We start from the raw sequence: 103470 nt of genomic DNA, 5'->3' as shown, positions 1-103470 counted from the left end.
GGGATAACTACTGGAAACGGTAGCTAATACCGCATAACGTCGCAAGACCAAAGAGGGGGACCTTCGGGCCTCTTGCCATCGGATGTGCCCAGATGGGATTAGCTAGTAGGTGGGGTAACGGCTCACCTAGGCGACGATCCCTAGCTGGTCTGAGAGGATGACCAGCCACACTGGAACTGAGACACGGTCCAGACTCCTACGGGAGGCAGCAGTGGGGAATATTGCACAATGGGCGCAAGCCTGATGCAGCCATGCCGCGTGTATGAAGAAGGCCTTCGGGTTGTAAAGTACTTTCAGCGGGGAGGAAGGCGACAAGGTTAATAACCTTGTCGATTGACGTTACCCGCAGAAGAAGCACCGGCTAACTCCGTGCCAGCAGCCGCGGTAATACGGAGGGTGCAAGCGTTAATCGGAATTACTGGGCGTAAAGCGCACGCAGGCGGTCTGTCAAGTCGGATGTGAAATCCCCGGGCTCAACCTGGGAACTGCATTCGAAACTGGCAGGCTAGAGTCTTGTAGAGGGGGGTAGAATTCCAGGTGTAGCGGTGAAATGCGTAGAGATCTGGAGGAATACCGGTGGCGAAGGCGGCCCCCTGGACAAAGACTGACGCTCAGGTGCGAAAGCGTGGGGAGCAAACAGGATTAGATACCCTGGTAGTCCACGCCGTAAACGATGTCGACTTGGAGGTTGTGCCCTTGAGGCGTGGCTTCCGGAGCTAACGCGTTAAGTCGACCGCCTGGGGAGTACGGCCGCAAGGTTAAAACTCAAATGAATTGACGGGGGCCCGCACAAGCGGTGGAGCATGTGGTTTAATTCGATGCAACGCGAAGAACCTTACCTACTCTTGACATCCAGAGAACTTACCAGAGATGCATTGGTGCCTTCGGGAACTCTGAGACAGGTGCTGCATGGCTGTCGTCAGCTCGTGTTGTGAAATGTTGGGTTAAGTCCCGCAACGAGCGCAACCCTTATCCTTTGTTGCCAGCGGTTAGGCCGGGAACTCAAAGGAGACTGCCAGTGATAAACTGGAGGAAGGTGGGGATGACGTCAAGTCATCATGGCCCTTACGAGTAGGGCTACACACGTGCTACAATGGCGCATACAAAGAGAAGCGACCTCGCGAGAGCAAGCGGACCTCATAAAGTGCGTCGTAGTCCGGATTGGAGTCTGCAACTCGACTCCATGAAGTCGGAATCGCTAGTAATCGTGGATCAGAATGCCACGGTGAATACGTTCCCGGGCCTTGTACACACCGCCCGTCACACCATGGGAGTGGGTTGCAAAAGAAGTAGGTAGCTTAACCTTCGGGAGGGCGCTTACCACTTTGTGATTCATGACTGGGGTGAAGTCGTAACAAGGTAACCGTAGGGGAACCTGCGGTTGGATCACCTCCTTACCTTAAAGAACCTGCCTTTGTAGTGCTCACACAGATTGTCTGATGAAAAACAGCAGTAAAAAACCTCTACAGGCTTGTAGCTCAGGTGGTTAGAGCGCACCCCTGATAAGGGTGAGGTCGGTGGTTCAAGTCCACTCAGGCCTACCAAATTTTTGCTGATGCTGCGTTGCGGCGACACTCACATACATAAGTATGCTTCGTGTCACCACGCCTTGCCTCAACAAAAATTACCGGTACAGAGGTGACTACGATGGGGCTATAGCTCAGCTGGGAGAGCGCCTGCCTTGCACGCAGGAGGTCTGCGGTTCGATCCCGCATAGCTCCACCATCTTTTACTGCGAACACAAGAAAACTTCAGAGTGAACCTGAAAAGGTGCACTGCGAAGTTTTGCTCTTTAAAAATCTGGATCAAGCTGAAAATTGAAACGACACACAGCTCATGTGTGTTCGAGTCTCTCAAATTTTCGCAAGTCGATGATGAATCGAAAGAAACATCTTCGGGTTGTGAGGTTAAGCGACTAAGCGTACACGGTGGATGCCCTGGCAGTCAGAGGCGATGAAGGACGTGCTAATCTGCGAAAAGCGCCGGCGAGGTGATATGAACCTTTGACCCGGCGATGTCCGAATGGGGAAACCCAGTGCAATCCGTTGCACTATCGTTAACTGAATACATAGGTTAACGAGGCGAACCGGGGGAACTGAAACATCTAAGTACCCCGAGGAAAAGAAATCAACCGAGATTCCCCCAGTAGCGGCGAGCGAACGGGGAGCAGCCCGGAGTCTGAATCAGCTTGTGTGTTAGTGGAACGGTCTGGAAAGTCCGACGGTACAGGGTGATAGTCCCGTACACGAAAATGCACATGCTGTGAACTCGAAGAGTAGGGCGGGACACGTGGTATCCTGTCTGAATATGGGGGGACCATCCTCCAAGGCTAAATACTCCTGACTGACCGATAGTGAACCAGTACCGTGAGGGAAAGGCGAAAAGAACCCCGGCGAGGGGAGTGAAAAAGAACCTGAAACCGTGTACGTACAAGCAGTGGGAGCCTCTTTTATGGGGTGACTGCGTACCTTTTGTATAATGGGTCAGCGACTTATATTCTGTAGCAAGGTTAACCGTATAGGGGAGCCGAAGGGAAACCGAGTCTTAACTGGGCGTTAAGTTGCAGGGTATAGACCCGAAACCCGGTGATCTAGCCATGGGCAGGTTGAAGGTTGGGTAACACTAACTGGAGGACCGAACCGACTAATGTTGAAAAATTAGCGGATGACCTGTGGCTGGGGGTGAAAGGCCAATCAAACCGGGAGATAGCTGGTTCTCCCCGAAAGCTATTTAGGTAGCGCCTCGTGAACTCATCTTCGGGGGTAGAGCACTGTTTCGGCTAGGGGGCCATCCCGGCTTACCAACCCGATGCAAACTACGAATACCGAAGAATGTTATCACGGGAGACACACGACGGGTGCTAACGTCCGTCGTGAAGAGGGAAACAACCCAGACCGCCAGCTAAGGTCCCAAAGTCATGGTTAAGTGGGAAACGATGTGGGAAGGCACAGACAGCCAGGATGTTGGCTTAGAAGCAGCCATCATTTAAAGAAAGCGTAATAGCTCACTGGTCGAGTCGGCCTGCGCGGAAGATGTAACGGGGCTAAACCATGCACCGAAGCTGCGGCAGCGACACTATGTGTTGTTGGGTAGGGGAGCGTTCTGTAAGCCGTTGAAGGTGTGCTGTGAGGCATGCTGGAGGTATCAGAAGTGCGAATGCTGACATAAGTAACGATAAAGCGGGTGAAAAGCCCGCTCGCCGGAAGACCAAGGGTTCCTGTCCAACGTTAATCGGGGCAGGGTGAGTCGACCCCTAAGGCGAGGCCGAAAGGCGTAGTCGATGGGAAACAGGTTAATATTCCTGTACTTGGTGTTACTGCGAAGGGGGGACGGAGAAGGCTATGTCAGCCGGGCGACGGTTGTCCCGGTTTAAGCATGTAGGCGGAGGTTCCAGGTAAATCCGGTACCTTGTTAACGCTGAGGTGTGATGACGAGGCACTACGGTGCTGAAGTGATAAATGCCCTGCTTCCAGGAAAAGCCTCTAAGCATCAGGTAACACGAAATCGTACCCCAAACCGACACAGGTGGTCAGGTAGAGAATACCAAGGCGCTTGAGAGAACTCGGGTGAAGGAACTAGGCAAAATGGTGCCGTAACTTCGGGAGAAGGCACGCTGATGTGTAGGTGAAGCCCCTGCGGGCGGAGCTGAAATCAGTCGAAGATACCAGCTGGCTGCAACTGTTTATTAAAAACACAGCACTGTGCAAACACGAAAGTGGACGTATACGGTGTGACGCCTGCCCGGTGCCGGAAGGTTAATTGATGGGGTTAGCGGCAACGCGAAGCTCTTGATCGAAGCCCCGGTAAACGGCGGCCGTAACTATAACGGTCCTAAGGTAGCGAAATTCCTTGTCGGGTAAGTTCCGACCTGCACGAATGGCGTAATGATGGCCAGGCTGTCTCCACCCGAGACTCAGTGAAATTGAACTCGCTGTGAAGATGCAGTGTACCCGCGGCAAGACGGAAAGACCCCGTGAACCTTTACTATAGCTTGACACTGAACACTGGTCCTTGATGTGTAGGATAGGTGGGAGGCTTTGAAGCGTGGACGCCAGTCTGCGTGGAGCCAACCTTGAAATACCACCCTTTAATGGCTGGTGTTCTAACGTGGACCCGTAATCCGGGTTGCGGACAGTGTCTGGTGGGTAGTTTGACTGGGGCGGTCTCCTCCCAAAGAGTAACGGAGGAGCACGAAGGTTGGCTAATCCTGGTCGGACATCAGGAGGTTAGTGCAATGGCATAAGCCAGCTTGACTGCGAGCGTGACGGCGCGAGCAGGTGCGAAAGCAGGTCATAGTGATCCGGTGGTTCTGAATGGAAGGGCCATCGCTCAACGGATAAAAGGTACTCCGGGGATAACAGGCTGATACCGCCCAAGAGTTCATATCGACGGCGGTGTTTGGCACCTCGATGTCGGCTCATCACATCCTGGGGCTGAAGTAGGTCCCAAGGGTATGGCTGTTCGCCATTTAAAGTGGTACGCGAGCTGGGTTTAGAACGTCGTGAGACAGTTCGGTCCCTATCTGCCGTGGGCGCTGGAGAATTGAGGGGGGCTGCTCCTAGTACGAGAGGACCGGAGTGGACGCATCACTGGTGTTCGGGTTGTCATGCCAATGGCACTGCCCGGTAGCTAAATGCGGAAGAGATAAGTGCTGAAAGCATCTAAGCACGAAACTTGCCCCGAGATGAGTTCTCCCTGAGACTTTAAGTCTCCTGAAGGAACGTTGAAGACGACGACGTTGATAGGTCGGGTGTGTAAGCGCAGCGATGCGTTGAGCTAACCGATACTAATGAACCGTGAGGCTTAACCTTACAACGCCGAAGGTGTTTTGGCGAAGAGACAGACAATCAAATTTCAGCTTTGATACAGATTAACAGAATTTGCCTGGCGGCTTTAGCGCGGTGGTCCCACCTGACCCCATGCCGAACTCAGAAGTGAAACGCCGTAGCGCCGATGGTAGTGTGGGGTCTCCCCATGTGAGAGTAGGGAACTGCCAGGCATCAAACAGGTGAAGAGGCCATCCGGAAGGATGGCCTTTTTGCGTTTCTGCACCTGCTTCCTTTCCATAAACAAATCACCTATCCCCCCATATATACGGTAAACTATCCCGGTTTTTGCATCAGGATAGCGTCTATGAATCACTCCCTTAAGCCCTGGAATACCTTTGGTATTCAACGGAATGCTAATCAAATTGTACGTGCCGAGAGTGCTCAGCAGTTGCTGAATGCATGGCAAAACGCAACAGAAAACGGTGAACCCGTACTTATTCTGGGCGAAGGAAGTAATGTCCTGTTTCTCGATGATTTTGCGGGGACGGTAATCGTCAATCGCATCATGGGGATTGAGCGTAAAGAGAGCGCTGACAGTTGGCATTTACACGTGGGTGCTGGCGAGAACTGGCACCATCTGGTGCAATATACCCTTGAAAAAGGGATGCCAGGGCTGGAAAACCTGGCTCTGATCCCGGGCTGTGCAGGATCATCTCCTATTCAAAACATCGGTGCCTACGGCATCGAACTGAAACACGTCTGCGAATATGTCGACTGCATCGAACTCGCGACTGGAACGGCGAAGCGCCTGACCGCAGAGCAGTGCCGCTTTGGCTATCGCGACAGCATTTTCAAGCACGACTATCAGGATCGTTTCGTCATTGTGGCCGTTGGCCTGCGCCTGGCGAAAGCCTGGAAACCCGTTCTGACTTACGGCGATCTGACCCGTCTCGACCCGGCTACCGTCACACCGCGTGAGGTATTTGATTCCGTATGCCACATGCGAATGACCAAGCTCCCGGACCCGAAAGTAAACGGAAATGCGGGCAGTTTCTTCAAAAACCCGGTGATCAGCAGCGAAAATGCAAAAGCGTTTCTCGCCGGCTGGCCAACGGCCCCGCATTATCCTCAGGCGGATGGTAGCGTGAAGCTGGCCGCAGGCTGGCTTATCGATCAGTGTGAATTAAAAGGTACGACTCTTGGTGGCGCTGCTGTTCATCGTCAGCAGGCGCTGGTACTGATCAACCAGTCCAACGCGACAAGTGAGGATGTCGTCAACCTGGCGCATCATGTTCGCCAGCGCGTGGGCGAAAAATTCAACGTCTGGCTGGAGCCTGAAGTTCGCTTTATTGGCCGAACGGGCGAAGTGAATGCCGTGGAGACCATTGCGTGAAGGACAATACTATCCCGTTAACTCTCATCGGTATCCTTGCCGATGGCGAGTTTCATTCTGGCGAGCAGCTGGGCGAACAGCTGGGCATGAGCCGTGCTGCGATCAATAAGCATATTCAAACGCTCCGCGACTGGGGCGTGGATGTGTTTACGGTGCCGGGAAAAGGCTACAGCCTGCCGGAACCGATCCAGTTACTGAATGAAGAGGTCATCCGCAGCCAGATTGGGCACGGTAACGTCGCGGTATTGCCGGTCATTGATTCGACGAACCAGTATCTGCTGGATCGCCTGAGCGAGCTGAAATCCGGTGATGCCTGCGTTGCCGAGTACCAACAGGCAGGACGTGGCCGCCGGGGGCGTAAGTGGTTCTCACCATTTGGCGCCAACCTCTACCTTTCCATGTACTGGCGGCTTGAACAGGGGCCAGCTGCGGCCATCGGGCTGAGCCTGGTCATCGGCATTGTGATGGCAGAGGTGCTGCACGATCTGGGTGCCGATCAGGTGCGGGTAAAATGGCCCAACGATCTGTATCTCAACGATCGAAAGCTGGCGGGGATCCTGGTTGAACTGACGGGAAAAACAGGCGATGCCGCACAGATCGTCATTGGGGCGGGACTGAACATGGTGATGCGAAACGTGCAGAACGATGTCGTGAACCAGGCCTGGACCAACTTGCAGGAAGCGGGGATCACCATCGATCGCAATACGCTTGCCGTCCGCATGATCAATGAGTTGCGTAGTTCGCTGACGCTCTTTGAACAAGAGGGGTTAGCGCCATTCCTGTCCCGCTGGGAAAAGCTGGATAACTTTATTAACCGACCGGTGAAGCTGCTGATTGGGGATAAAGAGATTTACGGCACATCACGCGGCATTGACGCGCAGGGCGCGTTGCTTCTTGAACAGGATGGCGTGATTAAGCCCTGGGTGGGCGGTGAAATTTCGTTACGAAGTGCGGAGTAACCCTCTCCCCACAGGGGAGAGGGTGTAGCAGGTCATCACTGCGGATACGGCACCCAATCCCCGGCATTCAGTCGGACATAAGGCTTATTCTGATACTGGATCACCACCGCATTGGCGTTTTCCGATACCTCCGCCGTCTGCGGCAGCCCGCTGGTGAGTTGATCCCAGTTCACGCTATCTTCCACAAACAGCTTACCGTCTACAGCGCGAGCAACCAGTTCCGAGATAGCCAGATAGCTGCTTGGCTGGGTGATTTCAATGGGCGCTCCCTGATGCGGCGCCTTCATGCCAAAGAACTTAATCCCGGCCGGAACGTTAGTGATGGACGGGCTTGGGATATCGCGCAGACCAGACACCTGCATCCTGTCGCCTTTCAGCGCCCCTCCGTGTTCTGGTACCACCACCACCATCACTTTGCGACCTGATTTTTCCAGCTCGTTGAAGAACGCGTTCAGCTCGTCAAAGAACTTCTGAGCACGGGCCTTATAATCGGCCGTTTTACTCACGCCGGGATAATGATTCCCGTCGTGCAGCGGCAGCGTGTTATAGAACGTCGCACTACGTGTCCCTTCCTCTTTGCCGACGGTATCTAACCAGCGCTGAAGCACGGCGGTATCGTCATACACCGGCGAGCCATCAAAGCCCAGCAACGTTACCGGCAGCCCTTTCTGGTCCATCAGCGGGGCCTGCATGCCACCCTGTTCACGCACTTCTTTCAGGAAGTTACCGAACTGACCGTTATGGCCCATCATCAGGTGCTGGGTAAAGCCCAGTTTTGCGAGGTTATCAAACAGATAACACTGGTTAGCTGCCGGCTGGTAGAGGTTCTTATGCGAAGGCTGTCCGCAGCTGGCACGCAGCAGGCGGATAGCCGCCGGGCCGCTGTACGACGTGGCCGAGTTGAAGTCCTTAAACTGAATATCGAAATGCGACCACAGCGGGTGCGACATCAAACCAGCCGCGTCAACGTCAGCCCAGGACAGAGAACAGATGTTAATGACCAGCAGCTCAAACGGCTGAGCATCGGCAGGCAGCGCGTCCGGGAATTTCGTCTGACGCTTATCTTCCGCAGCGTAAAAACTGGAGAGCCACGCGTTCAGGTTAGTGGATGTCGGCGGTGCAGTCTGCGCAGGAATATCCCCAACCACTGGCGTATCCCCTGCTGTCGCAACGGTCGCGGCGGCGGAACCGCCCGTGGTGGTCACGGTTGTCGTCGGCTGACCGGCTGGCCACAGCGAGAAGCTCGGGCCCGTCAGCGTCAGGACGTTAAGCCAGATCATAATCGCGACGACAAACACCGTCACCCGGATCCACTGAGACAGGAACAGCCAGGCGACCAGCAGGACAAATACCGCGCCAATCATCTGCCAGTTAATAAAGCGCTCAACCAGATCGAGCATATAGTCCGCACTGAAACCTGCGACCTGGGAGCCCTGGCTCATGATGCTTTCAGGGCCGGGCAGCCAGGTATCATGCCAGAACAGGGCGAAACCGATGGGAATAGCGACCCAGTGACGTATACGGTGCAGCCTGAAGTTCGGGATTGGCATCAGCAGGAATGCCATAAACACCAGGTTAAGCAGAGGGTGGAAATTAAGATAGCCTGCCCACAGCAGACCAAACTTCACCAGAAAGTAGAAATTCCAGCCGGACAGGCCGCGCCAGTATTGCCAGAGTGGCGATGGCGCCGAAGAGGTATAGGTAGAATTAGTCATGTTTTCGGTTTGCCTTGACGTTCGGAGCGCGAGTCAGTGTTCCGGCGGGTTTAATATAGCGAGGTTTGACGAACAGTAATCTGACCGTATCGCGAATACGGCGCAGGGAATGGCGTGCATAGTAGCCAAGCGGCAAAAAAATCAGCGCGCACAGAACAACCAGTTGGATGATATCGCTGATATTCATAATGGCGCGCTCTCCTTGTTCTCATCCAGTAAGCGTAGCGGCTCAGGTACCCGACGCCAGACATGCCCGTCATGTTTCGCATTGAGTACCGGTTTGGCACCGCTGGTGACAGGCAACGGTTTGGCCCACTTTTCGGGTGGCAGGGCACGCATCTGGACAAGCTCAGCCGCGATCAGGTTATCTTCAAACCAGACCATACGGTTCGAGAAGATATCCGCGGTAGGAAGCGGGAAGATATGGTTAAGCGCAGTATCCAGATCGTTCACCCGGCAGAAGGAGAGGAACAGCACCAGGCGGTTATCGCCAATGGTCATGATGTCCCCGATACGGTTAGGGCGGCACAGAGTGAGCGCCTGCTCAACGCGAATACCCGGCACGGGGCGCAGGGCAACCATCACCCCTTTTCCGTCTGCCGGTAACAGCGTATTGCTCATCATGTTGCCCACCGCATCGCAGAAGGTGTCCCATTTCTGGTAGCCGCGCAGTTTCATCGGCTGCGTCATTGAAAGCAGGGTGCTGATATCTTCCGGAACATGTCGATTAAACTGCTGGCCCTGGATGCTTTCGATCAGCGTCAGACAGCGCGACAGGGGAGCATTCCACGGGATGACCATATTCGCGCCGCAGCCCAGTAATAAGCGCTCATCGGTGGCGCGCAGGCTGGTATTATTTTCACGCACCACAATTTTTAACGCACTGCCGCGCTGGCGACGTAATGTGTGAATGTGCCTTGCCAGCGTTTCGATTTGGTTATTCTGGATCAACGAGAAGATAATGGTCGCCGCCTGCGTGGTGCGCGCCTCATCAAATAAGGCTTCATTGGTATCGAACAGTGACCAGTGCTCAGACAGTGCAGGCGCACCTTCCAGTACCGCAATATGGCTCAGAACGCGTTTTTCATCACTGCGTGGCTGAACTACTGTTTCTTCTTGTTGAGCAAGATGCCACTCATCCCCGACATGTTTGAGGGTAAGTTGTTGTCGGGAGCTCACCCCTTTTTCATTGCACCAGAAAGCCACGTCGTAAAGATGGCTGTCGGTCTGGACACGAATACTGGCCAGGCCATAGAGGGAACGGTATTCACTCATTAAAAGTGAAAAAAGCTTGTCATTATTACTGCCTGGGTTAACAACCAATAAGGTGCAATTTTGATTTTTTGCCCATCTGTTGATTCTTTCCAGCCATTTCAGCAGTTTTTCAGACGGGATATTTTGCAGGCCGTTATTAGAGCATTTTAGAATCAGTAAATAGTGTTCGGGAACAATAGAACACTGAATATCGCGGGGTAAAAAGTATAGACTGTCAGCCTCCGCAGGCATGGAAAATAATCGTACTGTCTGGGGCCCACGGTCACTGTCGAGCCTGATGATTGACTTCGGCTCTTCGCCCATCGTAATGACGGCCACGCGGGAATCCTTCCCCTGCGCCGCTATCGTCTGGTTTACCAGACTGATGGCATCTTCATTACGATCCGTATTAACCCACCAGACTCCTCCGACTGGCATGTGGCGCAATTCGTCCCATAATGACTGGATGCCAATAGAAAATATGGAGTCCACGGTGTCCCTCTTTTCGTCGAATTTCTATGTCTCTCAGTTTACTAGCGAAAGCGTAGAAATAAACCTAACATTGAAATTAAAGAACATCAGATTTAGCATGTAAATGAAATTTAGTGGGCAGGACGCCTCGCTGCATCTGAATCTTATGATTTTACTCAAAGGGATGAAAAAAGAATGCAAAATAACGAACCCGCAACCCCAGTCGACTCAAGTCTGGGTTACACATTCCAGAACGATTTTTTGGCACTCACGCAGGCTTTTTCTTTGCCTGAAATAGATTACACCGATATTTCCCAGCGTGAACAGTTGGCGGCGGCTATTAAACGTTGGCCGTTATTAGCTGAGTTTGCCCAACAACAATAAGGAAGCCATTGATGGCTGTACTAGGGAAGGTGCGAATAAGCGGGGAAATTCTTCTCGGCTGACTCAGTCATTTCATTTCTTCATGTTTGAGCCGATTTTTTCTCCCGTAAATGCCTTGAATCAGCCTATTTAGACCGTTTCTTCGCCATTTAAGGCGTTATCCCCAGTTTTTAGTGAGATCTCTCCCACTGACGTATCATTTGGTCCGCCCGAAACAGGTTGGCCAGCGTGAATAACATCGCCAGTTGGTTATCGTTTTTCAGCAACCCCTTGTATCTGGCTTTCACGAAGCCGAACTGTCGCTTGATGATGCGAAATGGGTGCTCCACCTTGGCCCGGATGCTGGCTTTCATGTATTCGATGTTGATGGCCGTTTTGTTCTTGCGTGGATGCTGTTTCAAGGTTCTTACCTTGCCGGGGCGCTCGGCGATCAGCCAGTCCACATCCACCTCGGCCAGCTCCTCGCGCTGTGGCGCCCCTTGGTAGCCGGCATCGGCTGAGACAAATTGCTCCTCTCCATGCAGCAGATTACCCAGCTGATTGAGGTCATGCTCGTTGGCCGCGGTGGTGACTAGGCTGTGGGTCAGGCCACTCTTGGCATCGACACCAATGTGGGCCTTCATGCCAAAGTGCCACTGATTTCCTTTCTTGGTCTGATGCATCTCCGGATCGCGTTGCTGCTCTTTGTTCTTGGTCGAGCTGGGTGCCTCAATGATGGTGGCATCGACCAAGGTGCCTTGAGTCATCATGACGCCTGCTTCGGCCAGCCAGCGATTGATGGTCTTGAACAATTGGCGGGCCAGTTGATGCTGCTCCAGCAGGTGGCGGAAATTCATGATGGTGGTGCGGTCCGGCAAGGCGCTATCCAGGGATAACCGGGCAAACAGACGCATGGAGGCGATTTCGTACAGGGCATCTTCCATGGCACCGTCGCTCAGGTTGTACCAATGCTGCATGCAGTGAATACGCAGCATGGTCTCCAGCGGATAGGGCCGTCGGCCATTGCCCGCCTTGGGATAAAACGGCTTGATGACAGCGGTCATATTCTGCCATGGCAGAATCTGCTCCATGCGGGAGAGGAAAATCTCTTTTCGGGTCTGACGGCGCTTAGTGCTGAATTCACTATCGGCGAAGGTGAGTTGATGGCTCATGATGTCCCTCTGGGATGCGCTCCGGATGAATATGATGATCTCATATCAGGAACTTGTTCGCACCTTCCCTAGGATTACAGGGCGTCCGTGGTGGGGTGGGTACAACTTCCGTTACCGCGGCGCTGGCGTGGTCATTGCAGGTATTAGGTGAATCGGTACTGGTCATTGATGCCTGTTCCGATAATTTGCTGCGCATGTCATTCAATGTCGACTTTACGCATGCAAACGGCTGGGGACGCGCGCTTCTGGACGATAAAGACTGGCGGGATGCGGGTTTGCGTTATACCTCCCAGCTCGATTTGCTTCCCTTTGGTCAATTGACCGAAACCGAGCGCGGGAATGAAGCCGCGTACCAGCGCCTGTTCTCTCGCTTCATCACCGCATTGCAGAGCCTGAAAGAGAGCGGGCACTATCAGTGGATCCTACTGGACCTGCCGCACGGTGCCGCGTCGCTGACCCGCCAGCTGCTGGCGCAGTGCGACCATGTGCTCTCCATCGCGAACGTAGATGCGAATTGTCATATCCGTCTGCATCAGCAGCCGATGCCTGCCAATGCCCATATTCTGATCAACGATCTGCGCATTGGCAGCCAGATCCAGGACGATCTCTACCAGGTCTGGCTCCAGAGTCAGCGCCGCCTGTTGCCGATGGTGATCCATCGTGACGAAGCGATGGCGGAGTGCCTCGCGTCCAAACAACCTCTCGGGGAGTACCGTAGCGATTCACTGGCGGCGGAAGAGATCCTGACGCTGGCCAACTGGTGTCTGCTGCACTTTGCTAAACGGCCGGAGCCTGCCGGGAGTTCAGTATGAGCCGCCTGACTAACTGGCTGCTCATTCCGCCGGTCAGTTCGCGCTTAAGTGAACGCTACCGCCATTACCGTCATCACGGCGCCTCGTCGCTGAGCGCTGCGCTGGGCTGTTTGTGGATGATTCTGGCGTGGATGTTCATCCCCCTCGAACATCCCCGCTGGCAACGCATTCGTGCGCGCCACGGTGAACTCTATCCGCATATCAACCCTGACAAGCCGCGTCCGCTGGATCCCGCGCGCTACGCTATTCAGTCCATCTGGCTACTAACGACCTCAACGGGCGCGGAGAAAAAAACGTCCCGCTGGCGCAGCTTCGATCGTGTGCAGAACCTGCGTGAACACTACCACCAGTGGCTTGACCGGCTACCTGACCGGGTGGGCGACAAAACGGGTCATTTAGATAATCACAAAGAGCTCGGGCACCTACACCCGGGCTTGCGGCGTTTTATTCTCGGCGTGGTTGTGGTGTTCTCGCTGATTCTTGCGCTGGTCTGTATTACCCAGCCCTTCAATCCGCTGGCGCAGTTCACCTTCCTGATCCTGCTGTGGGGCGTGGCGCTGCTGGTGCGGCGCATACCAGGGCGTTTTTCTGCCCTGATGCTGATTGTGCTATCGCTGACCGTTTCCTGCCGCTACATCTGGTGGCGATATACCTCAACGCTGAACTGGGACGATCCGGTCAGCCTGGTGTGCGGCTTAGTGCTGCTGTTTGCTGAGACTTACGCCTGGATCGTGCTGGTGCTGGGTTACTTCCAGGTTATCTGGCCGCTGAATCGACAGCCGGTGCCGCTGCCAAAAGACACGACCCAGTGGCCTACGGTTGACCTTTTCGTGCCGACCTACAACGAAGATCTGTCGGTGGTAAAAAACACCATTTACGCCGCGCTGGGTATCGACTGGCCGAAGGATAAAATCAAAATCTGGATCCTCGATGACGGTGGCCGTGCCGAGTTCCGCCAGTTCGCGGACGAAGTGGGGGTAGAGTACATCGCCCGTACCACGCATGAACACGCGAAAGCCGGTAACATCAACAATGCGCTGAAATATGCCAAAGGGGAGTTCGTCTCTATTTTCGACTGCGACCACGTGCCAACGCGCTCGTTCCTGCAAATGACCATGGGCTGGTTCCTGAAGGAGAAAGAGCTGGCGATGATGCAGACGCCGCACCACTTCTTCTCGCCGGACCCGTTTGAACGTAACCTCGGCCGTTTTCGTAAAACCCCGAACGAGGGCACGCTGTTCTATGGACTCGTGCAGGACGGGAACGACATGTGGGACGCAACGTTCTTCTGCGGCTCCTGTGCGGTGATCCGCCGGAAACCGCTGGATGAAATTGGCGGGATCGCCGTCGAGACGGTCACGGAAGATGCGCACACCTCGCTGCGTCTGCACCGTCTTGGCTATACCTCCGCCTACATGCGCATTCCTCAGGCGGCGGGGCTGGCCACGGAATCCCTGTCGGCGCACATCGGCCAGCGTATTCGCTGGGCCCGCGGCATGGTGCAAATTTTCAGGCTCGATAACCCGCTGATGGGTAAAGGGCTGAAGCTGGCGCAGCGTTTGTGCTACGTCAACGCCATGTTCCACTTCCTGTCGGGTATACCACGGCTTATCTTCCTCACTGCGCCGCTGGCGTTCCTGCTCCTTCACGCTTACATCATCTATGCGCCTGCGCTGATGATTGCCCTGTTCGTTCTGCCGCACATGATCCACGCCAGCCTGACGAACTCGAAGATTCAGGGGAAATATCGCCACTCCTTCTGGAGTGAAATTTACGAAACGGTGCTGGCCTGGTACATCGCGCCGCCAACCATGGTGGCGCTGATTAACCCGCATAAAGGGAAATTCAACGTCACCGCGAAGGGCGGGCTGGTGGAAGAGGAGTATGTCGACTGGGTGATCTCCCGGCCCTATATCTTCCTGGTGCTGCTGAATATTGTGGGCGTGATTGTTGGGATCTGGCGCTACTTCTACGGCCCGGAAAACGAAATTCTGACGGTCTTCGTGAGTATGGCGTGGGTGTTTTATAACCTGATTATCCTCGGTGGCGCGGTGGCGGTATCGGTGGAGAGCAAACAGGTTCGCCGCGCGCATCGCGTCGAAATCAGCATGCCAGCGGCCATTGCCCGCGACGATGGACATCTTTTCTCCTGTACCGTACATGACTTTTCGGATGGCGGTCTGGGTATCAAGATCAACGGTCAGGCGAAGGTGCTGGAGGGGCAGAAGGTCAACCTACTGCTTAAGCGCGGCCAGCAGGAGTATGTCTTCCCGACGCAGGTGGTGCGTGTGAGAGGAAATGAAGTGGGTCTGCAACTGATGCCGCTGACCAAAAAGCAACACATTGATTTTGTGCAGTGTACGTTTGCCCGCGCGGATACGTGGGCTCTCTGGCAGGACAGCTTCCCTGAGGATAAGCCTCTGGAAAGCCTGCTGGATATTCTTAAGCTGGGGTTCCGTGGCTATCGTCACCTTGCAGAATTTGCCCCGTCGTCGGTGAAATTAATTTTCCGGTCACTTACTTCACTGGTTTCCTGGGTCGTGTCGTTCATTCCGCGTCGACCTGAGCGAGATGAAGCGAAGCAGGCGGACCCGGTTATGGCTCAACAATGATGATAACGCGATGAAAACAAAACTTTCCTGGTTATGTGCAGTGGCAATGGGGATGAGTGCGCTCCCTGCAACAGTGGCTAACGCAGCGCCTGATAACGCAGCGGCCACGCCCGCGCCAACGGTGCCTGTCGTCGCGCAAGCGACCGATCTGGTTGTGACGGCCGCGCCGGGGCAGACGGAAAACGTCGTCCCGAATCAGCCGACGACGGGGAATACGCTGCCCGCCGACAACCCGGTGGTTGGGCAGGTCATGCCTGGCGTGCCGGGAGCCAGTGCGCCGGTGGTTGCCGAAAATACGCCGTCGCGTGACGTTAAGCTGACGTTTGCCCAGATCGCGCCTCCTCCGGGCAGCATGGTTCTGCGCGGCATCAACCCAAATGGCGGTATCGAATTCGGTATGCGCAGCGATGAAGTCGTGTCGAAAGCGATGCTCAACCTGGAATACACCCCATCGCCGTCGCTGCTGCCGGTGCAGTCCCAGCTTAAGGTCTATCTGAATGACGAGCTGATGGACGTCCTGCCCGTCACCAAAGAGCAACTGGGTAAGAAAACCCTGGCTCAGGTGCCGATTAATCCGCTGTTTATCACCGACTTTAACCGCGTGCGTCTGGAGTTTGTCGGCCACTACCGCGATGTCTGTGAAAACCCGGCCAGCAGCACCCTGTGGCTGGATGTCGGGCGTAACTCTTCGCTTCAGATGACCTATCAGCCGCTGGCGTTGAAAAACGATCTCTCCGCCTTCCCGGTGCCGTTCTTCGACCCGCGTGATAACCGTCCGCTGAACCTGCCGATGGTCTTTGCCGGCTCTCCCGATGTGACCGAACAGCTGGCGGCCTCTATCGTGGCATCCTGGTTTGGTTCCCGCTCCGGCTGGCGTGGTCAAAGTTTCCCGGTCATGTACGACAAAATGCCGGACAAAAACGCGATCGTGTTTGCCACCAACACCAAACGTCCGGCTTTCCTGCGTGACCATCCGGAGGTGAAAGCGCCCACCATCGAGATGATCAGCCATCCGGACAATCCGTACGTGAAGCTGTTGGTGATCTTCGGCCGTGATGACAACGATCTGGTGCAGGCGGCGAAAGGCATTGCGCAGGGGAATATCCTGTTCCGCGGTAACAGCGTTGTGGTGGACGAGGTGAAACCGCTGCTGGCACGTAAGCCTTATGATGCGCCGAACTGGGTACGTACCGACCGGGCCATCACCTTTGGCGAACTGAAAACCTATGAAGAGCAATTGCAGTCAACCGGGCTTGAACCTTCTCCTGTCAGCCTGTCGCTGAACCTGCCGCCGGATCTCTATCTGCTGCGCACCAACGGCATTGATATCAATCTGAACTACCGTTACACCGCGCCGGCGACCAAAGACAGCTCGCGCATGGATATCAGCCTCAACAACCAGTTCCTGCAATCGTTCAGCCTGACCAGCAGCCAGGAGACAAACCGGTTGATGCTTCGTCTGCCTGTATTACAGGGGCTGCTGGATGGCAAAACCGATGTGTCGATCCCGGCGCTGAAGCTCGGTGCGGTGAACCAGCTGCGGTTTAACTTCCAGTATATGAACCCCATGCCGGGTGGATCGGTGGAAAACTGTATTACCTTCCAGCCGGTGCAAAACCACGTGGTGATTGGTGATGATTCCACGATCGACTTCTCGAAGTATTACCACTTTATTGCGATGCCGGATCTGCGTGCCTTTGCTAACGCCAGCTTCCCGTTCAGCCGCATGGCAGACCTCTCTGAATCGATTGTCGTGATGCCAAAAGCGGCCAACGAAGGCCAGGTTACCACGCTGCTGGACACCATGGGCACCGTCGGGGCGCAAACCGGCTTGCCGGCTATCAACGTGACGGTGACGGATGACGGGAGCCAGATCCAGAACAAAGATACCGATATCATGGTCATCGGCAACATTCCGGACAAGCTGAAAGACGAGAAGCGCGTCGATCTGCTGGTGCAGGCGGCTCAGTCGTGGGTTAACACGCCGCTGCGTCAGACCGAGTTCCCGAGCATCATGCCGGACAGCGGCGATCGTCAGGCCAATATCAGGACGACCGTAAGCTCAACGGGTCCGATGGCCGCGATTGTCGGCTTCCAGTCGCCGTATAACGACCAGCGCAGCGTTATCGCCCTGCTGGCGGACAGCCCGCGCGGGTATGAGCTACTCAACACGGCCATGAACGACAGCGGTAAACGGGCGGCAATGTTCGGTTCCGTCTCGGTGATCCGTGAGTCGGGGGTAAACAGCCTGCGCGTGGGGGATGTCTACTACGTCGGTCATCTGCCGTGGTTCGAACGCCTGTGGTACGCCCTGTCTAACCACCCGGTGCTGCTGGCCGTGCTGGCTGCGCTCAGCGTTGTACTGCTGGCGTGGGTACTGTGGCGTCTGCTGCGAATCATCAGCCGTCGTCGTCTTAACCCGGACCATGAGTAAGCGGTGATGAAAATCTTTCGCGGGTGTGTAGTCGCAGCGTTGATGCTGGCGGCGGCGAATCTTCACGCCGCCTGTCGCTGGCCTGCCTGGGAGACGTTCAAGCAGGATTATATGAGCGAAAGTGGACGCGTCATTGATCCCAGTGACGCGCGCAAAATCACCACCTCCGAAGGGCAAAGCTACGGACTGTTCTTTGCCCTCGCGGCAAACGATCGCAAGGCGTTCGATCTGCTGCTGGCATGGACGCGCGATAACCTTGCCGAGGGAGATTTAACCCAACATCTCCCGGCCTGGCTGTGGGGGAAAAAGGACGACGAAACCTGGGCGGTTATCGACCCTAACTCCGCGTCTGATGCCGATATCTGGATTGCCTGGTCGCTGCTGGAAGCCGGGCGGCTGTGGAAAAATCCCGATTACACGCGCACGGGTAAGGCGCTGTTGACGCGCATTGCCAGTGAGGAAGTGGTGAAGGTGCCGGGGCTGGGTTCTATGCTGCTGCCGGGTAAAGTCGGTTTTGCCGAAGAGAGCGTCTGGCGCTTCAACCCCAGCTACCTGCCGCCGCAGCTTGCGAGCTATTTCACCCGTTTTGGCGCGCCGTGGACGACGCTCCGTGAAACCAACCTGCGTCTGCTGCTGGAGACCGCGCCTAAAGGATTTTCCCCGAACTGGGTGAAATACCAGAAAAAGGGCGGCTGGCAGCTGTCGCAGGATGCATCCCTGATCGGCAGCTACGATGCGATTCGCGTCTATCTGTGGGTAGGGATGATGAACGATAACGATCCGCAGAAAGCCCGGCTACTGGCGCGTTTCAAGCCCATGGCGACCACCACAATCAAACAAGGCTTGCCGCCGGAGAAAGTGGACGTCGCGACCGGGAAACGCACCGGAGATGGGCCGGTAGGGTTTTCTGCCTCCCTCCTTCCGTTTTTACAAAACCGGGACGCGCAAGCGGTGCAACGCCAGCACGTCGCCGATCGTTTTCCCGATAACAATGCTTATTACAGCTACGTTCTGACCCTCTTTGGACAAGGGTGGGATCAGCATCGTTTTCGTTTCACCGTGCAAGGTGAATTACTACCGGACTGGGGCCAGGAATGCGCACGTTCACACTGAATCTACTCACCTTATCGCTTGGCCTGGCGCTAATGCCCTTGGCCCAGGCCGCCAACTCCCCGCAGCAGAGACAGCTGCTGGAACAGGTCCGTCTGGGGGAATCCACCCAGCGTGAGGATTTAGTGCGCCAGTCGCTCTATCGCCTTGAGCTGATCGACCCCAACAACCCGGACGTGATTGCCGCGCGCTTCCGCTACCTGTTACGACAGGGCGATACGGCGGGCGCGCAAAAAGAGCTGGATCGCCTGAAAGGAATGGCGCCCGATTCCAGTGCCTATCAGTCCTCCCGTACTACCATGCTGCTCTCCACGCCGGATGGTCGCCAGTCCCTCCAGCAGGCTCGCCTGCTTGCCACCACCGGGCACACCCAGGAAGCCATTGCCGCGTATGACAAACTGTTTGACGGTAAGCCGCCCAGTGGCGACATCGCGACGGAGTACTGGAACGTGGTGGCGAAAGAGCCAGCCCGCCGCAACCTGGCCATTAATCAGCTTAAGAAAATAAACGCCAGCAGTCCGGGCAACGTCCCGCTACAGTCCTCGCTGGCACAGCTTTTGTTCCAGAGCGGACGGCGTGATGAAGGGTTTGCGGTGTTACAGGAGATGGCCAAATCGAATAATGGCCGCAGTCAGGCGTCGGACATGTGGTACCAGCAGATCAAAGATCAGCCGGCCAGCAGCGCCAGCGTTACCGCGCTGCAACAATACCTGAGCGTGTTCAGCGATGGCGATAACGTGACGGCGGCGCGCGCCCAGCTTGAAGCGCAGCAAAAACAGCTTGCCGATCCGGCGTTCCGCGCCAAAGCCGAAGGGTTAGCCGCAGTGGATGCCGGGCAGGGCAGTAAAGCGGTAACGGAGTTGCAAAAAGCAGTCAGCGCCAACCACGCCGACAGTGAAGCCGTAGGCGCGCTGGGGCAGGCCTATTCTCAGAAAGGCGATCGCGCGCGTGCGGTTGCGCAGTTTGAAAAGGCGATCGCCCTCGATCCGCAGAGCGATAACCGGGGCAAATGGGACAGCCTGCTGAAGGTCAACCGATACTGGCTGCTGATCCAGCAGGGGGATAACGCCCTGAAAGCCAACAATACGGCCCAGGCCGAACGCTATTACCAGCAGGCGCGCAATATCGACAATACCGACAGCTACGCGGTTCTGGGCCTCGGTGATGCGGCGGCGGCGCGCAAAGATAACGACGCGGCCGAGCGCTATTACCGCCAGGCGTTGCGGATGGACAGCGGCAACAGCAACGCGGTACGCGGTCTCGCCAATATTTATCGCGCGCAGTCTCCGGAGAAGGCGACGCAGTTTATTCAGTCGCTCTCTGCCAGCCAGCGCCGCAGCATTGATGATATTGAACGTAGCCTGACGAACGAGAAGCTGTCAGCCCAGGCCGAACAGCTGGAAAGCGAGGGGAAATATGCGCAGGCCGCAGAAATTCAGCGCCGACGCCTTGCGCTTTCCCCGGGCGACGTGTGGATCACCTACCGACTGTCACGCGATCTGTATAGCGCGGGTCAGCGCAGCCAGGCGGATAACCTGATGCGTCAGCTGGCAAGCCAGAAACCGGGCGATCCGGATCAGGTTTACGCCAGCGGGCTGTACCTGTCCGGTAACGATCAGGACCGGGCGGCGCTGGCGCATCTGAACACGCTGCCGCGCGACAAGTGGAACGGCAACATTCAGGCGCTGGCGGACCGCCTGCAAAGTAACCAGGTGCTGGAAACCGCCAACCGCCTGCGCGACAGTGGAAAAGAGCAGGAGGCGGAAACGTTGCTTCGCCAGCAGCCTCCGTCCACCCGTATCGACCTGACGCTGGCGGACTGGGCTGAACAGCGTGGCGATCATGAGGCCGCGAAAACCGCCTACAACACCGTCCTGCAACGCGAACCGCAGAACGAAGACGCGATCCTCGGCCTGACCGAGGTCTCTCTTGCCCAGGGTAACAAGGACGCGGCGCGCGCGGCGCTGGCGAAACTGCCCGCGGCACAGAACGGCGAACCGCTCTCCATCAATATGCAGCGCCGGCTTGCCATGGCGCAGGCTGGCCTGGGTGATCATGCCGCGGCAGAAAAGACCTTCAACGCCATTCTTCCGCAGGCCAAATCGCAGCCGCCTTCGATGGAAAGTGCGCTGGTGATGCGCGATGCCGCCCGTTTCCAGGCACAAAATGGTCAGCCTCAGCAGGCGCTGGACACCTGGAAAGATGCGATGGTCTCATCGGGCATCACAACGACCCGTCCGACCGATAACGACAGCTTTACGCGGCTCACGCGTAACGATGAGAAAGATGACTGGCTGAAGCGCGGCGTGCGCAGCGATGCAGGCGATCTTTATCGTCAGCAGGATCTGAACGTCACGCTGCAACACGACTACTGGGGGTCCAGCGGCACGGGGGGCTATTCCGACCTGAAAGCGCACACCACCATGCTCCAGGTTGATGCGCCGCTGTCGGATGGACGTATGTTCTTCCGTAGCGATCTGGTCAATATGAACGCCGGTTCCTTTGCCACCGATAACGGAACCTACGATCCGACATGGGGTACCTGCGCCGAAACGCCATGTCGCGGTAGCACAAACCAGTCGGCCAACGGCGCCAGCGTGGCCGTCGGCTGGCAGAACAAAACCTGGGCGTGGGATATCGGTACAACGCCGATGGGCTTCGACGTGGTCGATGTGGTGGGCAGCCTGAGCTATAGCAACGATTTAGGGCCGATTGGCTACACCCTGAACGCCCATCGCCGTCCGATTTCCAGCTCGGTGCTGGCCTTCGCCGGGCAAAAAGATCCCAATACCGACACCACCTGGGGCGGCGTGCGTGCCACCGGTGGCGGCGTGAGCATGAGCTACGACAAAGGCGAAGCTAACGGGATCTGGTCAAGCCTGAGTGCCGACAGCCTCACCGGGAAGAATGTCGAAGATAACTGGCGCGTCCGCTGGATGACCGGCTATTACTACAAGCTCATCAATCAGAACAACGAACGCCTGACGGTGGGCGTGTCCAACATGCTCTGGCATTACGATAAGGATTTAAGTGGCTATTCGCTGGGCCAGGGCGGTTACTACAGTCCCCAGGAGTATGTGTCGTTCGCCTTACCGGTGAACTGGCGTAAACGCACAGAGAACTGGTCATGGGAGCTGGGCGGCTCCGTCTCCTGGTCTCATTCAAAAACAAAAGATGTGATGCGTTATCCGTTACAGGGGCTGATCCCGGACAATGAGCCAGGCCGTTATACCGATAAAGGTGTGATGGAAACCGGAAGTAGCTCGTCAGGGAAGGGTTATACCGCAAGGGCGATTGTTGAACGCCGCGTGACGTCCAACTGGTTTGTCGGTCTGGGCGTCGATATTCAGGAAGCAAAAGACTATACCCCGAGCCATGCGCTGCTCTACGTTCGGTATTCTGCCGCGGGCTGGCAGGGTGATATGGACTTACCACCGGAACCGCTGGTGCCTTATGCAGACTGGTGATCGGATTTTTTCTTAATCTAATTGTAAGTCTCTCTTAAAAGTGCAGCTATCGGGTATACTCGGGCGCACCAGGTTTACACCCTGGTGCGCCCTGCGCTTCGAGTTTTGTGGAGAGTCATTTTGCGTGTCAGCCGTTCCTTAACGATCAAACAGATGGCGATGGTGTCTGCCGTCACAATGCTGTTTGTCTTCATCTTCTGCGTCATTTTGCTGTTTCACTCCGTACAGCAGAATCGCTATAACACGGCTTCGCAACTGGAAAGTATTGCCCGCTCGGTGCGGGAACCCCTGTCAGCCTCGATCCTGAAAGGGGATATCCCCGAGGCGGAATCCATCCTGAAGCGCATTCAGCCCGCCGGTATCGTGAGCCGCGCGGATGTCGTGCTGCCGAACCAGTTCCAGGCGCTGCGGATGAGTTTTATCCCGGAGCGTCCCGTCCCGATGATGGTGATGCGCCTGTTTGAACTGCCGGTGCAAATTTCCCTGCCTCTCTATTCCCTGGAAAGACCGGCTAACCCGCAGCCGCTGGCCTACCTGGTGCTACAGGCCGACTCGTACCGCATGTATAAATTCGTCATGAGTTGGGTTGCTACGTTAGTGACTACTTACTTACTTTTGACACTAATGCTGAGCGTGGCGCTGACGTGGTGTATCAACCGGTTAATTGTGCATCCGTTGCGCCGCATAGCCCGGGAGCTGAACGACCTCTCTCCACAGGAGCACATGGGGCATCAGCTTCCCTTGCCGCGCCTGCATCACGACGATGAAATTGGCATGCTGGTCCGGAGTTACAATATCAACCAGCAGCGTGTCCTGCGTCAGCAGGAAGAGCTCAGTAGCAACGCCACCCGTTTTCCGGTATCCGATCTGCCAAACAAAGCGTTTTTAATGGCCTTGCTGGAGCAGACCGTCGCCCGCCAGCAGACCACCGCGCTGATGGTGATTGCCTGCGAAACCTTGCAGGACACGGCGGGCGTGCTGAAAGAGAGCCAGCGCGAGATGCTGTTGCTGACGCTGGTGGAAAAGGTGAAATCCGTTCTGGCGCCGCGCATGGTGCTCACCCAGGTCAGCGGTTATGACCTGGTGGTGATCGCGCACGGTGTTAAAGAGCCGTGGCACGCCATTACGCTAGGTCAGCAAGTACTCACTGTCATTAATGAGCGGCTGCCCATTCAGGGTATCCAGCTTCGCCCGAGCGCCAGCATCGGTATTGCGATGTACTACGGGGGGCTGACCGCCGAGCAGCTTTATCGTCGGGCCTTCTCGGCCGCGTTCACCGCGCGCCGGAAAGGCAAAAACCAGATCCAGTTCTTTGATCCGGAGCAGATGGAAAAAGCCCAGCAGCGCCTGACGGAAGAGAGCGACATTCTGACGGCGATGGAAAATCGCCAGTTTGCGCTCTGGCTACAGCCGCAGGTCAATTTGCGCACGGGTGAAGTGACCAGCGCCGAAGCGTTGCTGCGTATGCAACAGCCGGACGGCACGTGGGAGCTGCCTGAGGGGATGATCGAACGTATCGAGTCCTGCGGCCTGATGGTCACCGTCGGCTACTGGGTGCTGGAAGAGTCCTGCCGCCAGCTTGCGGCCTGGCAACAACGAGGCATCACGCTGCCGCTGTCGGTGAATCTCTCTGCGCTACAGCTGATGCACCCGACCATGGTGCCGGAGATGCTCGAGTTGATCCACCGCTACCGCATTCAGCCCCACACGTTGATCCTGGAAGTCACCGAGAGCCGTTGTATCGACAATCCTGACGATGCTGTCGCCATTCTGAAACCGCTGCGTAATGCCGGGATCCGCATTGCGCTGGACGATTTTGGTATGGGGTATTCCGGCCTGCGTCAGCTCCAGCACATGAAAACGTTGCCGGTGGACGTCCTGAAAATCGACAAAACCTTTGTGGAAGGGCTGCCGGAGGATTGCAGCCTGGTACAGGCCATTATTCAGATGGCGCACAGCCTGAATCTGCACGTCATTGCCGAGGGTATTGAAACCGACGCCCAGCGTGAGTGGCTGGCTGCGGCGGGCGTCGAGAGCGGACAGGGCTTCCTGTTTGACCGCGCCGTACCGACGGATATCTTTGAGAAACGCTATCTCGCCGACGCTGGCAATAACGCAAAAGTGTAATTTTGTTGCTGGCTTGTGCGAGCCAGCTCAAAGTTCTTAACATTTGTGTTTCAAATTTGAACCCCGTTTATTTCTGTCCTGTTATGTGGGTGTTATTTTAAAGCCGCAGGTTAACCATAACCTTACAAAGCCTGTAGTTTTTCTTTCCAGGGACACCCTATGAAAACCTCACTCTTCAAAAGTCTTTACTTCCAGGTCCTGACAGCCATCGCCATCGGTATTCTGCTCGGTCACTACTATCCGGAGCTGGGCGCGCAGATGAAACCGCTTGGCGACGCGTTCGTTAAGCTCATCAAAATGATCATCGCGCCGGTCATTTTCTGTACCGTGGTGACCGGTATCGCTGGCATGGAAAGCATGAAGGCGGTCGGGCGTACGGGGGCGGTTGCCCTGCTGTACTTCGAGATTGTCAGTACCATCGCGCTGATTATCGGTCTGATAATTGTCAACGTGGTACAGCCTGGCGCGGGCATGAACGTCGACCCGGCCACGCTGGATGCGAAAGCGGTGGCGGTTTACGCTGAACAGGCGAAAGATCAGGGGATTGTTGCCTTCCTGCTGGACGTGATCCCGAGCAGCGTGATTGGCGCGTTCGCCAGCGGAAACATCCTCCAGGTGCTGCTGTTTGCCGTGCTTTTTGGCTTTGCCCTGCACCGTCTTGGCAGCAAAGGCCAGCTGATTTTTAACGTCATTGAAAGCTTCTCGCAGGTGATCTTCGGCATCATCAACATGATCATGCGTCTGGCCCCGATTGGCGCCTTTGGCGCGATGGCCTTCACCATCGGGAAATATGGCGTCGGCACGCTGGTACAGCTTGGCCAGCTGATCGTCTGTTTCTACATCACCTGTATTCTGTTTGTGGTGGTGGTGCTCGGCTCCATCGCCCGTGCGACCGGCTTCAGCATCTTCAAATTTATCCGTTACATTCGTGAAGAGCTGCTGATTGTCCTCGGCACATCCTCTTCGGAGTCCGCGCTGCCGCGTATGCTCGATAAAATGGAAAAGCTGGGCTGCCGTAAGTCAGTGGTGGGGCTGGTTATTCCTACGGGCTACTCCTTTAACCTGGACGGCACCTCGATATACCTGACGATGGCGGCGGTCTTTATTGCCCAGGCCACTAACAGCCACATGGATATCTTCCATCAGATTACGCTGCTGGTGGTGCTTCTGCTCTCTTCAAAAGGGGCGGCGGGCGTAACGGGCAGCGGATTTATCGTGCTGGCGGCCACCATTTCGGCGGTGGGCCATCTGCCGGTGGCGGGCCTGGCCCTGATCCTCGGTATTGACCGCTTTATGTCTGAAGCCCGTGCGTTAACCAACCTGGTCGGCAATGGCGTGGCGACGATTGTGGTGGCGAAGTGGGTGAAAGAGCTGGATCACAAGAAGCTTAACGATACGCTGAATAACCGCACATCTGAGGACAAAACCCCCGGTTATCCTCTTAATCCCTCATAAATGCCCGTATTCCCTTGTGGGGATGCGGGCACCTGCGCATAATAACCGTTCATACCTGTCATAATTCGACAAGATTTTTTTTGGGTATATTTCACTTCCGCCCGTGACGTTTAGCCGAACACGCTGTCTAATCGGAAGGTTTTCATCGTCATCTTTGAGTGCTCACGTCGCGAGACACTCTCTTTAACCAGGAATGTTGATCAGGGGTTCACATGCAGGGCACAAAAATTCGACTCTTAACCGGCGGTTTGCTGATGATGGCAGCAGCCAGTTATGTGCAGGCAGATGCGCTCCAGCCAGACCCGGCCTGGCAACAGGGAACACTGGCGAACGGTTTCCAGTGGCAGGTATTATCCACTCCGCAACGTCCGAGCGATCGCATTGAAATCCGTCTTTCTGTGAATACCGGCTCCCTCACTGAAAGCACCCAGCAGACCGGCTTAAGCCACTTTATTCCTCGACTGGCGCTCACCCAGAGCGGCAGTTTGCAGGCGGTTCAGGTGCGTTCTTTATGGCAACAGGCCATCGATCCGAAACGCCCGCTGCCCCCGGCTGTGGTCTCCTATGACTACACCATGTTTAACCTGAGCCTGCCCAACAACCGTAACGATCTGCTTAAAGAAGCGCTGACCTATCTTTCGGATGCCACCGGCAAACTGGCGATTACGCCTGAGACCGTTAACTATGCGTTGAGCAACAGCGACATGGTGGCGACCTGGCCGACGGATACCAAAGAAGGCTGGTGGCGCTACCGCCTGAAAGGGTCAACGCTGCTTGGCCACGACCCGGCAGAGCCGCTGAAACAGCCGGTTGATGCCGCGCAGGTGAAATCTTTCTACCAGCAGTGGTACACCCCGGATGCCATGACCCTGATTGTGGTGGGCAACGTGGACAGCCGTGCGGTGATAGAACAGATCAACAAAGCATTTGGCGATCTGAAAGGGAAGCGTGAAACGCCCGCCCCTGTTCCTACCTTGTCCCCGCTGCGTCCTGAGACGGTCAGCATCATGACGGATACCGTGCGTCAGGATCGTCTTTCAATGATGTGGGATACGGCCTGGCAGCCGATCCGCGAGTCTTCTGCGCTGTTGCGTTACTGGCGTGCGGATCTCGCGCGTGAAGCGCTGTTCTGGCACGTTCAGCAGACGCTCAGCAAGAACAACGTGAAAGATATTGGCCTGGGCTTTGACTGCCGAGTGCTGTTCCAGCGCGCCCAGTGCGCCATTAACGTGGAATCGCCGGGCGATAAGCTGAATGCCAATCTCGGCGTGGTGGCGAAAGAGCTGGCTAAAGTGCGGAAAGAGGGCCTGTCTGAAGAGGAGTTTAACGCGCTGGTGGCGCAGAAATCCCTCGAATTGCAGAAACTGTTCGCCACCTATGCCCGCGCCGATACCGATATCTTAATCAGCCAGCGCATTCGCTCCTTGCAGAATCAGGTGGTGGATATCGCGCCGGAGCAGTATCAGAAACTGCGTCAGGACTTCCTGAACGGTCTGACCGTGGAGATGCTGAATCAGGATCTGCGTCAGCAGCTGTCGCAGGATATGGCGTTGATTCTGTTGCAGCCGAAAGGTGAGCCGGAATATGACATGAAAGAGTTGAAGGCCACCTGGAGCGCCATCATGGCGACGCCGCCGCAGCCAGCGCAAACGGCAGCCGATGATTTACACCAGGATGCGAGCGATATTCCGCAGGGCCAGTAAGCTCTGCGTTCCCTCAGCCCTGAGGGAGAGGGTTAGGGTGCGGGCATCAGCCCGCACAGTCCTTAAGCAGGCATCGCCTCGCGCGGAATAATCGCTCCGCGATACTGAATCACCGTGCTGGCCGTCAAGTGACCGCGCTGCGCCGCCGCTTCCGGCGTTCCCCCCGTCAGACGTACCGCCAGATACCCCGCGCTGAAAGAATCTCCCGCCGCCGTGGTATCGATTACCTTCTCTTTCGCCAGCTTCACCGCCGGCACCTCTGTCACGGCTTCACCTGCAACCGCCACCAGGCAAGACTCCGCCCCGCGCTTGATCACCACTTCGCTGACCCCGGCAGCCTGCGTCCGGGCAATGACCTCATCAACCGGTTTTTCGCCCCACAGAGCATCTTCATCATCCAGCGTCAGGAAGGCGATATCGGTGCATTCGAGCATCTGCTGGTAGACCTGCTGCGTCTCTTCGCGGCTGGCCCACAAACGCGGACGGTAGTTGTTATCGAAAATCACCTTACCGCCATTGGCCCGGCATTCGCGCAGCAGTGACAGCAGCTTTTTACGGCTCTCCTGGCTCAGGATCGCCAGGCTGATCCCGCTCAGGTAGAGATAATCGAAGGTCGCCAGTTCTTCGCAAATGGCAGCGGCGGCCTCGCTTTCCAGCCAGAATTTGGCGGCCGCTTCATTACGCCAGTAATAGAAGGTGCGCTCGCCGGTGCTGTCGGTTTCGATGTAGTACAAACCCGGCAGGCGGTTTTCCATTCGCTGGATCAGCGAGGTCCCAACGTTTTCACCCTGCCAGGCTTCCAGCATCTGCTGGCTGAAGCTGTCCGTTCCCAGCGCGGTAACGTAGCTCACGCTCAGCGCGTCGGGGGCGACCTGACGGGCAATGTAAACGGAGGTGTTCAATGTATCGCCACCAAAACCGCGGCTGACTTCCGCGCCTTTCTGGGACAGCTCAATCATGCATTCGCCAATCACGGCAATTTTTTTAGACATAGTCGTGAACCTGAACAAAGTAATTAAGGGTAGTGTGCGCTGTGTGTTTTTTATGGTCAACTATATTAAAACGACGTTCCATTATTTTTTTTGAGCCAGCGCGTATTCCGGCATATTTCTGTCATCTTAATTTCATTTTCCCGGTGAATTGAACATAAAGTTCTCACCTGGCGGGCCGATAACTCAGTGACGAGTCCAGAAAGGCTATCCCATACAACAGGACATCCGAAATGAAGTCAGAGCAGGTTATCCAGCGGCTGAGCACTACGCCTGAGGCAAGTATTGAGAACTTGCAGGAGCATCGCTACTGGCTGCAATGTGAGCGAGCGTACACCTATCAGCCCATCTACCGTACCGACGGTCGGTTAATGGCGATTGAGGTGTTAACGGTCGTCACTCATCCATCGAATCCTTCACAGCGTATTGCACCGGACCGCTATTTTGCGGAGGTTGCCGTGCGTCAGCGTATCGACGTGCTGGAAGAGCAGCTGAGAATGCTGGCGACGAAGCAGGCGTTCTTCGAGCAGCACGGTATTCTGGCGTCGGTGAACGTGGATGGCCCAACCCTGATGGCGTTACGTCAGAACGCGACATTGCAGGCGCTGATTGCCACCTTGCCGTGGATGCGCTTCGAGCTGGTGGAACATGTTCAGCTGCCACAGGACTCCTCGTTTGCCTCGATGTGTGAGTTTGGCCCGCTGTGGCTGGATGATTTCGGTACCGGTATGGCCAACTTCTCCGCCCTGAGCGAAGTGCGTTATGACTACATCAAAGTGGCCCGCGATCTGTTTATCATGCTGCGCCAGACGCCGGAGGGACGGAACCTGTTTACGATGCTCCTGCAACTGATGAACCGCTATTGCCAGGGCGTCATTGTGGAAGGCGTAGAGACGCTGGAGGAGTGGCGCGACGTGCAAAATTCCCCGGCAGCGGCGGCACAGGGTTATTTCCTCTCTCGTCCTGTCCCCATGGATACCCTGGAAAAGGTGATAACTACCCTCTGATCTGCCCGCTTCCCTTTGTCTGAACTATAGTTTTAGAGGCAAGTTCATCAGGAAAGGGGACAACAATGACAAAAACAACCAGGGTGATTTCCTGGACAGCAGGGATTTTCTTGTTGCTGATCGTGGTCTTAATCATCATTATCGCCACGTTTGACTGGAACCGGCTCAAACCGACCATCAACCAGAAAGTCTCAACCGAGCTAAACCGCCCCTTTGCAATACGTGGCGATTTGGGTGTCGTGTGGGAGCGCCAGAAAGAGGAAACCGGCTGGCGAAGCTGGGTGCCATGGCCGCACGTTCACGCCGACGACATCATTCTCGGCAACCCGCCGGACATCCCCGAAGTGACCATGATCCACCTGCCGCGCGTGGAAGCCACGCTGGCGCCGTTAGCCCTGTTAACCAAAACGGTGTATCTGCCGTGGATCAAACTTCAGCAGCCCGACGCGCGGCTAATTCGCCTGTCAGAGAAAAACAACAACTGGACGTTCGATCTCGCCAGCAGCGGCGATAAAGATCAGAATGCGCAGCCCTCTTCGTGGTCTTTCCGCCTCGACAATATTCTGTTCGATCGGGGGAGGATCGCCATTGACGATAAGGTGAGTAAGGCTGACGTGGAGATCCTCGTCGATCCGCTGGGTAAGCCTCTGCCGTTTAGCGAAGTGACGGGCAGTAAAGCCAAAGGCGATGACAGCAAAGCGGGCGATTACGTCTTCGGCCTGACGGCGAAAGGGCGCTACAACGGCCAGCCGCTGACCGGTAAAGGCAAAATCGGCGGCATGCTGGCGCTCAGGAGTGAGGGCACGCCGTTCCCGGTGCAGGCGGATTTCCGCTCGGGCAACACCCGCGTGGCGTTCGTGGGCACGGTTAACGACCCGATGAACATGGGCGGCGTCGACCTCCAGCTTAAGTTTGCCGGGGATTCGCTGGGTGAACTGTACGATTTGACCGGCGTGCTGCTGCCGGATACCCCGCCGTTTGAAACGGACGGGCGCCTGGTTGCCAAAATCAACACCGAAAAATCGTCCGTCTTTGACTACCGGAATTTTAACGGGCGCATCGGCGACAGCGATATCCACGGCACGCTGACCTACACCACCGGTAAACCGCGCCCTAAACTGGAGGGGGACGTTGAATCCCGCCAGCTGCGTCTGGCCGATCTTGGTCCGCTGATTGGCGTAGATTCGGGCAAAGGCACGAAGTCTAAAGAGGTTAAAAAGGACGTTCAGCCTGCGGGTAAAGTGCTGCCCTATGACCGCTTCGAAACCGACAAATGGGACGTGATGGATGCGGATGTACGCTTCAAAGGACGTAAAATTGAGCATGGCAGCACGCTGCCGCTGAGCAACCTCTCGACCCATATCATCCTGAAAAACGCCGACCTGCGCCTGCAACCGCTGAAGTTTGGCATGGCCGGGGGAACCATCTCATCGAATATCCACCTGGAGGGGGATAAAAAGCCAATGCAGGGAAGGGCGGAGATCCAGGCGCGTCGGCTGAAGCTGAAAGAGCTGATGCCGGACGTGGAGCTGATGCAGAAAACCCTCGGTGAGATGAACGGCGACGCGGATATTCGCGGCACGGGTAACTCGGTAGCGGCGCTGCTGGGTAGCGGAAACGGCAACCTGAAGCTGCTGATGAACGACGGGCTGGTGAGCCGTAACCTGATGGAGATCCTGGGGCTGAACGTCGGGAACTTTATCATCGGGCAAATCTTCGGTGACGACGAAGTACGCGTTAACTGCGCGGCGGCAAATCTGGATCTGGTCAACGGCGTGGCGCGTCCGCAGATCTTCGCTTTCGACACGGAAAACGCGGTTATCAACGTCACCGGTACCGCCAGCATGGCGTCCGAGCAGCTGGATTTAACCATCGATCCGGAAAGTAAAGGCATTCGTATCATCACCCTGCGCTCGCCGCTGTACGTTCGCGGGACCTTCAAAGATCCTCAGGCGGGCGTGAAGGCCGGGCCGTTGATTGCGCGTGGTGCGGTCGCCGCCGCGCTCGCTACGCTGGTAACCCCTGCGGCGGCGCTGCTGGCGTTGATTTCGCCGTCAGAAGGCGAAGCGAATCAGTGTCGGACGATTTTGTCGCAGATGAAGAAGTAGTCCCGTTTCTCCCTCTCCCTGTGGGGAGAGGGGGCTCCAGTAATTTGAAAGCAAAAGCTATAACGTTGCCTCAGAATAACTGAGGGCTTTCAGCGATGCCTCGGTCCGGCTGTAAATCGCTGAGGCGTTTCCTGTAGGCCGGGGCGAGGCGCAGGGATGCGCCGAGAGGGCGGGCTTTACAGGGATGTTACCTCCGCCCGTCCCCGATAAGCCGGAAGGAATAAGCCGAAGGCACCGCGAAGCGGCGATTTTCCGCCGGAAGCCCGGGTCGCCAGGGTGGTGGCGACTGAGCCACCCTGGCACGTTCACCGCTCATGTCGTGACAGAGTAGCAAGGAACATAAAGTGAACGGAATGACCACCTGAGCCGTATGTTCCCCCTCACCCCAGCCCTCTCCCTCAAGGGAGAGGGGGCCGTCTGTGCAGGCATTATTTTGTGGGGAGCCCTCAGCCCTGTGGGTGAGGGCTGAATCGTAGGCCGGGTAAGGCGTAGCCGCCACCCGGCATTCACTTACAGCGCCTGATGCTTCGTCTCGTGCGTCAGCAGCAGCGCAATCAGCGTCAGCGCTGCCATTGCCGCCAGATAGACACCCACATAGAACAGGCCATAGTTCGCCTGAAGCCATGTGGCGATATACGGAGCCACCGAGGCGCCCAGAATCGACGAAACGTTATAGGAGAACGACGCGCCGGTGTAACGCACTTCAGTCGGGAACAGCTCCGGCAGCAGCGCGCCCATTGGGCCAAAAGTCAGCCCCATCAGGCTCAGGCCAATCAGCAGATACGCCATCACCAGCGCAGGGCTACCTGAACCCAGCAGCGGCGGGAAGACAAACAGCGCGAACAGAATAATCAGCGAGGTGATGACGATCATGCTTGAACGACGGCCAAATTTATCCGCCAGCAGGCCCGCGATGGGCACCATCACGCCAAATCCGATGACCGCCATCATCAGCATCCACAGCACTTCGTTACGCGGCAGGCCCAGGCCGACCGGCGCGGCGGCGGTACTGAAGGTCATGGAGTAAACGGTCATGATGTAGAACAGCGTGTAGGTTGCCAGCATGATGAACGTGCCCAGCACGGTCACGCGGAGGTGTTTGGTCAGCAGCGTCCCCAGCGGAACTTTAACCTGCTTTTTCGCCGCGGCGACTTTAGCGAAGACCGGCGTCTCGTGCAGCGACACGCGAACGTACAGGCCAATCAGCACCAGCACGGCAGAGAAGACGAATGGAATACGCCAGCCCCAGTTCATGAACTGTTCATCAGTCAGCAGCCAGGAGAGGAGCAGGAAGGTGCCGTTAGCAAAGAAGAACCCAATCGGTGCGCCCAGCTGCGGGAAAGAGCCATACAGGGCACGTTTGCGCGCCGGGGCGTTTTCGGTCGCCAGCAGTGCCGCGCCGCCCCATTCCCCGCCCAGCCCCAGACCCTGCCCAAAGCGCGCCAGCGCCAGCAGCACAGGCGCCAGAATGCCAATAGTTTCATAGGTCGGCAGCAGGCCGATGGCGACGGTGGAGATCCCCATCGTCAGCAGCGAGGCAACCAGCGTCACTTTACGGCCGACGCGATCGCCAAAATGCCCAAAGACCGCTGAACCAATCGGACGCGCAACGAAGGCGATAGCAAAGGTGGCTAAAGACTGTAGCGTGGCTGCCGTCGGGTCGCCCTGAGGGAAGAAAATATGCGGAAAGACAATGACCGCAGCGGTGGCGTAAATATAAAAGTCGAAGAACTCAATGGCGGTGCCAATCAGCGATGCGACGACGACTTTATTGCGCGAGTTGACCGGAACGTGTTCCGCCCCTTCGTTAAGTGTGGTGGCTGTTGCTTGCATAATATTTTCTTATTTTTGGACGAACGAAGGGCCATATTAGGCATAGCAAAAGCGACATTTCAATCTGTAACAAAGGCGTGGTGTGGTCATAAAAGCAACAAAAAGCGGATAATTTTCAGACCAGCGAAAACACTTCTATGAAATGCTTCACACTTTTTAAATATCAGTCATTAAAACTGGTTTTGCGTTAAATAAAAGTTACGGCCTGGATTTATATGCTGAAATGGCGAATCGGGCTGAAATATCAGCCCGACATGATATCAGCGGTGGGTTTTACCCGGCATGCGCGGGTCATCTTTATACTCTGCCGTGGCGATCCACGCGGCGCAGAACAGCGTCAGGCGAGCGAAGAAATAGAAGAAAGCCATCAGCCCCAGCACCGAACCAAAGGCCGCGCCGGAGGGAGACTTCACCAGGGACGGCAGCGTATAGGTCATCACAATCTTGATCACCTCAAAACCAATGGCGGCAATCAATGTCCCGCGCATTAGCGCCTTCTTGCGCGGACGATGGCGGGGCAAACGCCAGAAGATCCAGAAGAACAGAAGGTAGTTAGCAAAGATAGAAATGGCCAGCCCAATGCCGCGCCAGGCCGGTTTCAGCCATTCAATGTAATCCAGGTACAGCGCGGAGATAATCATCTGCTGCGCGGAACCGGCGACCGAGGTGATGGAGAGCGTAATGACCAGCGCCACCAGCAGCCCAATCAGCGAAATAAAGTCGCGCAAATACTTCACCCATATCTTCTCCTGATCCTGCGGTCTACGCTCCCAGACGTCACGCGACTGGGCGCGAATAGCCTCACGCAGGTTGCCCATCCAGTTCACCCCGGAATAGAGCGCAATCAGCAACCCGACGATACCCACGGTGGTACGCTGCTGCACGGCGGTGTTGATGGTGCTTTTGAGCGTTGCGGCGAGCGTCTGGTCGCTGACGTTGGTCAGGATCTTATTGAAGATGTCCTGCAACAGCGTCGGGTGAGACGCCAGCACAAAACCGGCGGCGGCAAATGACACCATCAGGATGGGGATCATCGACAGGAACGAGAAATAGGTAATCGCTGCGCCAAACTGATTTCCCATGCGGTCGTTAAAGCGCTCAGCGGCGCGTATCAGGTGAGCAATCGCGGGTATCTGCTGAATTTTTTCGGCTATGCCGGTCACGGTGCCCAGCGCTTTGCTGGCCGTTCCAGGCTCTTTCGGCGCTTCAGGTTCGTTATCCATCTTTTTGATGGGTTCATAATCTAAATGTTGAGTCGGTCGTTGCGGGTTATTTTCCGGCGTCACGCGCATTTTCCTTTTCGTTGAGCTGGATGTTACTGAATTATAGCTTGTGACTAGTCGACGTAACCTTTTGTGAGTTCGGTAAGCCACTCCATAAACACATGCACCCGGCGGGAGAGGTTACGGCGGTGGGGATAAATGAGGGAGACGGGCATCGGTTCAGCCCGGTATTGCGGCAGGATCTCAACGAGTTTTTTCGTGCGCAGGGCATCACGCACCCCGACGCGCGGAACCTGAATAATCCCAAGCCCGGCGATACAGGCGGCCTGGTAGGTTTCCGTGCTGTTAACCGTCAATACGCCTCCCGTTTTTACCCACTGGGTCGCGCTGCCGTTGTAATACTCAAAACCCTGCGGACGCGTGCCCAGCGTGGCGGAGTAGTGAATGAGGGCATGCGAAGCCAAATCGTCCAGCGTCTCAGGGTAGCCGAATCGCGTCAGATAATCCGGGCTGGCGCAGTTAATCACCGACAGTTTCCCAAGCGGGCGGGCGATAAGCCCGGAGTCCCTTAAGTTTCCCACGCGAACCACACAGTCAAATCCTTCGCGGATGACATCGACCAGACGATCGCTGCTACTCAGCTCCAGCTCAATGCCGGGAAACTGTTGTAAAAATGCAGGCAGTTTCGGAATGACTACATTTCGCGCAATGGCAACGGGCATATCCACACGTAGCCGACCGCTGATGGTTGAAGGGTCGTGCAGGAACATGCCGTCCAGTTCGTCCAGATTCATCAGCAGATCTTTAGCGCGCTCGTAATAAACCATGCCGTCCTGCGTCAGGCTGACGCGGCGGGTAGTGCGGTGCAGCAGCTGCGTGCCCAGTGCGTTTTCCAGTGCCTGGATCTGTCGCGATACGCTCCCCTTCGGCAGGCTTAGCGTCTCCGCCGCGCGGGAAAAACTTTCCAGTTCCGCGACCCGAAGGAAAAGCTGCATTGCGTGTATTTTATCCATAGATGTTGGTCATTGTTGTTATGAATGAAACAGTGAAGCGCTGACGGCACTATTTATTGATTTTCTACCATCTAATAAGCTCTTTCTCAATCTTCATCACAGCCGAAACGAGGTGAATTATGAGTGAACGTATTGCTTTAGTGACGGGCGGTAGCCGCGGCCTGGGGAAAAATGCCGTTTTGAAGCTGGCCGCGGAAGGGACAGGCATCATCCTGACCTGGAACAACAGCCAGCAGGAGGCGCAGGAAGTTGTGCGCGAAATCGAGGGAACAGGTGGAAAAGCGGCAGCATTGCAGCTTAACGTCGGCGATACGGTAAGCTTTTCGCGCTTTGCTCAGCAGGTGAAGGATACCCTCAAACACATCTGGCAACGTGACACCTTTGACTATTTAGTGAACAACGCAGGTACAGGGTTATACGCACCCTATACCGAGACGACGGAAGCGCAATTTGATGATGCGCTGAACATTCACTTCAAAGGGCCGTTTTTCCTCACGCAACAGCTGCTGCCGCTCATAAAAGACGGAGGGCGGATCCTGAACGTCTCCAGCGGACTGGCCCGTTTTACTCAGCCCGGTTCAGGCACCTACGCGGCAATGAAAGGGGCGATGGAAGTGCTGACCCGCTATCAGGCAAAAGAGCTTGGTGCGCGCGGAATTTCCGTCAATATCATCGCGCCCGGCGCGATTGAAACCGACTTTGGGGGCGGACGCGTGCGGGATAATGCGGAGCTTAACCAGCTGCTGGCCTCGCAGACAGCGCTGGGACGCGTGGGCCTGCCCGATGATATTGGTGACGCCATTGCGGCGTTGCTCAGTGACAAACTGGGCTGGATGAATGCGCAACGTATTGAAGTTTCAGGCGGTATGTTCCTGTAATGTTCAGTCTTAAGGGGGAGGGAACCCTCTTAAGGAAATCCTTAAAACAGGTATGTCTAAATGCTGGAAGATATAAAGAGAGCTGGGTGATTTGTAACCTCTCCATTCATTGAGTTTTTTCTTAAAAAATGCCTCTGTAGAATCCCCCTTCGCTATTCTCAGAGGAGTAAAACGATGCGAGTAATCATGTTTGACAGGCAGTCATTATTTATTCATGGAGCGATGTACAGTTTGCAGAAGTTAATTCCGAAAATAGAGATGACAGGGGCTCGTCAGACTGATGAATTATGGGCGCAATTATCCGCGTCACCCTCCGCTATCATCATGATAGATGGGTATTTAATTCGTGATAATGGTGTGGCTTTACTGGAAGAGATTATGGATCGTTTTCCAGCGTCGCGCGTGGTGTTGGTGTTAACGAAAAAAGAGCGACGTTGGGTTGAGCAAATGTTTCAGCGCAACGTGGTGGCGATAGTTCCCCGCAATGCGAATCCCGAACGTTTTTCCGCAGTGCTGGATTCCGTATCGCGTGGAATGGTCTGTTTTCCCGGCGAGTGGCTGAAGCAGCACTCCTCTCAGGATGAACTGGCAGTGTTAAGCGAGCGCCAGCGTGAGGTATTGAAGTTACTGGCGGCCGGAGAGTCCAATAAAGAGATTGGTCGTAATCTCAATATCAGTGCGGCAACGGTAAAAGCCCATCTTGAGACGCTTTTCCGGCGTCTTGATGTCAAAAACCGGACGCAGGCCGCGATGTACTACACCCGGGCGACGGCCTGAAGTATCTTCTCAGGCAGAGGGGACTCTTCCCCAAAACTGAAGAGGGTTAATATCAGGGCGTCATGCTGCTGTTGGGTTAATGGGCGTTTGTTCATTTCCCGCAGCAGCGCCTCACATAATTGAATATCATTAAAAAGCAAATTCTCCGCCTCAATCGGCGTGATGAGACTGTTAAATTTTTCCCACTGGCGAATCACGTGACCATAACCAATAACCCATATACCCTTTTCGTCACGGTATTTCTCCAGGGAAAGACCCTGTTGTTTTTTAATTAATGCGATTGCAGCAGAAGATATCTGCATTGCATAACCCGTCATAAGCGTTTCCTCTTAGTGGCACGACTATAGAGGAAACGCCGCCGGGGAAATATCCGCCAAATGGCTGTTAATCAGGTTAAACTGAACGGGAATTCCTTTTTCAGTAAACCGAATAGCCAGTCGTTATGCCATTGCCCTGAAAGGAAATAACTCTCACGCAACTCACCTTCCAGTTGAAAACCTGTTTTTTCCAGCAGTCGCCTTGAGGCGATATTTCCCGCCGTCACGGTGGCGGTGAGCCGACGGATATTACCCTGAGTCAGCGCGAAATCACACACAGCCCGCAGAGATTCAAAGCCGTAACCTTTCCCCTGCGCAGAGGGCGCAAAGAGAAAACCGACTTCAGCACAATCTGCTTCCCGGTGCACATAGCCGGTTACGCCCAGCGGCGTCTGGCTGGCCGTTTCACGCACCACAAGGCAGAGCCAGTGCGAGCTGCCCGGCGTCCACGGCAACAGACGAGACTCAAAGGCTTCCCGAATGTCCGCCTCGCTTCGCGCAGGGGCGACAAAACGCATCACCTCAGGATTTTGCTGTAGCGACAGAAAAAAGGGCCAGTCTTGCTCTTGCAGCGGCGAGCAGGTGAGACGCGCGGTGGTTAAGGCGGGCATGACGATCCTCCGGAGGCATTGCAAATGATTATAAGGTTGTCACTTTATTTCAACAGAAAGTCAGGTATGTTTAACCTCATATAAATAAAAAGAAAAACGACTTTTAATGCCGCTTTAGCGGTACTCATTGTCTCTCAAGGAAAACAATGATGATTAGCTCATCGCATCATACCCGCGAACAGTTTGAACACTGTCTGGCAGCGATCCGTCAGGCGTCTGTTGAAATTTTACTTCTGTTGAATGTACATGTTTCTGAAGGAAAAGATCCACGCTGGTTTCTGGAGCAACTGGATAGCGCCCGCCTGGGGCTGGGCGGGTGGGGCGCCGTAGCCAGGAAGCTGAATCTGAATGATGCGGAAATGACGGCCTTTACGCTGCAATTACGCTTGCTTCAGCAGCGTGTTCCCCAGTATGAAAGCGGGCAGGATGTCAGCGAAAATCAACTGATTGCGGCGATGCGCTTCGTCACCTCCCTTGAATATCTGCGTCTGCAACAGCCCCTCCTGACCTACGATACCGGGAGGGTGCCAGAGAAGGAGAGCCAGCTTCAGGCGCAGAAACAGGTGCGTGCCATTGAGCTGATGATTAAAGGGCTGATACAGCAGGCGTGGCCCGATCCGGTACGGCTGAATAATCATCTTAAGACCTTGTTTAACGCTGAACGCGTGCGTCGCTGGCTGAAAAACGGTGAGATTAATGATGTTCTGAGCGGCATGTTGTTCAGCGAACTGGCCCAGCTGCTGGTGGATAAAAAAGAATTTAGCCGCTACTACGCGCCGCTGTTTAACGCTCCGGACATGCTGACGCTGCTGGTAGAGCCCCGCAAAACCCTGCAAACCTTCCTCGAAGATATTCGACAAATCCGCAACAGCATCACCGTGCAGCAGCCGTTAAGCGGGGCGCAAATCCAGCTGCTCGACTGCTATTACACGCAGATCACCCGCTCCGTTCAGCGCGCGTTTGAGGAAGGGCGGACACGCGTTAACCCGGCGGCGCTGATGGCGGTGGACGAAAGCGAGCTGCACGCGTTCTGGGAAAAGGCGCAAAAAATGGACCGCACCACAGGCGGCGATCTTTTTGAAGTGCGCGACAGTATAGAAAAACCGACTCAGCGCGCCGCGCGTACGCCAGAGCAGCGCGAACAGCTGATTTCCGGCGTGCTGTGGGGAGCGGTTGGCGTGATGGTTATCGCGATTGTCGTGGGGGGATTCTGGCTGGTGACCAGCAGTAAACCGCAGCTGGCTGTGGCCAGTACGGCATCTCCCGCGCAGGTGCAGGAGATGCGCGAAACGCCTTCCTCACGCGAGACGTTAACCCGCATGGGTGTTACCTGGGATGAGAATAATTTCCGCTCGGCCATCAATCGCAATGACACCCGCGTGGCGCTCCTGTTTTTGCAGGGCGGGATGGACTGGAAAATGTCATGGACGGAGGAGGCGTTGTCGGCAGGCTACGACGATGTACTGGAAGTAATGTTGCGCTACCGCCTGCAAATGACAGAGCAAAAGCCCTGCCGACGCTTTATTAATACGCTTAGCCATGCGATGGCGAACGGCGAATCGCTGACGCCTATGCGTAAGCAGTACCTGAAAGCATTCTGTACCGTCCCCGCGGTGGTGAAACGCCAGCAGCACGACGCCGATATGGCAACGCGCCGCGCGAAGACGCAGCCCGATGCCAGCACAAAAAAATGGCAGTCCATCCAGACTGCCATTTATGAGGTGATCCGCTGATTATTTTTCCCCCTCACCCTGCCACTCAGGGGAGAGGGGCAGGGTGAGGGGTGAGGCTCAGGGCTCCCCATACAGCCCAATCAACCGCCGCACCACGCCATTCGTCCAGCCGAAGCCATCCTGCAACGGATACTCACCCCCGCCACCTTCGCGTGGCGTGCTGCTGGCGATGTGGTACTTCTCAATCAGCTTATGATGGGTTTTGTAGTAATGGTTCACCGTGTGCAGCCAGCTCCAGGCGATCTCATCTCCCAGCGAGTCGTTGCCGTACTGCTTGAACCCCTGGATCGCCATCCACTGGAGCGGCGCCCAGCCGTTCGGCTTATCCCACTGCTCCCCGGTTTCATATTCGGTGGCGAGAATACCGCCCGGCGTGAGCAGACGGGCTTTAACGGCATCGGACAGCCGTTCAGCCTGCTCATGCGTCGCCATGCCCACATACAGCGGCACAATGCTGGCCGCAGAGAACAGCGCCAGGGCTTCACGCCGCCAGTCGTAATCACGATAACAGCCGTTCTCTTCGTCCCACAGATAGCGGTTCACCGCCGCGCGCCGGTCGCTGGCTTTCTGGCGGAACAGATCAGCCGTCTCTTTATCCCCTTTCGACGCGGAGATATTGGCGATAGCGCTCTCCAGTTTGAACAGGAATGCGTTCAAATCAATGGGGATAAATTGTGTCGTGCGGATGCTGGCCAGCCGCGCAGGATCGCGCAGCCAGCGGGATGAGTAATCCCATCCTGAGGCTGCCCCGGCGCGCAGGTCGCGATACACCTCGTTCGGCGGACGACCGGAATGACGGGCGGTTTCCACGTCCTCAATCCACGATTCATCTCGCGGCGTGTCGCGATCGTCCCAGTAGCGGTTGAGCAATGAGCCATCCGGCATGCGAACCGCACTGCGATAGGCCTGATTGAGCAGCAGCGATTCCGCCCCGTCCATCCAGAAGGCGTACTCCATCTTAAGATGCTCAAGATAGCGCTTCGCCCCGCGCACGCCGTCCTCTTCAAACAGCTCCACCATCAGGGCAAAAACGGGCGGCTGGGAGCGGCTGAGATAGTAGGTACGGTTGCCGTTCGGGATATGGCCGTAGCGCTCAATCAGCCAGGCGAAGTTATCGGCCATACATTTCAGCAGATCGTTACGACCGCTTTCAGCAAGCCCCAGCATGGAGAAGTAAGAGTCCCAGTAGTAGGTCTCACTGAATCGCCCGCCGGGCACAATATAGGCCTGCGGCAGCGCCAGCAGCGACGACCACGGGATGTGATCCTGCGGTTCGCGCGTCAGCACCGGCCACAGATTATCAATATGTTCTTTCAGGGACAGGCCGGGGTCAGAGACGTACTCTTTGCTGTAGTCCTCCGGCAGCCAGAAGTGATTCTCCACAAAGCGCGCCAGGTCAAAATCACGGTGACGACGCACCTTGCGATAGCGGATCAAAATATCCAGCGGATCCATCTTCGGCGCGCAGTCGGGAAAGGTTTTGCTGTCCGCAAACAGCCGCGACGACTGGACGTGTTCAAACAGTTCAAGGTAGCGGTCTGCGGGCGTAAGGGCATCGGACGCCGGCAGTCCTTCAATCATTTCCGGTTCCGGCTCTGCCTCGATCATCTCATCCAGTTTTAACTCACAGGGATCGGTTTCGTAGCGCAGCTCTTCTGCAATCTCGAACTCGATATCCTCGGCAGTCTGTAGTTTCTGGTTGAACATGGTGTTCAGGACCTCCGGTTTTTGTCGTAACAAATACGGGTTTTTCCCGGCTATCTTTTAAGCGTAGACATTCGCTTCGGTTAATGCGGTACGAAGTGTGCGGTAGATCACGCTTTCAAAATGGATTTAAACACGCTGAAAATCAGATATCCCTTTGATTATGAAATTATTAAATCAGAATCTTTGGAAACAGAGCAGGAATAAAATTCAGAGCATTCGGTATTCTGCATATAAGCACGGATTAATGTGCCTGACGCGCATCGCCCTGAAGGCTGTTGGCGGTTTGACTGGCTTTCTGGCTGGCGCCTTCGCTTTTATCCATCGCCTTGCTGGCCGCTTTTTCCGCATGGGCGGCGCTGTACGCAGCCAGATGGGAAATCACGATGGCGTAAATGCTCATTAACGACACCCACAGAATGCTGTTTTTCCACCACAGCAGGGTAGGAATGGTCAGTATCGCCCAAACCAGCGCGAGAACAAGGTGCATTTTGGCCATCAGTTTTGCGGTGATCTTTACGTGCATTTTCATATCTCTAATCTTTTTCCGTAGTAACAGGCGAACGCGTAGCGCTTTCTAAGATTAGTTAATTCCACCGCGGGTAGCGGGTTATTTTGTTACCGTTTGTACAGCCGTTGGGTTTACCTGCCCTGGGCATAAAAAAACCGGCCAGCTGGCCGGTTTTGTTGCGGATCAGACGGATCAGCGCATTGTCACAAACTCTTCCGCCGCAGTCGGGTGGATCGCCACGGTGTTATCGAAGTCTTTCTTCGTTGCGCCCATCTTCAGCGCCACCGCGAAGCCTTGCAGGATCTCGTCCATGCCGAAGCCAATGCCGTGGATGCCAACGATCTTCTCTTCCGGGCCCACGCAGACCAGCTTCATGCGGCACGGCTGACGGTGCGAGGTGACCGCGGTATACATCGCGGTAAACGCCGATTTATACACTTTCACCTGGTCATCGCCGTACTGCTCACGCGCCTGCGGCTCGGTTAAGCCGACGGTACCGATTGGCGGGTGGCTGAAGACCACGGTCGGGATGTTGCTGTAGTCCAGATGTTCGTCCGGCTTGTTGTTAAACAGACGCTCGGAAAGACGACGCCCCGCCGCCACGGCAACCGGCGTCAGCTCTACGGCGCCGGTGTTATCACCGACGGCATAAATGCCCGGTACGCTGGTGTTCTGCAATTTATCAACGACAATGTAGCCTTTTTCATTGGTTTTCACCCCGGTTGCGGCCAGGTTGAAGTTGTCGGTGGCCGGTTCACGACCAATCGCCCAGATCAGGCAATCAACGGTCTGGCTGCGACCATCTTCCAGCTCCAGAGTCAGGCTACCGTCCGCATTTTTCACCACCGCTTTTGGCACGGCGTTGGTGTGCAGGGTTGGGCCTTCGGCGTTCATCACCTCGACCAGCGTGTCGACGATCAGCGGGTCAAAGCTGCGTAGCGGCGCGTGTTTACGCACGAACAGGTGCGCTTCCGCTCCCAGGCCGTTAATCACGCCGGCCAGCTCAACCGCGATGTAACCTGCGCCCACAATGGCAACGCGTTCCGGCAGAGCAGGCAGCTCGAAGAACCCGTCGGAGTCGATACCGTATTCCGCGCCCGGAATGTTCGGGTGGCTCGGACGGCCGCCGGTGGCGATCAGGATGTGATCGGCGGTGATCGTCTCGCCGTTCACTTCGATCGTCTTCGCATCCACGAAACGGGCGAAGCCGCGGATCACGTCGACGTTATTCTTGCCCAGTACGTTATCGTACGAGGTGTGAATACGGTCGATGTAGGCGGTACGGCTGGCGATCAGTTTATCCCAGTCGAAGTGGTTGATGGTGGTGTCAAAGCCGTAGTCCGGGCCATACATATGGATAGCTTCACGGATTTGCGCGGCATGCCACATCACTTTCTTCGGTACACAACCCACGTTCACGCAGGTGCCGCCGAGTTCTTTGGCTTCAATCAGCGCACACTTCTGGCCGTACATGGCCGCACGGTTGATGGAGGCGATGCCGCCGCTGCCGCCGCCGATTGCGATGTAGTCATAATGCTTAGTCATAGCGTTGTCCTTAATCGTGAATTGCCGCGATTGTATACCTGAAATCAATAGTTTCCACCGATGGCTGCGATTACTCCGGCACGATCCAGCTCACGGTGGCGTGACCCGTACCGGCTGGCACCAGCGTTTTGTGCAGCCACGGCAGCACATTGTTCATCTGTGCTTCGAGCTTCCACGGCGGGTTAATGACGATCATGCCGGACGCGGTCATGCCGCGCTGGTCGCTGTCAGGGCGCACCGCCAGCTCAATTTGCAGGATTTTACGAATGCCGGTCGCTTCGAGGTCTTTGATCATGCGTTTAATTTGCGCGCGCAGCACTACCGGATACCACAGGGCATAGGTGCCGGTCGCAAAGCGTTTGTAACCTTCGTTAATGCCGGTCACCACCGCCTGATAGTCGGTTTTGATTTCGTACGGCGGGTCGATCAGCACCAGGCCGCGACGGGAAACCGGCGGCAGTTTGGCTTTCAGCTGCTGGTAGCCATCGGCTTTGTCCACGCGGGCGCGGTTATCTTTCTGAAACTCAGAACGCAGCAGCGGGAAGTCGCTCGGGTGCAGCTCTGTCAGCTGAAGGCTGTCCTGCTCACGCAGCAGCTGGCGGGCAATCAGTGGTGAACCCGGGTAGTAACGCAGCTGGCCGTTGCGGTTGAAGTGATTCACCACGCCAATGTACGGCTCCAGCTCGGCAGGCAGATCGTCCTGCTGCCAGATACGCGCAATCCCTTCCAGATATTCACCGGTACGCTCTGCATGCTCGCCGCTCAGCTGATAACGGCCCGCGCCCGCGTGGGTGTCCAGATAAAGGAACGGTTTATCCTTTTCTTTAAGCGATTCGATGATCAGGCTCTGAACGGTATGTTTGAGGACGTCGGCGTGGTTGCCTGCGTGGAAGCTGTGGCGATAACTGAGCATGGGTAATGATATTCCGCTGAATTGACGATTTGCCACAGTTTACAGCAGAACGGCACAGATTACCCGCAGGCCCGGTAAGCGCAGCGCCACCGGGCGTTTTTCGACAACCTTCGGCATTGAAATCCTCTACACTTAACCCCATTACTGAACAATATGCACAGCGCCGGATGCGCGCTTCATTCATCTATTTCAACAGGACAGCGTTTATGACCAATCCATTACTGACGCCTTTTTCGTTGCCACCGTTTTCTAAAATCCTCCCTGAGCATGTGGTTCCGGCCGTTACCCAGTCGCTGAACAACTGCCGTGCGGCGGTAGAAAACGTGGTCGCGCAGGGCGCGCCGTACACCTGGGAAAATCTGTGTCAGCCGCTGGCCGAAGTGGACGACGTGCTGGGGCGTATCTTCTCCCCGGTGAGTCACCTGAACTCGGTGAAAAACAGCCCGGAGCTGCGTGAGGCCTACGAACAGACCCTGCCGCTGCTCTCTGAGTACAGCACTTGGGTCGGTCAGCATGAGGGGCTCTACAAAGCCTACCGCGACCTGCGCGACGGCGACCACTATGCCGAACTGAACACGGCGCAGAAAAAATCGGTCGATAACGCCCTGCGTGATTTCGAACTGTCCGGGATTGGCCTGCCAAAAGAAAAACAGGTGCGCTACGGCGAAATCGCCGCGCGCCTGTCCGAGCTGGGCAACCAGTACAGCAACAACGTCCTCGACGCCACCATGGGCTGGACGAAGCTGATTACCGATGAATCTGAACTGGCGGGTATGCCGGAAAGCGCGCTGGCGGCGGCAAAAGCCCAGGCCGAAGCGAAAGAGCAGGAAGGCTTCCTGTTAACGCTGGATATCCCAAGCTATCTGCCGGTGATGACCTACTGCGACAACCAGGCCCTGCGCGAAGAGATGTACCGCGCCTACAGCACCCGCGCCTCCGATCAGGGGCCGAATGCCGGTAAGTGGGACAACAGCCCGGTGATGGCGGAGATCCTCGCTCTGCGCCACGAGCTGGCACAGCTGCTGGGCTTCGACAGCTACGCGGATAAATCCCTCGCCACCAAAATGGCTGAGAACCCACAGCAGGTGCTCGACTTCCTGACCGATCTGGCGAAACGCGCCCGTCCTCAGGGTGAAAAAGAACTGGCTCAGCTACGCGCCTTTGCGAAAGCGGAGTTCGGCGTGGACGAGCTTCAGCCGTGGGATATCGCGTACTACAGCGAAAAACAGAAACAGCATCTCTACAGCATCAGCGACGAACAGCTGCGTCCGTACTTCCCGGAAAACAAAGCCGTTAACGGCCTGTTCGAGGTGGTGAAACGCATCTACGGCATTACCGCGAAAGAGCGTACCGACATCGACGTCTGGCATCCGGACGTGCGCTTCTTCGAGCTGTATGACGAGAAAAACGAGCTGCGCGGCAGCTTCTATCTGGATCTTTACGCGCGTGAAAACAAACGTGGCGGGGCGTGGATGGACGACTGTGTGGGCCAGATGCGTAAAGCGGATGGTTCCCTGCAAAAACCGGTCGCCTACCTGACCTGTAACTTCAACCGCCCGGTGAGCGGCAAACCTGCGCTGTTTACCCACGATGAAGTGATCACCCTGTTCCACGAGTTCGGTCACGGCCTGCACCACATGCTGACCCGCATCGAAACCGCTGGCGTCGCCGGTATCAGCGGTGTGCCATGGGATGCGGTCGAGCTGCCAAGCCAGTTTATGGAAAACTGGTGCTGGGAGCCGGACGCGCTGGCATTTATCTCCGGCCATTACGAAACGGGCGAACCGCTGCCGAAAGAACTGCTGGATAAAATGCTGGCGGCGAAAAACTACCAGGCGGCGATGTTCATCCTGCGTCAGCTGGAGTTCGGCCTGTTCGACTTCCGCCTGCACGCCGAGTTCAGCCCGGAGCAGGGGGCGAAAATCCTCGAAACCCTGGCTGAGATTAAAAAGCAGGTCGCGATTATTCCAGGCCCGACCTGGGGACGCTTCCCGCACGCGTTCAGCCATATCTTCGCAGGCGGGTACGCCGCAGGCTACTACAGCTACCTGTGGGCCGACGTGCTGGCGGCAGATGCCTTCTCGCGCTTCGAAGAAGAGGGGATTTTCAACCGCGAAACCGGTCAGTCGTTCCTTGATAACATCCTGACGCGCGGCGGTTCAGAAGAGCCTATGGAGCTGTTCAAACGCTTCCGTGGCCGCGAGCCGCAGCTGGATGCGATGCTGGAGCATTACGGAATCAAAGGCTGATTGCTACGTGAAGATCTGCTTAGTAGATGAAACAGGCGCCGGGGACGGCGCCTTATCTGTTCTGGCGGCCCGCTGGGGGCTGGAACATGATGAAGACAACCTGATGGCGCTGGTGATGACGCCGGAACATCTGGAGCTGCGCAAGCGCGATGAGCCAAAGCTTGGCGGGATTTTTGTCGATTTTGTCGGCGGCGCGATGGCGCACCGGCGTAAGTTTGGCGGCGGTCGCGGTGAAGCGGTGGCCAAAGCGGTCGGCATTAAAGGCAGCTATCTGCCGGACGTGGTGGATGCCACGGCGGGGCTGGGGCGCGATGCCTTTGTGCTGGCGTCTGTCGGCTGTCGGGTGCGGATGCTGGAGCGTAATCCGGTTGTCGCCGCGCTGCTCGACGACGGGCTGACGCGGGGCTACGCGGACCCGGAAATCGGCCCGTGGTTGCAGGAACGTTTGCAACTTATTCATGCCTCCAGCCTGACGGCGCTGACCGATATCACCCCACGCCCGCAGGTAGTCTATCTCGACCCCATGTTCCCGCATAAGCAGAAAAGCGCGCTGGTGAAGAAAGAGATGCGGGTGTTTCAGTCTCTGGTGGGGCCAGATTTAGATGCCGATGGCCTGCTGGAGCCGGCTCGTCAGCTGGCGACGAAGCGGGTGGTGGTGAAGCGGCCGGACTATGCGCCGCCGCTGGCGGACGTTGCGACCACTAACGCGGTGACCACCAAAGGACACCGATTTGATATTTATTCGGGAACGCCAGAATAAAAAAGCCGGGTGGCGGCTTCGCCTTACCCGGCCTACATTCAGTGCCGCTTGTAGGCCCGGTAAGCGTTAGCGCCACCGGGCTTTTTTGCACTTACTCGTCTTCTTCGTCACGCAGTGGAACAATCAGCATATCCACGTGTACGGTGTTAATCAGCTGGCGCGCGGAAGACATCAGCTTGCTCCAGAAGTCCTGGTGATGACCGCATACCACCAGGTCCATATCGTATTTCTTAATCGCATCAACCAGCACCTGGCCCAGATCGCCGCTACCGCTTAAGGTTTCAGTGATTGGATAGCCCGCGTTGGTAGAAAGCTCGCTCAGCGCGTGGTGAGTCTCTTCGGAGATGCGTTTCTGCATATCGCCGAGATTCACGTCGATCAGACCGGTGTAGAGGTCGGAGTAATTCACATCAACGTGAATCAGCGAAACTTTCGCGTTGTAGGGACGTGCCATGGATACTGCTTTATCAACCAGCACTTTACTCTCCGGGGAGAGGTCTACCGCGATGAGAATGTGTTTGTAAGCCATAGTGTTACTCCTTCCTTAAGTTATCGATGACTAAATGGGAAAGCCGTCGTCTGATGCTTTCATTACGGCCCAGTTAAACATATTTTTCAAGCTTTGGTGTTGATAACGATTAACCTTGTGGCAAAAAAATTAACGGATCTCCTACACTATTTAATGAGCCGTTCGGATATTAAAACGCGAACCGGATCGACTTTTGGTCATTCTTTCACTGAACTGTCTGTCAGGGCATTGGGGTGCGGTAGCTCAGGAGCCTTGCTTCGTGGGCGGACGCCGGGGAGGATGTATGATTAGCACCGTCGCATTGTTTTGGGCGTTATGCGTGGTTTGCATAGTGAATATGGCGCGCTACTTCTCATCGTTACGTGCGCTGTTAGTGGTACTTCGTGGTTGCGATCCGTTGCTTTATCAGTATGTGGACGGTGGAGGGTTCTTCACCTCGCACGGACAGCCCAGCAAGCAGATGCGTCTGGTGGGGTATATCTACTACCAACGCTACCGCGATCACCACGATGAAGAGTTTATCCGTCGCTGCGAGCGCCTGCGTCGTCAGTTCATTTTGACCAGCGCCCTGTGTGGCCTGGTTGTGGTGAGTATGATTGCGCTGATGATTTGGCACTGAGCATAAAAAAAGCGGGCCAGTTTCCTGACCCGCTTTTTTGTCGCCTTCAGCCGATTAAATCAGCTTCAGCGAAATCCAGTACAGACCGCCAGACAGCAGGATGGACGCCGGGAGGGTGAACACCCAGGCCATCAGAATGTTGGTCACGGTTTTACGCTGCAAACCGCCGCCGTCAACAATCATGGTACCTGCCACGGACGAAGAGAGTACGTGGGTGGTGGAGACTGGCATACCGGTGTAGCTCGCCAGACCGATAGATACCGCTGCCGTCATCTGCGCGGACATACCCTGCGCATAGGTCATGCCTTTCTTACCGATCTTCTCACCGATGGTGGTCGCCACACGACGCCAGCCAATCATCGTACCGATACCCAGCGCCAGTGCGACCGCCATGATGATCCAGATTGGCGCGTACTCAATGGTGTTGAGCATATCGCCTTTCAGTTTCTTCAGCAGACGTTGGTCGTCAGCATTAACCTCTGGCAGCTTCGCGACTTTATCGGTCACGTCGGAGATACAGAGCATGATGCGACGCAGTTGACCACGCTGTTCAACAGCCAGTTTGTCATAGCTTTCGATATCGGCCAGCATGCCTTTCGCACGTTCCAGCGCGTTAATCGCGTTTGCCGGATGGCAATGGAACTCGCCCGGTGCCGTCGTTGCGCCTGACTCGGGAGAAGGAATCAGCTGGTCCACGCCGGTCGCTTTCTTCAGCAAATCAGGATGCTGCTGGAAGTAAGTCTCAACGTTGTTTACCGCATCACGGGTACGGGTGATTTCGTAACCGGAGGCGTTCATGTTAACCACGAAGCCCGCCGGTGCGACGCCAATTAGAACCAGCATCACCAGGCCGATACCTTTCTGACCATCGTTCGCGCCATGAGAGAAGGCGACGCCAATAGCGGAAATGATCAGCGCGATACGCGTCCAGAACGGCGGCTTTTTCTTGCCGTCTTTCTTCTCACGCTCTGCTGGCGTCAGATGGATACGCGCACGTTTTTTCGTGTTGCTCCAGTAGCGACGCAGGATGAAAATCAAGCCACCCGCCACCACCAGACCGACGATAGGGGAGATGATCAGAGAGCCGAAAATACCGAGAACTTTCGGGATATTCAGCGCATCAACGACGGAGGTCCCGGTCATCAGGGCATTGGTTAACCCAATACCGATAATCGCGCCGATGAGGGTGTGAGAGCTGGATGCCGGCAGGCCGAAATACCAGGTACCGAGGTTCCAGATAATCGCAGCAAGCAGCATTGAGAACACCATGGCCAGGCCATGACCGGAACTCACGTTAAGCAGCAGATCCGTTGGCAGCATATGCACAATGGCATACGCAACGCTCAGTCCGCCCAGGAGGACACCAAAAAAGTTAAATACCGCCGCCATCACGACCGCAAGCTGCGATCGCATTGCGCGAGTGTAGATAACCGTTGCTACTGCGTTTGCAGTGTCGTGGAAGCCGTTGATCGCTTCGTAAAACAGCACAAAAACCAGAGCAAGCAATAATAAAAGCCCGGTATGTAAATCCAGGCCGGCAAACAAATGTAGCATAGGACGTTACGCCATTTTGAGGACATGAACGCGGCGCATTATCCAGGACAAATGCGCAACGGGCAAAGTGAAATATAGACTTTTTTTGACATACCACCTGATTTGAGAAATGTGCCTGAAAGGATAATCTTTAAATATCAATGAAATGGCTTTGTAATATCTTTTTACGCTGGTGCGACCACTGAGGAAACTTTACAATCCGCGGCAGTTAACGAAGAGGATTTTGACGTGGAAAGGTTTGATGCCGTAGTAATTGGCGCCGGTGCGGCGGGTATGTTTTGTGCGGCGATGGCCGGACAAGCGGGTCGTCGCGTGCTGCTGCTGGATAACGGAAAAAAGCCTGGCCGCAAGATCCTGATGTCTGGCGGCGGGCGATGCAACTTTACTAATCTTTATGTCGAGCCTGCGGCCTATTTGAGCCAAAACCGTCATTTTTGCAAATCTGCGCTGGCGCGCTACACCCAGTGGGATTTTATCGAGCTGGTGGGTAAACACGGTATCGCGTGGCATGAGAAGACGCTGGGGCAGCTGTTCTGCGACGACTCCGCGCAGCAAATTGTCGATATGCTGGTGGCCGAGTGCGAAAAAGGCGGCGTAGTTATGCGCCTGCGCACCGAAGTGCTGGACGTCGCCCGTGACGAGGAGGGCTACACGCTGCAACTCAACGGTGAAACCGTCAGCGCCGATAACCTGGTGATCGCCAGCGGCGGCCTCTCGATGCCGGGTCTGGGCGCCTCACCGTTCGGCTATAAAATCGCCGAGCAGTTTGGCCTGAAGGTACTGCCCACCCGCGCCGGGCTGGTACCGTTCACGCTGCATAAGCCCCTGCTGGAACAGCTTCAGACGCTCTCCGGCGTGTCTGTGCCGTCGGTCATTACGGCCGAAGACGGCACGGTGTTCCGCGAAAATCTGCTCTTTACCCATCGCGGACTCTCGGGCCCGGCGGTATTGCAGATCTCCAGCTACTGGCAGCCGGGGGAGTTTGTCTCCGTAAACCTGGTGCCGGACTGCGATCTGGACGCCTTCCTCAACGAGCAACGCGCCGCGCACCCGAATCAAAGCCTGAAAAATACCCTGGCGATGCAGCTGCCGAAGCGTCTCGTGGAGTGCTTGCAGGTGTTAGGGCAAATTCCGGATGTCGCGCTCAAGCAGCTCAACAGCCGCGAGCAGGAAACGCTGGTGGAGACGCTGACGAACTGGCGCGTACAGCCAAACGGCACCGAAGGTTACCGCACGGCGGAAGTGACGCTGGGCGGCGTGGATACAAACGAACTCTCATCCCGCACGATGGAAGCCCGCAACGTGCCGGGTCTTTATTTCATTGGTGAAGTGATGGACGTGACCGGCTGGCTCGGCGGGTATAACTTCCAGTGGGCGTGGGCCAGTGCCTGGGCATGCGCGCAGGCACTCGCTGATGTCCGAGGACAATAAAGTTGTACACAAAGCACTAAAGTTGTAACCATTCTCAAAAAACGACGCTAATGTTGTATACTTACTGAATGTGTGGTTATAGGGTTGGAGACTATAAAATGCACATATAGGTACGTATCAATGTCGTTTTTAGGGTACGATCATGGCTAGGGGTAGGCGTCTCAAATCCTATTTGGATTATGAAAATGCGCTAGGTGACGGCATAGGAGTGGGCTATGGCCAAAGTTATCAGCCCTGGCTTAGAGCTCAGGACGTTAAATCCCGTGGAAACCGTTCGATAGTCTTTGGCCTTAAGACGTTTCGAAACCATCATCTCCTTTCTTCTGTCGAAAGTAACTTTTTCTATCTGGCTGAGTTTAATGACTCGGTGATTGATATCCGGGAACAATTCCCACTCTTTCCTCTCCGGCTTACCCAACAAATAGCAAATCATCTACATTTTCAACATCCTATGGTGAGGGGAGTAAGAGGAGTACCTGTCGAAGTTCTGAATGTTATGACAACCGATTTTTTACTGACCTTGAGAACTCCTGAAGGCGGACTTCGATACAAAGCTATAGCAGTAAAACATAACGAGAGCATACCTGAACGCGAAGCCCAAAAACTTGAAATAGAGAGGATGTTTTGGCAGTTGATTGATGTTGAGTTTCAAATTTATGTTGGCTCGGAACTCAATAACGTCGTCGGTAAAAACATTTGCTGGGCTACTTCTGTATTAAGAGATGGTTCTGAATTTTATGATAAATATCCTCTTGATAAAATCCTATGGAAGCTTAAACCAGATGTTTATCCCATAGTAGGACTACGTGCAATGATTTCATCAATCTTTGGGGTAGATGCACAAGAAGCGATGATGTTATTGCAGGCAATGATTGGATTAAAAATGATAAATGTTGATTTATCATATCCAATACTCGAAACCGGTCTGATAAAGATAATTTCCAATGACCACTATATAGGACTGAACGCAAATGGATATTATTAGGAATTCAGTCTGGCTCTCTCAAGGCACTGATTTGCTTGCAGAGGGACTTTACCGTGTTTTGGATTTTGACAGAAAGGTCGATTTGTTAATTTTGTTTAAAATAAAATCAGAAAGAACGGGTAAGCCAATCCCTTTCTCATTTTCAATGTTTAAATATTATATTGAATCAAATAGCATAACTTGTAAAGATTATATATATCCTTCATATATGTTAGTAGATGAGAAAGAATTAACAGATAAAGACAGAGGAAGGCGAGATGAAAATTACAATATCATTAAAGATCTTGTAGATGACAGAATGTTTCTGTTCGACTATGCATTACATAAAAAGTCGCACCTTTTAATGGATTACTCAAGAAATAAAAAAATATCACAATATACTATCAGAACGCTTCTGGCGTTGTATTGGCGACATGGGCAGGATATTTATGCATTGCTACCCGCATTCTCGAACTGTGGCGCCGCTGGGAAAAGTAGAATCAAACATGAAATTAAACTTGGGAATTCCAAAAAAAAACAGAGCATTACCTAATGAACGATCACGTGTTTTCATTCTTAATGAAAGAGATATAAATAATATTAGAAAATCTCTCATTACGTATCATTATAAAGTTAACGGAGATACGATAAAGAAAACATTAGAGAGACATATTGATTTGTATTTTAGGGATGAAATTAAAACAGCAAACCTAGAAAATAGAGCTCCATATGTTCCTTCTTTAAAACAATTTTCATACTGGAATAAAAAACTCTTCACTAAAGATTTCTCGATAAATAAGAAGAACACGAAAAAAGAAATAGACCTCAAAATGCGGGCGCTTTTAGGTAGTGTGGCTAATACAACTGTTTTGCCGGGTGATGTTTTCGAAATAGACTCAACTGTCGCTGATGTACATCTTATTTCGAGTTTAAACAGACGAAAAGTCATTGGGCGTCCTACTATTTATACAGTGGTGGATCGTGCAACAAGAATGATTGTTGGCCTTCATGTTTCTTTATACCATGCTTCATGGCGAGCCGCCCGACAAGCGTTAGCAAATTGCTTTATGCCAAAAAAAGAATATTGTAGATTATTTGGAATCTCTATTACTGATGATGATTGGCCTTGTTCTCACATTCCATTAACATTGATGTGTGACAACGGGGAGATGATTGGTCTTAAACCTCAGGAAGAGATGACCCCCCTGACAAAACTTGAGTTTGCGCCAGTCGGTAGAGGCGACAGAAAAAGCATTGTTGAACGCTGTTTCGGCATTCTGAATGATGAGGTTATTCATAGGCTTATTGGAACAACACGAAGGGGAAAGATTGTTAAAGGAGAGCCAACACCGCAATCCAGGGCTTGTTTAACGATTCAGGAGGTCACGTCTTTACTGATTCGGGAGATACTTGCACATAATCAGAGAACGTATGAGGAACTGGCTTATATCAATCCCTTACTGATTGAAAATGATCTCGTAATATCACCAAAAAATAGTTGGATGATAAGCTTAAAGCACGGGAGATTCAGCGCAAGAGCCGTTGGGGCCGACGAAGTGATCGCACGATTGTTAATCCCTGTGAACGCTAACATTACCGCCGGTGGGATTCAGTACAATAATCTTTTTTATGAATGTGATCCTGAAATTGCATCTGGTGTCAGAGTATTTGGAAGAACCACTTGTGAAGCAAGAATAGATGACAATTGCGTAGATTATATATATGTAAGATTTGACAAAAATAGCATTTTCAAAAAACATTACCTACTTAAGAAAAGAGATGTATTTAAAGGGAAAGCTCATCTTGATACAGATGTAATGGCTGATTGGGTAGATACTCAAAAAGAAATTAATTTATTTACTCTGGATTCGCTCAGCAATATCAATAATAAAGATGAATTTAACAGGAAAGGTAACGAAAGATTAAATGAAATATACGAATCTCGCCGGGTACATGGTAAAGATATTAAAAAGAACAGGAAAAATGAACTTGATTCATTAGGGCGAACTCATGTTGCTAATGGAAGATCTGAACCCCTACTTCCTTCATCCAGTAATGTTCTGCTTTTGCCTGGCCGGGAGGAGAAACAAAGATGGTTAAAAGGTAAGAAGAAGACTGAGGACGCAGAATAATGAATCTTATACGGCGCGTTTCAGCGATATATAAAGAACAGGAGTTACCTGAGTATCGTGGCAATCCCTTAATTGAAGCACTTCCTGAAGCGCTTACGGAAGATGAAGTACTTCTGGAAATGAGTTATTTCCCCGAAATTGACGAAAAAATCCGCTGGACTGCCCCGGCGAATGTTAGAGAGCAGTATGTCGAACGTATAAAGAAATTCCGTTGCCCTCAAACCAATCTTATCCAGGCTTATAAGATGATCTTACGGGCACTTAGGGAAAGCTATGCAGCTCGTAATCCTTTAAAAAGCGGAACAATTCAATATCTTCATTACTATGGAAATGAGCGTCCTGATATTGAGCCAGAAAGTGGATATTTTAAATCCCAGGCTGAAACTATTACGATAGTTGGAATGAGTGGTTCTGGAAAAACTACCATGATTGAGCAAGTCATGGATCATTTCCCTCAGATTATAGAACACAGCAGCTATAAAGGAGTTTTTCCCGGCTTCAGTAAGCAAATTGTATGGGTAAAGATTAATTGTCCATACAATTCAAGTGTGAGAGACCTTTGTGAAGAGATTTTACAAAAATTAGATGATGCAATTGGTATTGAACGAACTACACCTGAGATTAGAAATGGTGCTCTGGCTCGCCAGATTGCACAAAGAATTAAATCATCATTTTTGGGTATCCTTGTTATTGATGAAATGCAGAGGCTTAAATTTTCAAGAACCGGGGGTGAGAGTAAGTTGATTGATTTTTTACATGAAATTGTAGATTCCATGGGGGTATCTATGGTTTTTTGTGGAAATCATCCTTTTGACGAGACGCTGACAAAGAAAATGAGAATTGCCAGGCGGGCAGAGTCTGGTGGTTACATGAAAATTAAGAATGTTAGATACGATTCACAAGACTGGCAATCGTTTATTCATTATTTATGGCCATTACAATGGACAAATGTTGAAACTCCATTAAATGATGAGTTAAACGAAAAATTATTCATTTTATCTAAAGGCAATATTGGATTGGCTCAGATGATTTATCGGGGGGCACAATTAAAGGTTATCGGTAGCGGCAATGAAATCATCACTGGCGCAGTCTTGTCGGCCTCTGTACCGGTACTCGTGAGTCATACGGAGGAATATAAGGATACTCCACTCCCGGGGGCCGCGACTGAAGATGAGGAAGCTAAATGGCTCTCTGCATCTAATGAGGGTGATGCTTCGGCTAAAATCATGGCAGAGAAGTCCCTAAAGTCTTTGATCCCTGGGGATATAGACAGGCCACAGCACAAGGAATTCGTAGGAAAAATAGACGAGGTTTTGCGCAATTTCGACGAGAAAATACTGTCTCTTGACCACGATCTTGTTATCAACAGAACAGCTGAAAAGAAAAATACCTACGATGCTCTTCAGCGTTGCGGGCTTATAAATATAGATCCACTTAATAAATTGTAATGAGGTAACAGTTCGTAACGGTCAAAGAGAGGTGTGGGAAATGAGAATGTTGCCTGTTTTGCCTGATGAATCCTTGTTCAGCCGGTTTTGTCGGACAACTACCGTGTACGGTATGTCCCCATCTTCTCTGTTAACGATCATTTTCAACAAACCTGATATGAACGTCCATCCAATTCTCAATTCAGGATTAAAGGCTATTTCTCTTCATACATCCGAAAGTGCAGATCAGCTCTGGCATGAACAGACTTTACTCCCTCTTTTTGCCTGGGCACTACCAATCAGTCGTAATGAAATTATGGATTTCAACACGACCCCTGCCAGGCTTAATCGATTGTGCCGCCTTAGTAATTTTTCACTAGGGCAGCGCACACTATTGAAGTTTTGCCCGGTTTGCGCTCGTGAAGATACTTTTCATTATGGTGTTACTTATTGGCATCTGGCGCATCAGCTTCATGGGGTTACAACCTGCCATCGGCATCCGGTAGCGCTTGAAAGCATCCATGTCCCTTCTTCACCGCACATACGTATTGGACTGATGCCTCCTGTTTCGTATACAGAACAACTTAGCAATGAGATAGACTTCGATTTTGCTAAGTTTTGTTATGAGTCCCTAAATATAATCAGAAGAAAAGATATTACACACCCCAATTACATGGATGTACTTAAAAAGTTGAATTTATTATCATTGGATGGAAATTTAAAGAAAAATGTATTCTACGCACATGTTTATGCTAAGTGCCAGTTATTTGGGGAGGGTTCATCGGGACTTATACCAACATCCCTAACTGATTATCATTACTGGGAGCCTATACTCAAAGACAAATGTTGTCAGCATCCCACAAAGCATCTTTTGCTTTGTTATTGTTTGTTAAATACTTGCTGGCCAACGTATGCAGGAAGTCGTACTAATAAAAAGAAAGAAATCTTTAAAAGTCATAAGAAATACAGTTTTCATATAGTTGAAAATAATACTAGTGTTAGCAACCTTGGGAAGGAATTTAGTCGCAGCAGATGTTACATTAAAACACTTATTTATAAAAAATACCTGAGGGCGTTTAAGCGAAACACAAAAATTAATATATTCACTGAATTGCTTATCAAGTCTATGGCTGTAAGGGGGTTTAGTCTGGCATCCATAGCTGAGAAAAACTCATTATCGGAAGGAGCTGTATCCTCTGTAATTTCATCTTGTTACGGTTTATGCTCATGGCGTAAAAAATGTAAAAAAGATTCTTTAAGACGGCGTCATAAGCAGAAAATATTAAGATTTATACATAATCAATCCGTTTCTATAACACGAAAGTTAGTCAAAGAAAGTTGTTATGCAAGTTTCTATTGGCTAAATAAACATGAATGTGACTGGCTTAATTCCTGTCTTCCTAAAACAATACGATGCTATAAAAATAAAAGAGTAGACTGGAGCGAGAGAGATATTATCTCATCATCATTAATAAATGATGTTTTATCTCAGGGGCAGTACTCGATGTCACTTACAAGTCTAGATGCTTTACTGGGAGGGCATGGCTGGCTTTTGAAATACAGAGATAAACTACCAATGACAATGATACTTCTCAGAAAAATGGAACTAATTAAATAAGAGGGAGTTATATGGTTTACGAAAATGAATTGTGGCACAGTTTTCTTCTGCGTTCACAGATAATGTATAACTTATCCAATTGCAGGAACATAATATCAAAGCATGGCGCACTAAGGTACGATGCCTTTCCTCGTTTCGAACTGATTGATATGTACAAATTGCATAGCTTGCAGGATATATATGACATTCTTGCCACTAGAAATGGTTATATACTAACTTCCAATATAGTGTCGTTATCTTCTGGTGTTTACGGGTATTTTAACGCTGTTGAAGATGCCTGTCGGAAAAATTTTCACATAACTAATTCATATCCATTGGTAAACATCTCAAACATTCGTTACTGTCACAAATGTATTGTTGAAGATATACACTCTAAAGGCATTGGTTATCTGCGTCATAGATGGTTGTTTGAATCTAAATGTGCAGTTCATAGTACCAGTTTATATGAGGTTTGTTTTGATAACTATTTGAATGCAGTGAAAGGACTTAGTGACTTAATTATAAGTGGAATAAATCCTCATGGTTATTGTTCCCTTGTGGTTGACGTTTCAAACCCTTTCAAAAATCCAGTGTATATATTACCATGTGCACGTAATAAAATTTTAAAATGGATTTCGGACAATAAAAATATGCTGATTTACTTTCTCTTTGATCTCTTCAAATGTAAGTCGCATTCAAGTTTATCTAAGGTTATCGAAGTCAAGATAATGCATGATAGATATATTTCTGCGGTGTTCAAGATGTTAAGTGAAGTTAATTTTTGTAATTTCAACTCATTTATTTCTGATATTTTTGAGGACGTAAGTTATGCCTCTATCGGACTTGATGATTATTCTGTTAATGTGCATTTTCTCAGGCTAAGGGCTGCAGATTGTAAATTTTGCCAGTTGAATGGTAAATATTTTTGCTCACTTTACAATGTAAAACTTCTTCGCTAATTTCACTTCATTTATAAAATACTAAGAAAGCTAGTTAGATAAGGTTTTATATTTTGACTGGGGCAGGAATAAATTATCACTCATAGAGTTTCCCTGGGGGTTACCACCTGTGTATGATGCCGGTTAGCAACAACGTCTAAAAGACCTGCGATCACGTGGGTCCCTCTCCAGCAAAGGGGCAAGGGGTGCTATATAACGGTGTACTGCTTACCCAATACGGCCTTGTATTTGAAAGATGCCGCATCTTGGCAGGATTCGTATTACAGCCTATAGTCTGTTAATGAGCATTACAGCCTATATGCTGTAAATCCCTGCGTTATGCTTGTTAACTCGTCGATACGGAAGGTCACTTATGAACACTCAATACGCTTTGAAGACTTTGAATCAGTTACGTCCTGTTTTAATCGGCTTTCGCAAAGCCAATGGACTGACGCAAAAAGATGTTTCTGAACGTTTGGGTATAACACAGCAAACTTATGCCCGACTAGAGGCCAACCCTGCAAGTGCGGGTTTTGAGCGTTTGTTTAGGGTGTTCAGCGTCCTTGGAGTGGAGATCGTACTTTCATCCAGGGAACCATTGTCAGATGCAAAGCCCGAATACGGAGCTATGCACAATTATTCTTCACTTCCAGCCAGGCGGGAGAAATGGTGACGCCTGGCGCTTCCCGGTCTAATTTTTCTTCAACAAGATTAACCCCTTAGCGGCCTGAAGTATCAGGTTGCGATAGAGCCTTTCATTTCTTCTGTTATGTTAAATACACCATTTTGAGCTATTTCGCTCGGCCTTAAATTATCTCTTCATTCTTCAGTGAAAATTTTATGTCGATCACATTATCGATGAATTTAGGAAATAATCCGTAAATGAAAATCTATCTTCTTTTAAATTCATCAGTGTCAGTAGCAAATATTACGCATAAAAGAATGGTTATTATTATCATTTAAATTATAAAGCTCATGAGTCAATTCCAAAAAATATAATAAGCATTGAAATCATTACCCGTGATTCTGGAGTTTTAACTTTGCCATGTAACCAACCACAAGTTAGTTTCCGGTGTTTTGAGGGGCAGTAAAGTTCTGAAAGCGCGACCAGATCATAATCCCGAAATGTCGTTAAGATATTCTGAATAACGGTTATCCCTGCTTGTTGGCAGGCATTTGAAAATATATTTTGTATTCAGGTTGCAGCAAAACGCTTTCTTACACACAGGACTTCATATGCGGCTCAGAAAATTAAAACTGAAAAACTTCAGAGGCTACAGAAACTCTACTGAAATCATTATTGATGAAAGCATGACGGGTATTGTCGGTCGTAATGACTTTGGGAAATCAACGCTTCTGGAAGCGCTGGCTATTTTTTTTGAAACAGAAGGAATGAAGGCTGACAAGAATGACATGAACTGTTTCAGCCTAAGAGAAGGGGACGGCCGTTTTGAAATAGCCTGTGAATTTGATGACCTGCCCGATTTTATCATGATCGACGACAGGGTGCAGACCACGCTCGCCTCAGAACATCTGCTGAATGAGGACGGCAATTTTGAAATCGTCAAAACGTTTAAAGCAACGACCTCAGGAAAACCGGAGCAGACCTGCATCCGCTGCATCCACCCGGATGAGGAGCCCCTGAGAAATTTACTGGGCATGAAAATTTCTGAGCTCAAGGCGGTGGGAAAAGAAGTTGAAAAAAATGTGGCGGATAAACGCACTGCATCGTTATGGCGTCAGGCCATCAGGGAAGCCGCAGCCCCCTATACCTGTTCGGAAATTATGCTGGATGTCGATAAAGAGTTCGGAACCGACACAAAATCATTATGGGGTAAGATCCTCGATTTGCTGCCCACGTATGCGATTTTCAAAGCCGACAGGGAAAGCAGCGACGGGGATTCCGAAGCTAAAAACCCCTTACAGCAGGCCGTAAAAGACGCTCAGGCTGCGCTGCAGGACAAAATTACAGCGCTGGAAAATGAGATTCAGGACAGCGTCCTGGATGTCGCACAGAGAACGCTGGATAAATTACGTGAAATGGCCCCCGAACTCGCCAGTGAACTGACTCCACGATTTAAGGAGAAACCCAAGTGGACCTTCAATTTCACCCTGGACGGGGAAAATGGCATCCCCATCAATAAGCGCGGCAGCGGGATAAGGAGGCTTATCCTGTTGAATTTTTTTCGGGCTGAGGCTGAAAAGAATGTCGCGGGGACGCCCAGAAATGTGATTTATGCCATAGAGGAGCCTGAAACGTCACAGCATCCGAACTATCAGATGATGCTGATGAAAGCGTTACTGGCACTGGCAGGCCAGCCGCACCGTCAGATTATCGTCACCACCCATGTCCCGGCGCTGGCCGGATTAATCCCTGTCGAAGGCGTACGTTATGTTACCCGAAATGAGGCGGGTGAACCCGTAGTAAAAATGCCGGATGACGCAGTGCTGAAGGAAGCCACTGAAAGCCTGGGGGTGCTGCCAGAGACCGGTATGGAAAGGGCGCAGGGGATTGTTCTGGTAGAGGGAAAGTCGGATGTTACTTTCCTGAGGCATGCGGCCAGTTCATTAAAACAGTCAGGTGCGCTGCCAGCCTCTCTGGAGGACGTGAAAATAGTGCCAGTCCTCATAGGAGGGTGTGGTAGCGTCAAACACTGGGTTACATTGAATCTGGCCAAAGATCTGGGGCTTCCCTGGTGCGTATTTCTGGACTCCGATATTGGGGGAGACCCTGCACAGGTTCTGTCCATCCAGAAGCGTAAAAAAGAAGTAGAGGAGGCCGGTAAGGTATTTTTCGCTACGCGCAAACGTGAGATAGAAAACTATCTGTGCCCGGATCTTATCGAGGAAATTACTGGTGTAGCCGTCACGTTTACGGACACCTGTGACGCTAAAAAAATAATCGGCCGGGCTGTGGGAATGAAACCCGATAATGTACTAGATAAATTCTGGCCTCAGATGACATCAGAAAGAATCATCTCAAGATCAACCTATCATGACGGAACGCAGGAGAGAAGCGAGCTGGTTGAGATCCTGAGCGACATTGTATCCATGACGAGATAATGTATTAAATAAGCATCTCAGGTGCATATATTCCGGTCCTCAACAAAGGACCGGAGTACAGAGTAGTAAAAACCCGAAATTAATCGGGTTTGAATTATATAAAGATTAACCGACTCCCGCGCCCAGGAACGATGTAAAATCACGCTTGTCGTGACATTTCTACAATGTTTACTTTTGACTATCAAGCCATTTATTCATCTGCTCAATTTCACCTTTTTGAGCTTTAATGATGTCCTGCGCGAGCTTTCTCATTTTCGGATCTTTTCCGTATTTGAGCTCGGTCTCAGCCATTGCTATTGCCCCTTCATGGTGCGCTACCATGCCTTTCGCAAAAGCCTTGTCGGGATCGGACTCATTTACGGCAGCCATCATTTTGTCATGCATGTCTTTCATGCCAGCCATATATTCCTGTGACGAAGCCGAGGTAGACATATCAGTCATTTTCATTTCTGAATGTTCTGCTGAAATCGCTGGCAGGGATAACATTAATACTGCAAATAAAGTGTTTCTGGCTTTCATAAAAAATATCCTTTTAGCGTTGATGCCCGTTAACTGTAGCAGAATCTGATAAAAATGCCCCCTGTAGGGGGCAAAGATGTTGCCATATATCCGGTTACGGAAAAATCTATCAAGGAAATAAGGACAGCACAGATACTTCCCTCGCCGTCAGCCTGCACTGAGCATGCGACGATGCGCTTCGGCCATGGCCTGATGTGGGCCAGACTGACCGTTATTCATAAATTCATGGGCAACTGCAGCTCTTTCATGCTCATTCATTGCCGCTAATGACTTCGACGGCCCGGTAGGGGAAACGGTCTGACTTCCCATCATCCTCTGATGACTTTCCACCATTTTCTGGTGCGCATCCGCCGACCCGTTCGTCATGGTTTCATGAGCAATAATGGCCTGTTCATGCTGGTCCATACCGGCCATACGAGGTGCAGTCCCCTGGATCCCGACAGGAGCCGCAGCAGACTGCATCTGGTGAGCAGGTGCCTGTGCATTGTTGACCCGCTCATGGATATTCACGGTTTCAGTGGCCCAGGCCGAAGAAATTAAGCCAAAGCCCAGCAAGGATGCTAATACGATATTTTTCATGATAACTCTCCATTTCTTAATTAGTGATGTCCGGGGGAGTACAACCGGTGTTTTCAGTTCCATAACTGAAACAGGTTCGGAAGTGTTTATTTCTCCGGGAGGGGACTGGATATTCATTTCCTGGCGTCCACTGACGCCGGATATTGATAAAGCAATCCAGCCTTCCTGATAAGTTGCACTAATTATATCGAATGGCTTCTGTTTGCTGCATGACAGGCTAATGACATCTTTGTCATTTAAATCTTTATTCCCAGCACTGGGTGTCCGGAATCATTTTCTCCAGTCTGGGCACGGATAAGATAAAACGCGTTGAGTGTACGTCCGATTCCACCTGCACTCTTCCGTGATGTGCTTCCACGATTGACTTCACAATCGCAAGGCCGATGCCGCTGCCTTCTCCTTTTCGTTGTCTGGACGGATCCACCCGATAAAAACGGTCAAACAACCTTGATAAATGCTCTTCAGGGATTGGTTTCCCCGGATTTTCAATCACAAGGTCAAAAAAGCTCTCCTGCTCTCTTATTGAGACGGTGATTGCCTGTCCCTCCGGGGTATAACGCAGGGCATTGGATAACAGATTATTGATCGCCCTTCTGAACATTTGTGGATCTCCCTCAACCAGGCAGGGCATCCCGTTAAATTTGAGCGTGATATTGCGTTCTTCGGCCCAGGCTTCGAAAAACTCGAAGACTTTCATGACTTCCGCTCTGAGGTCAAACATGACCCTGTCAGGTATCAGCTGATTATTATCTGCCTGTGCCAGGAACAGCATATCGCTGACCATTTTGGTCATCCGGTTATACTCTTCAAGACTGGAATAGAGGACATCCTCAAGTTCCCTCTGTGTTCGATCCTGACTCAGTGCGATTTCAGTCTGCGTCACCAGATTGGTGATGGGCGTTCTGATCTCATGCGCGATATCGGCAGAGAAATTGGCCTGGCGGGTAAAGACATCCTCAATCTTTCCAATCATATGATTGAACGAGATAACCAGTTGCTCCAGCTCAATGGGAACGCGTGTCGGTTCCAGTCGCGCATCAAGATTCTCGGAGGTGATGTTTTTAATGGCATTGCTGACATTACGAAGGGGCAGGTGCCCCTGACGGACAGCGATTCGAATGATCAGAACAATCAACAGGCTTATCACGACGGCAATCGCAATCAGGTTCTTTTTCAGCGCATCGAGGTAATGGAGATGGAAATTAATGGATAGGCCAGTCAGCATGACATAGTTCTGCTGTTTGCCCTGAAATATCGCCTGACCAGAGGAGGCGATAATCCTGTATGTTTCCATCTTCATTTCGGACCCGGTATCCATCGGTCCCGCAGGATCCTCCACCGTCCAGAGAAAGACATCCCGTGCGCGGCTGTGCTCGCTAAAATCTGCTGAATTCACTGCCGGGCGTAGTGCCGCCCCCTGAGCTGAGCTAAAGAGCACTTCCCCCCTGGGATTGAGGAGCAAAAGGGCAACGTTGCGGTAGCTGGCAATTGATTCCTTTATTTTGCTTATTTTTTTATCATCCGGATCCACCGGGGACTGCAGTATACGGTTCAGTGTGGTGCTGATTTGTTGAAGATCGCTGACATCCTGCTCGGCAAAATGATTTTCAACAGAATGCAGCATAAACCAGGTGAATGCGATAAAAGCCAGTATCGTGGACAGGCTGATAAAAAAGGTCAGCCGCAGAGCGAGTGAGAAAGGGCGTCTGGAAGGTTTGCTATGCATCCGGGACCTCCAGCATGTAGCCCACGCCCCGGACTGTCTGGATCAGCTTTGTCTCGTAATCGTTGTCTATTTTAGCGCGGAGTCGCTTTACTGCGACATCGATCGCATTAGTGTCGCTGTCAAAATTCATGTCCCAGACCTGAGAGGCAATCAGGGAGCGGGGAAGAACCTCTCCCTGATGGCGAATGAAGAATTCCAGCAGGCTGAACTCTTTACTGGTGAGCACAATGCGGTTTCCGGCGCGACTGACTTTTCTGGATACGAGATCAATCGAGAGGTCAGCCACCTTAAACTGGCTTTCCGTGATCATCGTGTTTCCCCGCCTCAGAAGGGTTCTCACCCGGGCGAGCAGTTCGGCAAACGCAAAGGGTTTAACCAGATAATCGTCCGCACCCAGTTCCAGTCCTTTGACCCTATGTTCGATCGTGCCGAGGGCTGTCAGCAGTAAGACCGGCATACCCTTTCCGGCAGTGCGCAGCATGCGGATGATATCCCAGCCGTTCACATCAGGTAGCATGATATCCAGAATGACTAAATCATACTCGGCTGTCATGGCGAGATGATATCCGGTAAGACCATTATCAGCGTGATCCACTACGAACCCTGCCTCTGTAAGCCCTTTGCTGAGATATTCACCTGTTTTAATTTCGTCTTCGACGATCAATATTTTCATCTTGCTCCCCGGCTGGCTGCTAATGTCATTCTATTGCGCCCACGATCGTTATCAACGGATTACAGCAAAAATGACAACATTGTCATTATCCTGTCACCCGGCAAACAGAGAGCGTTAGGTAAAGTACCCCTATCAATACTCTGGACTTCATTTGAACCATTTACCAGGTCTGCCTGGACGAGAAGCGTTATGTTCAAATTAAAATTACTCAGCATTAGCACGATATTCATCCTGGCAGGCTGCGTGTCGCTTGCGCCTGAATATCAGCGGCCCGCAGCACCGGTACCCCAGCAGTTTTCACTGTCCCATAACAGCCTGACGCCAGCGGTAAATGGCTATCAGGATACGGGCTGGCGTAACTTTTTTGTCGATCCCCAGGTTACCCGGTTGATCGGTGAAGCTCTGACTAATAACCGTGATTTGAGAATGGCTGCCCTGAAGGTTGAAGAGGCCCGAGCCCAGTTCAACGTCACGGATGCAGATCGTTATCCCCAGCTGAATGCCTCATCCGGGATAACATACAGCGGTGGTCTGAAAGGTGACAAGCCGACCACACAGGAGTACGACGCGAGACTGGAGCTCAGCTATGAGCTCGATTTTTTCGGCAAACTTAAGAACATGAGTGATGCTGATCGCCAGAACTACTTTGCCAGCGAAGAAGCCCGTCGGGCCGTACACATCCTGCTGGTATCCAACGTTTCACAAAGCTATTTCAGCCAGCAACTGGCGTACGAACAACTTCGTATTGCGCGGGAAACGCTGAAAAATTATCAACAGTCCTATGCTTTCGTTGAGCAGCAGCTCGTGACCGGGAGTACGAACGTTCTGGCACTTGAACAGGCGCGAGGACAAATCGAAAGTACCCGCGCCGAAATAGCCAAACGAGAAGGCGATCTGGCTCAGGCAAACAATGCCCTGCAACTGGTGCTGGGAACGTACCGCGCACTTCCGTCAGAAAAAGGGATGAAAGGCGGGGAGATAGCCCCAGTAAAATTGCCACCAAATCTGTCTTCACAAATTTTGCTGCAGCGACCGGATATTATGGAAGCGGAATATCAGCTGAAAGCGGCTGATGCCAATATTGGCGCAGCGCGAGCGGCCTTTTTCCCCTCAATTACCCTGACCAGTGGTCTTTCCGCAAGCAGTACGGAGCTGTCCAGCCTGTTTACGTCAGGAAGTGGAATGTGGAATTTTATCCCTAAAATTGAAATTCCTATATTTAATGCTGGCAGGAATAAAGCCAATCTGAAGCTGGCTGAAATTCGCCAGCAACAGTCGGTGGTTAATTACGAACAAAAAATTCAGTCAGCCTTTAAGGATGTTTCCGACACGCTTGCGCTGCGCGACAGCCTTAGCCAGCAACTTGAGTCACAGCAGCGTTATCTTGATTCACTTCAGATAACTCTCCAGCGTGCCAGAGGATTGTATGCAAGTGGTGCTGTCAGTTACATCGAAGTGCTGGATGCAGAACGTTCCCTCTTCGCTACCCAGCAAACCATTCTCGATCTTACCTATTCCCGGCAGGTTAACGAAATTAATCTGTTTACCGCGCTGGGTGGCGGTTGGGTAGAGTAAATTTATTTAATTAATCAGGAAATTAAAATGCGTAATTCACTTAAAGCCGTTTTATTTGGTGCCTTCTCTGTCATGTTTTCTGCCGGTCTTCATGCTGAAACACATCAGCATGGCGATATGAATACTGCCAGTGATGCTTCGGTACAGCAAGTTATCAAGGGCACCGGTGTCGTTAAAGACATTGATATGAATACTAAGAAAATCACCATTTCGCATGAAGCAATTCCAGCGGTGGGCTGGCCTGCAATGACCATGCGCTTTACTTTTGTTAATGCAGACGATGCTATTAATGCCCTGAAAACAGGCAACCATGTCGATTTCTCGTTTATTCAGCAGGGCAATATCTCCTTACTCAAAAGCATTAACGTGACGCAGTCCTGATTGGCTGTCCGGAGCGATTACATCCTGTGCGCCTGTACATTCACATAGGTATATGTGTGAGTTAACCGTCAGGCGCATATGCCAGGTGTTTTGATTTTTTAGCGGAAAATTGTATGGCTTCTTTAAAGATAAAATATGCTGCAATAATTATCAGCAGCCTCATAGCAGGGGGGCTGATATCGGTTACTGCCTGGCAGTATGTAAACTCAGCACAAAAGACAGAAAAAACAGAACAAAAGGCACCGGAACGAAAGGTGCTTTTCTGGTATGACCCAATGAAACCGGATACCAAATTTGATAAACCCGGAAAATCGCCCTTTATGGATATGGACCTGGTGCCAAAATATGCTGATGACAGTGGCGATAAAAGCAGTGGCGGGATCCGTATCGACCCAACCCAGGTTCAGAATCTGGGATTAAAAACGCAAAAAGTCACGCGAGGAATGCTGAATTATTCTCAGACAATCCCGGCTAATGTCAGCTATAACGAGTATCAGTTTGTTATTGTGCAGGCGCGTTCTGACGGGTTTGTCGAAAAAGTCTACCCCATGACGATTGGCGATCATGTGAAGAAGGGGACGCCACTTATCGATATTACCATTCCGGACTGGGTGGAAGCACAGAGTGAATTCCTTCTGTTATCCAGCACCGGTGGTACTTCCACGCAAATTAAAGGCGTTCTGGAACGGCTTCGCCTGGCAGGTATGCCGGAAGAGGATATTCAGAGACTGCGTTCTACCCGGAGCATTCAGACCCGTTTTACCATTAAAGCACCTATTGATGGTGTCATTACTGCATTTGACCTGCGCACCGGCATGAATATTTCGAAAGATAAGGTGGTGGCTCAGATTCAGGGAATGGACCCGGTCTGGATCAGCGCTGCAGTGCCAGAATCTATCGCCTATCTGCTGAAAGATACGTCGCAGTTTGAAATTTCGGTACCGGCTTATCCGGATAAAACATTCCATGTCGAAAAATGGAATATTCTTCCCAGCGTGGATCAGACAACCCGTACGCTTCAGGTCCGTCTCCAGGTTTCTAATAAGGATGAGTTTCTCAAGCCGGGCATGAATGCCTATCTGAAACTGAATACCAGAAGCCAGGAGATGCTGCTGATACCAAGCCAGGCCGTTATCGATACCGGCAAAGAACAGCGCGTGATTACTGTTGATGATGAAGGCAAGTTTGTGCCGAAACAGATCCACGTTCTGCATGAGTCACAGCAACAGTCCGGCATCGGCTCCGGCCTGAATGAAGGCGATACCGTGGTGGTCAGTGGCCTGTTCCTCATTGACTCTGAAGCCAATATTACGGGCGCACTGGAACGTATGCGCCACCCTGAAAAAACAGAAAGCAGTATGCCAGCAATGTCTGACCAGCCTGTAAATATGCATTCAGGGCACTGAGGAGACGACGATGATTGAATGGATTATCCGGCGCTCTGTCGCCAACCGTTTCCTGGTCATGATGGGGGCCCTGTTTCTCAGCATCTGGGGCACATGGACGATTATTAACACGCCTGTCGATGCCTTGCCTGACCTGTCAGATGTGCAGGTCATTATCAAAACCAGCTATCCCGGCCAGGCCCCGCAGATTGTAGAAAACCAGGTCACCTATCCACTTACCACCACCATGCTGTCCGTGCCTGGCGCAAAAACCGTGCGTGGTTTTTCACAGTTCGGTGATTCGTATGTGTATGTCATTTTTGAAGACGGCACCGATCTGTACTGGGCCCGTTCCCGCGTGCTGGAGTACCTGAACCAGGTACAGGGAAAACTGCCCGCCGGTGTGAGTTCTGAAATCGGTCCGGACGCCACGGGGGTGGGCTGGATATTTGAATATGCCCTTGTCGATCGCAGCGGAAAACACGACCTTTCAGAACTGCGTTCTCTGCAGGACTGGTTCCTGAAATTTGAGCTGAAAACCATCCCGAACGTGGCTGAGGTCGCTTCGGTTGGCGGCGTGGTGAAACAGTACCAGATTCAGGTCAATCCGGTAAAATTGTCTCAGTATGGTATCAGCCTGCCCGAAGTGAAACAGGCCCTTGAATCGTCTAACCAGGAGGCCGGTGGCTCATCCGTTGAAATGGCCGAAGCTGAGTATATGGTCCGTGCCAGCGGTTATCTTCAGAGCATTGATGATTTTAATAACATCGTCCTGAAAACAGGCGAGAACGGCGTGCCGGTTTATCTGCGGGATGTTGCCCGCGTGCAGACCGGGCCTGAAATGCGGCGTGGTATTGCCGAGCTGAACGGCCAGGGCGAAGTCGCTGGCGGCGTGGTGATCCTGCGGTCGGGTAAAAATGCACGCGACGTTATCACGGCAGTGAGGGATAAACTTGAGACGCTGAAGGCCAGCCTGCCGGAAGGCGTTGAAATCGTGACCACCTACGATCGCAGCCAGCTCATCGACCGGGCGATTGATAACCTCAGTTCCAAACTTCTGGAAGAGTTTATCGTGGTGGCCATCGTCTGTGCCCTGTTCCTGTGGCACGTACGTTCTGCCCTGGTGGCGATTATCTCTCTGCCGCTTGGTCTGTGTATCGCCTTTATCGTCATGCACTTCCAGGGACTGAACGCCAATATCATGTCGCTGGGAGGGATAGCGATTGCCGTCGGTGCGATGGTGGATGCCGCCATTGTGATGATTGAGAATGCGCATAAGCGGCTTGAGGAGTGGGATCATCAGCATCCGGGTGAGCAGATTGACAACGCCACCCGCTGGAAGGTGATTACCGATGCCTCCGTTGAAGTGGGACCCGCACTGTTTATCAGCCTGCTGATCATCACCCTGTCCTTTATTCCTATCTTTACCCTGGAAGGTCAGGAAGGACGTCTGTTTGGCCCGCTGGCATTCACGAAAACGTACTCCATGGCGGGCGCGGCCGCGCTGGCCATCATCGTCATTCCGATTCTGATGGGATTCTGGATCCGGGGGAAAATTCCTGCAGAGACCAGTAACCCCCTGAACCGGGTACTGATCAAAGCGTATCATCCATTGCTGTTGCGGGTTCTCCACTGGCCAAAAACAACCCTGCTGGTTGCGGCCTTGTCCATTTTCACCGTTATCTGGCCGCTGAGCCAGGTGGGCGGTGAGTTTCTGCCGAAGATTAACGAGGGCGACCTGTTGTATATGCCGTCGACCCTGCCGGGTGTCTCTCCGGCTGAAGCTGCAGCGCTCCTGCAGACGACGGACAAGTTAATCAAAAGCGTTCCTGAAGTGGCCTCTGTATTTGGCAAGACCGGTAAAGCAGAGACCGCCACGGATTCCGCACCGCTCGAAATGGTTGAAACCACGATCCAGCTCAAACCTGAGGATCAGTGGCGTCCAGGCATGACGATTGACAAGATTATTGAAGAACTCGACAGGACCGTCCGTTTACCGGGGCTGGCAAACCTCTGGGTGCCGCCAATCCGTAACCGTATTGATATGCTCTCAACCGGGATCAAAAGCCCGATAGGTATCAAGGTGTCCGGAACGGTTCTGTCCGATATCGATGCAACGGCGCAGAGTATCGAAGCGGTCGCCAAAACCGTACCCGGCGTAGTGTCTGCTCTCGCAGAGCGACTGGAAGGCGGGCGCTACATTGATGTGGATATCAACCGGGAAAAAGCCTCCCGCTACGGAATGACGGTGGGCGATGTGCAGCTGTTCATCTCATCAGCCATCGGCGGCGCGACGGTAGGGGAAACGGTTGAAGGCGTGGCCCGGTACCCGATTAATATCCGCTATCCGCAGGATTACCGGAACAGCCCGCAGGCCCTGAAACAGATGCCGATCCTGACCCCGATGAAGCAGCAGATCACGCTGGGCGATGTTGCGGATATTAAGGTCGTTTCCGGGCCGACTATGCTGAAAACGGAAAATGCCCGTCCAGCCAGCTGGATTTACATTGACGCGCGCGGCAGGGATATGGTGTCGGTGGTTAATGACATTAAAACGGCGATCAGTCAGAAAGTGAAACTGAGACCGGGTACCAGCGTGTCATTCTCCGGACAGTTTGAACTGCTTGAGCATGCCAACAAGAAACTGAAGCTGATGGTGCCGATGACGGTGATGATCATCTTCATCCTGTTGTATCTGGCATTCCGCCGGGTTGATGAAGCCCTGCTGATCCTGATGAGCCTGCCGTTCGCCCTGGTTGGCGGGATATGGTTCCTGTACTGGCAGGGCTTCCATATGTCTGTCGCAACCGGAACGGGGTTTATCGCTCTGGCCGGGGTGGCAGCAGAGTTTGGCGTGGTCATGCTGATGTATCTGCGTCATGCCATTGAAGCGCACCCGGAATTGTCCCGTAAAGAGACGTTCACACCGGAAGGCCTTGATGAAGCCCTCTATCATGGTGCCGTACTGCGTGTCCGGCCGAAAGCCATGACCGTGGCGGTGATCATTGCGGGTCTGCTGCCAATACTCTGGGGAACCGGTGCAGGTTCAGAAGTCATGAGCCGTATCGCGGCACCCATGATTGGTGGGATGATCACGGCTCCGCTGCTGTCCCTGTTCATTATTCCTGCCGCCTACAAATTAATCTGGCTGCGCAGACATAAAAAAAGCGTGTCCTGAACCTGAAAGGGCACCCCCTGTGGGTGTCCTTCTTTACTGATTCACCCTGACGTCAGGGTTTAAATCGATAATATACAGAGGTGAGTATGAAAAAAGTGGTTCTGATGGCGCTGGCTCTCGGCCTTTCACTGCCCGCGATGGCGAGTGAAAAAGTGATTGATATGTACAAATCTGAAAACTGTGGCTGTTGTTCCCTGTGGGGCAAGGCGATGGAAAAAGACGGGTTTGAAGTACGAACTCACGTCATGAATGATCAGGCGCTGTCAGCCCTGAAAGAAAAGCATGCTATTCCTGCAGGACTGCGAAGTTGTCATACCGCGGTTGCCGGTAATTTGATCATTGAAGGCCATGTGCCTGCGACAACGATACATAAGGCAATGCAGTCTGGTTCAGGTATATACGGTCTCGCCACCCCCGGTATGCCAGCAGGAAGTCCTGGAATGGAGATGGGAGCCCGAAAAGAGGCTTACGATGTTATCGCATTCTCACCGGATGGAAGTAAAAAAGTCTTCCAGCGAATCGAATAGTCAGCGGAACGGCTGATAACGGGACGCCGGTAGCAGGCACTCCTGTGCCGGCGATATTCGTGGTAATCGCATCCATGACATACCCTGAAGACAGAAGATGCTTCGGTATGCATAAGGAGAGTTACTGTGAAAAATGACAATGCAGTGCAACACAACAACCAGACTGCTTCTGAGCAGACATTATCCCCGGACGAGGGCCACGTATTGCATAAGGTGAGAGATCCCGTGTGCGGGATGGCCATCCTGCCCGACAGGGCGCACAGCAGCATTCGATACCAGGACCATCAACTTTATTTCTGCTCCGCCAGCTGTGAGAGTAAATTTAAAGCCCATCCCGATCGTTATCTTACCGAAGATGCCAGTGAACATTCCCATCACCATCACCACGATCATCACGAAGTCAGCCCTGATCAGATAAAACAGCCTCACCACCAGGCGGAAAAAGAGAATTCTGAAGGTGTGTGGACATGTCCGATGCACCCGGAGATACGCCGCAGTGGTCCCGGAAGCTGTCCTGTCTGTGGAATGGCACTGGAGCCGCTCGTAGCTACGGCATCCACGGGGCCGAGTGATGAACTTCACGACATGACAAGACGCTTCTGGCTGGGGTTGTTGCTGGCGTTTCCGGTTCTGGTACTCGAAATGGGATCTCATCTGTTTCCCGAGTTGAGGAATACAGTACCGCCACAGTACAACACATGGCTGCAGCTGCTTCTGGCCTCCCCTGTCGTGTTGTGGTGTGGCTGGCCATTCTTCGCCCGGGCCGGAATGTCGTTACGTAACCGCTCCCTGAATATGTTTACCCTTGTTGCAATGGGGACCGGCGTAGCCTGGGTTTACAGCGTCATTGCAACCGTCTTCCCCTCCTGGTTTCCTGCATCGTTCAGAAACATGGATGGCCTGGTGGCCGTTTATTTTGAAGCCGCAGCAGTTATTACGGTGCTTGTTCTGCTGGGACAGGTTCTTGAGCTGCGGGCACGGGAACAAACCTCAGGCGCCATTACTGCGCTTCTGAACCTTGCCCCCAAAACCGCCAGACGGCTGGATCATGACGGTCATGAAACGGATATTAATGCGGAAGATGTCCTGCCTGGCGATAAGCTCCGCATCAGACCTGGAGAGAGTATTCCGGTCGACGGTATCGTGATCGAAGGCAAAACAACCGTTGATGAATCGATGGTGACCGGGGAATCTATGCCGGTTACCAAAACGGAGGGTGACCCTGTCATCGGGGGGACCATTAATCAGACAGGGAGTCTCATCATCCGTGCAGAGAAAGTCGGTGATGAAACAATGCTCTCACGAATTGTTCAGATGGTCGCTGATGCACAGCGTTCGCGTGCCCCCATCCAGAGAATGGCTGACAGCGTTTCAGGCTGGTTTGTTCCTCTGGTGATACTTATCGCGGTTGTTGCTTTCGTGATCTGGTCTGTCTGGGGGCCCGAGCCCAGGATGGCGCACGGTCTCATTGCGGCTGTGTCGGTCCTGATTATTGCCTGTCCCTGCGCGCTGGGGCTGGCCACGCCGATGTCGATAATGGTGGGGGTGGGCAAAGGAGCCCAGGCCGGGGTGTTAATCAGGAATGCCGAAGCCCTTGAGCGTCTTGAAAAAGTGGACACGCTGGTTGTCGACAAAACAGGCACGCTCACGGAAGGTTCGCCTACGGTGACAGGGATTATCAGTCTCAATCCGGGTGGGGAAACATCTCTTTTGCGTGTAACAGCCGCAGTGGAAAAAGGCTCGCAGCATCCGCTGGGTATGGCAGTAGTTAAAGCAGCACAGGAAAAGGGGATCGCAATACCCGCAGTCACTCATTTCGATGCACCGTCGGGTAAAGGTGTCTCAGGCGATGTCGAAGGTCAACGGGTTGTTATTGGTAATGAACTGGCTATGCAGGAAAACAGTATAGTTATTGATAATCAAAAGGCCGTTGCGGATACGTTGCGGATGGAAGGCGCTACCGTTATCTATGTGGCCACAGACGGGGACCTTGCAGGCCTGATAGCTATCTCGGATCCCGTGAAAACAACCACGCCGGATGCGCTTAAAGCTTTGCGTCAGGCGGGGATCCGCATCGTTATGCTCACCGGGGATAACCAGCTTACTGCTGAAGCAGTCGCACGGAAACTGGGAATAGATGAGGTTGAAGCCGGAATTCTGCCGGATGGCAAAAAAGCAGTGATAACCCGACTGAAAGAGTCTGGCCATGTGGTTGCGATGGCCGGAGACGGTGTGAATGATGCCCCGGCGCTGGCAGCGGCTGACGTGGGTATAGCCATGGGAACGGGTACAGATGTGGCAATTGAAAGTGCCGGAGTCACCCTTCTCAAAGGCGACTTGATGATACTGAACAGGGCCCGTCATCTGTCAGAGATCACCATGAAAAATATCCGTCAGAATCTGTTTTTTGCATTTATCTACAACGCACTTGGCGTGCCTGTGGCTGCAGGTCTGCTTTATCCTGTGTATGGAATACTGCTGTCGCCAGTTATTGCGGCGGCGGCCATGGCTCTTTCCTCCGTCAGCGTCATTGTGAATGCGTTGCGTCTGAAAAGTGTCAGGCTCGGGAAATAACACTGAGTGAAGGGTCAGTTACGAACAGAAGGAGTCCAGTATGAAAAGTACCACCTATGCGCTTATTGCTGTCGCCGCGATCGCGGCATTTGCCCTCCTGCGCGAACACTGGTCACATGTGGCAGGTTACTGGCCATATCTGTTATTGCTGGTCTGCCCGCTAATGCATCTTTTCCACGGCCACGGAGGGCATGGAGATCATCAACATCACGGAAGTGAAAACGATAAAAAAAATTAATCCGGCAGACGGGGCCGCGTCGCGGTCCCGTTATCAGTCCAGGTATCGTTCGTAGTCTCTGGCATGCGCAAAGGCATGCTGTTCGAGTTTGTTATCAGCGGGTGCCGCTGCCCGGAACGCCAGAGAGTTAACAGGGTTGTTATTGATGACCAGCTCGTAATGCAGATGAGGACCGGATGAACGTCCGCTGTTACCGGATAACGCAATAGCACCTCCCCGTGTAACCCTGGCCCCTTTAGTAACGAGTATTTTATTGAGGTGGAGATAGCGAGTTTTAACACCGGCTTTTCCCGTTACTTCAACAAAATATCCCATGGTACTGTTGTATTCGGCCCGGGTGATTTTTCCGTCGATGACGCTGACTATTTTCGTGTTCATGGGCATGGAATAATCAATGCCATTATGGGGACTCACTTTTCCCGATACCGGGTTAAGTCTTGCAGGATTGAAAGGCGAACTGAGTCTTGCTGTGGCCGGTAACGGATAATCGAGACTGCCTTTCCCGGAAGTATCGGAAAGGTTATAGAACTTTTTATCTGATATACGATACGCCGTGTAATTAAATGAACCGGACGTAAATTTATAGGCCACGACACGTGATTTTCCCGCTTTCTTTTGCAGTACGAGTTTTAATGATTCATTTTTTTTCAAATGCCGCAGATTAAACCGGGAAGGCAAGGAGCGCTGAAGAGTAGCGATCTCGTTCGATTCCAGCCCCGAGCGGGTGGCTGAAAGGTAGGCATTTTCTTTTACGACATCGGTAGAATACATTTACTGGAATTCGCCGTTAGCATGAACACTGCGGCGTATGCTAGGGGTTTTCAGGAGGCGTGTCATCTGTCAGTTAATCGGGAGCACCGTTGATGGTCGTCATTTTTGTAACATATCTTGTTTCCCGTTTGCTCCTGAAGCTCTGGGAACTGTATGACCAGCCCGACGGTGATGATTAACGGGACTGAAACAGGTTACGGCAGAGCAATATGGGGCTCATGTCCTGCTACGTAACCCGTCAGTAAAGCCCTGCTGCGCACCTGACGCTAAGCACTAACCCGCCTGCAGTTACCTGGTCGAATACAGCCCGCGAAGCTTTCTTGCCTGCGTCTGATGTGCTTCCGCACCGGCATTATTGACCTGCTCATGCACGAGAGCGGCTTTTTCTCCGGCATTCAGTTCGTTAAAAGAAGAAGACGAGGTCTTTGAATTTGCATCACTGCCGGACAGCATTTTTTTATGTTCCTCAATCATTTTCTGATGCGCATAGGACGCGCTGTTGTTCATAAATGAATGAGCAACAATGGCCCTTTCATGTTCATTCATTTCAGAGAATGAGGGCGTGTTGTTTTTATTAACCCTGTCCGGTAAGTTTTCATGCGTCGAGGAATTCACATGACTGACGGCTGAGGCATTATTAACAAATCGATGTGCTTCATGGGCAATATCACTGGACTGAGCAAAAGCTGCCCCACAAAATAAAGCTGTAAACGCAGTGGTCGTGATTAATATATTCATGTGTAATTACCTTCTGAGGTACATAAAAGATGTCCTTATGATCATATATAAAAATAATCAACCTGTGGGGAAGATGACGTAAATGTAATACAGCTATGTACATTACACGATTGTAATGAATTTGTTTCTTAAGGTGTGCTAGATTCATTTCATTGTAAGTGGATGAACCAGTAATTTAATTTAAATCGGTTCTCGAATTCTGTCAGTAACCATACTTTAAATAAGGGAATGCGCATGCTGTTGAAAACGTCTCGACGAACTTTCCTGAAGGGGTTAACCCTCTCTGGCGTAGCCGGAAGTCTTGGCGTATGGAGTTTCAATGCGCGTTCCAGTCTGAGCCTGCCAGTTGCCGCATCCCTGCAGGGTACTCAGTTTGACCTGACCATTGGTGAAACGGCCGTCAATATCACGGGCAGTGAGCGTCAGGCCAAAACAATCAATGGAGGCCTGCCGGGGCCCGTTCTTCGCTGGAAAGAAGGTGACACCATTACCCTGAAGGTCAAAAACCGTCTTAATGAACAGACGTCCATTCACTGGCACGGCATTATTCTTCCGGCCAATATGGATGGTGTTCCGGGGCTGAGTTTTATGGGCATAGAGCCTGATGATACCTACGTTTACACCTTTAAGGTTAAGCAGAACGGGACTTACTGGTACCACAGCCATTCCGGTCTGCAGGAACAGGAGGGGGTATACGGTGCCATTATCATCGATGCCGGGGAGCCAGAACCGTTTACTTACGATCGTGAGCATGTGGTCATGTTGTCTGACTGGACCGATGAAAATCCTCACAGCCTGCTGAAAAAATTAAAAAAACAGTCGGATTACTACAATTTCAATAAACCAACCGTTGGCTCTTTTTTCCGCGACGTGAATACCAGGGGGCTGTCAGCCACCATTGCCGATCGGAAAATGTGGGCTGAAATGAAAATGAATCCGACTGACCTCGCGGATGTCAGTGGCTACACCTACACCTATCTCATGAACGGGCAGGCCCCGCTGAAAAACTGGACCGGACTGTTCCGTCCCGGTGAAAAGATACGCTTACGGTTTATCAACGGCTCGGCAATGACCTATTTCGATATCCGTATCCCCGGGCTGAAAATGACGGTCGTGGCTGCAGATGGCCAGTATGTAAACCCGGTTACCGTTGACGAATTCAGGATTGCCGTTGCCGAAACCTATGATGTCATTGTGGAGCCTCAGGGTGAGGCCTATACCATCTTCGCACAATCCATGGACAGGACCGGTTACGCTCGAGGGACACTGGCCACGAGAGAGGGGTTAAGTGCTGCCGTTCCCCCCCTCGATCCCCGTCCTCTGTTGACCATGGAAGATATGGGTATGGGGGGAATGGGACATGATATGGCAGGAATGGACCACAGCCAGATGGGAGGCATGGATAACAGCGGAGAGATGATGTCTATGGACGGTGCTGACCTTCCGGATAGCGGGACATCCTCCGCGCCCATGGATCACAGCAGCATGGCCGGTATGGATCATTCCCGGATGGCCGGAATGCCGGGTATGCAAAGTCATCCTGCGTCAGAAACGGATAACCCACTGGTTGATATGCAGGCGATGAGCGTCTCTCCGAAATTAAATGATCCGGGTATTGGTCTTCGAAATAACGGAAGAAAGGTTCTCACGTACGCGGATTTGAAAAGCCGCTTTGAGGATCCTGACGGACGTGAACCTGGCCGTACCATAGAACTGCATTTAACCGGCCACATGGAAAAGTTTGCCTGGTCATTTAACGGAATCAAGTTTTCAGATGCCGCACCGGTGCTGCTGAAATACGGTGAGCGGCTCAGGATCACGCTGATCAACGATACCATGATGACTCACCCCATTCACCTGCATGGTATGTGGAGCGATCTGGAAGATGAAAACGGTAATTTCATGGTTCGTAAACACACAATAGATGTTCCCCCTGGTACAAAACGCAGTTACAGAGTGACAGCAGATGCGCTTGGCCGCTGGGCGTATCACTGCCATTTGCTCTATCACATGGAAATGGGAATGTTTCGTGAAGTCCGGGTGGAGGAATGATGCGAATGAAGAGAAATTTGAAGGCCATACCTGTTCTGGTCGCCGGTTTGTTTACCTCACAGCTTTCTATTGCGGCGGGCTCCGTCTCTGCAGATCCCCACGCCGGGCACGACATGTCTGCCATGCAGATGCCAGCAGATGAGAATTTCACTGAGATGACGTCAATGGAGCCCATTGTAACTGAGAGCAGAACGCCAATTCCGCCTGTTACCGATGCCGACCGGAAGGCTGCATTCGGCAATTTACAGGGGCATGCGATTCACGACAGTGCGATTAATTATCTGGTTCTGCTGGATCAACTGGAATGGCAACGGTCGGATAACACCAACAATTTCAGCTGGAGTGTTAACAGCTGGATTGGAGGCGACACAGATCGGATTTGGCTAAAGAGTGAAGGTGAACGAAGCAATGGGGAAACGGAGGCGGCTGAAGCGCAGTTACTCTGGGGACATGCGGTTGGCCCATGGTGGGATTTGGTTGCGGGTGTCAGGCAGGATTTCAGACCTGCTTCTGCCCGGACCTGGGCTGCTGTCGGTTTTCAGGGGCTGGCACTCTATAATTTTGAGTCTGAAATTACGGGTTTTGTCAGTAATGGCGGAAAAGCAGCCCTTCGTCTGGGAGGAGAATACGACGTTTTACTGACTAACCGGCTCATACTCCAGCCATCCTATGAGGTGAATTTCTACAGTCAGGATGATGAATCGCGGGGTCGCGGCAGGGGACTGACTGACACAGAGCTGGGGCTCCGGCTGCGCTATGAAATACGCCGTGAGTTTGCACCCTATATAGGCGTTTCCTGGAATCAACTTTACGGGAAAACATCCGATATGGCGAAAAGAGAAGGTGAGAAAGACCATCAGGTAGTATTCCTGGCGGGAGCCAGAATCTGGTTTTAACGCACTGATATAAAACACTCAACTAAACAGGTAAATAAAATGTCGATTTTAAATAAAGCCATTCTTACAGGTGGCCTCGTTATGGGCGTTGCTTTCTCTGCTATGGCCCATCCGGAATTAAAAAGCTCTGTGCCACAGGCTGATTCAGCCGTAGCGGCCCCGGAAAAGATTCAGCTTAATTTCTCGGAAAATCTGACCGTGAAATTCTCAGGTGCAAAATTAACGATGACGGGTATGAAAGGCATGTCATCACATTCTCCGATGCCGGTCGCGGCAAAAGTGGCGCCAGGCGCTGACCCTAAATCGATGGTCATTATTCCGCGAGAGCCTTTACCCGCTGGCACTTATCGTGTTGACTGGCGCGCGGTTTCTTCAGATACGCACCCTATTACCGGTAATTACACCTTTACAGTGAAGTAATATTATGAACGACCTGATTATGATTGTTATTCGTTTTCTTCTTTATCTGGATTTGATGGTAATATTTGGATTGCCATTTTTTCAGATATATGGAATAAGCGGTGTCAGACATGAAACCTATAACCTGACTAATTTCAGGTCGTTTATAACTTTTGCTGTTGTTACAGGCATCATTCTTACTGGCATTAATATGCTCCTGGTATCTAATGCCATGAGTGGAGTAACTGACCTCAGAGAATTATCCATCCATGTTATCGAGATGGTGATAGAAGAAACTGATGTGGGTATTAGCTGGATTGTCAGGCTCTGTGCCCTGTTTACCACACTCGGTGCTTTGTTCCTTTACACTAATAAGAGAGTATTGTCCTGCCTGCTGATGACGATGAGTGGGGGCGTGGCGCTGGCTACACTTGCCTGGGGAGGACACGCCGTTATGCATGACGGTCTGCATTACTATCTCCATTTACTGAGCGATCTGACCCATCTCGGCGCTGCAGGTGCCTGGACAGGTGCTCTGGTTGCATTTGCTATCCTGCTGATGCGCAGAAACGAGCATAATGCACAGAGCGTCATTGTGATATCTGACTCCCTGGCAAAATTTGCCACGGCAGGAACGGTGATTGTTGTAGCCCTGATCCTGAGTGCGCTGGTCAACTATCTGTATATTGCTGAGGGTAACTTAACTCCCTTATTCAACAGTTCCTGGGGGAGGATATTGCTTGCCAAGACGGCTCTGTTTGTTCTGATGCTTCTTCTGGCTGCAGCAAACCGGTTTCACCTGGGTCCCCGGCTTGAAGTTATGGTCAGGGAAGGGAATTATGATCGCAGCGTTGCCCTGATGCGAAACAGCATCCTGACAGAATTCGTTGTTGCGATTATCATTCTGGGCGCCGTAGCGTGGCTCGGAATGCTTGCTCCGTCTCAGGTCAGCTAGGGGACAGCCAAAGCTCATGCGTGAGATTTTTACTTTCATATCAGCGAGTTGACCATGCAGCGTATTTTAATCGTTGAAGACGAACAAAAAACAGGTCGTTACCTGCAGCAGGGACTGGTTGAGGAAGGCTATCAGGCCGATCTCTTTAATAATGGCCGCGATGGTCTCGGGGCCGCGTCGAAGGGACAGTATGATTTGATAATACTGGACGTGATGCTGCCTTTCCTCGACGGGTGGCAAATCATCAGCGCACTGAGGGAGTCCGGGCACGAAGAACCGGTCCTGTTTTTAACCGCAAAGGACAACGTGCGGGACAAAGTGAAAGGACTGGAGCTTGGCGCAGATGACTACCTGATTAAGCCCTTTGATTTTACGGAGCTGGTTGCACGTGTAAGAACCCTACTGCGCCGGGCACGCTCGCAGGCCGCAACAGTCTGCACCATCGCCGATATGACCGTTGATATGGTGCGCCGGACCGTGATCCGTTCGGGGAAGAAGATCCATCTCACCGGTAAAGAATACGTTCTGCTTGAGTTGCTGCTGCAACGCACCGGAGAAGTGTTACCCAGGAGTCTTATCTCGTCCCTGGTCTGGAACATGAATTTTGACAGTGATACGAATGTGATTGATGTCGCCGTGAGACGTCTGAGAAGTAAAATTGATGATGACTTTGAGCCAAAACTGATCCATACCGTTCGCGGTGCCGGATATGTCCTGGAGATCAGAGAAGAGTGAGGTTCAAAATTTCCCTGACCACACGCCTGAGCCTGATTTTTTCTGCGGTGATGCTTACGGTATGGTGGTTATCAAGTTTTATCCTGATTAGCACCCTTAATGGCTATTTCGATAATCAGGACCGCGATTTTCTGACAGGTAAACTTCAGCTCACCGAAGAGTTTCTTAAAACAGAGACGTTCAGGAACAAAACGGATATTAAGTCATTATCAGAAAAAATAAACGATGCGATGGTGGGGCACAATGGCTTATTCATTTCTATAAAAAACATGGAAAATGAAAAAATTGTTGAACTCTATGCCAAAAATTCTGTTGTTCCAGCGATCCTGCTTAATAAGTCGGGTGATATTCTCGACTATATGATCCAGACGGAAGAAAATAACACCGTGTACCGCAGTATCTCGCGGCGGGTTGCCGTGACGCCGGAACAGGGTAAAAGCAAACATGTCATCATTACGGTTGCCACGGATACTGGGTATCACACCCTGTTTATGGACAAACTCAGTACCTGGCTGTTCTGGTTCAATATCGGTCTGGTCTTTATTTCTGTTTTTCTGGGCTGGCTGACCACACGTATTGGTCTGAAACCGCTACGGGAAATGACCAGTCTGGCTTCCTCCATGACCGTACACAGCCTGGATCAGCGTCTAAATCCCGATCTGGCTCCGCCGGAAATCTCTGAGACCATGCAGGAGTTCAATAATATGTTTGATCGCCTGGAGGGGGCATTCCGGAAACTGTCAGATTTCTCGTCTGACATCGCGCATGAGCTGCGCACACCAGTCAGTAATCTGATGATGCAGACGCAGTTTGCACTGGCTAAGGAAAGGGATGTTTCGCATTACCGCGAAATTTTATTCGCTAACCTGGAAGAACTGAAAAGGTTGTCACGAATGACCAGTGACATGCTTTTTCTGGCACGTTCAGAGCATGGTCTGCTGCGGCTGGATAAACATGATGTGGATCTGGCAGCCGAACTGAATGAATTACGTGAGTTGTTCGAGCCCCTGGCAGACGAAACAGGAAAGACAATCACGGTTGAAGGAGAGGGCGTTGTTGCCGGAGACAGCGATATGCTCCGACGTGCTTTCAGTAACCTGCTTTCCAATGCAATCAAGTATTCTCCCGATAACACCTGTACAGCGATACACCTTGAGCGTGACAGTGACTGTGTGAACGTGATGATTACGAATACGATGTCCGGCCAGGTTCCCGCTAATCTGGAACGTTTGTTTGACCGGTTCTATCGCGCAGACTCATCAAGGTTCTACAACACGGAAGGCGCGGGGCTGGGATTATCAATTACAAGGTCGATCATTCATGCTCACGGCGGCGAGCTGTCAGCAGAACAGCAGGGGCGTGAAATTGTGTTCAAAGTGCGCCTGTTAATGGATTAATCCCGTTGTTCAGGAGAAACCTGGAAGGTGACAAAATTGTCATCATTCAGTCACGCGATAAACAGAGGCGGTTTTTTATAATTATTCATAAATCAGGAGCAGCGTGATAACACAATCACCTGGTTCCTGGAGTGATGATTAACCCGCCCTGAGATCAACTGCTTTCTCTGTTATAAGCCATTGATTGTTTGGGTATGTAAACACCGGAGACCCAACCATGAAAAAGATTCTCGTATCATTTGTTGCCATTATGGCTGCCGCTTCATCTGCCATGGCTGCAGAGACAATGAACATGCATGACCAGGTAAATAATGCACAGGCACCTGCCCACCAGATGCAGTCATCTGCTGAAAAAAGTGCAATTCAGGGAGACAGCATGACAATGATGGATATGAGCAGTCACGATCAGGCCGCAATGTCCCATGACATGATGCAAAACAGCAATTCTGCTGCCCACCAGGACATGGCTGAAATGCATAAAAAAATGATGAAAGCTAAACCCGGAGCTACCAACGAAACAGCAAAGTCATTTTCTGAAATGAGCGAGCATGAGAAGGCCGCAGCTGTACATGAGAAGGCGAATAATGGTCAGTCTTCCGTTGTTCACCAGCAGCAGGCTGATAAGCATCGCAGTCAGATCACCCAGAATTAACCCGCAGCTCCACTTGTTAGACCCTCATTTGACGCCGAAGTCACTGGCTTACGCTCCCGTCCGGGAGCGTTTTTTTTCCCATATATCAAACTTTAACTCTGAAGAGGTGGAAGTATCTGACCAACACTGTCACGTAACGCCAGATAACTACAAAAACACCTTTTTCCTCCTGTAAATTGCAGTTCCTGCAAGAACATCAAGGCATAATGTTGGAACAGCGTGTGATACACACTTAGCATCATGTTTTGTATGTGTTTTTTTAAAACTTTACAACTTTAAAGTCTTTTTCAGGTTAAAGGATACAACTTTAATGTCTCTACACAGCTGAAAAGAACGGTTAATATTTATTTTTTTAGCGTGCTGCGTCCTTATCGGGTCCACGCTTTTTATTGTGTGCATGGTGTTTTGTTTTCTTAAAAGGGTTGTCTATGTCTGCTGCTCATCTCGGTTTCCCGACGGAAACCGTTGTTGTCTTCGTGGTGATGGCCGTTGGGGCGATGTTTATCGACCTCTTCATGCACCGTCACGATAAACCGATCTCGCTGAAAAGCGCGGTCATGTGGTCCATCTTCTGGGTCATGATGGCGATGGCCTTCGCCGGATTCTTATACGTGCACCACGGCGCGGAGATGGCCAGTCTGTTCCTGACCGGCTATGCGCTGGAAGAGGTGCTCTCCGTCGACAACCTGTTTGTGATGATGGCGATCTTCGCCTGGTTCGGCGTGCCGGATAGATATCGTCACCGCGTGCTCTACTGGGGCGTGCTCGGGGCGATTGTGTTCCGTGGTATTTTTGTTGCCATTGGCACCAGCCTGCTGAGCCTGGGACCGTATGTTGAGGTCATTTTTGCGCTGGTCGTCGGCTGGACGGCGGTGATGATGCTGAAACGCAATGAAGAGAGCGATGAAGTAGAAGATTATTCCAACCATCTGGCGTACCGCCTGGTGAAACGCTTCTACCCGGTGTGGCCAAAAATCAGCAGCCATGCGTTTATCCTGACCCAGAAAGAGGTGGATGCCGAACTGGAGAAACCTGAAAACAAGGATGTGATGGTAGGCCGCGTGAAGAAGGCGAAGCGCTACGCGACGCCGCTGCTGCTCTGCGTCGCGGTGGTGGAGCTGTCCGACGTGATGTTCGCCTTCGATTCCGTACCCGCAATCATTGCCGTCAGCCGTGAGCCGCTGATTATCTACAGCGCAATGATGTTCGCGATCCTCGGCCTGCGTACCCTCTACTTCGTGCTGGAAGCGCTGAAGCAGTATCTGGTGCATCTGGAGAAAGCGGTGGTGTTACTGCTGTTCTTCGTGGCGTTCAAGCTGGGGCTGAATGCGACCGACCACTTCTGGCATCACGGTTATAACATCGGCGCCACGGCAAGCCTGTTTGTGGTGCTGGGGGTACTGGCGCTGGGGATTATTGCGAGCGTGATGTTCCCGGGAAAACGTGAGGCCTGATGTACCGCTTTTCTCCCTCTCCCTGTGGGAGAGGGCCGGGGTGAGGGCACCGGGCCGCACCTAACCCTTAATTGGTGAATTTCGGCGCTTGCTCGGATGATGAAAATGCCGCCAGTGCGGATCCTGCGCCGCCGCCAGCAACTCGTGGTCGCCACGCGTGTCGCCCCAGGCGCGCAGGTGATACGCGTTCAAATCCCCATACACCTTCTCCAGCCTCGCCACCTTCTGGGCACAACGGCAGTTGTGGCCGGTGATCCGCCCGGTCAGCTTGCCGTCTTTCACTTCCAGCTGCGTGCCAATCAGCTTAATGCCGAGCTTATCGGCCCACGGCTGCAATACCAGCGCCGGGGAAGCAGAGCAAATCGTCACTTCCGCACCGGAATTGACCTCGTTGGCGACGGCCAGCACACCTTCCGGGCGCATCAGCTTGTTCCAGTATTTTTCACAGAAGGCTTCCGCCTGCTGACGTAACCAGTGCTCATCCACCCCCGTCAGGAAGGTTTTGATCAACACCTCTTTCAGCTCATCTCGCGTCAGCTTGCGGCGCACACAGTGCAGCGTAGGCAGGGCCATGCGCACCAGTCGGCCAGCAAAGTAGCGCTTGCCAAAGGCAAAGCGCAGGAACGGGATAAAACTGTCGTGGTGCGTCAACGTACCATCAAAGTCAAAGACAGAGAGCACGCTGGACTTCGCCACGGCTTCGTCGGCAATCATATTGGTCATAAATACGTCTTAGCTGAAATACACATTCTGTTCACTAGTTTACCTGCTTTACCTTCACAGTCCTTATATCAGGTCGCATTTTTTCCTGAACCTGTGGCCTGACGGGTCAAACAATGTCATCCACCACGCCGCCGTCAACGCGCAGCGCCGCGCCGGAAGTCGCGGAGGCCTGCATGGAACAGACATATATCACCATATTTGCCACTTCTTCCACCGTGGCGGCGCGCTGGATCACCGAGCTGGGGCGATTTGCCATCACGAACTCTTTCGCCAGCTGTTCCAGCGATTTACCGGTTCTTTCGATCTCGTCTTTCATCATCGCGGCAAAACCGTCCGACATTGTCGGGCCCGGCAGCACGCTGTTCACCGTCACGCCACTGCCTGCCACGAACTTCGCCAGACCGCGCGCCAGCGAGAGCTGGGCGGTTTTTGTCACGCCATAGTGGATCATATCCGCAGGAATATTGCAGGCCGATTCTGACGAGATAAACACCACGCGACCCCAGCCCTTTTGTACCATGCCGGGCAACAGGGCACGAGAGAGGCGCACCCCGGACATCACGTTGGTCTGCCAGTAGCGTTCCCAGGTCTCGTCGTCGGTGGAATAAAAATCCTGCTGGCCATAGATCCCGGCGTTATTCACCAGAATATCGACGTGCGAGGCGACCCTGAGCAGTTCGTCAACGCCCTCCTGCGAGCTTAGATCGGCTATGGCGGCACGGACCTGTACGCCCGGCACCACCTGCTGTAGCGCCTGAATGCCTTTGTTCACCGAGTCGACGCTGCGCCCGTTCACGATCACTTCCGCACCGCTCTCCGCCAGCCCGCGGGCGATGGCAAACCCAATACCGCCGGTGGACGCGGTCACCAGCGCTACTTTCCCCGTTAAATCAATTTTCATCATTCGCTCCTTGTCATCTTATGGTTCAAAACTTAAAGCGTAGCAGTTGACGATGACGGCTCCTGTTTAAAAAGGCGCAACAGCGTCTCAACCTGCTCGTCCAGCGGGCTGAGGGAGCGTTTGACGATGAGGTGCAGCGGCGTGGCGCGACGTACGCCGTGGCTGAGCGGCAGCGTTTTAAGGATGCCCTGCTGGAGCGGGGTCTGAATGCGTTCTTCCGGTAACCAGCCGTATCCAACCTGATACATCACCGCTTCGATCGCGGCATCGATGGTGGAGAAGGTCCACGACTCCCCGGTAGGGTGAGCGGTGGGCTGGCTGTCTGCGATCTGAATGCGCGGCCACGGTCGTAGCATCTCGTCGTTAAGCGGTGTATCCAGCGCAAACAGCGGGTGAGCGTGATGCGCGACGGCAACAAAATCGATATTCATCAGCCATTCGCCCAGGCCGGTAATGTCCTGGCGGCGGGTTAAGACCATCACGTCGGCTTCATCATTGAGCGCATCCGCGCGGCTGTTTTCCAGCACCTCGGTAAGCCGCACCTGCGTTTGCGGGTACAGCTGCTGAAACTGGCGCAAAATCGCGAACAGCCGGCTGCGCGGAAAAATACTGTCTACCATCAGGTCGATACGGGTTCGCATCCCGCTGCGCAGGGTCGCAGCGCGCGTTTCAACATAGGCGAAGGCTTTCAGCAGCGGTTTAACCTGATTCAGCAACAGCTCACCCGCCGGTGTCAGCACGGCACGCCGTCCCTCTGTCATCAGGAGCGCCACGCCCAGCCGCTCCTGCAACAGCGACAGGTTATAGCTGACCGAGGACTGGCTGCGGTGGGTCTCTTCCGCCGCCTTAGCGAAGCTGCCAGCCTCGATGACTCTCTCCAGCAAGGCCCACTGTTCGAGCGTCGTCTTGTGCATAATTAATCTAAATTTTGGATGAATTTGATTCAAACATAGCGTTTTTTATTCATTTTTTGAAGGGGTACGATCGTCTCATCAAAACAAAGGAGACATCGTATGAGCACCTTCGATAAACATGATTTAAGCGGCTTCGTCGGCAAACATCTTGTATATACCTACGATAATGGCTGGAATTACGAAATTTACGTTAAAAACGAAAACACCCTGGACTACCGTATTCACAGCGGTCTGGTGGGCAACCGTTGGGTGAAAGATCAGCAGGCCTACATTGTTCGCGTTGGGGAGAGCATCTATAAAATTTCCTGGACGGAGCCAACCGGTACCGACGTGAGCCTGATCGTGAACCTGGGAGACAGCCTGTTCCACGGCACCATCTTCTTCCCGCGCTGGGTCATGAATAATCCGGAAAAAACCGTCTGCTTCCAGAACGATCACATTCCACTGATGAATAGCTACCGTGATGCCGGGCCAGCGTATCCAACCGAAGTGATTGATGAATTTGCCACCATCACCTTCGTGCGCGACTGCGGTGCGAATGACGACAGCGTTATTGCGTGCGCGGCCAGCGAGTTGCCAAAAAACTTTCCTGATAATTTAAAATAAGCGCGACAATTAACTAAAAAGAAAAGTTCCCGACTCATTTCATATTTATTGGAAATGGTCGGGGATTTTTTTATTTGTTGATGTTTGGTTTAGATAATTGACTTTAATACGGTGAGCGGAATCACATAATAAATAATTCATAATCACTTAACCTATTGTTTAATAATAAATTTATATCAATTCATTCCTCCTTTTTATCACCATCTTAATTTTTCCCTAAGAAATGAACGTTACCTTGAGATGAGTTTATGGTTCGTTGAAATAAACGCATCGGCATTTGGTTAATATCAAAAAGTTGCCATGCATAACTCAAGGAAATTAATAATGCGTGATTTTTTGCCTTTTTCCCGGCCCTCAATGGGCGCGGAGGAAATCGCCGCGGTACAGGAGGTATTAACCTCCGGCTGGATCACCACCGGGCCGAAAAATCAGATGCTTGAAGAGGCGTTCTGTACGCTTACGGGAAATCGTCATGCGATTGCCGTCTCCTCTGCCACGGCGGGGATGCACGTCACCCTGATGGCGATGGGGATTGGTCCCGGCGATGAGGTGATTACGCCCTCCCTGACCTGGGTATCGACGCTGAATATGATCGTGCTGCTGGGTGCCATACCGGTGATGATCGACGTCGACAGAGACACGCTGATGGTGACGCCTGAAGCGGTCGACGCCGCCGTTACGCCTCGCACCAAAGCCATTGTGCCGGTTCATTATGCGGGTGCGCCGTGCGATATTGACGCCATCCGCGCCGTCGGTGAACGTCACGGTATTCCTGTCATTGAAGACGCGGCCCATGCCGCCGGAACGTACTACCACAGCCGTCATGTGGGCTGGCGGGGCACCGCAATTTTCTCCTTCCACGCCATCAAAAACATGACCTGCGCCGAAGGTGGGCTGGTGGTGACGGATGACGAGCAGCTGGCGCAAAACATCCGTAGCCTGAAATTCCACGGTCTGGGCGTTGATGCCTATGACCGCCAGACCCATGGCCGCGCGCCGCAGGCCGAGGTCATCACCCCGGGTTTTAAATACAACCTCGCGGATATCAACGCCGCGCTGGCGCTGGTGCAGCTCGGCAAGCTGGGCGAAGCCAACAGGCGCCGTCGCGACATTGCCGACCGCTACCTGCTTGAACTCTCGGATACCCCTTTCCAGCCGCTGCGCATTCCGTCCTGGCCGCATCTGCACGCCTGGCACCTGTTTATTATTCGCGTGGATGAGGCCCGGTGCGGCCTCTCGCGTGATGCCCTGATGGCCGTGCTGAAGGAGCAGGGCATCGGTACGGGCCTGCATTTCCGTGCGGCACATACGCAAAAATACTACCGCGAGCGTTTCCCTGATGTGTCGCTTCCGAACTCTGAATGGAACAGCGCGCGCATTTGTTCTCTCCCTCTTTTCCCGGACATGACCCATGACGACACAACCCGCGTCATTACCGCGCTCCATCAGCTTGCAGGACATTGATATGTTCAGTGCGCCGCCTTTACAAAAAGTTTCCGTGGTGATCCCGGTCTATAACGAGCAGGAGAGCCTGCCGGAACTGATCCGCCGCACGACTGCCGCCTGCGAGACGCTCGGCAAAGCTTATGAAATTCTGCTGGTGGACGACGGCAGCAGCGACGACTCCGCGCGGATGCTGACCGACGCCGCGCAAGCGGAGGGCAGCCACATTGTTGCCGTACTGCTCAACCGTAACTACGGCCAGCACTCGGCAATTATGGCCGGGTTCAGCCACGTTACGGGCGATCTGGTGATCACCCTAGATGCTGATCTGCAAAACCCGCCGGAAGAGATCCCGCGTCTGGTCGCCAAAGCCGACGAAGGCTACGACGTGGTCGGCACCGTGCGGCAAAACCGCCAGGACAGCCTGTTCCGTAAGCTGGCGTCTCGCACCATCAACCGTCTGATCCAGCGCACCACCGGTAAAGCGATGGGCGACTACGGCTGCATGCTGCGCGCCTATCGCCGCCACATCGTCGACGCCATGCTGCACTGCCACGAGCGCAGCACCTTCATTCCGATTCTGGCGAACACCTTTGCCCGTAAAGCGACGGAGATCCCGGTGCTGCACGCCGAGCGCGAGCACGGGGAGTCAAAATACAGCTTCATGCGTCTGATCAACCTGATGTACGACCTGATCACCTGCCTGACCACCACGCCGCTGCGCCTGTTGAGCGTGTTCGGCAGCGTTATCGCGCTGGCCGGGTTTGCGCTTTCCGTTCTGCTGGTCGTTCTGCGGCTGGTCTTTGGTCCCCAGTGGGCGGCGGAAGGGGTCTTTATGCTGTTTGCCGTGCTGTTCACGTTCATTGGCGCCCAGTTCATCGGTATGGGTCTGCTGGGTGAGTACATTGGCCGTATTTACAACGATGTTCGCGCGCGTCCGCGCTATTTTATTCAACGTGTTGTCCGTCAGGAGCACCTGGCATCTCAAGAGGAAAACCACCCATGAAAACCGTCGTCTTTGCCTATCACGATATGGGTTGCACGGGCACGCAAGCCTTGCTGGACGCAGGCTTCGACATTACCGCTATCTTCACCCATCCGGATGTTGCCGGGGAAAACCACTTCTTCGGCTCGGTGGCGCGTATTGCGGCTGAACACGGTATTCCGGTTTACGCCCCGGACGATGTGAACCATCCGCTGTGGGTGGATCGTATTCAGAAGCTTGCGCCGGACGTGATTTTCTCTTTCTACTACCGCAATCTGCTTTGCGACGACATCCTGAGCGTGGCGACAAAAGGTGCATTTAACCTGCACGGCTCGCTGCTGCCTGCCTACCGTGGCCGTGCGCCGCTGAACTGGGCGCTGGTTAACGGTGAAACGGAAACCGGCGTAACGCTGCACAAAATGGTACGCCGTGCCGATGCGGGCGGTATCGTGGCACAGCTGAAAGTGGGCATTGGCGCTGATGAAACGGCGCTGGAGCTGCACCACAAGCTTTGCATCGCCGCGCAAAGCCTGCTTCGCGACGCGCTGCCGACGATCCTTCAGGGGACTTTTACCGAAACCGCGCAGGACGAAAGCAAGGCAAGCAGTTTTGGTCGCCGCACGCCGGAGGACGGGCGACTGGACTGGGCGAAACCGGCGCGTCAGCTGCATAACCTGGTGCGCGCCGTGACCGACCCGTGGCCGGGCGCGTACAGCTTCGCCGGGGTCAGTAAATTTATCGTCTGGAAATCCCGCGTGCGTGAGGACATTCCGGCGGCAAAACCGGGCACCGTCATCTCCGTCTCTCCGCTGATTGTGAGCTGCGGCGAGCAGGCGCTGGAGATCGTCACCGGACAAACGGACAACGGGCTGTACGTGCAGGGGGCGCAGCTGGCGCAGTCTCTTGGGCTGGTGGCGGGGGCGCTGATCACCAGCGCGCCGGTGGTGGCGATCAAACGCCGCACGCGCGTCTTAATCCTCGGCGTAAACGGGTTTATCGGTAACCATCTGACCGAACGGCTGCTGGAAGACGACAATTACGAGATCTACGGTCTCGATATCGGATCCGATGCGATCGGTCGATTCCTCACTAATCCCCGTTTCCACTTCGTTGAAGGGGACATCAGCATCCATTCCGAATGGATCGAGTACCACATCAAAAAATGTGACGTGGTGCTGCCGCTGGTGGCGATTGCCACCCCGATTGAATACACCCGTAACCCGCTGCGCGTGTTCGAACTCGATTTCGAAGAGAACCTGAAGATTATCCGCGACTGCGTGAAATACGATAAGCGCATCATCTTCCCGTCGACGTCGGAAGTGTACGGCATGTGTACCGACAATAACTTCGATGAAGACACCTCCAGTCTGGTGGTCGGGCCGATTAACAAGCAGCGCTGGATCTACTCCGTCTCCAAGCAGCTGCTGGATCGCGTGATTTGGGCCTACGGCGAGAAAGAGGGGCTACGCTTTACCCTGTTCCGTCCGTTTAACTGGATGGGGCCGCGCCTGGACAACCTGAACGCCGCGCGTATCGGCAGCTCCCGCGCCATCACCCAGCTGATCCTCAACCTGGTGGAAGGTTCGCCCATTAAGCTGATTGAAGGTGGCAAACAGAAACGTTGCTTCACCGATATCAGCGACGGTATTGAAGCGCTGTTCCGCATCATCGAAAACAAAGACGGCCGCTGTAACGGAGAGATCATCAACATCGGTAACCCGGACAACGAAGCGAGCATCCGCGAGCTGGCGGAAATGCTGCTGGCAAGCTTTGAACGTCACCCGCTGCGCAGCCAGTTCCCGCCGTTTGCCGGTTTCCGCGAAGTGGAGAGCAGCAGCTACTACGGCAAGGGTTATCAGGACGTTGAGCACCGCAAGCCGAGCATCCGCAATGCGAAGCGCTGCCTGAACTGGACGCCGACGGTGAAGATGGAGCAGACCATTGATGAAACGCTCGACTTCTTCCTGCGCACCGTGGAGCTGTCGGAACAGGCATCATGAAAAAGGTCGGTTTACGCATTGACGTCGACACCTTTCGCGGCACGCGTGAGGGTGTGCCGCGGCTGCTGGAACTGCTGAGCAAGCACGACGTGCGCGCGACGCTTTTCTTCAGCGTCGGGCCAGACAACATGGGGCGTCATCTGTGGCGTCTGGTTAAACCGGCCTTTCTGTTCAAAATGCTGCGCTCGCGCGCGGCATCGCTCTACGGCTGGGATATCCTGCTGGCCGGAACCGCATGGCCCGGCAGGCGCATCGGCGCGGAAAATGAAGCGATCATCTGCAAGGCCGCGCAGCATCATGAAGTGGGGCTGCACGCTTGGGATCACCATGCCTGGCAGGCCTGGGCGGGCGTGTGGGATATCCCCCGCCTGGCGCGTGAGGTTGAGCGCGGCGTGCTGGAGCTGGAAGCTATTACCGGCCAGCCTGTGCGCTGTTCCGCCGTGGCGGGATGGCGGGCCGACCAGCGCGTGGTGAAGGCCAAAGAGCGCTTCGCCTTTCGCTACAACAGCGATTGCCGGGGCACCGGACCGTTTTTACCGCTGCTGGGGGAAAACCGAACCGGCACGGTGCAGATTCCGGTCACTCTTCCGACGTGGGATGAAGTGGTCGGGCGCGAGGTGAGTGCCGACAGGTTCAACCGTTACATTCTGGATGCGATGCACCGCGATGCCGGTACGCCGGTTTATACCATCCATGCCGAAGTGGAAGGCATTGCGTATCAGCAGGATTTTGACGCGTTGCTTGCGCTGGCGGCGCAGGAGGGCATTCAGTTCTGCCCGTTAAGCCAGCTGTTGCCGGACGATCCTGGCACGCTGCCCCTGGGAAAAATCGTCCGTCGTGAAATGGCTGGCCGGGAAGGCTGGCTTGGCTATCAACAAACCGTGAGCCCGGCACTATGAAAACAGTCCGCTATGGCCTGACGCTTCTCGCCCTGTTTGTCGTTTACTACCTCCTTCCGGTCAACCTTCGCCTGTTATGGCAGCCTGATGAAACGCGCTATGCGGAAATCAGCCGCGAAATGCTGGCCTCCGGCGATTGGGTCGTCCCGCATTTCCTCGGGCTGCGTTACTTTGAAAAACCCATTGCCGGTTACTGGGTGAACAGCATCGGGCAATGGCTATTTGGACACACCAATTTTGCCGTTCGCGCGGGGGCGATATTCTGCACCGGGCTGACGGCGCTGCTGGTGATCTGGCTGGCCTGGCGTCTCTGGCAGGATAAGCGGGTGGCGATCTTCTCCGGCCTGATCTTCTTAACCCTGTTCCTGGTCTATGGCATCGGCACCTACGCCGTGCTGGATCCCATTATCACCCTCTGGCTGGTGGCGGCTATGTGCAGCTTCTGGCTGGCTTCGCAGGCGAAAACGATAGCCGGAAAAGCGGGGGGCTACATTCTGCTGGGGCTGGCCTGCGGCATGGGCGTCATGACCAAAGGCTTCCTGGCGCTGGCGGTACCGGTGATTGGCGTGCTGCCGTGGGTGATTGCGCAACGACGCTGGAAGGAGGTGCTGGTTTTCGGCTGGCTGGCGATCCTCAGCTGCGTACTTATCGTCCTGCCCTGGGGGCTGGCAATCGCTCAGCGTGAACCCGATTTCTGGCGTTACTTCTTCTGGGTGGAGCATATCCAGCGCTTTGCCCGGAGCGATGCCCAGCATAAAGCGCCGTTCTGGTACTATCTGCCGTTCCTCATCGCGGGAAGTCTGCCGTGGCTGGCGATGCTGCCGGGCGCGCTACGCCTGGGATGGCGAGACAGAGAAAACGAGAGGGCGGGGCTTTATCTGCTGGGCTGGATAGTGATGCCGCTGCTGTTCTTCAGCATCGCCAAAGGCAAGCTGCCGACCTATATCCTGCCGTGCTTTGCGCCGCTGGCGATCCTGATGGCGCGCTACGCCTGCACCGTCGCCGAAAAAGCGTTACGTATTAACGGTGGGATCAATATCGCGTTTGGCGTGCTTGGCATGCTGGCGGCGCTGGTGGTATCGCCATGGGGGCTTGCTAAACATCCGGTCTGGACACCGGTCGAATTGTACAAAGTCTTCTGTGCCGTGGTGGCGTTTCTGGTCTGGGCCTCGGTGGGCTGGTTTACCCTTAAAAATCCGCAGCGCTGGTGGCTGGCGGCGCTTTGCCCTGCCGGGCTGGCCCTGCTGGTGGGTTTTGCGATCCCGGACCGGGTAGTGGATTCCAAACAGCCGCAGTCGCTGGTGGATTCCGTTCGCGAGCCATTGCAGATGAGTAAATTCGTCCTGGCGAACAACGTTGGTATAGCCTCCGGGCTGGCGTGGGAGCTTCAGCGTAATGACATCATTTTGTATGGGCAGAGCGGTGAGCTGAAATACGGTCTGGATTATCCGGACGCTAAGGGGCGTTTTGTGAGCAAAGATGATATCGCGCACTGGCTTGAAGCGCATCGTCAGCAGGGACCGGTGTCGCTGGTGATCCTGCTGTCGAAAAACGACGACCTGGCCCGCGCCGGGCTGCCAAAACCGGACAACCTGACGATTCAGGGGCGTCTGGCTTACCTGCAATATCTGCCGCAGTGATGGCCTGGATCTGGCTGGTGCTGGCAAGCCTGTTGAGCTGCGCAGGTCAACTGTGCCAGAAACAGGCGACCCGGGCTGGCGGCGGTCAGCAGGTCGCCCTGTGGCTTGGGCTGGCCCTTCTGATGCTGGGTGGCGGGATGGTTGCCTGGCTGGTGGTATTGCAGCATCTGCCCGTCGGGGTGGCGTACCCCATGCTGAGCCTTAACTTTGTCTGGGTAACGCTGGCGGCAAAAATCGTCTGGCATGAGCCTGTCCCGCTACGTCACTGGCTGGGCGTCGGGTTGATTATCGTCGGGGTTATTTTGCTGGGAGGAAGCCTGTGAACGGTGCGTGTTGGGCGTTATGCAGCGTAGTGTTAGTCAGCGTGGCGCAGCTGCTGCTGCGTCATGCGATGTTAACGCTGCCCCCGATGGGCGACGCTTTCTGGGCAGCCCTCTGGCATATAGCCCCCGGTACGGGCGCGCTGATGCTGGGGCTGACAGGCTATTGCGCCTCAATGGGCTGCTGGTATCTGGCATTGCATCGTATGGCGCTCAGCAAAGCGTATGCCTTGCTTAGCCTCAGTTACATCCTGGTGTGGAGTGCTGCAATTTTACTGCCCGGCTGGGGAGAACACTTTTCCTGGCGCGGGCTGGCGGGCGTCGGCTTGATTATACTCGGCGTGCTGGTCATTTTTATGCCGCAGAAATACCGGAGTAAGTAACCGCTTCCGCCGTTAAGGTGAAAGGCGTAGGGGTACAGACCGCCAGGCTCAGCGAGCCGAAGCGTAGCTGACTGACCGGGAGGGTCTGGGCGGTGCTGTCAATACTGACAATCTGCCACGCACTGCCGCCACGCTGTTTGACGATTGCCTCTTTGCGCGTCCAGATGCGCCAGAATGCGGAAAGCTGCTCTTCCGGCGCTTCACGTTCCAGCTCGTCATGTTCGGTGAGGCTGAAAACGGCATTCGCCAGCGCCTGCCAGTTCTCCCGCGGGCGGATCACTTCGATATCGCAGCCCACTTCACCTTCATCGCTCATCAGCAGGGCAATGTCGTCCCCGCTGTGGCTCAGGTTAAACCACAGCGGATGGCCGTTAGCGAAGGCCGGTTTTCCCTGCTCGCCGTAAATTATCTCGGGAAGCGGTGAGGGGGATAAGGTTCTGGCGAGCAGCGTCCGGCCTGCAAGCCAGGAAGCGTGTCGTGCACCCTGAGGTGCCATGTCTGCGAGCGTTGACGCCAGCGGGTCCGCGCTAAGGGTGGAGATCTTTCCCAGTACAAACTGGTACATAGTTACGCCCAGCGTTTAATGATTATCGAGGTATTGATGCCGCCAAAGGCAAAGTTATTGCTCTGAATAAATTCGCAATCAATCGGGCGGGTTTCCCCCATAATATAATCTAAAGCGCCGCATTGCTCATCCGGTTGTCTTAAATTGAGCGTTGGCGTGAACCAGCCCTCCCGCATCATGTGCAGACTCAGCAAGGCTTCCAGCGCGCCGCAGGCGCCCAGGGTATGGCCGAAATAACTCTTTAAGGATGAGATGGGCACGCTGTCGCCGAAAATGGCGGCGGTCGCCTGACTCTCGGCGATGTCCCCGCGATCGGTTGCCGTGCCGTGGGCAGAAATGTAGCCAATCTCCTGAGGGCCAAGGCCCGCCATCGCCAGCGACTGCGCCATACACACCTCCATGGTTTCACGCTGGGGCTGGGTGATGTGCGCCGCATCGCAGTTGGTGGCAAAGCCCACGATCTCGCCATAGATTGTCGCCCCGCGCGCTCTGGCGTGATCCAGCGCTTCCAGCACCAGCGTGCCCGCCCCTTCGCCAATCACCAGACCATCGCGCTGAACGTCAAACGGCGACGGCGTGGTTTTTGGCGCGTCGTTACGCTGGCTGGTGGCAAACAGGGTATCGAAAACCGCCGCTTCCGACGGGCACAGCTCTTCCGCGCCGCCTGCCACCATCACCGTCTGGTAGCCGTGACGAATCGCTTCCCAGGCGTAGCCAATCGCCTGGCTGCCAGAGGTACAGGCGCTCGAGGTGGGGATCACCCGTCCGCGCAGGCCAAAGAACAGCCCGGTATTCACCGCCGTGGTGTGCGGCATCATCTGCACGTAGGTGGTGCCGGTGATGTTGTGGGTGTGCTTTTCGGTGAGCATAGAGGCAAACTCGCTGACCGGCCCGGTGCTGCCGGTCGACGAGCCGTAGGCGATGCCGGTCTGACCGTTGGTCAGCACCGCGTCGTCGATCAGTCCCGCCTGCTCCAGCGCCAGCTCGGTGGCGCGGGTAGAGAGCAGCGACACCCGGCCCATGGCGCGAATGCGCTTACGGGTATAGTGAGCGGGGAGAGTGAAGTCTTCAATCGGCGCGGCGAGCAGAGTTTGCAGGCCGTCATACGCCTGCCACTCCGTCATGGTTCGCACCGCATTTTCATACTCGCGCAGACGGCGCGAGATGGTCGGCCAGTCCTCGCCGAACGCGGTGACGCCGCCCATGCCCGTAATCACTACCCGGCGGGTCATAGCATGCCTCCGTTAATCGAAATCACCTGACGCGTCACATAGCCTGCTTTATCCGACATCAGGTAACTCGCCAGCCCGGCGACCTCCTCGGCCTGGCCCATACGCTGCATCGGGATCATCGACATCGCCGTGTGCAGCGCGGCTTCGTCCATCTCGATCATGCCGGTATCGATCAGCCCCGGCGCGATGCAGTTGACGGTGATTTTGCGTTTTGCCAGCTCGGTGGCGAGCGCTTTGGTGGCGCCGATGATCCCGGCTTTCGCCGCGCTGTAGTTCACCTGCCCACGGTTGCCCATAATGCCTGACACCGACGACAGGGTGATGATCCGCCCGCCCTTGCGGGTGCCGATCATCGGCATAATGCAGGGATGAATGACGTTATAAAAACTGTCGAGATTGGTGTGGATCACGCTGTCCCAGTCATCGTCGCTGAGCGCCGGAAAAGCACCGTCGCGGGTAATACCGGCGTTACTGACCACGCCATACCACGCGCCGTGGTCAGCGATCTCCTGTTCCAGCACCGTGCGGCACTGCTCGCGGTTGCCCACGTCGAAGGTGAGTAAACGGCCCGCGCCGCCCGCCTGAACAATCGCATCGAGTGTCTCCTGTGCGCCAGCGGCATCGCGGTGGTAATGCACGCCCACGGTGAAACCGTCCGCCGCAAGCTGAAGGGCGATAGCGCGGCCAATGCCTTTGCTGGCACCTGTGACCAGTACGGATCTCATGATGGCGTTCCCTGATTGAAAAGTGATGTTAATTCTTCTTCGCTCGGCTGGAAGGTGTTCACGCGGCCCGTGGCGAGGGAGACACTATCCGCATGAATGGCGCACTCGAAGCTGCCAAAGCGTTCATCCTGCATCAGACGTTCGATGGTGATGATCAGCGTGCTGCCTGCGGCAAAATGCCCGGCGTCGCACACCAGCTCGCGCGCGCCCAGCACCATGCCCAGCGCACAGTGCGGCAGCCCTTTTTGCATCCGGTGCCATTCAGACCAGACGCCCACGGTCTGGGCCATCAGCTCCAGCGCAAACCAGCCAGGCAGGTTGCCGTCCGCGTCCAGGAACGGAGCCAGAACGCCCCGATCGTTCACCGTCACGCTGCAAACGGCGCGGTCATCGGTGACGTTTTCCACACTCTCAAGCAGCAGCATCGGCGTGTCGTGAGGAAGATAATCCCCGGGAGGTAAGTAGCGCATCATACCCTCCCCAGCAGAAGGCTGGCGTTGTTGCCGCCAAACGCAAAGGAGTTTGACAGGATCGCCGGTTTATTCAGCGGTGCGCTCTGGTGCAGCAGGCCGAAGGCGGGCAGGGTGTCGTCTGGCGCGTAGCGGGAAAAATCCTGCGGCGGCAGCGGCAGGTCTCGGGTCAGGATCAGCCAGCTCAGGGCGGCCTCGGTGATCCCCGCTGCGCCCAGCGTGTGGCCGGTAAGATGTTTCGTGGAGCTGCACGGCACGCGGTCGCCAAAGAGATCGTGGATCACTTGCGCCTCAATGCGATCGTTCAGCGGCGTGGCGGTGCCGTGCAGGTTGATATAACCGACGTCCGCCGCCGTCATGCCCGCCTCGTTCAGCGCCTGGTTGATGGCGCGGATCGCCCCTTCCCCCTGCGGATGTGGGGCGGAAATATGGTACGCATCGCTGGATTCCCCCGCGCCCAGGAGCGCAACCTCGCCCGGCTCGCGGGTCAGCACCATCAGTGCCGCCGCTTCGCCAATGGTGATCCCCCGACGGTGGCGGCCAAACGGTTCGCACAGGGTTGGGGAGAAGGACTCCAGGCTGTTGAAGCCGTTGACCGGCATGCGGCTCAGGCTGTCGGCTCCGCCGACGATGGCGACGTCCACCAGCCCGGCGTCAATCAGACGACGACCGCTGACGATCGCCCGCGCGCTGGAGGAGCAGGCGGTTGAGATGGTATACGCCGGGCCGTCCAGCGCAAGCCAGCGGGCGAGAAAGCGCGACGGATCGCCCAGCTCCTGCTGCGGATATTGCCACTGCGGGCTGCTCTCGCCGTTTTGCGCGCGGCGCACGTACTCATCACCCTCGTCCAGCCCGGAGGTGCTGGTGCCCAGCACAACCGCCACGCGGTCGCGCCCTACGCGCGCAATGGCCGCATCGACGGCGGGCCGGATTTGCGCCAGCGCCGCCAGCAGCAGCTGGTTGTTACGGCTGCGATGGGCGGAAAAAGACTCGGGGACAGGGGGGAGTTCACCCTCCACGCCCCCCAGCACGGCCTCGGGTAAGCCCTGTAGCCAGCCCGCACGCTGGCGCATCCCGGGGGCCACACCAGCGATCAGGTTCGCCGCTATTTCATCAGCCGAGTTGCCGAGCGCGTTGACCATGCCAACGGCAGAAAGGTAAATCATCTCAGTCACCCAGATATTGAATGGTGATGTGGTAGTGAAAAGCGTGCTGCACAATGCTAATCGGTTCGCGCCTGCCGTTACGGTTCAGGTAGACAATTTCCGTGACCAGCTTGCCCTCGGGGTTGCGCAGTTCGCGTCTGGTGTCAGTATCGTTCAGCGTCCAGCCTTTCGGCAACTGCGGCTGCCAGGCGCTGAGCGGCCAGTGGCTCAGCATCACGTCGGCCAGCACCTGGCTGGCGGGCGGCAGCTGCGGCATCACAACCGACTGCTCGGTGTGGATCCCGGTGTTGTCGTAGGTGGCGAGGAACAGGCGGATCCCGACGGAGGAGAGGCCGGCAAGCGCCACTTTATTTCCATCGGCGTTCAGCATCACCAGCAGCGACTGGGTCTGGCCTTTAAAACTGCCGGTAAGCAACTGCTGCGCGCGGATGGCAGGCGTGATGCCCGGCGGGGGCAGCGTGACGCGGGTGCCGGGCTGGAGCCAGGCCTGAGGGCGCGCGTCATCGCGGTTCGTCGTATGGCTACACCCCGCCAGCAACAGGGCCATCATCACTGCCGCCAGGCGAATGAAACGGGTCATGGTAAGTTCTCTTTGTTAGACGGCATCGCCAGCGGGGCGAGCAGGAACGCGGTGAAGATACCGCTCACCAGCACAATGCCAAAGCTGCTGATGGCCTGAGTGGTGCTGAACACCAGCATCCCCAGCGTCAGCAGGGTAGTCATCATGGCGAGGGTAATCGCCAGCATGGAGGTCAGCGGCGTGCCGCGCGGGTTGCTGAAAAACAGCGTGTAGTTAATGCCAATGCCGAGGACCAGCACCAGCGCCAGCAGGGAAAACAGGTTCACCGGATGGCCCGTCACGGCCAGCGCCGCCAGCCCGCCGCCCAGCGACAGCACGGACGGCACCAGCGCCACCAGCCCTTTTCGCCAGCCGAGGCGTAGCATCGCGCCGCAGGCAATCACCGCCAGCGCCACGCCCAGCAGCCCCGTCAGCAGCGAGCGGTAGAGCGCAAACAGGCTGTCGAAGCTGGCCTTACGGTCAACCCAGACGACCCCGGGATGGCGGGCGGCCAGCTCACCGAGCGCGGCGCTGTTTCTGACGCCATCGACCGGGACCAGCACACCGCTTTTGCCGTCCGGCAACGTCAGCCACAGCAAACGCCAGCCTTCGCTGGCCGGGCTGGCGAGCCACGCTTCCACGCTGACAGGCATGGCGTTCAGGTTCGGTTCACTGGTCTTCAGCCCCGTGCTTTGCAGCATTTTCATCACCGTCGGCGCGGCGTTACGCAGAAGATGCAGATCGCTGTTCTGCCGCGCCAGCGAGTTCAGCGGCAGGGTGCGCCAGCGGGTTAATTCACCGGCTTTTTGCGCCTGCGCCAGCGCCGGGGTAAACGCCTCCAGCCGCTCCAGCGTTTGCTGAGCCGACGCGCCGTACACCACGAACCACTTCTGATCGACATTTTGCCCGGTCAGGGCGGTGATGGTTTTTTCCTGCGCCAGAATGTCCTGCGGCAGCGCCTGAAGCCGGGCGATATCGTCATCCACCCGCAGGCTGGCGATCCCGATGGCGGAGAGCAGCGCCAGCGCTACCGGCAGCCCGACAGAGAGGGGTTTACTGTCGCGCCAGGCGTTCAGCCAGCGCTGCATCATCCCTCTCAGGGGGACCGGGCGGACCGGCATGCCCCGACATAACCACGGATGCCAGAACATTACCGTCAGGCACGAGGCGCTCAACCCTGCGGCGGCGAACACCGCCATCTGACGAATGCCGGGGAAGGGGGCCAGCATCATGAAGAGATACGCCACGACGGTGGTCAGCAGCGCCAGCAGCAGCGCGTTACGTACCTTCGCCAGGCTTTGCCAGGGCGAGTGTTCCGCGCCGTGCACCATCCGCTCCGTGAGGTAGTAAATCGTATAGTCCGCCGAGATGCCGATAATGCTCATGCTCATCACCAGCGTCATCAGGTGCAGTTCACCGAACAGCAGCAGCGTCACGACCGTCCCCGCCAGCGCGCCGATGGCAATGGAGAGCAGGCTCAGCAGCAGCGGACGCACGGAGCGAAACACCGACACAATCAGCAGGATCACCCCGAGCACCGTGGCGACGCCGAGCGTGGAAATATCGTTTTTAGCCTGCTGGCTGGCGTAATCGCTGTAGAACACCGTCCCGCGCGAGAGCAGCTGCGCCTGTGGATACTGGCTTTTCAGCGTCTGCTGCAACGCGTTAAGGGTGGTCACCAGCTGGTGGGTTTGCTGCATATCAAACGATGAGCCCGCCAGCTCGCCGTGCAGCAGATACCAGTAGTTCCCGGCCGCATCTTTTGTCACCAGCCAGCCGTCCATCAGCTGCATCTTCTGGCTGTTTTTCGCCAGCGCGAGCTGCGCGCCGCGCATCAGCATCAGCGGATCGTTTTGCAGCTCCTTGCCGCTCACGCCGGAAAAGGCGGAGTAGAGCTGGGACAGGATCCACTGGGCCTGTGCTTGACCGCCGTTTTGCAGGCGGGCGCGGGTGGCCGGATCGACCAGGCCATTGCGGTGTTGCCAGAAGAAATCTCCCCAGGCCTGTTGCCCGGCGGCATCCAGCGGACCTTTTACGACACTCAGCGCCTGGCTGCGTTGCAGCAGGGTTAACCACTGCTGCGCCACGCGCGGGTCCGGCTGTTTGCCGGGGCTGACCAGCCAGATGAGCTGGCGGTCGAGGCGCTGCATAAATCCGTCGTTGAGAGCGGGAGGGATCGCGCCGAGCGTCTGTTTCGGCAGCATGGCGAGCACGCTGCTGTTCAGCCGCGCGCCGGGCAGCAGCGACAGCAGCACGCCCAGCAGGATCAGGCATACCGCGGCCCACAGCAGCGC

The 103470-nt window shown here is 53.8% G+C and carries 81 protein-coding genes, 2 tRNA genes, 3 rRNA genes and 1 pseudogene (1 of these 87 cut by a window edge); 55 read left to right on the top strand and 32 right to left on the bottom strand.

Annotated features, from left to right (window positions below):
* The 7 genes from L379_RS01195 to birA all read left to right on the top strand — a co-directional run.
* Positions 1–1397, top strand: a 16S ribosomal RNA gene (locus L379_RS01195); the annotation flags it as partial.
* A gap of 70 nt (positions 1398–1467) precedes the next feature.
* Positions 1468–1544: transfer RNA gene (locus tag L379_RS01200), tRNA-Ile, on the top strand.
* Between the two features lie 105 nt (positions 1545–1649).
* Positions 1650–1725 (top strand) — tRNA-Ala (locus L379_RS01205).
* Positions 1726–1905: 180 nt separating this feature from the next.
* Positions 1906–4811: ribosomal RNA gene (locus L379_RS01210) — 23S ribosomal RNA — on the top strand.
* 72 nt (positions 4812–4883) lie between these two features.
* A 5S ribosomal RNA gene (rrf, locus tag L379_RS01215) occupies positions 4884–4999 on the top strand.
* Between the two features lie 134 nt (positions 5000–5133).
* Positions 5134–6162: a UDP-N-acetylmuramate dehydrogenase gene (murB, locus tag L379_RS01220; protein WP_032655483.1), complete on the top strand. Its 1029-nt coding sequence runs from the start codon at positions 5134–5136 to the stop codon at positions 6160–6162.
* On the top strand, positions 6159–7121 hold the full coding sequence (gene birA, locus L379_RS01225) for a bifunctional biotin--[acetyl-CoA-carboxylase] ligase/biotin operon repressor BirA (RefSeq protein WP_017384195.1): 963 nt from the start codon (positions 6159–6161) through the stop codon (positions 7119–7121). The genes murB and birA overlap by 4 nt, the downstream gene beginning before the upstream one ends.
* 35 nt (positions 7122–7156) lie before the next feature.
* Here the strand turns inward: birA and bcsG are convergent, their stop codons facing one another.
* From bcsG to bcsE, 3 genes are read right to left on the bottom strand one after another with little or no spacing between them, the layout of a single operon-like run.
* Positions 7157–8836, bottom strand: coding sequence for a cellulose biosynthesis protein BcsG (bcsG, locus tag L379_RS01230; protein WP_017693804.1), 1680 nt, complete (start codon positions 8834–8836; stop codon positions 7157–7159).
* Positions 8829–9023, bottom strand: a complete 195-nt coding sequence (gene bcsF / locus L379_RS01235; protein WP_006808586.1) for a cellulose biosynthesis protein BcsF — start codon at positions 9021–9023, stop codon at positions 8829–8831. The genes bcsG and bcsF overlap by 8 nt, the downstream gene beginning before the upstream one ends.
* Positions 9020–10582, bottom strand: coding sequence for a cellulose biosynthesis c-di-GMP-binding protein BcsE (gene bcsE, locus L379_RS01240; RefSeq protein WP_017693805.1), 1563 nt, complete (start codon positions 10580–10582; stop codon positions 9020–9022). Before bcsE ends, bcsF begins: the two co-directional genes overlap by 4 nt.
* A gap of 174 nt (positions 10583–10756) precedes the next feature.
* Here bcsE and bcsR point away from each other — a divergent pair, with 174 nt between their 5' ends.
* Positions 10757–10945, top strand: coding sequence for a cellulose biosynthesis protein BcsR (gene bcsR, locus L379_RS01245; protein WP_003861175.1), 189 nt, complete (start codon positions 10757–10759; stop codon positions 10943–10945).
* Between the two features lie 170 nt (positions 10946–11115).
* Here the strand turns inward: bcsR and L379_RS01250 are convergent, their stop codons facing one another.
* Entirely contained in the window at positions 11116–12096 is a 981-nt protein-coding gene (locus L379_RS01250) for an IS5-like element IS5 family transposase (RefSeq protein WP_001575870.1), read from the bottom strand.
* A 53-nt stretch (positions 12097–12149) separates the two neighbouring features.
* Here L379_RS01250 and bcsQ point away from each other — a divergent pair, with 53 nt between their 5' ends.
* The 8 genes from bcsQ (at position 12150) to L379_RS01290 (ending at position 27816) form a co-directional block, all read left to right on the top strand.
* A complete protein-coding gene (gene bcsQ, locus L379_RS01255; RefSeq protein ID WP_032655481.1) occupies positions 12150–12908 on the top strand; it encodes a cellulose biosynthesis protein BcsQ in 759 nt (252 codons plus the stop codon).
* Positions 12905–15520, top strand: a complete 2616-nt coding sequence (gene bcsA, locus L379_RS01260; protein WP_023295581.1) for a UDP-forming cellulose synthase catalytic subunit — start codon at positions 12905–12907, stop codon at positions 15518–15520. Before bcsQ ends, bcsA begins: the two co-directional genes overlap by 4 nt.
* 10 nt (positions 15521–15530) lie before the next feature.
* Complete coding sequence (gene bcsB / locus L379_RS01265; RefSeq protein WP_071992896.1) at positions 15531–17954, top strand: cellulose biosynthesis cyclic di-GMP-binding regulatory protein BcsB; 2424 nt, start codon at positions 15531–15533, stop codon at positions 17952–17954.
* A 6-nt stretch (positions 17955–17960) separates the two neighbouring features.
* Entirely contained in the window at positions 17961–19067 is a 1107-nt protein-coding gene (gene bcsZ / locus L379_RS01270) for a cellulose synthase complex periplasmic endoglucanase BcsZ (protein ID WP_017384189.1), read from the top strand.
* Positions 19049–22531 carry a cellulose synthase complex outer membrane protein BcsC gene (bcsC, locus tag L379_RS01275; RefSeq protein WP_032655477.1) on the top strand — a complete coding sequence of 1161 codons (3483 nt, stop codon included), beginning with the start codon at positions 19049–19051 and terminating at the stop codon, positions 22529–22531. The genes bcsZ and bcsC overlap by 19 nt, the downstream gene beginning before the upstream one ends.
* A 120-nt stretch (positions 22532–22651) precedes the next feature.
* Positions 22652–24658 carry a biofilm formation regulator HmsP gene (gene hmsP, locus L379_RS01280; protein WP_032655474.1) on the top strand — a complete coding sequence of 669 codons (2007 nt, stop codon included), beginning with the start codon at positions 22652–22654 and terminating at the stop codon, positions 24656–24658.
* A gap of 159 nt (positions 24659–24817) precedes the next feature.
* Positions 24818–26113 (top strand): C4-dicarboxylate transporter DctC, encoded by a 1296-nt coding sequence (gene dctA / locus L379_RS01285; RefSeq protein WP_032655470.1) that lies wholly within the window; start codon positions 24818–24820, stop codon positions 26111–26113.
* Positions 26114–26325: 212 nt separating this feature from the next.
* Positions 26326–27816 carry a M16 family metallopeptidase gene (locus L379_RS01290; protein WP_023295577.1) on the top strand — a complete coding sequence of 497 codons (1491 nt, stop codon included), beginning with the start codon at positions 26326–26328 and terminating at the stop codon, positions 27814–27816.
* A 62-nt stretch (positions 27817–27878) separates the two neighbouring features.
* Here the strand turns inward: L379_RS01290 and L379_RS01295 are convergent, their stop codons facing one another.
* Complete coding sequence (locus tag L379_RS01295) at positions 27879–28808, bottom strand: 2-dehydro-3-deoxygluconokinase (protein WP_032655468.1); 930 nt, start codon at positions 28806–28808, stop codon at positions 27879–27881.
* Positions 28809–29038: 230 nt separating this feature from the next.
* On the opposite strand from L379_RS01295, the gene pdeH reads away from it, so the two are divergent.
* Positions 29039–29812 carry a cyclic-guanylate-specific phosphodiesterase gene (pdeH, locus tag L379_RS01300; protein WP_015571521.1) on the top strand — a complete coding sequence of 258 codons (774 nt, stop codon included), beginning with the start codon at positions 29039–29041 and terminating at the stop codon, positions 29810–29812.
* Between the two features lie 65 nt (positions 29813–29877).
* A complete protein-coding gene (locus L379_RS01305; protein ID WP_023295575.1) occupies positions 29878–31920 on the top strand; it encodes an AsmA family protein in 2043 nt (680 codons plus the stop codon).
* Between the two features lie 510 nt (positions 31921–32430).
* On the opposite strand, the gene L379_RS01310 is transcribed toward L379_RS01305, so the two are convergent.
* The 3 genes from L379_RS01310 to L379_RS01320 form a co-directional block, all read right to left on the bottom strand.
* Complete coding sequence (locus tag L379_RS01310; protein ID WP_015571519.1) at positions 32431–33753, bottom strand: MFS transporter; 1323 nt, start codon at positions 33751–33753, stop codon at positions 32431–32433.
* A gap of 260 nt (positions 33754–34013) precedes the next feature.
* A complete protein-coding gene (yhjD, locus tag L379_RS01315) occupies positions 34014–35039 on the bottom strand; it encodes an inner membrane protein YhjD (protein WP_023295574.1) in 1026 nt (341 codons plus the stop codon).
* A gap of 50 nt (positions 35040–35089) precedes the next feature.
* On the bottom strand, positions 35090–35989 hold the full coding sequence (locus tag L379_RS01320) for a LysR family transcriptional regulator (protein WP_032655465.1): 900 nt from the start codon (positions 35987–35989) through the stop codon (positions 35090–35092).
* Between the two features lie 119 nt (positions 35990–36108).
* Here L379_RS01320 and L379_RS01325 point away from each other — a divergent pair, with 119 nt between their 5' ends.
* Complete coding sequence (locus tag L379_RS01325; protein ID WP_017384183.1) at positions 36109–36867, top strand: SDR family NAD(P)-dependent oxidoreductase; 759 nt, start codon at positions 36109–36111, stop codon at positions 36865–36867.
* Between the two features lie 174 nt (positions 36868–37041).
* Positions 37042–37644 carry a response regulator transcription factor gene (locus L379_RS01330; protein ID WP_032655463.1) on the top strand — a complete coding sequence of 201 codons (603 nt, stop codon included), beginning with the start codon at positions 37042–37044 and terminating at the stop codon, positions 37642–37644.
* Here L379_RS01330 and L379_RS01335 read toward each other — a convergent pair.
* The gene (locus L379_RS01335) at positions 37623–37961 is read right to left on the bottom strand and encodes a lysozyme (RefSeq protein ID WP_015571514.1); all 339 of its coding nucleotides are present in this window, start codon (positions 37959–37961) and stop codon (positions 37623–37625) included. The two genes, L379_RS01330 and L379_RS01335, sit on opposite strands and share 22 nt — an antisense overlap.
* Positions 37962–38032: 71 nt before the next feature.
* Positions 38033–38572 (bottom strand): GNAT family N-acetyltransferase, encoded by a 540-nt coding sequence (locus tag L379_RS01340; protein ID WP_017384181.1) that lies wholly within the window; start codon positions 38570–38572, stop codon positions 38033–38035.
* Between the two features lie 146 nt (positions 38573–38718).
* Here L379_RS01340 and L379_RS01345 point away from each other — a divergent pair, with 146 nt between their 5' ends.
* Entirely contained in the window at positions 38719–40305 is a 1587-nt protein-coding gene (locus L379_RS01345) for an STY4199 family HEPN domain-containing protein (RefSeq protein ID WP_032655460.1), read from the top strand.
* Between the two features lie 57 nt (positions 40306–40362).
* On the opposite strand, the gene L379_RS01350 is transcribed toward L379_RS01345, so the two are convergent.
* From L379_RS01350 to L379_RS01365, 4 genes are all read right to left on the bottom strand, one after another.
* Positions 40363–42012, bottom strand: a complete 1650-nt coding sequence (locus L379_RS01350; RefSeq protein WP_015571511.1) for an alpha,alpha-trehalase — start codon at positions 42010–42012, stop codon at positions 40363–40365.
* Between the two features lie 241 nt (positions 42013–42253).
* A complete protein-coding gene (locus tag L379_RS01355) occupies positions 42254–42541 on the bottom strand; it encodes a hypothetical protein (protein ID WP_032655457.1) in 288 nt (95 codons plus the stop codon).
* A 171-nt stretch (positions 42542–42712) separates the two neighbouring features.
* Positions 42713–44065: a glutathione-disulfide reductase gene (gene gorA / locus L379_RS01360; RefSeq protein ID WP_017693816.1), complete on the bottom strand. Its 1353-nt coding sequence runs from the start codon at positions 44063–44065 to the stop codon at positions 42713–42715.
* Positions 44066–44135: 70 nt separating this feature from the next.
* Positions 44136–44978: a 23S rRNA (adenine(2030)-N(6))-methyltransferase RlmJ gene (locus L379_RS01365; protein ID WP_006808562.1), complete on the bottom strand. Its 843-nt coding sequence runs from the start codon at positions 44976–44978 to the stop codon at positions 44136–44138.
* Positions 44979–45184: 206 nt separating this feature from the next.
* Between L379_RS01365 and prlC the strand changes: the two genes are divergently transcribed.
* Positions 45185–47227 carry an oligopeptidase A gene (prlC, locus tag L379_RS01370; RefSeq protein ID WP_032655454.1) on the top strand — a complete coding sequence of 681 codons (2043 nt, stop codon included), beginning with the start codon at positions 45185–45187 and terminating at the stop codon, positions 47225–47227.
* A 7-nt stretch (positions 47228–47234) separates the two neighbouring features.
* A complete protein-coding gene (rsmJ, locus tag L379_RS01375) occupies positions 47235–47987 on the top strand; it encodes a 16S rRNA (guanine(1516)-N(2))-methyltransferase RsmJ (RefSeq protein ID WP_017384177.1) in 753 nt (250 codons plus the stop codon).
* A gap of 91 nt (positions 47988–48078) precedes the next feature.
* Here rsmJ and uspA read toward each other — a convergent pair whose 3' ends face one another.
* Positions 48079–48516: a universal stress protein UspA gene (gene uspA / locus L379_RS01380; protein WP_003861223.1), complete on the bottom strand. Its 438-nt coding sequence runs from the start codon at positions 48514–48516 to the stop codon at positions 48079–48081.
* A gap of 283 nt (positions 48517–48799) precedes the next feature.
* Here uspA and uspB point away from each other — a divergent pair, with 283 nt between their 5' ends.
* Positions 48800–49135 carry a universal stress protein UspB gene (gene uspB, locus L379_RS01385; protein WP_003861224.1) on the top strand — a complete coding sequence of 112 codons (336 nt, stop codon included), beginning with the start codon at positions 48800–48802 and terminating at the stop codon, positions 49133–49135.
* Positions 49136–49189: 54 nt separating this feature from the next.
* On the opposite strand, the gene pitA is transcribed toward uspB, so the two are convergent.
* Positions 49190–50689, bottom strand: a complete 1500-nt coding sequence (pitA, locus tag L379_RS01390; protein ID WP_003861225.1) for an inorganic phosphate transporter PitA — start codon at positions 50687–50689, stop codon at positions 49190–49192.
* 228 nt (positions 50690–50917) lie between these two features.
* Between pitA and L379_RS01395 the strand changes: the two genes are divergently transcribed.
* The 8 genes and pseudogenes from L379_RS01395 to L379_RS01420 all read left to right on the top strand — a co-directional run bounded on the left by L379_RS01395 (position 50918) and on the right by L379_RS01420 (position 62241).
* A complete protein-coding gene (locus L379_RS01395; protein WP_017384175.1) occupies positions 50918–52120 on the top strand; it encodes a BaiN/RdsA family NAD(P)/FAD-dependent oxidoreductase in 1203 nt (400 codons plus the stop codon).
* Positions 52121–52262: 142 nt separating this feature from the next.
* The gene (locus tag L379_RS01400; RefSeq protein ID WP_000090707.1) at positions 52263–53105 is read left to right on the top strand and encodes a TnsA endonuclease N-terminal domain-containing protein; all 843 of its coding nucleotides are present in this window, start codon (positions 52263–52265) and stop codon (positions 53103–53105) included.
* Positions 53092–55216 (top strand): annotated as a pseudogene (locus tag L379_RS0124410) (transposase). Before L379_RS01400 ends, L379_RS0124410 begins: the two are co-directional and overlap by 14 nt.
* Complete coding sequence (locus L379_RS01405) at positions 55216–56664, top strand: ATP-binding protein (RefSeq protein WP_001049180.1); 1449 nt, start codon at positions 55216–55218, stop codon at positions 56662–56664. The pseudogene L379_RS0124410 and the gene L379_RS01405 overlap by 1 nt, the downstream one beginning before the upstream one ends.
* A gap of 40 nt (positions 56665–56704) precedes the next feature.
* Positions 56705–58261: a TnsD family Tn7-like transposition protein gene (locus L379_RS01410; RefSeq protein ID WP_001324699.1), complete on the top strand. Its 1557-nt coding sequence runs from the start codon at positions 56705–56707 to the stop codon at positions 58259–58261.
* Between the two features lie 11 nt (positions 58262–58272).
* Positions 58273–59199 carry a hypothetical protein gene (locus tag L379_RS01415; protein WP_000262423.1) on the top strand — a complete coding sequence of 309 codons (927 nt, stop codon included), beginning with the start codon at positions 58273–58275 and terminating at the stop codon, positions 59197–59199.
* A 352-nt stretch (positions 59200–59551) separates the two neighbouring features.
* Positions 59552–59851 carry a helix-turn-helix domain-containing protein gene (locus L379_RS0124405; protein ID WP_001097216.1) on the top strand — a complete coding sequence of 100 codons (300 nt, stop codon included), beginning with the start codon at positions 59552–59554 and terminating at the stop codon, positions 59849–59851.
* A 563-nt stretch (positions 59852–60414) separates the two neighbouring features.
* Complete coding sequence (locus tag L379_RS01420; protein WP_001239419.1) at positions 60415–62241, top strand: AAA family ATPase; 1827 nt, start codon at positions 60415–60417, stop codon at positions 62239–62241.
* A gap of 168 nt (positions 62242–62409) precedes the next feature.
* On the opposite strand, the gene L379_RS01425 is transcribed toward L379_RS01420, so the two are convergent.
* The 4 genes from L379_RS01425 to silR form a co-directional block, all read right to left on the bottom strand.
* On the bottom strand, positions 62410–62760 hold the full coding sequence (locus tag L379_RS01425) for a CopM family metallochaperone (protein ID WP_000647571.1): 351 nt from the start codon (positions 62758–62760) through the stop codon (positions 62410–62412).
* Between the two features lie 147 nt (positions 62761–62907).
* A complete protein-coding gene (gene silE, locus L379_RS01430) occupies positions 62908–63339 on the bottom strand; it encodes a silver-binding protein SilE (RefSeq protein WP_000790485.1) in 432 nt (143 codons plus the stop codon).
* Positions 63340–63583: 244 nt separating this feature from the next.
* Positions 63584–65065, bottom strand: coding sequence for a copper/silver sensor histidine kinase SilS (gene silS / locus L379_RS01435; protein ID WP_000555736.1), 1482 nt, complete (start codon positions 65063–65065; stop codon positions 63584–63586).
* Complete coding sequence (gene silR / locus L379_RS01440; protein WP_000697968.1) at positions 65058–65738, bottom strand: copper/silver response regulator transcription factor SilR; 681 nt, start codon at positions 65736–65738, stop codon at positions 65058–65060. Before silR ends, silS begins: the two co-directional genes overlap by 8 nt.
* A gap of 189 nt (positions 65739–65927) precedes the next feature.
* Here silR and silC point away from each other — a divergent pair, with 189 nt between their 5' ends.
* The 7 genes from silC (at position 65928) to L379_RS01475 (ending at position 75596) form a co-directional block, all read left to right on the top strand.
* Positions 65928–67313, top strand: coding sequence for a Cu(+)/Ag(+) efflux RND transporter outer membrane channel SilC (gene silC / locus L379_RS01445; protein WP_000475506.1), 1386 nt, complete (start codon positions 65928–65930; stop codon positions 67311–67313).
* 27 nt (positions 67314–67340) lie between these two features.
* On the top strand, positions 67341–67694 hold the full coding sequence (gene cusF, locus L379_RS01450) for a cation efflux system protein CusF (protein ID WP_001246155.1): 354 nt from the start codon (positions 67341–67343) through the stop codon (positions 67692–67694).
* A 113-nt stretch (positions 67695–67807) separates the two neighbouring features.
* The gene (gene silB, locus L379_RS01455) at positions 67808–69100 is read left to right on the top strand and encodes a Cu(+)/Ag(+) efflux RND transporter periplasmic adaptor subunit SilB (RefSeq protein WP_000157620.1); all 1293 of its coding nucleotides are present in this window, start codon (positions 67808–67810) and stop codon (positions 69098–69100) included.
* A 10-nt stretch (positions 69101–69110) separates the two neighbouring features.
* The gene (silA, locus tag L379_RS01460; RefSeq protein WP_000574029.1) at positions 69111–72257 is read left to right on the top strand and encodes a Cu(+)/Ag(+) efflux RND transporter permease subunit SilA; all 3147 of its coding nucleotides are present in this window, start codon (positions 69111–69113) and stop codon (positions 72255–72257) included.
* 86 nt (positions 72258–72343) lie between these two features.
* Positions 72344–72784 (top strand): DUF411 domain-containing protein, encoded by a 441-nt coding sequence (locus tag L379_RS01465; RefSeq protein WP_000758228.1) that lies wholly within the window; start codon positions 72344–72346, stop codon positions 72782–72784.
* A gap of 126 nt (positions 72785–72910) precedes the next feature.
* Positions 72911–75358, top strand: a complete 2448-nt coding sequence (gene silP, locus L379_RS01470) for an Ag(+)-translocating P-type ATPase SilP (protein ID WP_001353604.1) — start codon at positions 72911–72913, stop codon at positions 75356–75358.
* Positions 75359–75398: 40 nt separating this feature from the next.
* The gene (locus L379_RS01475; RefSeq protein WP_000843494.1) at positions 75399–75596 is read left to right on the top strand and encodes a DUF2933 domain-containing protein; all 198 of its coding nucleotides are present in this window, start codon (positions 75399–75401) and stop codon (positions 75594–75596) included.
* 33 nt (positions 75597–75629) lie between these two features.
* Here the strand turns inward: L379_RS01475 and L379_RS01480 are convergent, their stop codons facing one another.
* Complete coding sequence (locus L379_RS01480; RefSeq protein ID WP_000287501.1) at positions 75630–76367, bottom strand: peptidoglycan DD-metalloendopeptidase family protein; 738 nt, start codon at positions 76365–76367, stop codon at positions 75630–75632.
* A gap of 288 nt (positions 76368–76655) precedes the next feature.
* The gene (locus tag L379_RS01485; RefSeq protein WP_001023257.1) at positions 76656–77105 is read right to left on the bottom strand and encodes a copper resistance protein; all 450 of its coding nucleotides are present in this window, start codon (positions 77103–77105) and stop codon (positions 76656–76658) included.
* Between the two features lie 234 nt (positions 77106–77339).
* On the opposite strand from L379_RS01485, the gene pcoA reads away from it, so the two are divergent.
* From pcoA to L379_RS01525, 8 genes are all read left to right on the top strand, one after another.
* Positions 77340–79157: a multicopper oxidase PcoA gene (gene pcoA / locus L379_RS01490; RefSeq protein WP_000925240.1), complete on the top strand. Its 1818-nt coding sequence runs from the start codon at positions 77340–77342 to the stop codon at positions 79155–79157.
* A 5-nt stretch (positions 79158–79162) separates the two neighbouring features.
* A complete protein-coding gene (gene pcoB, locus L379_RS01495; protein WP_001378118.1) occupies positions 79163–80053 on the top strand; it encodes a copper resistance outer membrane transporter PcoB in 891 nt (296 codons plus the stop codon).
* Positions 80054–80092: 39 nt separating this feature from the next.
* On the top strand, positions 80093–80473 hold the full coding sequence (gene pcoC / locus L379_RS01500) for a copper resistance system metallochaperone PcoC (RefSeq protein WP_000025662.1): 381 nt from the start codon (positions 80093–80095) through the stop codon (positions 80471–80473).
* A gap of 55 nt (positions 80474–80528) precedes the next feature.
* Entirely contained in the window at positions 80529–81407 is an 879-nt protein-coding gene (gene pcoD, locus L379_RS01505) for a copper resistance inner membrane protein PcoD (protein ID WP_229692861.1), read from the top strand.
* 54 nt (positions 81408–81461) lie between these two features.
* Positions 81462–82142, top strand: a complete 681-nt coding sequence (pcoR, locus tag L379_RS01510) for a copper response regulator transcription factor PcoR (protein ID WP_001188930.1) — start codon at positions 81462–81464, stop codon at positions 82140–82142.
* The gene (pcoS, locus tag L379_RS01515) at positions 82139–83539 is read left to right on the top strand and encodes a copper resistance membrane spanning protein PcoS (protein ID WP_001211179.1); all 1401 of its coding nucleotides are present in this window, start codon (positions 82139–82141) and stop codon (positions 83537–83539) included. Before pcoR ends, pcoS begins: the two co-directional genes overlap by 4 nt.
* 217 nt (positions 83540–83756) lie before the next feature.
* Positions 83757–84191: a copper resistance system metallochaperone PcoE gene (gene pcoE, locus L379_RS01520; protein ID WP_000723069.1), complete on the top strand. Its 435-nt coding sequence runs from the start codon at positions 83757–83759 to the stop codon at positions 84189–84191.
* Positions 84192–84619: 428 nt separating this feature from the next.
* The gene (locus L379_RS01525) at positions 84620–85645 is read left to right on the top strand and encodes a TerC/Alx family metal homeostasis membrane protein (protein ID WP_015571505.1); all 1026 of its coding nucleotides are present in this window, start codon (positions 84620–84622) and stop codon (positions 85643–85645) included.
* Between the two features lie 60 nt (positions 85646–85705).
* Here the strand turns inward: L379_RS01525 and L379_RS01530 are convergent, their stop codons facing one another.
* The 3 genes from L379_RS01530 to L379_RS01540 all read right to left on the bottom strand — a co-directional run bounded on the left by L379_RS01530 (position 85706) and on the right by L379_RS01540 (position 88183).
* Complete coding sequence (locus L379_RS01530; protein WP_003861228.1) at positions 85706–86368, bottom strand: HAD family hydrolase; 663 nt, start codon at positions 86366–86368, stop codon at positions 85706–85708.
* 106 nt (positions 86369–86474) lie between these two features.
* Positions 86475–87269 (bottom strand): SDR family NAD(P)-dependent oxidoreductase, encoded by a 795-nt coding sequence (locus L379_RS01535; RefSeq protein WP_017693821.1) that lies wholly within the window; start codon positions 87267–87269, stop codon positions 86475–86477.
* A 32-nt stretch (positions 87270–87301) separates the two neighbouring features.
* Positions 87302–88183, bottom strand: coding sequence for a LysR family transcriptional regulator (locus tag L379_RS01540; protein WP_032649778.1), 882 nt, complete (start codon positions 88181–88183; stop codon positions 87302–87304).
* A 99-nt stretch (positions 88184–88282) separates the two neighbouring features.
* Here L379_RS01540 and L379_RS01545 point away from each other — a divergent pair, with 99 nt between their 5' ends.
* From L379_RS01545 to arnF, 8 genes are all read left to right on the top strand, one after another.
* On the top strand, positions 88283–88789 hold the full coding sequence (locus tag L379_RS01545) for a phenolic acid decarboxylase (RefSeq protein WP_017384099.1): 507 nt from the start codon (positions 88283–88285) through the stop codon (positions 88787–88789).
* Between the two features lie 324 nt (positions 88790–89113).
* Entirely contained in the window at positions 89114–90253 is a 1140-nt protein-coding gene (arnB, locus tag L379_RS01550; protein WP_032655450.1) for a UDP-4-amino-4-deoxy-L-arabinose aminotransferase, read from the top strand.
* A gap of 1 nt (position 90254) precedes the next feature.
* Positions 90255–91238, top strand: a complete 984-nt coding sequence (gene arnC, locus L379_RS01555) for an undecaprenyl-phosphate 4-deoxy-4-formamido-L-arabinose transferase (RefSeq protein ID WP_032655447.1) — start codon at positions 90255–90257, stop codon at positions 91236–91238.
* Positions 91235–93217 (top strand): bifunctional UDP-4-amino-4-deoxy-L-arabinose formyltransferase/UDP-glucuronic acid oxidase ArnA, encoded by a 1983-nt coding sequence (gene arnA / locus L379_RS01560; RefSeq protein WP_032655444.1) that lies wholly within the window; start codon positions 91235–91237, stop codon positions 93215–93217. Before arnC ends, arnA begins: the two co-directional genes overlap by 4 nt.
* Positions 93214–94116, top strand: a complete 903-nt coding sequence (arnD, locus tag L379_RS01565; RefSeq protein WP_032655441.1) for a 4-deoxy-4-formamido-L-arabinose-phosphoundecaprenol deformylase — start codon at positions 93214–93216, stop codon at positions 94114–94116. The genes arnA and arnD overlap by 4 nt, the downstream gene beginning before the upstream one ends.
* Complete coding sequence (gene arnT / locus L379_RS01570) at positions 94113–95756, top strand: lipid IV(A) 4-amino-4-deoxy-L-arabinosyltransferase (protein WP_032655438.1); 1644 nt, start codon at positions 94113–94115, stop codon at positions 95754–95756. Before arnD ends, arnT begins: the two co-directional genes overlap by 4 nt.
* Positions 95756–96079 (top strand): 4-amino-4-deoxy-L-arabinose-phosphoundecaprenol flippase subunit ArnE, encoded by a 324-nt coding sequence (gene arnE, locus L379_RS01575; protein WP_015571497.1) that lies wholly within the window; start codon positions 95756–95758, stop codon positions 96077–96079. Before arnT ends, arnE begins: the two co-directional genes overlap by 1 nt.
* Positions 96076–96459 (top strand): 4-amino-4-deoxy-L-arabinose-phosphoundecaprenol flippase subunit ArnF, encoded by a 384-nt coding sequence (gene arnF / locus L379_RS01580; RefSeq protein WP_032655434.1) that lies wholly within the window; start codon positions 96076–96078, stop codon positions 96457–96459. Before arnE ends, arnF begins: the two co-directional genes overlap by 4 nt.
* Here the strand turns inward: arnF and acpT are convergent.
* The 7 genes in view from acpT to L379_RS01615 are tightly spaced (at most 2 nt apart) and all read right to left on the bottom strand, a layout consistent with a single transcriptional unit that may run on beyond the window.
* Complete coding sequence (gene acpT, locus L379_RS01585) at positions 96431–97024, bottom strand: 4'-phosphopantetheinyl transferase AcpT (protein WP_015571496.1); 594 nt, start codon at positions 97022–97024, stop codon at positions 96431–96433. The genes arnF and acpT overlap by 29 nt on opposite strands.
* Before the next feature lie 2 nt (positions 97025–97026).
* Positions 97027–98256: a beta-ketoacyl-ACP synthase gene (locus tag L379_RS01590; RefSeq protein ID WP_032655432.1), complete on the bottom strand. Its 1230-nt coding sequence runs from the start codon at positions 98254–98256 to the stop codon at positions 97027–97029.
* Positions 98253–98984, bottom strand: a complete 732-nt coding sequence (locus tag L379_RS01595) for a 3-ketoacyl-ACP reductase FabG2 (RefSeq protein WP_032655429.1) — start codon at positions 98982–98984, stop codon at positions 98253–98255. The genes L379_RS01590 and L379_RS01595 overlap by 4 nt, the downstream gene beginning before the upstream one ends.
* The gene (locus L379_RS01600) at positions 98978–99451 is read right to left on the bottom strand and encodes a hotdog family protein (protein WP_072202447.1); all 474 of its coding nucleotides are present in this window, start codon (positions 99449–99451) and stop codon (positions 98978–98980) included. Before L379_RS01600 ends, L379_RS01595 begins: the two co-directional genes overlap by 7 nt.
* Positions 99451–100617: a beta-ketoacyl-[acyl-carrier-protein] synthase family protein gene (locus L379_RS01605; RefSeq protein ID WP_017384110.1), complete on the bottom strand. Its 1167-nt coding sequence runs from the start codon at positions 100615–100617 to the stop codon at positions 99451–99453. Before L379_RS01605 ends, L379_RS01600 begins: the two co-directional genes overlap by 1 nt.
* A gap of 1 nt (position 100618) precedes the next feature.
* Entirely contained in the window at positions 100619–101197 is a 579-nt protein-coding gene (locus L379_RS01610; protein ID WP_032655423.1) for a DUF3261 domain-containing protein, read from the bottom strand.
* On the bottom strand, positions 101194–103470 hold the 3' portion of the coding sequence (locus tag L379_RS01615; RefSeq protein ID WP_032655420.1) for an MMPL family transporter. Its footprint extends 45 nt past the window's final position; 2277 of the gene's 2322 nt are visible here — the last part of the coding sequence; its start codon lies beyond the right edge, outside the window — the gene reads right to left on this strand; its stop codon occupies positions 101194–101196. The genes L379_RS01610 and L379_RS01615 overlap by 4 nt, the downstream gene beginning before the upstream one ends.

Origin of the sequence: Enterobacter sp. MGH 33 (assembly GCF_000534535.1) — a bacterium.
GTDB classification, from domain to species: domain Bacteria; phylum Pseudomonadota; class Gammaproteobacteria; order Enterobacterales; family Enterobacteriaceae; genus Enterobacter; species Enterobacter hormaechei_C.
The sequence above is the reverse complement of the archived record's forward strand: the minus strand, read 5'-3'. Positions and strand labels throughout refer to the sequence as shown.

Bases quoted from the DNA above. Each gene is read 5' to 3' on its own strand.
- murB (WP_032655483.1), top strand. From the start codon at position 5,134: ATGAATCACTCCCTTAAGCCCTGGAATACCTTTGGTATTCAACGGAAT.
- bcsG (WP_017693804.1), bottom strand. From the start codon at position 8,836: ATGACTAATTCTACCTATACCTCTTCGGCGCCATCGCCACTCTGGCAA.
- bcsF (WP_006808586.1), bottom strand. From the start codon at position 9,023: ATGAATATCAGCGATATCATCCAACTGGTTGTTCTGTGCGCGCTGATT.
- bcsR (WP_003861175.1), top strand. From the start codon at position 10,757: ATGCAAAATAACGAACCCGCAACCCCAGTCGACTCAAGTCTGGGTTAC.
- L379_RS01250 (WP_001575870.1), bottom strand. From the start codon at position 12,096: ATGAGCCATCAACTCACCTTCGCCGATAGTGAATTCAGCACTAAGCGC.
- bcsA (WP_023295581.1), top strand. From the start codon at position 12,905: ATGAGCCGCCTGACTAACTGGCTGCTCATTCCGCCGGTCAGTTCGCGC.
- bcsB (WP_071992896.1), top strand. From the start codon at position 15,531: ATGAAAACAAAACTTTCCTGGTTATGTGCAGTGGCAATGGGGATGAGT.
- bcsZ (WP_017384189.1), top strand. From the start codon at position 17,961: ATGAAAATCTTTCGCGGGTGTGTAGTCGCAGCGTTGATGCTGGCGGCG.
- bcsC (WP_032655477.1), top strand. From the start codon at position 19,049: ATGCGCACGTTCACACTGAATCTACTCACCTTATCGCTTGGCCTGGCG.
- dctA (WP_032655470.1), top strand. From the start codon at position 24,818: ATGAAAACCTCACTCTTCAAAAGTCTTTACTTCCAGGTCCTGACAGCC.
- L379_RS01290 (WP_023295577.1), top strand. From the start codon at position 26,326: ATGCAGGGCACAAAAATTCGACTCTTAACCGGCGGTTTGCTGATGATG.
- L379_RS01295 (WP_032655468.1), bottom strand. From the start codon at position 28,808: ATGTCTAAAAAAATTGCCGTGATTGGCGAATGCATGATTGAGCTGTCC.
- pdeH (WP_015571521.1), top strand. From the start codon at position 29,039: ATGAAGTCAGAGCAGGTTATCCAGCGGCTGAGCACTACGCCTGAGGCA.
- L379_RS01305 (WP_023295575.1), top strand. From the start codon at position 29,878: ATGACAAAAACAACCAGGGTGATTTCCTGGACAGCAGGGATTTTCTTG.
- L379_RS01310 (WP_015571519.1), bottom strand. From the start codon at position 33,753: ATGCAAGCAACAGCCACCACACTTAACGAAGGGGCGGAACACGTTCCG.
- L379_RS01320 (WP_032655465.1), bottom strand. From the start codon at position 35,989: ATGGATAAAATACACGCAATGCAGCTTTTCCTTCGGGTCGCGGAACTG.
- L379_RS01325 (WP_017384183.1), top strand. From the start codon at position 36,109: ATGAGTGAACGTATTGCTTTAGTGACGGGCGGTAGCCGCGGCCTGGGG.
- L379_RS01330 (WP_032655463.1), top strand. From the start codon at position 37,042: ATGCGAGTAATCATGTTTGACAGGCAGTCATTATTTATTCATGGAGCG.
- L379_RS01335 (WP_015571514.1), bottom strand. From the start codon at position 37,961: ATGACGGGTTATGCAATGCAGATATCTTCTGCTGCAATCGCATTAATT.
- L379_RS01340 (WP_017384181.1), bottom strand. From the start codon at position 38,572: ATGCCCGCCTTAACCACCGCGCGTCTCACCTGCTCGCCGCTGCAAGAG.
- L379_RS01345 (WP_032655460.1), top strand. From the start codon at position 38,719: ATGATGATTAGCTCATCGCATCATACCCGCGAACAGTTTGAACACTGT.
- L379_RS01350 (WP_015571511.1), bottom strand. From the start codon at position 42,012: ATGTTCAACCAGAAACTACAGACTGCCGAGGATATCGAGTTCGAGATT.
- L379_RS01355 (WP_032655457.1), bottom strand. From the start codon at position 42,541: ATGAAAATGCACGTAAAGATCACCGCAAAACTGATGGCCAAAATGCAC.
- gorA (WP_017693816.1), bottom strand. From the start codon at position 44,065: ATGACTAAGCATTATGACTACATCGCAATCGGCGGCGGCAGCGGCGGC.
- L379_RS01365 (WP_006808562.1), bottom strand. From the start codon at position 44,978: ATGCTCAGTTATCGCCACAGCTTCCACGCAGGCAACCACGCCGACGTC.
- prlC (WP_032655454.1), top strand. From the start codon at position 45,185: ATGACCAATCCATTACTGACGCCTTTTTCGTTGCCACCGTTTTCTAAA.
- uspA (WP_003861223.1), bottom strand. From the start codon at position 48,516: ATGGCTTACAAACACATTCTCATCGCGGTAGACCTCTCCCCGGAGAGT.
- uspB (WP_003861224.1), top strand. From the start codon at position 48,800: ATGATTAGCACCGTCGCATTGTTTTGGGCGTTATGCGTGGTTTGCATA.
- pitA (WP_003861225.1), bottom strand. From the start codon at position 50,689: ATGCTACATTTGTTTGCCGGCCTGGATTTACATACCGGGCTTTTATTA.
- L379_RS01400 (WP_000090707.1), top strand. From the start codon at position 52,263: ATGGCTAGGGGTAGGCGTCTCAAATCCTATTTGGATTATGAAAATGCG.
- L379_RS01405 (WP_001049180.1), top strand. From the start codon at position 55,216: ATGAATCTTATACGGCGCGTTTCAGCGATATATAAAGAACAGGAGTTA.
- L379_RS01410 (WP_001324699.1), top strand. From the start codon at position 56,705: ATGAGAATGTTGCCTGTTTTGCCTGATGAATCCTTGTTCAGCCGGTTT.
- L379_RS01415 (WP_000262423.1), top strand. From the start codon at position 58,273: ATGGTTTACGAAAATGAATTGTGGCACAGTTTTCTTCTGCGTTCACAG.
- L379_RS0124405 (WP_001097216.1), top strand. From the start codon at position 59,552: ATGAACACTCAATACGCTTTGAAGACTTTGAATCAGTTACGTCCTGTT.
- L379_RS01420 (WP_001239419.1), top strand. From the start codon at position 60,415: ATGCGGCTCAGAAAATTAAAACTGAAAAACTTCAGAGGCTACAGAAAC.
- L379_RS01425 (WP_000647571.1), bottom strand. From the start codon at position 62,760: ATGAAAGCCAGAAACACTTTATTTGCAGTATTAATGTTATCCCTGCCA.
- silE (WP_000790485.1), bottom strand. From the start codon at position 63,339: ATGAAAAATATCGTATTAGCATCCTTGCTGGGCTTTGGCTTAATTTCT.
- silS (WP_000555736.1), bottom strand. From the start codon at position 65,065: ATGCATAGCAAACCTTCCAGACGCCCTTTCTCACTCGCTCTGCGGCTG.
- silR (WP_000697968.1), bottom strand. From the start codon at position 65,738: ATGAAAATATTGATCGTCGAAGACGAAATTAAAACAGGTGAATATCTC.
- silC (WP_000475506.1), top strand. From the start codon at position 65,928: ATGTTCAAATTAAAATTACTCAGCATTAGCACGATATTCATCCTGGCA.
- cusF (WP_001246155.1), top strand. From the start codon at position 67,341: ATGCGTAATTCACTTAAAGCCGTTTTATTTGGTGCCTTCTCTGTCATG.
- silB (WP_000157620.1), top strand. From the start codon at position 67,808: ATGGCTTCTTTAAAGATAAAATATGCTGCAATAATTATCAGCAGCCTC.
- silA (WP_000574029.1), top strand. From the start codon at position 69,111: ATGATTGAATGGATTATCCGGCGCTCTGTCGCCAACCGTTTCCTGGTC.
- L379_RS01465 (WP_000758228.1), top strand. From the start codon at position 72,344: ATGAAAAAAGTGGTTCTGATGGCGCTGGCTCTCGGCCTTTCACTGCCC.
- L379_RS01475 (WP_000843494.1), top strand. From the start codon at position 75,399: ATGAAAAGTACCACCTATGCGCTTATTGCTGTCGCCGCGATCGCGGCA.
- L379_RS01480 (WP_000287501.1), bottom strand. From the start codon at position 76,367: ATGTATTCTACCGATGTCGTAAAAGAAAATGCCTACCTTTCAGCCACC.
- L379_RS01485 (WP_001023257.1), bottom strand. From the start codon at position 77,105: ATGAATATATTAATCACGACCACTGCGTTTACAGCTTTATTTTGTGGG.
- pcoA (WP_000925240.1), top strand. From the start codon at position 77,340: ATGCTGTTGAAAACGTCTCGACGAACTTTCCTGAAGGGGTTAACCCTC.
- pcoB (WP_001378118.1), top strand. From the start codon at position 79,163: ATGAAGAGAAATTTGAAGGCCATACCTGTTCTGGTCGCCGGTTTGTTT.
- pcoC (WP_000025662.1), top strand. From the start codon at position 80,093: ATGTCGATTTTAAATAAAGCCATTCTTACAGGTGGCCTCGTTATGGGC.
- pcoD (WP_229692861.1), top strand. From the start codon at position 80,529: ATGGTAATATTTGGATTGCCATTTTTTCAGATATATGGAATAAGCGGT.
- pcoR (WP_001188930.1), top strand. From the start codon at position 81,462: ATGCAGCGTATTTTAATCGTTGAAGACGAACAAAAAACAGGTCGTTAC.
- pcoE (WP_000723069.1), top strand. From the start codon at position 83,757: ATGAAAAAGATTCTCGTATCATTTGTTGCCATTATGGCTGCCGCTTCA.
- L379_RS01525 (WP_015571505.1), top strand. From the start codon at position 84,620: ATGTCTGCTGCTCATCTCGGTTTCCCGACGGAAACCGTTGTTGTCTTC.
- L379_RS01530 (WP_003861228.1), bottom strand. From the start codon at position 86,368: ATGACCAATATGATTGCCGACGAAGCCGTGGCGAAGTCCAGCGTGCTC.
- L379_RS01535 (WP_017693821.1), bottom strand. From the start codon at position 87,269: ATGAAAATTGATTTAACGGGGAAAGTAGCGCTGGTGACCGCGTCCACC.
- L379_RS01540 (WP_032649778.1), bottom strand. From the start codon at position 88,183: ATGCACAAGACGACGCTCGAACAGTGGGCCTTGCTGGAGAGAGTCATC.
- L379_RS01545 (WP_017384099.1), top strand. From the start codon at position 88,283: ATGAGCACCTTCGATAAACATGATTTAAGCGGCTTCGTCGGCAAACAT.
- arnB (WP_032655450.1), top strand. From the start codon at position 89,114: ATGCGTGATTTTTTGCCTTTTTCCCGGCCCTCAATGGGCGCGGAGGAA.
- arnC (WP_032655447.1), top strand. From the start codon at position 90,255: ATGTTCAGTGCGCCGCCTTTACAAAAAGTTTCCGTGGTGATCCCGGTC.
- arnA (WP_032655444.1), top strand. From the start codon at position 91,235: ATGAAAACCGTCGTCTTTGCCTATCACGATATGGGTTGCACGGGCACG.
- arnD (WP_032655441.1), top strand. From the start codon at position 93,214: ATGAAAAAGGTCGGTTTACGCATTGACGTCGACACCTTTCGCGGCACG.
- arnT (WP_032655438.1), top strand. From the start codon at position 94,113: ATGAAAACAGTCCGCTATGGCCTGACGCTTCTCGCCCTGTTTGTCGTT.
- arnE (WP_015571497.1), top strand. From the start codon at position 95,756: ATGGCCTGGATCTGGCTGGTGCTGGCAAGCCTGTTGAGCTGCGCAGGT.
- acpT (WP_015571496.1), bottom strand. From the start codon at position 97,024: ATGTACCAGTTTGTACTGGGAAAGATCTCCACCCTTAGCGCGGACCCG.
- L379_RS01590 (WP_032655432.1), bottom strand. From the start codon at position 98,256: ATGACCCGCCGGGTAGTGATTACGGGCATGGGCGGCGTCACCGCGTTC.
- L379_RS01600 (WP_072202447.1), bottom strand. From the start codon at position 99,451: ATGCGCTACTTACCTCCCGGGGATTATCTTCCTCACGACACGCCGATG.
- L379_RS01605 (WP_017384110.1), bottom strand. From the start codon at position 100,617: ATGATTTACCTTTCTGCCGTTGGCATGGTCAACGCGCTCGGCAACTCG.
- L379_RS01610 (WP_032655423.1), bottom strand. From the start codon at position 101,197: ATGACCCGTTTCATTCGCCTGGCGGCAGTGATGATGGCCCTGTTGCTG.